The 115,343-nt window shown below is 35.0% G+C and carries 114 protein-coding genes, 7 pseudogenes, 1 riboswitch and 1 other annotated feature (2 of these 123 cut by a window edge); of the genes and pseudogenes, 89 read left to right on the top strand and 32 right to left on the bottom strand.

From position 1 onward, the window contains the following. From F8162_RS05340 to F8162_RS05315, 6 genes are all read left to right on the top strand, one after another. Nucleotides 1–151: the 3' end of a serine hydrolase domain-containing protein gene (locus F8162_RS05340; protein ID WP_151634363.1), read on the top strand. Its footprint begins 977 nt before the window's first position; only the last 151 of its 1,128 coding nucleotides appear in the window; its start codon lies off the left edge, out of view; its stop codon occupies nt 149–151. Between the two features lie 231 nt (nt 152–382). Further along, nucleotides 383–1,540, top strand: coding sequence for an agmatine/peptidylarginine deiminase (locus tag F8162_RS05335; protein ID WP_151634365.1), 1,158 nt, complete (start codon nt 383–385; stop codon nt 1,538–1,540). A gap of 379 nt (nt 1,541–1,919) precedes the next feature. Further along, the gene (locus F8162_RS05330) at nt 1,920–2,897 is read left to right on the top strand and encodes an agmatine deiminase family protein (protein ID WP_151634367.1); all 978 of its coding nucleotides are present in this window, start codon (nt 1,920–1,922) and stop codon (nt 2,895–2,897) included. 38 nt (nt 2,898–2,935) lie between these two features. Then, the gene (locus tag F8162_RS05325; RefSeq protein WP_151634369.1) at nt 2,936–3,757 is read left to right on the top strand and encodes a MerR family transcriptional regulator; all 822 of its coding nucleotides are present in this window, start codon (nt 2,936–2,938) and stop codon (nt 3,755–3,757) included. Between the two features lie 81 nt (nt 3,758–3,838). Continuing rightward, nucleotides 3,839–5,578 (top strand): amidohydrolase, encoded by a 1,740-nt coding sequence (locus tag F8162_RS05320; RefSeq protein WP_151634371.1) that lies wholly within the window; start codon nt 3,839–3,841, stop codon nt 5,576–5,578. A 107-nt stretch (nt 5,579–5,685) separates the two neighbouring features. Then, nucleotides 5,686–6,723: an agmatine/peptidylarginine deiminase gene (locus F8162_RS05315; RefSeq protein ID WP_151634373.1), complete on the top strand. Its 1,038-nt coding sequence runs from the start codon at nt 5,686–5,688 to the stop codon at nt 6,721–6,723. A 49-nt stretch (nt 6,724–6,772) separates the two neighbouring features. On the opposite strand, the gene pepF is transcribed toward F8162_RS05315, so the two are convergent. Both pepF and F8162_RS05305 read right to left on the bottom strand, forming a co-directional pair. Next, nucleotides 6,773–8,560 carry an oligoendopeptidase F gene (gene pepF / locus F8162_RS05310; RefSeq protein ID WP_151634375.1) on the bottom strand — a complete coding sequence of 596 codons (1,788 nt, stop codon included), beginning with the start codon at nt 8,558–8,560 and terminating at the stop codon, nt 6,773–6,775. Between the two features lie 117 nt (nt 8,561–8,677). Beyond that, the gene (locus F8162_RS05305; protein ID WP_151634377.1) at nt 8,678–9,469 is read right to left on the bottom strand and encodes an arylamine N-acetyltransferase family protein; all 792 of its coding nucleotides are present in this window, start codon (nt 9,467–9,469) and stop codon (nt 8,678–8,680) included. A 216-nt stretch (nt 9,470–9,685) separates the two neighbouring features. Between F8162_RS05305 and amyS the strand changes: the two genes are divergently transcribed. Then, the gene (gene amyS, locus F8162_RS05300; RefSeq protein ID WP_151634379.1) at nt 9,686–11,227 is read left to right on the top strand and encodes an alpha-amylase; all 1,542 of its coding nucleotides are present in this window, start codon (nt 9,686–9,688) and stop codon (nt 11,225–11,227) included. A gap of 94 nt (nt 11,228–11,321) precedes the next feature. On the opposite strand, the gene F8162_RS05295 is transcribed toward amyS, so the two are convergent. After that, complete coding sequence (locus F8162_RS05295; RefSeq protein WP_151869322.1) at nt 11,322–12,143, bottom strand: exosporium leader peptide-containing protein; 822 nt, start codon at nt 12,141–12,143, stop codon at nt 11,322–11,324. A gap of 378 nt (nt 12,144–12,521) precedes the next feature. Between F8162_RS05295 and F8162_RS05290 the strand changes: the two genes are divergently transcribed. From F8162_RS05290 to F8162_RS05270, 5 genes and pseudogenes are all read left to right on the top strand, one after another. Next, the gene (locus tag F8162_RS05290; protein ID WP_151634381.1) at nt 12,522–13,238 is read left to right on the top strand and encodes a hypothetical protein; all 717 of its coding nucleotides are present in this window, start codon (nt 12,522–12,524) and stop codon (nt 13,236–13,238) included. A 504-nt stretch (nt 13,239–13,742) separates the two neighbouring features. Next, on the top strand, nt 13,743–15,644 hold the full coding sequence (locus tag F8162_RS05285; RefSeq protein ID WP_151634383.1) for an endonuclease MutS2: 1,902 nt from the start codon (nt 13,743–13,745) through the stop codon (nt 15,642–15,644). Between the two features lie 6 nt (nt 15,645–15,650). Continuing rightward, nucleotides 15,651–16,175 (top strand): GNAT family N-acetyltransferase, encoded by a 525-nt coding sequence (locus tag F8162_RS05280; RefSeq protein WP_151634385.1) that lies wholly within the window; start codon nt 15,651–15,653, stop codon nt 16,173–16,175. Nucleotides 16,176–16,333: 158 nt separating this feature from the next. Next, entirely contained in the window at nt 16,334–17,044 is a 711-nt protein-coding gene (locus tag F8162_RS05275) for a histidine phosphatase family protein (RefSeq protein WP_151634387.1), read from the top strand. A 390-nt stretch (nt 17,045–17,434) separates the two neighbouring features. Beyond that, a pseudogene (locus F8162_RS05270) lies at nt 17,435–18,099 on the top strand (putative protein N(5)-glutamine methyltransferase). A 247-nt stretch (nt 18,100–18,346) separates the two neighbouring features. Here the strand turns inward: F8162_RS05270 and F8162_RS05265 are convergent. After that, complete coding sequence (locus F8162_RS05265; protein WP_151634389.1) at nt 18,347–19,312, bottom strand: quinone oxidoreductase family protein; 966 nt, start codon at nt 19,310–19,312, stop codon at nt 18,347–18,349. A gap of 122 nt (nt 19,313–19,434) precedes the next feature. Here F8162_RS05265 and F8162_RS05260 point away from each other — a divergent pair, with 122 nt between their 5' ends. From F8162_RS05260 to F8162_RS05250, 3 genes are all read left to right on the top strand, one after another. Then, nucleotides 19,435–20,328: a LysR family transcriptional regulator gene (locus tag F8162_RS05260; RefSeq protein ID WP_151634391.1), complete on the top strand. Its 894-nt coding sequence runs from the start codon at nt 19,435–19,437 to the stop codon at nt 20,326–20,328. Nucleotides 20,329–20,629: 301 nt separating this feature from the next. Further along, nucleotides 20,630–21,142: a YjfA family protein gene (locus F8162_RS05255; protein ID WP_151634393.1), complete on the top strand. Its 513-nt coding sequence runs from the start codon at nt 20,630–20,632 to the stop codon at nt 21,140–21,142. 16 nt (nt 21,143–21,158) lie between these two features. After that, nucleotides 21,159–21,635 (top strand): DUF2690 domain-containing protein, encoded by a 477-nt coding sequence (locus F8162_RS05250; protein WP_151634395.1) that lies wholly within the window; start codon nt 21,159–21,161, stop codon nt 21,633–21,635. 145 nt (nt 21,636–21,780) lie between these two features. Here F8162_RS05250 and F8162_RS05245 read toward each other — a convergent pair whose 3' ends face one another. After that, the gene (locus F8162_RS05245; RefSeq protein ID WP_151634397.1) at nt 21,781–22,269 is read right to left on the bottom strand and encodes a DinB family protein; all 489 of its coding nucleotides are present in this window, start codon (nt 22,267–22,269) and stop codon (nt 21,781–21,783) included. A gap of 184 nt (nt 22,270–22,453) precedes the next feature. On the opposite strand from F8162_RS05245, the gene F8162_RS05240 reads away from it, so the two are divergent. Together F8162_RS05240 and F8162_RS05235 are read left to right on the top strand one after the other, a co-directional pair. Next, nucleotides 22,454–22,930, top strand: a complete 477-nt coding sequence (locus tag F8162_RS05240; protein WP_151634399.1) for a DinB family protein — start codon at nt 22,454–22,456, stop codon at nt 22,928–22,930. Nucleotides 22,931–23,177: 247 nt separating this feature from the next. Next, complete coding sequence (locus F8162_RS05235) at nt 23,178–24,215, top strand: DUF4003 domain-containing protein (protein ID WP_151634401.1); 1,038 nt, start codon at nt 23,178–23,180, stop codon at nt 24,213–24,215. An 83-nt stretch (nt 24,216–24,298) separates the two neighbouring features. Here F8162_RS05235 and F8162_RS05230 read toward each other — a convergent pair whose 3' ends face one another. Next, nucleotides 24,299–25,063, bottom strand: coding sequence for a DUF817 domain-containing protein (locus tag F8162_RS05230; protein WP_151634403.1), 765 nt, complete (start codon nt 25,061–25,063; stop codon nt 24,299–24,301). Nucleotides 25,064–25,323: 260 nt separating this feature from the next. Between F8162_RS05230 and F8162_RS05225 the strand changes: the two genes are divergently transcribed. Together F8162_RS05225 and F8162_RS05220 are read left to right on the top strand one after the other, a co-directional pair. Then, nucleotides 25,324–25,875 carry a GNAT family N-acetyltransferase gene (locus F8162_RS05225; RefSeq protein WP_151634405.1) on the top strand — a complete coding sequence of 184 codons (552 nt, stop codon included), beginning with the start codon at nt 25,324–25,326 and terminating at the stop codon, nt 25,873–25,875. A gap of 99 nt (nt 25,876–25,974) precedes the next feature. Beyond that, entirely contained in the window at nt 25,975–26,202 is a 228-nt protein-coding gene (locus tag F8162_RS05220; protein WP_151634407.1) for a hypothetical protein, read from the top strand. Between the two features lie 71 nt (nt 26,203–26,273). Here the strand turns inward: F8162_RS05220 and F8162_RS05215 are convergent, their stop codons facing one another. Continuing rightward, entirely contained in the window at nt 26,274–27,599 is a 1,326-nt protein-coding gene (locus F8162_RS05215; protein ID WP_151634409.1) for an ArsB/NhaD family transporter, read from the bottom strand. A 262-nt stretch (nt 27,600–27,861) separates the two neighbouring features. Between F8162_RS05215 and F8162_RS05210 the strand changes: the two genes are divergently transcribed. Both F8162_RS05210 and bshB2 read left to right on the top strand, forming a co-directional pair. Further along, on the top strand, nt 27,862–28,212 hold the full coding sequence (locus F8162_RS05210; RefSeq protein WP_000407039.1) for a YojF family protein: 351 nt from the start codon (nt 27,862–27,864) through the stop codon (nt 28,210–28,212). Nucleotides 28,213–28,227: 15 nt separating this feature from the next. After that, nucleotides 28,228–28,890: a bacillithiol biosynthesis deacetylase BshB2 gene (gene bshB2, locus F8162_RS05205; protein ID WP_046957847.1), complete on the top strand. Its 663-nt coding sequence runs from the start codon at nt 28,228–28,230 to the stop codon at nt 28,888–28,890. A gap of 110 nt (nt 28,891–29,000) precedes the next feature. Here bshB2 and F8162_RS05200 read toward each other — a convergent pair whose 3' ends face one another. Both F8162_RS05200 and F8162_RS05195 read right to left on the bottom strand, forming a co-directional pair. After that, entirely contained in the window at nt 29,001–29,429 is a 429-nt protein-coding gene (locus tag F8162_RS05200; RefSeq protein ID WP_151634411.1) for a cytidine deaminase, read from the bottom strand. An 85-nt stretch (nt 29,430–29,514) separates the two neighbouring features. Then, nucleotides 29,515–30,066 carry a DUF5823 family protein gene (locus tag F8162_RS05195; RefSeq protein WP_151634413.1) on the bottom strand — a complete coding sequence of 184 codons (552 nt, stop codon included), beginning with the start codon at nt 30,064–30,066 and terminating at the stop codon, nt 29,515–29,517. A 365-nt stretch (nt 30,067–30,431) separates the two neighbouring features. On the opposite strand from F8162_RS05195, the gene F8162_RS05190 reads away from it, so the two are divergent. Beyond that, complete coding sequence (locus tag F8162_RS05190) at nt 30,432–31,631, top strand: multidrug effflux MFS transporter (RefSeq protein ID WP_151634415.1); 1,200 nt, start codon at nt 30,432–30,434, stop codon at nt 31,629–31,631. Nucleotides 31,632–32,209: 578 nt separating this feature from the next. After that, nucleotides 32,210–33,601 carry an amino acid permease gene (locus tag F8162_RS05185; protein WP_064475941.1) on the top strand — a complete coding sequence of 464 codons (1,392 nt, stop codon included), beginning with the start codon at nt 32,210–32,212 and terminating at the stop codon, nt 33,599–33,601. Between the two features lie 48 nt (nt 33,602–33,649). Here the strand turns inward: F8162_RS05185 and F8162_RS05180 are convergent, their stop codons facing one another. Further along, entirely contained in the window at nt 33,650–34,669 is a 1,020-nt protein-coding gene (locus F8162_RS05180; RefSeq protein WP_151634417.1) for a zinc-binding alcohol dehydrogenase family protein, read from the bottom strand. Nucleotides 34,670–34,834: 165 nt separating this feature from the next. Here F8162_RS05180 and F8162_RS05175 point away from each other — a divergent pair, with 165 nt between their 5' ends. Further along, nucleotides 34,835–35,047 carry a hypothetical protein gene (locus tag F8162_RS05175; RefSeq protein WP_151634419.1) on the top strand — a complete coding sequence of 71 codons (213 nt, stop codon included), beginning with the start codon at nt 34,835–34,837 and terminating at the stop codon, nt 35,045–35,047. Nucleotides 35,048–35,105: 58 nt separating this feature from the next. Here the strand turns inward: F8162_RS05175 and F8162_RS05170 are convergent, their stop codons facing one another. The 3 genes from F8162_RS05170 to F8162_RS05160 form a co-directional block, all read right to left on the bottom strand. Next, a complete protein-coding gene (locus F8162_RS05170) occupies nt 35,106–35,600 on the bottom strand; it encodes a hypothetical protein (protein ID WP_151634421.1) in 495 nt (164 codons plus the stop codon). An 89-nt stretch (nt 35,601–35,689) separates the two neighbouring features. Then, nucleotides 35,690–36,154: a DMT family transporter gene (locus F8162_RS05165; protein ID WP_151634423.1), complete on the bottom strand. Its 465-nt coding sequence runs from the start codon at nt 36,152–36,154 to the stop codon at nt 35,690–35,692. Between the two features lie 13 nt (nt 36,155–36,167). Next, a complete protein-coding gene (locus F8162_RS05160; RefSeq protein WP_151634425.1) occupies nt 36,168–36,614 on the bottom strand; it encodes a DMT family transporter in 447 nt (148 codons plus the stop codon). 109 nt (nt 36,615–36,723) lie between these two features. Here F8162_RS05160 and yeiL point away from each other — a divergent pair, with 109 nt between their 5' ends. From yeiL to F8162_RS05140, 4 genes are all read left to right on the top strand, one after another. After that, the gene (yeiL, locus tag F8162_RS05155) at nt 36,724–37,416 is read left to right on the top strand and encodes a transcriptional regulator YeiL (RefSeq protein ID WP_151634427.1); all 693 of its coding nucleotides are present in this window, start codon (nt 36,724–36,726) and stop codon (nt 37,414–37,416) included. Nucleotides 37,417–37,429: 13 nt separating this feature from the next. Further along, nucleotides 37,430–37,783: a glyoxalase superfamily protein gene (locus F8162_RS05150; RefSeq protein WP_151634429.1), complete on the top strand. Its 354-nt coding sequence runs from the start codon at nt 37,430–37,432 to the stop codon at nt 37,781–37,783. A gap of 204 nt (nt 37,784–37,987) precedes the next feature. Continuing rightward, nucleotides 37,988–39,025: a flavin-containing monooxygenase gene (locus tag F8162_RS05145; RefSeq protein WP_151634431.1), complete on the top strand. Its 1,038-nt coding sequence runs from the start codon at nt 37,988–37,990 to the stop codon at nt 39,023–39,025. Nucleotides 39,026–39,308: 283 nt separating this feature from the next. Then, nucleotides 39,309–39,557 (top strand): hypothetical protein, encoded by a 249-nt coding sequence (locus F8162_RS05140; protein ID WP_087954767.1) that lies wholly within the window; start codon nt 39,309–39,311, stop codon nt 39,555–39,557. Between the two features lie 36 nt (nt 39,558–39,593). On the opposite strand, the gene F8162_RS05135 is transcribed toward F8162_RS05140, so the two are convergent. Both F8162_RS05135 and F8162_RS05130 read right to left on the bottom strand, forming a co-directional pair. Further along, nucleotides 39,594–40,631, bottom strand: coding sequence for a serine hydrolase domain-containing protein (locus tag F8162_RS05135; RefSeq protein WP_225990140.1), 1,038 nt, complete (start codon nt 40,629–40,631; stop codon nt 39,594–39,596). A 111-nt stretch (nt 40,632–40,742) separates the two neighbouring features. Further along, on the bottom strand, nt 40,743–40,937 hold the full coding sequence (locus F8162_RS05130; RefSeq protein ID WP_071758676.1) for a hypothetical protein: 195 nt from the start codon (nt 40,935–40,937) through the stop codon (nt 40,743–40,745). Between the two features lie 133 nt (nt 40,938–41,070). Between F8162_RS05130 and F8162_RS05125 the strand changes: the two genes are divergently transcribed. Further along, nucleotides 41,071–41,352 carry a hypothetical protein gene (locus F8162_RS05125; protein WP_087984092.1) on the top strand — a complete coding sequence of 94 codons (282 nt, stop codon included), beginning with the start codon at nt 41,071–41,073 and terminating at the stop codon, nt 41,350–41,352. Nucleotides 41,353–41,381: 29 nt separating this feature from the next. Here the strand turns inward: F8162_RS05125 and F8162_RS05120 are convergent, their stop codons facing one another. Next, nucleotides 41,382–41,672: a DUF3784 domain-containing protein gene (locus F8162_RS05120; protein ID WP_151634433.1), complete on the bottom strand. Its 291-nt coding sequence runs from the start codon at nt 41,670–41,672 to the stop codon at nt 41,382–41,384. A gap of 196 nt (nt 41,673–41,868) precedes the next feature. Between F8162_RS05120 and bla2 the strand changes: the two genes are divergently transcribed. From bla2 to F8162_RS05090, 6 genes are all read left to right on the top strand, one after another. Further along, a complete protein-coding gene (gene bla2 / locus F8162_RS05115; RefSeq protein ID WP_151634435.1) occupies nt 41,869–42,642 on the top strand; it encodes a BcII family subclass B1 metallo-beta-lactamase in 774 nt (257 codons plus the stop codon). Nucleotides 42,643–43,385: 743 nt separating this feature from the next. Further along, a complete protein-coding gene (gene hcp / locus F8162_RS05110) occupies nt 43,386–44,672 on the top strand; it encodes a hydroxylamine reductase (RefSeq protein ID WP_151634437.1) in 1,287 nt (428 codons plus the stop codon). A gap of 422 nt (nt 44,673–45,094) precedes the next feature. Beyond that, nucleotides 45,095–45,415: a PadR family transcriptional regulator gene (locus F8162_RS05105; protein WP_000429486.1), complete on the top strand. Its 321-nt coding sequence runs from the start codon at nt 45,095–45,097 to the stop codon at nt 45,413–45,415. A gap of 75 nt (nt 45,416–45,490) precedes the next feature. Beyond that, nucleotides 45,491–45,832: a DUF1048 domain-containing protein gene (locus tag F8162_RS05100; protein ID WP_000891990.1), complete on the top strand. Its 342-nt coding sequence runs from the start codon at nt 45,491–45,493 to the stop codon at nt 45,830–45,832. 155 nt (nt 45,833–45,987) lie between these two features. Continuing rightward, nucleotides 45,988–46,749, top strand: coding sequence for an ABC transporter ATP-binding protein (locus tag F8162_RS05095; protein WP_098577227.1), 762 nt, complete (start codon nt 45,988–45,990; stop codon nt 46,747–46,749). After that, nucleotides 46,750–47,499: an ABC transporter permease gene (locus F8162_RS05090; protein ID WP_151634439.1), complete on the top strand. Its 750-nt coding sequence runs from the start codon at nt 46,750–46,752 to the stop codon at nt 47,497–47,499. It abuts the gene before it with no gap. A gap of 149 nt (nt 47,500–47,648) precedes the next feature. Here F8162_RS05090 and F8162_RS05085 read toward each other — a convergent pair whose 3' ends face one another. Further along, entirely contained in the window at nt 47,649–48,608 is a 960-nt protein-coding gene (locus tag F8162_RS05085) for a helix-turn-helix transcriptional regulator (protein ID WP_151634441.1), read from the bottom strand. Between the two features lie 110 nt (nt 48,609–48,718). Between F8162_RS05085 and F8162_RS05080 the strand changes: the two genes are divergently transcribed. From F8162_RS05080 to F8162_RS05070, 3 genes are all read left to right on the top strand, one after another. Further along, entirely contained in the window at nt 48,719–49,198 is a 480-nt protein-coding gene (locus F8162_RS05080) for a GyrI-like domain-containing protein (protein ID WP_151634443.1), read from the top strand. A gap of 146 nt (nt 49,199–49,344) precedes the next feature. Beyond that, on the top strand, nt 49,345–49,602 hold the full coding sequence (locus F8162_RS05075) for a DUF3963 domain-containing protein (protein WP_151634445.1): 258 nt from the start codon (nt 49,345–49,347) through the stop codon (nt 49,600–49,602). 152 nt (nt 49,603–49,754) lie between these two features. Continuing rightward, nucleotides 49,755–50,387 carry a LysE family translocator gene (locus tag F8162_RS05070; protein WP_087958887.1) on the top strand — a complete coding sequence of 211 codons (633 nt, stop codon included), beginning with the start codon at nt 49,755–49,757 and terminating at the stop codon, nt 50,385–50,387. A gap of 246 nt (nt 50,388–50,633) precedes the next feature. Here the strand turns inward: F8162_RS05070 and F8162_RS05065 are convergent. Both F8162_RS05065 and F8162_RS05060 read right to left on the bottom strand, forming a co-directional pair. Beyond that, a pseudogene (locus F8162_RS05065) lies at nt 50,634–51,008 on the bottom strand (TetR family transcriptional regulator C-terminal domain-containing protein); the annotation flags it as partial. A 431-nt stretch (nt 51,009–51,439) separates the two neighbouring features. After that, complete coding sequence (locus F8162_RS05060) at nt 51,440–52,786, bottom strand: FAD-binding oxidoreductase (protein ID WP_151634447.1); 1,347 nt, start codon at nt 52,784–52,786, stop codon at nt 51,440–51,442. A 495-nt stretch (nt 52,787–53,281) separates the two neighbouring features. On the opposite strand from F8162_RS05060, the pseudogene F8162_RS05050 reads away from it, so the two are divergent. Further along, nucleotides 53,282–53,408: pseudogene (locus F8162_RS05050) on the top strand (IS6 family transposase); the annotation flags it as partial. A gap of 280 nt (nt 53,409–53,688) precedes the next feature. Here F8162_RS05050 and F8162_RS05045 read toward each other — a convergent pair. Next, nucleotides 53,689–54,945 carry an ATP-binding protein gene (locus F8162_RS05045; protein ID WP_064475914.1) on the bottom strand — a complete coding sequence of 419 codons (1,257 nt, stop codon included), beginning with the start codon at nt 54,943–54,945 and terminating at the stop codon, nt 53,689–53,691. A gap of 1,020 nt (nt 54,946–55,965) precedes the next feature. Here F8162_RS05045 and F8162_RS05040 point away from each other — a divergent pair. Then, on the top strand, nt 55,966–59,235 hold the full coding sequence (locus F8162_RS05040) for a VaFE repeat-containing surface-anchored protein (RefSeq protein ID WP_151634451.1): 3,270 nt from the start codon (nt 55,966–55,968) through the stop codon (nt 59,233–59,235). A 513-nt stretch (nt 59,236–59,748) separates the two neighbouring features. Here F8162_RS05040 and F8162_RS05035 read toward each other — a convergent pair. Next, nucleotides 59,749–60,003, bottom strand: coding sequence for a hypothetical protein (locus F8162_RS05035; RefSeq protein WP_002035246.1), 255 nt, complete (start codon nt 60,001–60,003; stop codon nt 59,749–59,751). A gap of 244 nt (nt 60,004–60,247) precedes the next feature. On the opposite strand from F8162_RS05035, the gene F8162_RS05030 reads away from it, so the two are divergent. After that, on the top strand, nt 60,248–60,991 hold the full coding sequence (locus F8162_RS05030) for a D-alanyl-D-alanine carboxypeptidase family protein (protein ID WP_192797607.1): 744 nt from the start codon (nt 60,248–60,250) through the stop codon (nt 60,989–60,991). A gap of 1,399 nt (nt 60,992–62,390) precedes the next feature. Here F8162_RS05030 and F8162_RS29035 read toward each other — a convergent pair. Beyond that, a complete protein-coding gene (locus F8162_RS29035; protein WP_151634455.1) occupies nt 62,391–62,687 on the bottom strand; it encodes a hypothetical protein in 297 nt (98 codons plus the stop codon). 465 nt (nt 62,688–63,152) lie between these two features. Between F8162_RS29035 and F8162_RS05020 the strand changes: the two are divergent. Then, nucleotides 63,153–63,522: pseudogene (locus F8162_RS05020) on the top strand (hypothetical protein). A gap of 74 nt (nt 63,523–63,596) precedes the next feature. On the opposite strand, the gene F8162_RS05015 reads toward F8162_RS05020, so the two are convergent. Next, nucleotides 63,597–63,803 (bottom strand): hypothetical protein, encoded by a 207-nt coding sequence (locus tag F8162_RS05015; RefSeq protein WP_000834521.1) that lies wholly within the window; start codon nt 63,801–63,803, stop codon nt 63,597–63,599. A 501-nt stretch (nt 63,804–64,304) separates the two neighbouring features. Between F8162_RS05015 and sigI the strand changes: the two genes are divergently transcribed. The 3 genes from sigI to F8162_RS05000 all read left to right on the top strand — a co-directional run bounded on the left by sigI (nt 64,305) and on the right by F8162_RS05000 (nt 66,815). Further along, nucleotides 64,305–65,027, top strand: coding sequence for an RNA polymerase sigma factor SigI (gene sigI, locus F8162_RS05010; protein ID WP_151634457.1), 723 nt, complete (start codon nt 64,305–64,307; stop codon nt 65,025–65,027). Beyond that, a complete protein-coding gene (locus tag F8162_RS05005) occupies nt 65,020–66,375 on the top strand; it encodes an anti-sigma factor domain-containing protein (protein ID WP_318826080.1) in 1,356 nt (451 codons plus the stop codon). Before sigI ends, F8162_RS05005 begins: the two co-directional genes overlap by 8 nt. Nucleotides 66,376–66,548: 173 nt before the next feature. Beyond that, nucleotides 66,549–66,815: an ArsR/SmtB family transcription factor gene (locus F8162_RS05000; protein WP_151634461.1), complete on the top strand. Its 267-nt coding sequence runs from the start codon at nt 66,549–66,551 to the stop codon at nt 66,813–66,815. A 245-nt stretch (nt 66,816–67,060) separates the two neighbouring features. On the opposite strand, the gene F8162_RS04995 is transcribed toward F8162_RS05000, so the two are convergent. Beyond that, on the bottom strand, nt 67,061–67,384 hold the full coding sequence (locus tag F8162_RS04995) for a winged helix-turn-helix transcriptional regulator (protein WP_073515730.1): 324 nt from the start codon (nt 67,382–67,384) through the stop codon (nt 67,061–67,063). 124 nt (nt 67,385–67,508) lie between these two features. Between F8162_RS04995 and F8162_RS04990 the strand changes: the two genes are divergently transcribed. From F8162_RS04990 to F8162_RS04970, 5 genes are all read left to right on the top strand, one after another. Continuing rightward, nucleotides 67,509–68,042: an NAD(P)H-dependent oxidoreductase gene (locus F8162_RS04990; RefSeq protein WP_151634463.1), complete on the top strand. Its 534-nt coding sequence runs from the start codon at nt 67,509–67,511 to the stop codon at nt 68,040–68,042. Nucleotides 68,043–68,174: 132 nt separating this feature from the next. Then, nucleotides 68,175–69,674 carry a class I adenylate-forming enzyme family protein gene (locus F8162_RS04985; RefSeq protein ID WP_151634465.1) on the top strand — a complete coding sequence of 500 codons (1,500 nt, stop codon included), beginning with the start codon at nt 68,175–68,177 and terminating at the stop codon, nt 69,672–69,674. A 144-nt stretch (nt 69,675–69,818) separates the two neighbouring features. Next, nucleotides 69,819–70,382, top strand: a complete 564-nt coding sequence (locus tag F8162_RS04980) for a GNAT family N-acetyltransferase (RefSeq protein WP_151634467.1) — start codon at nt 69,819–69,821, stop codon at nt 70,380–70,382. Continuing rightward, a complete protein-coding gene (locus F8162_RS04975) occupies nt 70,379–71,083 on the top strand; it encodes an SDR family NAD(P)-dependent oxidoreductase (RefSeq protein WP_151634469.1) in 705 nt (234 codons plus the stop codon). The genes F8162_RS04980 and F8162_RS04975 overlap by 4 nt, the downstream gene beginning before the upstream one ends. After that, the gene (locus tag F8162_RS04970) at nt 71,080–71,853 is read left to right on the top strand and encodes a GNAT family N-acetyltransferase (RefSeq protein WP_151635400.1); all 774 of its coding nucleotides are present in this window, start codon (nt 71,080–71,082) and stop codon (nt 71,851–71,853) included. Before F8162_RS04975 ends, F8162_RS04970 begins: the two co-directional genes overlap by 4 nt. A gap of 29 nt (nt 71,854–71,882) precedes the next feature. On the opposite strand, the gene F8162_RS04965 is transcribed toward F8162_RS04970, so the two are convergent. After that, nucleotides 71,883–72,092, bottom strand: coding sequence for a hypothetical protein (locus F8162_RS04965; RefSeq protein ID WP_000801653.1), 210 nt, complete (start codon nt 72,090–72,092; stop codon nt 71,883–71,885). Nucleotides 72,093–72,267: 175 nt separating this feature from the next. Here F8162_RS04965 and F8162_RS04960 point away from each other — a divergent pair. The 16 genes and pseudogenes from F8162_RS04960 (at nt 72,268) to F8162_RS04885 (ending at nt 87,019) form a co-directional block, all read left to right on the top strand. Further along, a pseudogene (locus F8162_RS04960) lies at nt 72,268–73,106 on the top strand (phosphotransferase family protein). Nucleotides 73,107–73,132: 26 nt separating this feature from the next. Continuing rightward, on the top strand, nt 73,133–73,690 hold the full coding sequence (locus tag F8162_RS04955) for a DUF7010 family protein (protein ID WP_151634471.1): 558 nt from the start codon (nt 73,133–73,135) through the stop codon (nt 73,688–73,690). Nucleotides 73,691–73,718: 28 nt separating this feature from the next. Further along, a complete protein-coding gene (locus tag F8162_RS04950) occupies nt 73,719–74,543 on the top strand; it encodes an MBL fold metallo-hydrolase (protein WP_151634473.1) in 825 nt (274 codons plus the stop codon). Nucleotides 74,544–74,603: 60 nt separating this feature from the next. After that, nucleotides 74,604–74,684: pseudogene (locus F8162_RS04945) on the top strand (esterase); the annotation flags it as partial. Nucleotides 74,685–75,216: 532 nt separating this feature from the next. After that, the gene (gene spxA, locus F8162_RS04940; RefSeq protein ID WP_151634475.1) at nt 75,217–75,612 is read left to right on the top strand and encodes a transcriptional regulator SpxA; all 396 of its coding nucleotides are present in this window, start codon (nt 75,217–75,219) and stop codon (nt 75,610–75,612) included. Between the two features lie 30 nt (nt 75,613–75,642). Then, nucleotides 75,643–75,777: a BA3454 family stress response protein gene (locus F8162_RS04935; protein ID WP_151634477.1), complete on the top strand. Its 135-nt coding sequence runs from the start codon at nt 75,643–75,645 to the stop codon at nt 75,775–75,777. Nucleotides 75,778–75,971: 194 nt separating this feature from the next. Further along, complete coding sequence (gene saiR / locus F8162_RS04930; RefSeq protein WP_001083470.1) at nt 75,972–76,385, top strand: Rrf2-family transcriptional regulator SaiR; 414 nt, start codon at nt 75,972–75,974, stop codon at nt 76,383–76,385. Nucleotides 76,386–76,510: 125 nt separating this feature from the next. Then, entirely contained in the window at nt 76,511–76,846 is a 336-nt protein-coding gene (locus tag F8162_RS04925) for an IDEAL domain-containing protein (RefSeq protein ID WP_076538955.1), read from the top strand. A 1,116-nt stretch (nt 76,847–77,962) separates the two neighbouring features. Further along, nucleotides 77,963–79,282, top strand: a complete 1,320-nt coding sequence (locus F8162_RS04920; protein WP_097819751.1) for an aromatic amino acid transport family protein — start codon at nt 77,963–77,965, stop codon at nt 79,280–79,282. A gap of 107 nt (nt 79,283–79,389) precedes the next feature. After that, nucleotides 79,390–79,812 (top strand): STAS/SEC14 domain-containing protein, encoded by a 423-nt coding sequence (locus tag F8162_RS04915; RefSeq protein WP_225990147.1) that lies wholly within the window; start codon nt 79,390–79,392, stop codon nt 79,810–79,812. A 251-nt stretch (nt 79,813–80,063) separates the two neighbouring features. Beyond that, a complete protein-coding gene (locus tag F8162_RS04910) occupies nt 80,064–80,540 on the top strand; it encodes a heme-degrading domain-containing protein (protein WP_001276579.1) in 477 nt (158 codons plus the stop codon). A gap of 389 nt (nt 80,541–80,929) precedes the next feature. Then, on the top strand, nt 80,930–82,414 hold the full coding sequence (gene zwf / locus F8162_RS04905; RefSeq protein ID WP_151634481.1) for a glucose-6-phosphate dehydrogenase: 1,485 nt from the start codon (nt 80,930–80,932) through the stop codon (nt 82,412–82,414). A 96-nt stretch (nt 82,415–82,510) separates the two neighbouring features. Further along, nucleotides 82,511–83,404, top strand: a complete 894-nt coding sequence (gnd, locus tag F8162_RS04900) for a phosphogluconate dehydrogenase (NAD(+)-dependent, decarboxylating) (RefSeq protein WP_151634483.1) — start codon at nt 82,511–82,513, stop codon at nt 83,402–83,404. Between the two features lie 51 nt (nt 83,405–83,455). Next, nucleotides 83,456–84,124 (top strand): fructose-6-phosphate aldolase, encoded by a 669-nt coding sequence (fsa, locus tag F8162_RS04895; protein ID WP_087981295.1) that lies wholly within the window; start codon nt 83,456–83,458, stop codon nt 84,122–84,124. Between the two features lie 157 nt (nt 84,125–84,281). Then, on the top strand, nt 84,282–85,823 hold the full coding sequence (gene gntK, locus F8162_RS04890; protein ID WP_151634485.1) for a gluconokinase: 1,542 nt from the start codon (nt 84,282–84,284) through the stop codon (nt 85,821–85,823). 128 nt (nt 85,824–85,951) lie between these two features. Further along, nucleotides 85,952–87,019 (top strand): lactonase family protein, encoded by a 1,068-nt coding sequence (locus F8162_RS04885; protein ID WP_151634487.1) that lies wholly within the window; start codon nt 85,952–85,954, stop codon nt 87,017–87,019. Between the two features lie 170 nt (nt 87,020–87,189). On the opposite strand, the gene F8162_RS04880 is transcribed toward F8162_RS04885, so the two are convergent. Further along, entirely contained in the window at nt 87,190–87,366 is a 177-nt protein-coding gene (locus tag F8162_RS04880) for a DUF1272 domain-containing protein (RefSeq protein WP_002146550.1), read from the bottom strand. A gap of 195 nt (nt 87,367–87,561) precedes the next feature. Here F8162_RS04880 and F8162_RS04875 point away from each other — a divergent pair, with 195 nt between their 5' ends. Further along, complete coding sequence (locus F8162_RS04875; RefSeq protein ID WP_151634489.1) at nt 87,562–88,383, top strand: pentapeptide repeat-containing protein; 822 nt, start codon at nt 87,562–87,564, stop codon at nt 88,381–88,383. Nucleotides 88,384–88,426: 43 nt separating this feature from the next. On the opposite strand, the gene F8162_RS04870 is transcribed toward F8162_RS04875, so the two are convergent. Next, nucleotides 88,427–89,311 (bottom strand): DMT family transporter, encoded by an 885-nt coding sequence (locus tag F8162_RS04870; protein ID WP_151634491.1) that lies wholly within the window; start codon nt 89,309–89,311, stop codon nt 88,427–88,429. Nucleotides 89,312–89,779: 468 nt separating this feature from the next. Here F8162_RS04870 and F8162_RS04865 point away from each other — a divergent pair, with 468 nt between their 5' ends. The 9 genes and pseudogenes from F8162_RS04865 (at nt 89,780) to F8162_RS04825 (ending at nt 100,080) form a co-directional block, all read left to right on the top strand. After that, nucleotides 89,780–90,187, top strand: a complete 408-nt coding sequence (locus F8162_RS04865) for a MerR family transcriptional regulator (RefSeq protein ID WP_087958918.1) — start codon at nt 89,780–89,782, stop codon at nt 90,185–90,187. Nucleotides 90,188–90,308: 121 nt separating this feature from the next. Further along, a complete protein-coding gene (locus tag F8162_RS04860; protein ID WP_151634493.1) occupies nt 90,309–91,637 on the top strand; it encodes a hemolysin family protein in 1,329 nt (442 codons plus the stop codon). A gap of 52 nt (nt 91,638–91,689) precedes the next feature. Then, nucleotides 91,690–92,103, top strand: coding sequence for an ATP synthase subunit I (locus F8162_RS04855; protein ID WP_046957915.1), 414 nt, complete (start codon nt 91,690–91,692; stop codon nt 92,101–92,103). A 200-nt stretch (nt 92,104–92,303) separates the two neighbouring features. After that, nucleotides 92,304–92,852 carry a DUF2179 domain-containing protein gene (locus tag F8162_RS04850; protein WP_000938446.1) on the top strand — a complete coding sequence of 183 codons (549 nt, stop codon included), beginning with the start codon at nt 92,304–92,306 and terminating at the stop codon, nt 92,850–92,852. Between the two features lie 165 nt (nt 92,853–93,017). Beyond that, nucleotides 93,018–93,932: a tetratricopeptide repeat protein gene (locus tag F8162_RS04845; RefSeq protein ID WP_151634495.1), complete on the top strand. Its 915-nt coding sequence runs from the start codon at nt 93,018–93,020 to the stop codon at nt 93,930–93,932. Between the two features lie 76 nt (nt 93,933–94,008). Next, nucleotides 94,009–94,092: pseudogene (locus tag F8162_RS04840) on the top strand (CGNR zinc finger domain-containing protein); the annotation flags it as partial. Between the two features lie 41 nt (nt 94,093–94,133). After that, complete coding sequence (locus F8162_RS04835; RefSeq protein WP_151634497.1) at nt 94,134–94,889, top strand: class I SAM-dependent methyltransferase; 756 nt, start codon at nt 94,134–94,136, stop codon at nt 94,887–94,889. Nucleotides 94,890–95,036: 147 nt separating this feature from the next. Then, complete coding sequence (locus tag F8162_RS04830; RefSeq protein ID WP_151634499.1) at nt 95,037–97,544, top strand: collagen-like protein; 2,508 nt, start codon at nt 95,037–95,039, stop codon at nt 97,542–97,544. A gap of 22 nt (nt 97,545–97,566) precedes the next feature. Continuing rightward, complete coding sequence (locus F8162_RS04825; RefSeq protein WP_151634501.1) at nt 97,567–100,080, top strand: BC_3345 family exosporium-associated protein; 2,514 nt, start codon at nt 97,567–97,569, stop codon at nt 100,078–100,080. Nucleotides 100,081–100,134: 54 nt separating this feature from the next. On the opposite strand, the gene F8162_RS28685 is transcribed toward F8162_RS04825, so the two are convergent. Both F8162_RS28685 and F8162_RS04820 read right to left on the bottom strand, forming a co-directional pair. Continuing rightward, entirely contained in the window at nt 100,135–100,278 is a 144-nt protein-coding gene (locus tag F8162_RS28685) for a hypothetical protein (RefSeq protein WP_000945246.1), read from the bottom strand. 96 nt (nt 100,279–100,374) lie between these two features. Then, nucleotides 100,375–100,517: riboswitch (cyclic di-AMP (ydaO/yuaA leader) on the bottom strand. A gap of 38 nt (nt 100,518–100,555) precedes the next feature. Beyond that, nucleotides 100,556–101,017 (bottom strand): GNAT family N-acetyltransferase, encoded by a 462-nt coding sequence (locus tag F8162_RS04820; protein WP_151634503.1) that lies wholly within the window; start codon nt 101,015–101,017, stop codon nt 100,556–100,558. Between the two features lie 136 nt (nt 101,018–101,153). On the opposite strand from F8162_RS04820, the gene F8162_RS04815 reads away from it, so the two are divergent. Both F8162_RS04815 and F8162_RS04810 read left to right on the top strand, forming a co-directional pair. Further along, the gene (locus F8162_RS04815) at nt 101,154–101,402 is read left to right on the top strand and encodes a GlsB/YeaQ/YmgE family stress response membrane protein (RefSeq protein ID WP_000539721.1); all 249 of its coding nucleotides are present in this window, start codon (nt 101,154–101,156) and stop codon (nt 101,400–101,402) included. Between the two features lie 63 nt (nt 101,403–101,465). Next, nucleotides 101,466–102,587 (top strand): AI-2E family transporter, encoded by a 1,122-nt coding sequence (locus tag F8162_RS04810; protein ID WP_151634506.1) that lies wholly within the window; start codon nt 101,466–101,468, stop codon nt 102,585–102,587. Between the two features lie 74 nt (nt 102,588–102,661). On the opposite strand, the gene F8162_RS04805 is transcribed toward F8162_RS04810, so the two are convergent. Further along, complete coding sequence (locus F8162_RS04805; protein WP_151634508.1) at nt 102,662–102,976, bottom strand: hypothetical protein; 315 nt, start codon at nt 102,974–102,976, stop codon at nt 102,662–102,664. 151 nt (nt 102,977–103,127) lie between these two features. Beyond that, nucleotides 103,128–103,335, top strand: a binding site (T-box leader). Between the two features lie 5 nt (nt 103,336–103,340). On the opposite strand from F8162_RS04805, the gene F8162_RS04800 reads away from it, so the two are divergent. The 8 genes from F8162_RS04800 to F8162_RS04770 all read left to right on the top strand — a co-directional run bounded on the left by F8162_RS04800 (nt 103,341) and on the right by F8162_RS04770 (nt 111,606). After that, nucleotides 103,341–104,378: a tryptophan--tRNA ligase gene (locus F8162_RS04800; RefSeq protein WP_151634510.1), complete on the top strand. Its 1,038-nt coding sequence runs from the start codon at nt 103,341–103,343 to the stop codon at nt 104,376–104,378. A gap of 76 nt (nt 104,379–104,454) precedes the next feature. Continuing rightward, nucleotides 104,455–104,604: a hypothetical protein gene (locus tag F8162_RS28680; RefSeq protein ID WP_000256357.1), complete on the top strand. Its 150-nt coding sequence runs from the start codon at nt 104,455–104,457 to the stop codon at nt 104,602–104,604. After that, nucleotides 104,597–105,355 (top strand): ABC transporter ATP-binding protein, encoded by a 759-nt coding sequence (locus tag F8162_RS04795; protein WP_151634512.1) that lies wholly within the window; start codon nt 104,597–104,599, stop codon nt 105,353–105,355. The genes F8162_RS28680 and F8162_RS04795 overlap by 8 nt, the downstream gene beginning before the upstream one ends. Further along, nucleotides 105,352–107,841: an FtsX-like permease family protein gene (locus F8162_RS04790; protein ID WP_151634514.1), complete on the top strand. Its 2,490-nt coding sequence runs from the start codon at nt 105,352–105,354 to the stop codon at nt 107,839–107,841. The genes F8162_RS04795 and F8162_RS04790 overlap by 4 nt, the downstream gene beginning before the upstream one ends. A gap of 374 nt (nt 107,842–108,215) precedes the next feature. After that, on the top strand, nt 108,216–108,779 hold the full coding sequence (locus tag F8162_RS04785; protein ID WP_151634515.1) for a maltose O-acetyltransferase: 564 nt from the start codon (nt 108,216–108,218) through the stop codon (nt 108,777–108,779). A gap of 56 nt (nt 108,780–108,835) precedes the next feature. Continuing rightward, complete coding sequence (locus F8162_RS04780) at nt 108,836–110,029, top strand: MFS transporter (protein WP_151634517.1); 1,194 nt, start codon at nt 108,836–108,838, stop codon at nt 110,027–110,029. A gap of 122 nt (nt 110,030–110,151) precedes the next feature. Then, nucleotides 110,152–111,180: an ROK family transcriptional regulator gene (locus F8162_RS04775; protein WP_151634519.1), complete on the top strand. Its 1,029-nt coding sequence runs from the start codon at nt 110,152–110,154 to the stop codon at nt 111,178–111,180. Between the two features lie 45 nt (nt 111,181–111,225). Further along, on the top strand, nt 111,226–111,606 hold the full coding sequence (locus F8162_RS04770; protein WP_151634521.1) for a VOC family protein: 381 nt from the start codon (nt 111,226–111,228) through the stop codon (nt 111,604–111,606). Nucleotides 111,607–111,700: 94 nt separating this feature from the next. Here F8162_RS04770 and F8162_RS04765 read toward each other — a convergent pair whose 3' ends face one another. Together F8162_RS04765 and F8162_RS04760 are read right to left on the bottom strand one after the other, a co-directional pair. Beyond that, nucleotides 111,701–112,150 carry an NUDIX hydrolase gene (locus F8162_RS04765; protein ID WP_151634523.1) on the bottom strand — a complete coding sequence of 150 codons (450 nt, stop codon included), beginning with the start codon at nt 112,148–112,150 and terminating at the stop codon, nt 111,701–111,703. A 17-nt stretch (nt 112,151–112,167) separates the two neighbouring features. Next, nucleotides 112,168–113,007, bottom strand: coding sequence for a DUF2785 domain-containing protein (locus tag F8162_RS04760; protein ID WP_151634525.1), 840 nt, complete (start codon nt 113,005–113,007; stop codon nt 112,168–112,170). A 123-nt stretch (nt 113,008–113,130) separates the two neighbouring features. On the opposite strand from F8162_RS04760, the gene F8162_RS04755 reads away from it, so the two are divergent. The 3 genes from F8162_RS04755 to F8162_RS04745 all read left to right on the top strand — a co-directional run. After that, nucleotides 113,131–113,853: a GNAT family N-acetyltransferase gene (locus tag F8162_RS04755; RefSeq protein ID WP_151634527.1), complete on the top strand. Its 723-nt coding sequence runs from the start codon at nt 113,131–113,133 to the stop codon at nt 113,851–113,853. Nucleotides 113,854–113,904: 51 nt separating this feature from the next. After that, nucleotides 113,905–114,744, top strand: a complete 840-nt coding sequence (locus tag F8162_RS04750) for a hypothetical protein (protein ID WP_151634529.1) — start codon at nt 113,905–113,907, stop codon at nt 114,742–114,744. 89 nt (nt 114,745–114,833) lie between these two features. After that, a protein-coding gene (locus tag F8162_RS04745) for a tyrosine-protein phosphatase (protein ID WP_151634531.1) crosses the window boundary here: on the top strand, nt 114,834–115,343 show its 5' end (the start). Its footprint extends 513 nt past the window's final position; the window shows 510 of its 1,023 coding nt (coding positions 1–510); its start codon is at nt 114,834–114,836; its stop codon lies off the right edge, out of view.

The raw sequence follows: 115,343 nt of genomic DNA, 5'->3' as shown, positions 1-115,343 counted from the left end.
TGGTGTATTAGCTGGTTGGAATACATTTAATAATTTTAACCGTGATAAACGAACGTTTGTCATATTATTCTCTAACGTACAAAATGGTATGAATGATACGTTTAATCAGGAGTTTAGGAAAATGGCGAATGATTTAATAGAAGGAAAATAATAATTTTAAAAGTCGGTATTGATATGTAATTATCAATACCGACTTTTTTTATTTCGTAAATTTCAGCGTGCCAAATAAGTAGGTAAGGAAGGTAGTTGAATAAATACATATAATTAGCTAAATGATATGAATGCAAAGAATAATTGGTAATTTTTACATTGGAGAAAAAGCTTGAGCTTCACACTATGTGAAGCTTTACATTATTGGAGATAAGAACAGGAGGTTGAAAAAATGAAAAAAGTAGTAAAGTTTTGCTTAGTAGCTACATTATCCACGGCGATTATTAGTGGTTGTTCTTTTGAAAGTGGTAATGAAAATGTAAAAGGGAAAGAGAGTGAAAAAGTAGAGGTACAGAAAAAGGTTGGAAAATATACGATGCCAGATGAAAAAGATAAACATGAAGGTACATGGCTGCAATGGCCTCATGAATACACATATGGTCAAGAATATAAGCAGGAAGTTGAACCGATTTGGGTTAAGATGGCAAGTGCTTTAACTGAGGGTGAAAAAGTCCATATTGTTGCATACGATGAGGAAGAGAAAGAGCGCATCAATAACCTTTTAATAGATAAAGGACTGAATATGGATAAAATTGATTTCTTTATCGCTCCTACTGATGATGTATGGGCAAGAGATAGTGGACCGATTTTTGTTTATGACAATAATAAAAATCTCAAAATATTAGATCCGGCATTTAATGGTTGGGGAAAGAAAACCCCTTATAAAAATGATGCTCGTATACGTGAAAATGTTAGTAAACAATTAGGGATTGAAAGGATTGATTGGGGGGAATTTGTCCTTGAAGGCGGTGCAATTGAATTAGACAGTAATGGGACTGCTTTATTAACCCGAAGTGCAGTAACAAATAAAAATAGAAATCCAAATTTATCAGAAAAAGAAATTGAAAAATATATAAGTGAGCTAGGAGTATCAAACTTTATTTGGTTAGACGGAGTACCTAATTTAGATATTACTGACTTCCATATCGATGGATTTGCTAAATTTCATGGTAAATCTACCATCGTAACGATGAAAGAAGATGACCTAGCCGAGTGGGGGTTATCAAACAAAGATATGGACACATTGTTAGATGCAAAAAATGCATCAGGACAGAAATATAAGTACGAATACTTACCCCTTAGTAAAGATAAAGTTACTTTAGAAAATGGAAAAGCTCTCGATTATAAGGGATCATATATTAATTATTATATTGGGAATACAGTGGTGTTGGTGCCTAATTATAATGATTCAAATGATAAAATCGCAAACGATACGATTCAGAAGTTATACCCAAATCGTAAAGTAGTTGGTATTGATGTGAGAGAGCTTTATAAAAATGGTGGCATGATACATTGTATTACACAGCAACAACCGATTCATTTGAAGTAATCGATTGAAATGTAGCAACGTACGGACAAAATAGGTACATTGTTACCTTTACCTATTTTGTCATGTTTTATTTTTTGTAAAAAGGGAGTAAGGGTATTGAAAGGAATAATCTTAACTAGCTTCATAATGATAGGATTTATGATGCTATTATTCAAATTCATATTTTCATATAAATTTCTATTATTGTATTTTAAAATCCTGTCAAGAGTCAATTTGCGGCTTAATGACAGCTTTATATTTTTTATATAAATATATAATATTTCTCCGTGCTATAATCCATTCATGAAATGTGCACGTTTCGAACATTGTTATGAAAAGGGAAGTAATTGGCAAAGTGAAATTAGCTATTCAACCATTATTAAAAAGCGAGGTAAATATTATGGAACAAAAACATAATGGAATTATTTTTACTGCAATACCAGATAAATTAAATGAATATTATCGACCATTTTATGAAGACCTGGTTTATTTTAATGAATACTTAAATGAACATAAATCTTTTGCTGATCAACTTGTCTCTTTATCTGTTGAGGAACAAGAATTTCATACAAGCTTTTTTGAGTATGATGATATTTGGTTAAGAGATGTTGCACCAGTTGTAACAAATCATTTAGTTAAATTTAAATATCAACCAAATTACTTACCGAAAGATCAATGGCGATATTTAGATCAACAATTTAATAAATGGTTGAAAAAGAACGACTTTGAATATGTGAAATCTCCATTGATATTAGATGGTGGAAATCTTATTTGGAATAAAAAAGATACTGTTATATTAACGGAACGCATATTTGATGATAATGATGATTGGACGGAAGAAGAAATTATAGAGCAACTGGAATGGGATTTAGATGTGAGCCGAGTTATTATTATTCCTGCTGAAGAAGGAGACGTACTTGGACATGCAGACGGAATGGTTAAATTTATTGATGAACATACGATGTTTATTAGTGATTTTTTAGGGGATCATGAATTTAGATATAATGTTCAAGAAATTATTCAAGAGCAAATGCCAGAAGCTGAATTTATAGTTGTGCCATCGTCATATACAGAGAAAGGGCAATATGACCAAGAAATAGCGTCGGCAAAAGGTTTGTATATAAATATGTTAGAAACATGTGATACGATCTACGTTCCTAAATTTGGATTAGCTAAAGATAAGGAAGTTTTACGGTATATTCAAAAGCATACGGAGAAACAAGCGATTCAAATTCATGTAGGAGAAATATCAACAATGGGAGGCGCAATAAATTGTTTAACGTGGTATTGTCCTCATCATTTGTTACCTTCAAATATGAAGAGATTGAAAAATCAAAATGGGGATTTTTCAGTTAGAAAGATTTTTGATTGGTTTTAAAATAAGCGTATAAGAAAATGTATTCAAGGGGTAAGTATATGTATACAATTACTGAGTTTTCGCGGATTTGTAAAATGAGTACACGGATGCTAAGGCATTATGACAAAGAGGATATATTAAAACCGGCATATGTGAACCCGGAAAATGGGTATAGATATTATGAGCAAGGGCAGTTAGAAATAGCGTTAAAAATAAAAAAGTTGAGAGAGTATAAGTTCCCTCTTCCGAAAATTAAAATCATTCTCCAGTCATCAGATCAAGACTCGTTTGTGAAACATATGCAAGCGCAAATTGTAGAGTTATCTCATGAAGTGAAACAAAATTTACAGGTTATTTCAGAAATGAATGAAATGGTAAATATGAATCATGCTTTAAATACTGCTTGCCATAGAAATTACGATATATTTATTGGAGTGAGAAATGAAATAACAGTAATTGCTCAAAGACTGCAAATAAATATAGATGATATGGATGATTATTTTTATGACTTATATGAAAAAGTACAAAAGAATAAGTTTAAAATTGTCGGTTCGCCCTCTACAGTTTTTTATGATGAAGAGTATATCCCGAATCAGAGCGATATTGAATTAAGAATTCCGATTATGCATGAGAACGATAAAGACGTAGTACAAGAATGCGAAATGAAAAAATTAAATCCGCATCAAATCGTTACTACTATGCATTATGGAAGTTACGACTATATAGGTTACGCTTATATAGCGTTAGAAAAATGGATTGAAAGAAATGGTTATGTAATAGATGATTCGCCATATGAGGTCTACATCAAGGGGCCTGAATGTGATTGTTTAGTAGAGGAATATGTGACACAAATTTGTTTTTTAGTGATGAAAATAGACTAAAGATAAGGATTGACATTAACATTATGTCAATCCTTATTCTATTTATGTAAGTAATTCATCATAATAAAAAGGAGAAAGAATATGAAAAAAACAATCATGATTATTTGTCTGATTTTAAGTGTGACATGGGTTTCAGCGTGTACTCCTGGAGGAGAAGGTGAGAATGGTAGCTTTGTTCTACCTAATCAGTTGCCCAAAAATGTAGTGTTTAAAAATGGTACAATCTATACTTCAAATGACAAGCAAGACATTGTAGAGGCTGTAGCCGTTAAAGAAGGAAAAATTACATTTGTTGGTTCAAATAAGGATGTAGAAGGGTTTATAAATGAAGATACGAAAGTGGTGGATTTACAAGGACGTTTTATTCTCCCTGGTTTTGTGGACAATCATAATCATATATTTGAGGCGAAATCACCAGCTGCAGGGAATTGTAGTGTCTCACCTGATGCTTCGCTGCAAGAACAACGCTCGTATTTAAAGGCTTGTAAAAAAGATGTAAAAGATGGCGAATGGATAAGTGGAACAGGATTTAGTTTGGAAGAGTTGTTAAAAGATATGGACGCAAAATCAGAACAACAAACGCCATTACAAGTTCTTGATGAGTTATTTCCTAATAACCCTGTATTAATTATGGAAAGAACTTCTCATTCTGTATGGGTTAATTCAAAAGCATTGGAAGTAGCAGGAATAAATAAAGAGATGAAAGATCCGCAAGGCGGAAGAATTATTCGGGATCCAGAAACAGGAGAACCTTTCGGGCTTCTGTATGATACAGCAGGGGATATCTTAATGGAAAAAGCATGGAATTCCCAGTCAAATCTCTTTGAAAAAAATTATGACGGTTTGCTGGATGGATTAGATGAGGTTGCGAAGAATGGGATTACTACAGTCGGCGATGGACGTCTCTATTGGAAACGAGGCTGGTTAGATGTTTGGAATAAAGTTAACGATGAGAAAAAGTTAACGTCGCGAGTAGTACTTCGCCCGTGGGTATATCCAAATTTAAATGAAGCAGAACAAATGGAGTACTTCAAAAAAATTAAGCGTGATGATGTATCATCTCGAATGCTTATCAATCAAGTGAAAATGTATAGTGATGGAATTAGCATTAACAGCACAGCTAAAACACTAGAAAAATATAAATTTGAATGGTTTAAAGGAACCCCGTATGGCTTGAACTATATTCCAGAAGAAAAGATGAAGTGGTGGTTGACGGAACTGAATAAAATTGGTTACGGTGCACTCATTCATACGATTGGAGATGGCGGGGTAAGAGAGAGTTTAAATGCAATTGAAGCAGCGAAAAAAGAAGGGGCGAATCAGCCTTATACGCTTACGCATGTTGAAATGGTAGAAGATAGTGATATAAATCGTTTTGCTAAGTTAGGTATTAGTGCTGATTTCCAAGTAGGTCATGATTTTGCAGAAGATCCTAAACAAAGCTGGGCGAGTGCGTATTTTACAAATCAACAGATGGAACGAATTATGCCGTTAGGACGCATTTGGAAAACAGGAGCAAACGTATCACTTAGTAGTGATTGGGATGTAAATGAACTAAATCCACTTGTGACGATTTCGAATGCGCTAAGTATTGAAGAGAAAGGCTTATCTGATATATATGCAGCGATTGATGCTTATACGATTAAGCCCGCCAAAGCATTAGGCCTTGATAAAATTACTGGTTCAATTGAAGTAGGTAAATCAGCCGATATGATATTACTAAATGAAGATATTACTAAAATGAGTGTCGATAAGATTCCAAATGCGAAAGTTTTAGTGACGGTTTTACAAGGAGAAGTAGTGTATCACAAGGAGAAATAAAGAGACACCTTATAAAGTAGTTACAAGTACATGAATATATTTCTGTTGACCTTAACACGATGTCAAAGTTTAGACTGACCTTACATTCGAAGAAGGGGTGAACATGTATGAAAAAAAGTTTATTTTATATGCCTGCTGAGTGGGAGAAACATGAGGGGACATGGCTCCAATGGCCTCATGATAAAGCTCATAGAGGTGAAGGTTACAGAGCTAAGCTAGATGATATTTGGGTAACGATGGCAAAGGAGCTTCATTATGGAGAAACTGTTCATATTGTTGTATATGATGAGGAAGAAAAAGTACATGTCCAATCGAAGTTAATGGAAGCGAAAGTGGATATGGATCAAATTGATTTCTTAATTCAAGAGACGGATGATGTGTGGATAAGGGATAATGGACCGATCTTTGTAAAAGATAAGGAAGGTAATCTCTGCTTAACACACTGGGTTTTTAATGGTTGGGGTGAGAAATATCCGTATGAAAATGATGCTGTTATTCCGGCAAAAATAAGTGAAACGTATAGCATTCCAAAAGTTAATTCTAGTGTCTGTCTAGAGGGCGGGGGAATAGAGATAAACGGAAATGGCACCTTAATGGCAGCAAAAACTTCTATTATAAATGAAAATCGAAATCCTACAATAAGTCAGGAAGAGATTGAAATGGAGTTAACGAAGCATTTGGGGGTCACGAATTTTATATGGATAACGGGCATTCGCGGTGAGGATAATTATGATGAAGATACAGACTACCATATTGATGGAGCAGCACGTTTTGTAAATGAAAATACGATTCTTTATGAATATGATCCTTTCGGGGAAAGCGAATCATACCTTTTGGAGGCATACGAAAAGCATTATCAAGAATTGCGACAAGCAAAAAATATAGATGGACAACCATTTCAGCTTATACCAGTACCGGTGACAAGAAAAATGGTAAAAGAAGCAGACTGTAAGGGCTCATATTTGAATTTTTATATTGGAAATGAAGTTGTATTAGTTCCTATATATGGCGATGAGCATGACAAGTTAGGGCTTCAAATTATTGAAGGGCAGTTTCCGGGAAGAAGAATTGTCGGTATTTATGTAAATAAACTGTTCGCGTATGGTGGCATGATTCACTGTGTGACGCAGCAACATTTAGCATAAAGCAACCGAAATGAAAAAAGCATGCAGAGTATTACACTCCGCATGCTTTTTATAATGCTGAAAACTCTTCAACAAGTGAGCTAAATCGATTTAGTGCACTTTCAATCGGTTCTGGCGTAGTTAAATCAACACCAGTTTTTTTCAGTAAGTTTAAAGGATAGTCAGAACTTCCACCTTTAAGGAATTCAATATAATGTTTTTGAGCATTTGGATCGCCGCTCAATAATTTGTCGGCAATTTGGATTGCAGAAGCGAATCCAGTTGCATATTTGTACACATAAAATGGACGATAGAAATGCGGTATTCTAGCCCATCCATATTTTACTTCTTCGTCAAATACGAGGGAGTCGCCATTGTACTCTCTAAATAAGTTTTCATAAACTTCGCTAAAGACTTGGGCATTTAATGGTTTACCTTGCTGAGCCATTTCATGAGTGATTTTTTCAAACTCAGCGAACATGATTTGTGTAAAGAAAGTGCCTTTAAATTTGTCGATGAAATGGTTTACTAAATGATTACGTACATTAGCATCTTTTGCTTCTTTTAATAAATGATGAATTAATAGTACTTCGTTTACTGTTGAAGCGACTTCTGCGACAAAAATAGTATAGTGTGCAGAAATTCTTGGTTGGTATCCGTGTGAGTAATGCGTATGCATACCATGTCCACATTCATGAGTAAGAGTGAAAAGGCTATTTAAATCATCGTGATGATTTAAAAGAATGAAAGGATGAACACCATATACACCAAAGTTATAAGCGCCGGAACGTTTTCCGGGTGTTTCTCTCACATCGATATAACGTTTATCTTTAAAGCTTTTTAATGTTTCAATATACTCTTCGCCTAATGGAGCTAGTGATTCAATCATAATGTCAAACGCTTTATCGTATGGAATGTCTTGTTTTACACCAGCTACTAAATCAACGCTTAAGTCGTATTGACGTAGTTCATCTACATGTAATTTTTCTTTTCGAAGTTCATTATAAGTATGTAGTGATTGAATATTTTTTTTCGTCGTCTCAATTAAATTTTCATAAACTTCTTTCGGAACCATGTCGCCAAATAATGACTTTTCTAAAGCTGATGGATAGTTTCTTAGCTTTGAAACAGTAACATTATTTTTAATAGCAGCAGATAGAGTAGAAGCGATAGAATTTTTTAATTGTACGTATGGCTTGTAATAAGCTTTATAGGCTTCTTTACGTTTCTCGCGATCCTCATCTTCTATTAACTTTGCATACATTCCACGTGTTAAATTTACTTTCTCTCCATCATCAGTCGTAATTTCACCAAATAGAATATCCGCATTATTTAACATGCCATATGTATGCTGAGGAGAGGAAAGTGCTTCGCCCATTTGTGATAAAATCTCTTCTTGGTCCTTATTCAATACGTGTTTTTTATAACGGTATAATTCAAATAAGTCTTCTTTATAATATTGTAAGCCTTCTGCCTCTTCTATGTAAGAATGTAATGTGTTTTCATCTACGCTAAGTAAGAATGGAGAAAAGAAAGATTTAGCCGCGCTTACTTTCACATGTAATTGTGACACTTTATCGACAAGAGATTGAGCGTCAGTATCGCGCGTATCAAGGTCAGATTGTAATCGTGCATAAGCGAACATTAAAGATATTATGCTAGATATTTCTTCACTCTTTGTTAAATAAGCTAATAAACTATTACCATCGTAAATATTTCCATTAAACTCGTGTAATTCTTTCGTTAATACTTCAATTTTATGAAAATCACTTTCCCAGTCTTCAATGCTATGGTAGATATCCGTTAAATCCCATTTTTCTTTCTCATCTACTTGTAGTCGATCTTTAAGTTCAGTCATAATCATTTCCTTTCTAAATATGTAGTTATATTCCTATATAACTATGAAATACAACAAATTGCAAAAAATCCCTGCTGGAAAATGAAAAGCCTTGCTAAAATGGCAAGGCTTAAAAAATTATAATGTAATTCCGAATTTTGCATGTAAAAGATTTTTATATTGCACATCTGTAACATGTTCTTTCGTTTTTTTACCGCTTTTCGCTATTGTTAGACTATCCTTTGTTAAAGATGCATGCCCATCTTCAGTTAGTTTTACAATAAGAGGTACTTTGTTAAATGGTGAGTCCTCATGTTCAACGATAATTTTTTGTGCCGCATTTGCTTTTTCTTCATTCACTTCTTCTATATAAAATGCATATCCTAACGTCCAATCATCAGTAGAAGATTGATCCAAAAACTCATTGTTTTTACGCATCTCTAACATGTAGTTGCCCTTTTCGGTCATTTCTTTACGAATACGATAATTTCCTGTAACGGAGTGAATGACTTCACCTGAGAAAGGGATAGGAGCAAGAGGTAAGTATGAGCCGAATCCTACTTCAATTAAATAAAGTTCATTATGATGTGTTAAAACGGTTGCGATATGGCCAGAATCAACAGCCCATATAGAATTTGCAGCATTGTACACTGTTCCTGAAATGAGATGAACATCAAATCCAGCCTCTTTAAGGAAGTAATACATAGTAGGATTGAGTTCATAACAAAGACCGCCACGGTTGTTCACTAAAATTTTTTCTTTTAGATTTTCTTTTGATATTTCTGTAAAGTTGTTTTCGAGAATATTTAAGTTTTCAAAAGGGACAGTTTGTGCCATCGCGTACATAATGTTAGGTAAATCTTCGAATGAAACTTTGTGTATTTCTTCTATATGTAATCGCGCAAAAAAATGTTTTTGAAAGTCCGTCATAGAAATCCCTCCGTTATGCTTTTATAGATAAATTGTAAACAATTTTGAATAAGATGTGAAATAAAAACTACGGTGAAGTATTTGTTGAATATTTGAAGTTAGATTAAAAAATAATGTGGGAGAGTGAGAGATTGCTACTTTACTAATTGTAGAACGAATATTATAATAATTCCGATAAGCTATGCAAACGTTTTCTTTGAAGGGGATGGTGTAAATATGTTGAAAAAAATAACAGTAGTCGGCTTGTCGGTTGTTTTGTTTTTACCTAGTATACATGGGGGAAGTAAAGTGTATGCAGATACGGTTAACAATGGAACGTTAATGCAGTATTTTGAGTGGTATGCTCCGAATGATGGTAATCATTGGAAGCGCTTGCATTCAAATGCTGAAAATTTAGCTCAAAAAGGAATTACATCTGTTTGGATACCACCTGCATATAAAGGAACTACGCAAAATGATGTAGGATATGGAGCGTATGATCTATATGATTTAGGGGAATTCAATCAAAAAGGAACGGTGCGGACGAAATATGGGACAAAAGCACAGTTGAAATCTGCAATTGAAGCTTTACATAAGCAAAACATCGATGTATATGGCGATGTAGTTATGAATCATAAAGGTGGAGCGGATTATACTGAAAATGTAACAGCTGTTGAGGTAGACCGTAACAATCGAAATATTGAAGTATCAGGTGATTATGAAATTAATGCATGGACGGGGTTTAACTTTCCAGGGCGCGGAGATACTCATTCTAATTTTAAATGGAAATGGTATCATTTTGATGGAACGGATTGGGATGAAGGAAGGAAATTAAATCGAATTTATAAATTTAGGGGGATAGGTAAAGCGTGGGACTGGGAAGTGTCTAGCGAGAATGGAAATTATGATTATTTGATGTATGCAGATCTTGATTTTGATCATCCAGATGTTGCGAATGAGATGAAAAATTGGGGGACGTGGTATGCGAATGAATTAAATTTAGATGGCTTTCGTTTAGATGCTGTTAAACATATTGATCATGAATATTTACGCGATTGGGTAAATCATGTCAGACAGCAAACGGGGAAAGAAATGTTTACGGTGGCTGAATATTGGCAAAATGATATCCAGACTTTAAATAATTATTTAGCAAAAGTCAATTATAATCAATCTGTATTTGATGCACCACTTCACTATAATTTTCATTATGCTTCAAAAGGAAATGGGAATTATGATATGAGAAGTATTTTAAATGGAACAGTAATGCAAAATCACCCTGCACTCGCAGTTACTCTCGTTGAGAATCATGATTCTCAGCCCGGACAGTCATTGGAATCTGTAGTAAGTCCGTGGTTTAAACCGTTGGCATATGCATTTATTTTAACTCGTGCAGAGGGCTATCCTTCAGTTTTCTATGGTGATTACTATGGAACAAACGGAAATAGTAGTTATGAAATCCCAGCGTTAAAAGATAAAATTGATCCGATTTTGACGGCACGAAAAAACTTTGCATATGGTACGCAGCGTGATTATTTAGACCATCCAGATGTAATTGGATGGACAAGAGAAGGTGATGGTGTACATGCGGATTCTGGTCTAGCGACATTAATCTCAGATGGGTCAGGAGGATCAAAGTGGATGGAAGTTGGAAAGAATAACGCAGGAGAAGTATGGTACGATATGACGGGTAATCAAACAAATACTGTAACAATTAATAAGGACGGATGGGGACAGTTCCATGTAAGTGGAGGATCGGTTTCCATATATGTTCAGAAGTAAATTGGTGATAAAAAAGAAGAGGAAGACTGAAATATAAGTCTTCCTCTTCTTTTTATATTGTTATCATTCCTAGATTTTTATTTTCATAAATGAATTAGTCGACTTTTAAAACAACGAGAGATGCGTTGGAATAAATAATATCACCCGTGGCTTCTCTTATTCGTACTCGAAGAACATCTCCTTGGTTTAAAGGTAATAAATCAGTTCTGGCGGATGTAGCTCTTACCCCAGAACCACCAGCAACTCGTGTTTCAATTGCGAATTGAATCGAATCGTTTATTGTAAGATTTAATATACCGGACGAAATAGCTTGTATCGCAAATACGATTGAAAAGGATATAGCGTATACACCAGTGGTATTAATTGTAATGGAGTTGTCTACTGGGTTTAGAGTAGTTCCACTAACAGGTCCTGGAATGGTGAAATTAACATTTGTATTAACTACTGCTGAAAAACCGATACCTATTTCAGAAGTTATTGTTCCAAATATGGGCAAGGTCCCTAAACCGGTTGCTCCAGTGGGACCAGTTAACCCAATTCCGGTAGGTCCTGTAACTCCAGTAGGACCAGTTATTCCAATTCCGGTAGGTCCTGTAACCCCAGTAGGACCAGTTATTCCAATTCCGGTAGGCCCTGTAACTCCAGTAGGACCAGTTATTCCAATTCCGGTAGGCCCTGTAACTCCAGTAGGACCAGTTATTCCAATTCCGGTAGGCCCTGTAACCCCAGTAGGACCAGTTATTCCAATTCCGGTAGGTCCTGTAACCCCAGTAGGACCAGTTATCCCAATTCCGGTAGGTCCTGTGATTCCAGTAGGTCCGGTAGGGAATGTAAATGGTGGAATTGGTGGTAGTGTGGGGCCGATTAAATCTGGTTCAAGAGCAGGTCCATGTAAAATAATATATTGTTCGTTCATATAGTAACCTCCTATGATTGCTTGTCATAATTATTAAATGTATTAGGGAAAGTAAATGACATTCGCAATAGCGGAGGCGCTTTTTTAATTTTTTTGCAGTGAAATTAAAGTTATTACTTTAAAGTTCGATACAATAAAAAACAGTATTGTGATTGCTATAGAATTAAATATTAGTATGTTTTTAACGTGATTTAAATAGATATGATATTTGCTTTACGATAAAATGAATATAGTGTAAAATTACACTATAAGTGTAAAATGATAATAAATGGGTGTTTTTACACTTGTAGTTATTAAAAGAAGTTCTTTATATAAATCGTAATTTAAAATTGATAAGGAAACTTTTGTATAGGAAGTAGTAGCAAAAGGAGAGGCAATATGAAAAGAACAATAATGAAATATAGCATAATGTTTAGTTTACTACTATTAACATCATGTGATATATCGGATGAAGAAATTGAACAAACAGCAAAAAGTTATACAAAAGCTGAGTATGGTATGTCTGTTAAATTAAACAGTGTTGAAACATTGGATAATGGAAAGGATTTCCTTGGTCCAAAGTGGCGGATAGTTACTGTACAGCAAGTTGATGAACCGTATTTGCAATTTCAAATTTCTTTCGAGGGACAAGTCTCTCCAAAAGTAAATAATGATAACTATAAAATAAAAAAAGAAGCAAATAATTTACAAGAAAGATTCAATACATATTATGAAAAAAGAGAGAATAATACTATGCTTATTTTCAATCGAATACAGGCGGGGGATACTGTTTTCGATAAAAGTGAAGAGAAAGAAATAGCGAAGAAAAATTTGAAGCAGTATTATACAGTAGTTTTTAGAAGTAATACTGTTTTAGATGTAAACAATCCTGTACATATGGAAACAGTAGCGGAGGCTGCAAGAAGTGTAAGGGAATTCAATAAAACGATTGAAAATAGTAAGAGTAGTGTGGGAGAGATAACGATCCAGCTACCCAATATTAATAAGGATGTTTTACAACATATTGCGGTAGAGTATTTAGTAACGGCTGAAGATGCGAAAAATACCCTTGAGAAAAGAAATGAGTATATAAAGATTTTACAATATATAAAGTAAAAGAGTATTATCAGAAAAAGATGTCCTTAGTAAGGTATGAAAGGTAATAGTCTGACACCTTTACTTCTCACAAAACATATAGTATGATGATTTCAGTAAATTAGATTTCAATGACTATAATATAAATTAATGAGAGGTGCTTTTTGTGAGTGCGGTAGGTACTAAATAGGAAAAATTTAATGAAATAAATCGGATAAGAACAGGGGATTTTTATGTATACCATACCCCTAATTTTGTCATGGATTTATTTCGATACCTATGAAGATACCTACAATACTTTATAAAGCGTGTAATAATGGGATTGCCAACTGCTTTTTTATGGCTTATTTCCTCATATGTTATTACTCATGCCTTGTAAATGTAAAAGCTGCGGTATCCCCGCAGCTTTTTTACGTATATTTTTAATGTATAAAAATGGTAATTGAATCATGTAGGGCTCATTGGAATCTAATGGGTAGGTATCTTCATTTATGATAAAAATCAATCATAGTGAGGAGAAACAAAATGAATACGATGACTTTTGAAAAGTTACAATATAACGAATTAAAGGATATAGTGAAATCTTATTGTGTAAGTGGATTAGGTAAGGAATTATTAAATAAATTAGAACCGAGTACGAGTATAAAAGTAGTGAGGAATCGCTTGAATGAAACGACGGAAGCACGAGCTATAGTAGATGCAGAAGGGCATGTTCCTTTCTTCGGTATTTCAAATATTGGTAGTACAATTCAAAAATTAGAAAAAGGGATGATTTTAGATCCTGAAGAGTTAGTAAGTGTTTCAGACTTTTTACGCGGCTGTAGAAAGATTAAAAAGTTTATGTTAGATAAAGAATTTTTTGCGCCAGTATTAGCTTCTTATGCAAATTCAATGACTGAATTTAAAAGTATTGAAGAGGAAATTAATTTTTCCATTAAAGGAAATAGCATTGATGCAGCTGCTAGTAAAGAGCTAAAAAGAATTCGAAATAACATTGATTCGGTAGATGGAAAAATAAAAGAACGTTTAACAAAGTTTTTAAATAGTAGTACGAATAAGAAGTATATTCAAGAATTCTTTATTAGTAAGAAGGATGATAGGTATACAATTCCAATTAAATCTTCTTATAAAAATCAAGTTGCGGGAAGTATAGTTGAAGCGTCTGCTAAAGGTTCTACTGTATTTATAGAACCGCATACGGTTACAAAGTTAAATGCGGAACTCGCAAGTTTGAAAGCAGAAGAAGCGATGGAAGAGTATCAAATTTTAGCGACTTTATCAGGAATGGTGTTAGAAAACATTTATAGTATAAAGATTAACATGGAGTTAATTAGTCAATATGATATGGTATTTGCGAAAGCGAAGTTTAGTAAATCAATCGATGGAATAGAGCCGAAGTTAAATGATCATGGCTACATTCATTTAGTAAATTGTAAGCATCCACTTTTAAGTGGGAAAGTAGTACCGTTAAACTTTGAAATCGGTCAAAACTATCGTAGTTTAATTATTACAGGACCAAATGCAGGCGGGAAAACAATTGTATTAAAAACAATCGGATTGTTAACTTTAGCGACAATGTCAGGTTTGCACATTGCTGGAGATAAAGAAACAGAAATTGCTATTTTCGAAAATGTGTTTGTAGATATTGGTGATAATCAAAGTCTCGAAAATGCACTAAGTACATTTTCATCTCATATGAAAAATCTATCTGAAATTATGAGGATGTCAAATAATAATACGTTGCTGCTATTTGATGAAATAGGAAGTGGGACTGAACCGAATGAAGGGGCAGCACTTGCAATTTCTATTTTAGAGGAGTTTTATCTTGCGGGATGTATTACAGTTGCGAGTACGCATTACGGTGAAATTAAACGATTCTCAGAAATGCATGATGATTTTATGAACGCAGCGATGCAGTTTAATAGTGAGACGCTAGAACCACTTTATAAATTAGTGATCGGTAAATCAGGAGAAAGTAATGCACTTTGGATTGCGAATAAAATGAACGTAAGAGAGCGTGTACTGCAAAGAGCGAAAGCGTATATGGGAAATAAAGAATATGCTCTAGAAAAAGTGAATGAAAGTAAAATTAGAAAACCGAAATTTGTGCAAGAAAAAAGAGAAAACCATTACGAGTACAAAATCGGCGATCGTGTAAATGTATTAGATTATGATGATTTTGGTATTATCTATAAGGAAATAGATAATTTCTATAACGTCGTTGTATATTATAACGGTGAATTTGTTGAAGTGAATGTAAAACGTATCACTTTAGAGGTAGCAGCAAAGGAATTATACCCAGAGGGATATGATTTAAATACACTATTTGTCGATTATAAAGAAAGAAAAATGCAACATGATATAGAGCGCGGATCGAAAAAAGCGCTTCGTAAAATCCAAAAAGAAATAAGGAAGAATAGAGGCTAAGTTAAAATGGTAACGATTAGACAAGAACAAAAAAACGATTATAGAAAAACAGAAGAAGTTGTACAACAAGCATTTTTACATGAAGAATTTAGCGATAAAACAGAACATGCACTTGTAAAACGTATTAGAGAATGTGACGCGTTTATTCCTGAATTATCAATCGTTGCAGTAGATGAGGAAATCGTTGGTCACATTATGTTATCCAAAATTACGATTGAACAGGATGGAACTTCTGTAGAATCGTTAGCACTTGCACCGGTTTCAGTTGCTCCAAATCATCAGAAAAAAGGAATTGGCGGAAAACTTATTGTAGCTGCGTTAGAAAAAGCGAAAGAACTTGGATACGGATCAGTTGTAGTGTTAGGACATTCAGAGTACTATCCGAAATTTGGCTTTAAGAAAGCAAGTGAGTGGAATATAAAAGCACCATTTGAAGTGCCAGATGAAGTGTTTATGGTGATTGAGCTAAGCGAGAACGCTCTGCAAGGTGTAGAAGGAGTTGTGCAATATTCGAGTGCTTTTGCTGAGTAAGAGTATCGGTTGAAAATACAATCATAAAAGATGCTATCTTTTTGTAGGGATATACAGAAAGATAGCTTTTTTATTAAGTAAATTTACTTACGTATATTTTGCTCAATGAATAATTAAGGTGGTAAAATTGATATAGAAATGTAAAGGGAGAGAATTGAATGAAGAATCGAGAAACAGATAGCAATGAGAATGTAGTTACGTTATATGTGACAAGACACGGTAAAACAATATTAAATACGAACCATCGCGCACAAGGTTGGGCAGACTCTCCGTTAGTAGAAAAAGGTGTGGAAGTTGCCTCTAATTTAGGAATGGGATTAAAAGATGTTCATTTTGCGAATGCATATAGTAGTGATAGCGGCCGAGCGATTGAAACTGCTAATTTAGTATTAAAATATAGTGAGCAATCAAAGTTGAAACTTGAGAAAAGAAAAAATTTACGAGAATTAAATTTCGGTATTTTTGAAGGTGAGAAACTTGATAATATGTGGGAAACGATTGGTAAAGCTGCGGGCGTTTCATCACCAGAAGAACTTATGAAGTTTTCTATTCAAGAAGTGATTAATCTTATTAGAGCAGCAGATCCTACGAAACAGGCGGAAGATTGGGAATTATTTTCTACTCGTATAAAAACAGAGATTGATAAAATTAGTGAAGAAGCTGCTGGAAATGGAGCTGGCAACGTTTTAGTTGTCGTTCATGGGCTTTTGATTACTGCTTTAATAGAAATGTTAGACAGCAGCAAAACAAAACTTGGAGTGGAAAATGCTAGTGTGACGAAGATTGTATATCAAGATGGAACATACACAGTCGAGTCTGTTGGAGATATGAGTTATGTTGCAAAAGGGAAAGAAAGTGTGGAAATATAAAAAAATCATATAGAAATAAGAAAAGGAAGCTAGAGAAATCTAGCTTCCTTTTCTTATTTCTATTTATAAAATTAGGTTAGGATATTTTGGTGAAAATATCCATTATGTAGCGTGTTTCTTTGTTCAACAATTGGATCATTTAATTGAATAAGGGTGTAACTTTTTGAATAGGGTTGCTTTGTTGAAAAGGATATCTCCAATTTTTAACGAATACAGGGTTATAAATAAGAAAAAGTGGTGAGATAAATAGGGAGAGAATTTAATTTCTTTTTGGAAAATAAAACGGAAAAATGTATCATTAACAGGCTTCAGAGCGCGGGGTGTGTTTTCGCAGAAGATGAGGCCCGGTTACTTATGTCAGAGGCACAAACACCAGAGGACCTAAAGAAAATGGTGGAAATGCGGGCCCATGGTTTACCACTTGAATATGTTGTTGGATACGCAGCTTTCTGTGGATTGCGGATAGAAGAGTGGACCGAGGTGTTTTCGTGCCTCGTCACCGTACAGAGTTTCTTGTTCACCAGGCAAAAGCCCTGTCATGTTTTGATGATATCGTCGTTGATCTATGTTGCGGGTCAGGGGCTGTGGGTATAGCTCTGGTGAAAGCTTTAGGACGAGTTGAATTGTATTCTGTTGATATTGACCCTGTCGCAGTCCGATGTGCAAGCCGCAACGTAACAAATTTTGGTGGCCATGTTTTTGAAGGTGACTTGTATAATGCCTTGCCTCATTCACTTAAAGGTCGTGTGAATACCCTAGTTGCAAACGTACCATATGTTCCTACCAAGGCAATAAAGCTGCTCCCACAGGAAGCTCGCCTACATGAACCAAAGATAGCGCTTGACGGGGGAGAGGATGGACTTCACATTCAGCGAAGAGTAGCAAAAGAAGCATTTCTCTGGCTAGCACCGGGAGGACATCTTTTAATAGAAACGAGCGAAATGCAGGCAACACAGACCTTTGCAATTTTTGCTGATGCTGGGCTTACTCCGAAATTGGCTAGAGATGAGGAACTAGACGCTACTGTCGTTATAGGAGTGAATTCTCGTTTTTAGCATAAATTAGTACGTAGTCTTATTTACAAGTGAAATGATAATTTCTTAGCGATATACAAATAAAAAATTCATATTTACTTAAAGGGCGTTTTAATTGAGCAATGAGCACAAAATTTATTTCAAATTTACACAGGCCCGTTATTTGAAGAAGAAAGGGCATAACATATGTTATGTCCTTTCATTTATTAATTGTTTCAATTTAGGTCTTGATAAAATCGAATCTAGATTCCTTTTTAAATGGGAATGATTAAGGAATTAATAAAATCTTCCCGGTGCTTTTTCTGCTCTCTAATAATTCATGGGCACGGGCACCGTCTTGTAAAGAGAATGTAGTAGGATTTGCGATTTTTAATTTTTCAGCCGTAATCCATTCGAATAATTGAGAGGAGCGTTCCTTTCTCTCTTCATAAGATATAAGCACGTTCCAAAGGTCTCCGCCAGTTAAAGTTTTCGAAGTATCCATAAGCATACGCGGATCAACGGGCGCAGGATTACCACCGGCCATTCCGTAAAATACGACAGTACCACCAGTTTTAGTAGCGCTAAAACTTTCCTCTAATGTAGAACCTACTGATTCATATACAACATTTACTCCATGACCATTTGTTATTTCAAGTACTTTTGTATGCCATGCTTCCGTATATAAAAAAACGTGATCAGCACCAGCTAATGCAGCTATCTTTGCTTTTTCTTTTGATGACGTGAGGCCGATTGCTTTTCCGCCTAGTAGTTTAATTATTTGAATAAGAAGTTGCCCAACACCGCCAGCTGCTGCGTGTACTAAAGCTATATCATCTTGTTTTATTTGATAGCTATCTTTCGTTAAATAGTCTGCTGTTAATCCTTGTAATAAGACAGAAGCGGCTGTTTCAAAAGAGATAGAATCTGGAAGCTTAATTGCTTTCTCTGATGGAATGGCAACTAGTTCTGCATTTGCAAATGGGACATCAGCAAATGCAATACGGTCTCCAGGATTAATATTCGTAACGTCAGCTCCTACTTTTTCAACAATGCCAGCCGCTTCATAACCTAATATATAAGGCGGGTTGCCAGCGAGATGATAATCACCGCGGCGTCTATAAATATCAGCAAAGTTTAATCCGATTGCTGTCGTACGGATAAGAATTTCATTTGGATTTATGATTGGATCATGAATTTCTTTATATTGTAGTACATCTGGACTTCCAAACTGTTCAAAACAAAGTGCTTTCATATGGAATACCTCCATTTTATTGTTTGTCGATGCTCTTTATCATACAATACAAATATCAATAGACAAAGAGGATTATTTCGATGAAATCAATCGGAAATATCGATTGAAAAGAGGGACGATAAATGGAGATAAAACAATTAATTACATTTAAAGTAGCGGCGGACACTTTGAATTTTACGCAAACTGCGAAGAAATTAAACTTTGCTCAATCGAGCGTAACGGCGCAAATTAAAACGTTAGAGGCTGAGCTAGGTACGCCGTTATTTGAAAGATTAGGAAAACGTCTTTTTTTAACTGAAGCAGGTAGAAAGTTTCAACTATATGCCGACAAGATGATTGCACTCAGTAACGAAGCAAAAATGGCTGTGAAAGATGATGAGGAAATAGAAGGTACGTTAATAATCGGTGCGCAGGAAAGTCAATGTACATATAGACTGCCTTCTATATTAAAGAGGTTTAAAGCACAATTTCCTCAAATAAAGCTTATATTTAAACCAGCGCATTCCAATAAAGATGCGAAGGAACAATTGATGGAGGGAAAAGTCGATCTTGCCTTTATTTTGGATGAATGTAAAACAGAAGATGCTTTACATGTGGAGCCGCTTATGAAAGAAGAATTAAAGGTAGTAGCTGCTTCAGGGCATCGTTTACTTGAACAACCTTCCATTTCTACAAAAGATTTAGAAAGTGAGACACTTTTATTAACGGAGCTTGGTTGCTCGTATCGGACTTTATTTGAAGAGCTATTTCGTAAGGAAGATGTGTATCCAGCAAATAAGATTGAGTTTGTTAGTGTCGAGGCAATTAAACAATGTGTTATTGCAGATTTAGGAATAGCTGTGTTACCAGCAATAGTAGTAGAAAAAGATATACGAGAGGGGACGATAGAAGAGTTATATTTAGAGAGTGCAATCTCACCGATTTATACACAAATTGCTTGGCATAAAGATAAATGGATGACAGTGCCACTACAGCAATTTATTGATGTGACGAGGGAGTTTTTTACAACAGATTAAGTGGAGAAATATTTATTTTATATAAAAGAAAAATGGCACTTTTGTATAACGAACCGATGCTTGCATGTAACAAGTATCGGTTCTTTTATGTTTTAAATGAAGAATGCTATAAAATGTGTATTTCTCAACTTTTTTTCTTAGACGGCTAAGTAAATTTCTTCGTATATTCCAATAATCATAAGGAAATTTACAACGTTTATTCGTTTCTGTAAAATGCCTCTAGGAAGTATGAAAGGAGGGGCGTACATAGGGGGGGGAATTGTCTTTATTATACGTACTTATTTTGAGGGGAGAATTTAAAATGTTTAAAAAGTTAATGAAAGTATGCGTGTTAAGTGCGGCAAGTATAGGTGTCTTATTTAGTTTCCAAGGAAGTACATTTGCAGCTACTGATTTAAGTAGTTATTACGACGGAAAAAATCCGGCTACAACGAAAGTGTACGGAGGCAGTACAACGTGTGATGCAGATGGATTTAATGCAAAGTCTACAGCGGTGTACGAAGGTAGTAAAAAAGTAGGGACAGTGTATTTACGTTACAGTAATAAATGTCATGCAGCTTGGGCTAAGTTTGTTTTAGATCAACCAGCACCAGCTGTTTCTGGAGGAGTGTATGCGTACGCTGTTGTGAATAAATACAAAAATGGTGTATTCCAAAAATCAGTCACTTCTAATCAGGGAAACGGCACAATAAAAACAGGTCAAACGAGCACTTATACAGGAATGGTATTTGATTTAACTGCTGATTTCGGATACACAGCAGATGCTGAAGCGGTTACGTTTAATAATGGTTATGGAAAAACAGGACGCTATTAAAAAGGAGTGGAATACTTTGAAACTTTTAAAAAAGCTAAGCGCATGTTTTTGTCTATCATTGCTCGTTTTAACTAGTGTGTTTAGTACGACGAATAATGATAAAGCATATGCAGAAGATCATTCGTATGATGGGAAAAGTCCGTATTACAATAGCTGTGACCAATCCGCAGTAACGAAAGAAAAGAAGTGGATTGATTCCAATTCTTATGTGGAATTAAAATTTAGTACAACGTGTAAGACAGCATGGGCAAAAGTTACAGTAACTCGTGCAGCAGTATATAATAATGAAGCTGATGCAAGAATCGTAAGAAAAACAGATGGAAAGGCATATACTTGCGGAAGTGCTGGAGGAAATGGTGTTGTGAATAAAGGGCAAACATCGTGCTATACGCCAATGGTATATGATTTAGATCCAAGAAAGGCGCAAGCACAGGGGAAACATGCCATTCCAAATAGTGATGCATATAATTATGCGGAGACTATTTGGTATTGATAGTATTATAAATGTGTTAAGAGCTTTTATTTAATGTTGATATGAAGATGAAAGAGCCTTGCTATATTTTACTGTAGTAAGGCTCTTTATAGTTGTTTGATTTTTATTTGACTAAAGCTTTTGATAGATATTTAGAACTATTGCATTAACTAAGATCTGTATCAGGAGGAGTATATCCAAGGTGACGAGCCATTGATACAATTTGTCCTTTATGGTGAAACTCATGAGTTTCTGTATGAGTTAAAAGCCATAGTGGAGTTGTACTCCAAGGCTCTTTTTGCCATTTCACTTCATTTGCTAAATTTTCGAGCCAACGGTCATTGTATTCATCTAAAAAGCGTAGTACAGTCTCATCTACTAACTTAAATCTATCACGGACTTTCGCGACATCTGCATGCTCAATTTCATAATCGCTAGCAAATGAAAAATCTGCTCGCTTTTGCTTAAATGCAAATGATCCAAGCCAGTATCGATAGCAATCGGCTACATGAATATGTGTCTTTATAATACTGCCGCTTCCGAAATTAGTAATTGTGCTATGTAATTTTTCTAGTGGGATTTCTTCCAAAAATGAAAATAGCGTTTCTCTTGTAGAGCTAATAAGATTATATTGTTGTTTTAAAACATGTAACATGAAATTAACACTCCTCTTTTATTTACTAAACTATTTGTGTAGTAAATAATTCTATATGTACGAGGGGTGAACCTTTTTATTATTTTTACTAAGCATATTAGATGTATTTCTTCATTGTTTCTGATAGATTAAACAAGGTGAAACTTTAATAAGTTGAACATTCTTAGTTCATAATAAATGGTACATGAAGAAGGGGAACGATCAAATGAATAGACTAGTTGGCTTAAAACAATTTGAAATAACGCGTGGGGAATTGCTTAAATTTATGGAGACGCTAGACGATAAAACTGTGGATACACAGCCAGAAGGTTTTAATAATACCATTCGTTGGCATATCGGTCATGTGTTAACGGCAGCAGAAGTTTTCATGTTTGGAAAAGAATTCAAACAATTACCAACTGAATATCCAGGCATGTTTGGATATGGATCAAGACCGTCTAAATGGAAAACAGAAGGACCAACGTTAGAAGTGTTAACGGCTCAATTAAAAGAACAAGCAAAAAATATTAACGAAATTCCAGCAGAAGCATTTGAAAATAAATTGCCAGAGCCATTCCTAGGACTGGAAACAGTAGGGGAGCTATACGGTATGATGCTTTATCATGAAGCTGATCATATTGGGCAAATGAAGGCGATGGAACGTATTATTAAGGCTCTTTAGTTTTAATTGCATATAAAAAACGAAATCACAATAAAGGTGTAATGTTAAATAATATATAGACAAAAAGGGTAGATAATTTATTATCTATCTTTTTTGTTTATTGAATTTCTTGAATGATTACCATCGTGATACTGATGAAGTAGGGATAGTTATTGTTATTTTGTTTTACATAATAGAAAAATATTGAAGATAATTCAGAAGAAAGTATAAAGCTGTAAAATCTGTATGAGATAGCTTGTTCCTAAATATGGAATATACGTATAATAATAGAGAAGAATTAGAAATAGGGGTGAATACTATGATTACATTAGAACAAAAGTTGGAGCAATACACACATACATATGGACAGTTAAAGGGAGAACTAAAATGGAAAACGAGTGATTCTCGAACTGGAATGATGATTGCTGCTATGTATGCAAGTAGTGATAAATCATTTGATCTCGGACGTTTTTTAGAAATTAGTAGTTATATTAAGAATCAGGTAGGGATGTTTTCATACTTGAAGTCTTATCATCGCTTTGTGGTGGCCGCAACTTTAGATATTCACTTTACAGATTATAAGAAAGCTTTTCGGAAGTTTTTAAATTTATATGAACAATTGGTTGCTGGTGGTTTTAGCCGAAGTATATTTACTTATCTCGCAGCAGCTGTGCTTTTAACAGAAGAAAATGAACAGCATGGCACGCACGTTCAGCGTTCGATGCAAGTATATAAACGCATGAAAGAGGATCATCTTTTTCTTACAGGTACGAATGATTATCCGCTCGCGGTTTTACTAGCAGGACAATCAGAGAATGTAGAAACACTTATGGACCGAGTGGAACGTCTTTATCAGAAACTAGCGAAAGCTGGTTTGCGTAAAGGGAATGATCTTCAATTTTTAAGTCATATTCTTTCGCTAAAGAAGGATGTCCGTGAAGAAATGTTAGTTGCAACATGTACAAACATATGGAATTTGTTAAAACAAGCAAAGGTAAAAGTGAAACAGATGCATTATCCAGCAATCGGGCTATTAGCGTTACTTGAAGATGGAGAAAAAGAGATTTATGCTATTAAAGCGTTGATTGAAAAATTGCAAGGGGAGAAATTATTCCGTTGGCATACAGATGCGAATATTCTTATTGCTATTCAACTGTTCGTAAGTCAGAAAGGTGAAGAAAGTAAAGCTACCAACACAGGTTTACAAACTATGATAGAAGTCCTCATACAAGCACAACAAGCAGCTATGATGGCAACGATTGCCGCTTCATCTGCAGCAACATCTTCTGCTAGTAGTAGCTCATAATATGTAACTACTTTAATAAGGAAGGTAAAAAAGCCCATCACTTTCTAATGAGTGATGGGCTAACTATTTTTACATAATCAGCATTATTTTTTCGACTCTTTCAAATGTTTGAGTTGTGTAACAATCATAATGCTAATAACAACGAGTAAAAACCATGAGCTAATTTTGCTTAAATGAACAAGATTCCACGTTTCCCGTTGATTTGGATATTGCCATGCTCCAAAAAATGTTGCGATGTTCTCTGCAATCCAAATAAAGAAACCAATAAGGAAAAAGGAGAGAACGAGTGGCATTTTATATGTAACGCCTCGTAATGAAAATTCTACAAATGTCCGAAAGAAAACGATGAATAAAAGTATAGTTAATACCCATCTAAAGTCATATAGAAAATGATGTGTGAAAAAATTAAAGTAAATCATAGCGCCTAGCGGTATAGCAAAAATAGCTCTCGGCCAATGGTACATTTGTAAATGTAATCTTCTCCACGCTTGGCATATGTAACTGGCAACACTTGCATACATAAAGCCACTGTAAAGTGGAACTCCAAAAACTTTTGAATACGCCTCTTCTGGATAACTCCATGAACCGAAATGTACTTTATATATTTCTAGTAAAAGCCCGATAAGGTGAAAAACAGTAATTACTTTTAATTCGTCTTTCGTCTCAAGTCCAGTCTTATACATAATCCACTGCATAAGAAGACATACGATGAGTATGAAATCGTAGCGGTATAACCCTGGGATGGAAATGATTTTTGAAAGGGCTAGTGTTAAGAAAATAACGACTGGGAATAAACAGGATAATGCTTGTTCATAAGTAAAATAGAGTAGTTGTTTTACATAAAACATGTTTTCACCCTCTGTGATTTCTTGTTTTGATTGAATAATCTGAAGAATAATTAAGTATACTATAGTTCTAAATGATAGAGAACTATAATTAGTTTGTTTGAAAAAATAAAAAAATGTAAAATGAAGTTAATTCAATGTAGAGGAGATGTGCCAATGTCAGCGCTTATTGTAAGTATCCCGTTTAAAAAACAGTTTAAGAAACAAGGGGATAAATAGGCTAGAATAAGTATCCCCATTATTTAATAAAGGGGGAGTTTGAAATGACAATGAATCTTTTTCAAAATAAAACGATTAAATTATCAGCTATGAGAGAAGCAGATGCTGTAGTAATGGCTATGTGGCAAGAAGATAGTGAGTATTTAAGAAACGTAGATACAGATGTAGCATTCCCACTATCATTAAAGGAAATAGCGAGTGATGGGTTATTAAAGGGGCGAAGATCGAATAGTGTTTCTTTCATGTTAAGGACAGTTCAAGAAGATCGCTTAATTGGTTTTGTTGCAATTCATGGCATAGAGTGGAATAACAGAACGGGTTTATTAGCAATTGGTATAGGAGATGCAAATGATAGAGGAAAGGGATATGGAAGAGAAGCGATCCATCTTATCTTAAAATATGCTTTCTATGAATTGAATTTACACCGTGTCGGTCTAGATGTTATTTCTTATAATAAAGCTGCTATTGAGTTGTATAAAAAAATGGGCTTTCAGATAGAAGGCTGTATGAGAGAAGCAGTTCAAAGAGATGGGAAGTGTTTTGATCGTATGATTATGGGGATATTAAGGGATGAATGGATAGAGCTGCAAGGTTAGAAAGTACATTCGAAATTATATATGTAGTATGCAGGAGATATAATGATAATTGGCGAAATTTTACAGTGTACTGATTGAATTTATAAGGAGTCATGCAAAATGAATTTAGACAAAGCAAAACCAGTAAATGAAGAGGTCGCTGAATTAAAGGAACTAATTAAAGAATTACACGGAAGTGTACATCAACTGCAAAGTGAAGTGCAGCAACTAAGGCATGAAAGACCAGTTGTTGAAGTGCGAAAAGGTGTTCAACTATCACCAGCAATCGTTGGCCAAATTGGTGGTATGATATTAGGTGGGTTAGCAATTATCGGTATATTTTGGTGATGAAAAAAGGTTTGCAGCATAGTGCTGCAAACCTTTTGTATTTGACGATATAATTTCACGCACTACAACTTTTACATTAAATAACGCAAATATATATAAGCGTGTGATAATAGTAATGCAATGATTGTTAACGGTAACCCAATTTTTAAGAAGTCCATATAGGAGAAAGCATGTCCTTCACGTTTTGCAATACCAGCAACGACTACGTTTGCGGATGCTCCGATTAATGTTCCGTTTCCTCCTAAGCAAGCCCCAAGTGATAACGCCCACCATAGTACTTCGATTTGCGGAGAGTCGACAGATAGTCCGAGTCCTGTAGCTAAATCTTGAATAAGCGGAATCATCGTTGCGACAAATGGGATATTGTCAATTGTCGCAGATGCGATGCCTGATACCCATAAAATAAGTACCGCAGCGAAACCGATATCGCCATTTGTTACGTCGAGTACTTCTTTTGCAAGTGAAGAAATAAGCCTGATATCAATTAACCCGCCAACGAGAACGAATAGTCCGGCGAAGAAGAAAATGGTTACCCATTCAACGTGGGCAAATACATCTTCAATATCATGTTCTTTTACTCCAATTAGCATAAGAAGTGTAGCGCCTGTCATCGCGATAACGGCAGCGTCTACATGAATAACAGAATGAAGTACAAAGCCTAAAATAGTTAGTCCTAAAATTGAAATGGATTTTAAAAGGAGGCTTTGATCTTTAATATAATCTTTTTCGTTCAATGCCATTAATATTTTAATTTGCTCAGGTGTTGTTTTTAGTTTGTTACGATACATAAAGTAAATAATACCAAGTGTAACGATAGAAATAATAATTACGATTGGAGCTAAGTTTAGTAAAAAGGCATTAAAATCTAAATGCTTATTTGCTGATCCGATCATAATGTTCGGTGGGTCACCGATTAGTGTTGCTGTTCCGCCTATATTTGAAAATAGTACTTCTGAAATCAAATAAGGGACAGGGTTTACTTTTAAAATACGTGTAATGGATAGTGTAACAGGAACGATTAATAAGACGGTCGTTACGTTGTCCAAAAATGCTGATCCGACAGCAGTTAGTAGGGATAGCAATAATAAAATGCGGATTGGTTTTCCACCAGCTGCTTTTGCCGCTTTAATGGCCACAAATTCAAATACGCCTGATTGACTCGTAATATGTACGAGAATCATCATCCCAATTAAAAGGGTGATCGTTTCCCATTGAATATGTGATGTGAAAGCGGTATGTAAATCTACAACTCCAAAAATAATCATAATAGCAGCGCCGAATAATGCAATTACAGCACGATTCAATTTCTCAGAAATAATAAATCCGTACGTGACTAAAAATACGGCAATTGCAAAATAATATTGCCAATTTGCTACTTCATGTGCTGATTGTTCCAATCATGTCACCTTCTTTAAAGTATGTATTCAATTATCAAAACGTATCTCGCTGTATAAATACGGGATAAAATATATTGTAGCAAATTCAAAAAAGAAAGAAAACTATTTAACAAAGTGAAGGAAAAGACGATGATTTTACATATGATATAAAAAAATAAAGAAACACAGTGCAAATTATTAGGAAAAGTGGGCGCTGTCCTCTAATATAGAGATAGCAATTTACATTATTTTTGCGTAAAATGGTTTAAAGAGGTGAATTCCGATGGAAATAGTAAAAGATAGTTCTCTTATTCAAAATGAAATTGAACGTTTTGTAAATAAAGATGTATATATTCATTTAGAAACAACGAACGGAGCGTATGCGTCACACTTTAACGAAAAGATGATGACGGTTGGAGCATTCATTCGAAATGCAATTATTCGCTTTGAACGCGGAAAGATTACTGGAACGAATCCATACCGAGTTGGTCTGAAAATGGATCATGGCTGGGTATATGCAGAAGGTATTACGCACTGGGAAGTAGACGATAAAGAGCGTTTATTACTTGCAGGGCATGATAATCAAGGTCGCTTAGCAGTTGCACTTGAGTTAAGCTTAACGCCATTTAAGTAAGAAGGAGGGAAACTTATGGAGAGACATGTACTTGTTGTATTTCCGCATCCAGATGATGAAGCATTTGCTGCGGGAGGAACAATTCGCTTATTAACAGATCAAGGAGTACCTGTAACGTATGCGTGTGGTACTTTAGGACAAATGGGACGTAACATGGGGAAAAACGTATTCGCTAACCGTGAAACGATTCCAAATATCCGTGAAAAAGAATTAAAAGATGCATGTGAAGCGATGGGAATTCAAGATTTAAGAATGCTTGGTTTCCATGATAAAACGTTAGAATTTGAAGATGTTGATTTCGTTGCAGATAAAATTGAAGCGATCATTCAAGAAGTAAATCCATCTCGAATTATTACATTTTATCCAGAGCACGGCGTACATCCAGATCATGATGCATTTGGCCGCGCTGTCGTTCGCGCTGTATCACGTATGTCAAAAGAAGAACGTCCAGTCATTCATGCAGTTGCGATTACGAGAAATCGCGAAGCTGTATTAGGTGAGCCGGATGTTGTAAATAATATTAGTGAAGTATTCGAGCATAAATTAGCTGCACTAGGTGCGCATCGTTCACAAACAGAAGCGATGTTAGAAGAAACACATGCAAAAATCAAAAATAAAGATGCAGCAACGTTAAAATGGCTGCAACTTGAACAATTTTGGACTTATAAATGGGAGTAGGCTAGAAGGAAACTTCTAGTAGCTCTTACATAGAAAAAGCACCGTCATTTGTGACGGTGCTTTTTTAGTGAATAATCTTTATTCTCCGCTATTTGAGAGTAACCTTCACTTTATCGTGTACTCCATTCTTTTGTAAATTCATCATGATATGCTTCGCTCCAATGGTATGGCTGCAACTCTTTTAACGGTTTGAAAATAATATCTTGTTTAGAATTTGTAATGGCGCATAGTACTTCTGGTCCCCAATAAAATAAACGTTCTTGGCATACACCACAAGGTGATAATACTTTTAATTCAGAATGCTCATCTTCCCTTGCAAGACAAATAGAATGTGTAACTTTCTTATGAAATTTATGAGCTTCTAAAATTGCACCTGTTTCCATACAAAGTTCTGTTGAAGCGTTTATTACGTCAGGGGCCACACTTGTATAAATGGATCCATCTTCTACACGGATTGCTGCAGCTCCGCCCCAATTATGCGGATATCTTTGGTCAATTAAACTTTTCACTGCATCATATAATTGTTGTTCAATGCTCAATTGTATTTCCTCATTTCTGCTTAATTTTCGATTCAATGACTGTTATTTTATTATTAATACCGATTTTAAACTATGAATGTAAGAATTACTCTTCATCTGCATACTTTTCCTCTAAAGAAATTAATAGAGTAATTAACCCGAGTACTACAATAATTAAAGTGGTTATAAAAGATTTAGAAAGAGAAAAAGAACCTGCAATGAAAGGTGATAAAAACTTGAATGAAAGTATACTAGCTAGTAAGGACACTACTAAGATGGTAAAAAGAGCTACATTTTTATTACTAATAGATGATTGTAAAAAATCTTTAATAAAGCCAATAGAGACAAATATAGTTAGTATGATAAGTGAAATAAAATAATGTGTTACATTTGTCATACTAATAGTAGGATCGTCTATTATGTAGGCAAGTAACTTAGATATTAACATACCACCAAACAATAGAATAATAAAAGCGAGTAATTCTGTTGACATATAAGTGCTGAAATTGGCTTTCTTTTTAAAGAGCTTATAGCTTAGAGTAGCCTGGATTAGTTGCATGATAAATAAAGCGATAATCCACACATAATAGACAATTGGTAATTCTCCTGAGAATAGAGAGATTAGGAAATTTATTACTGTCCTTAAAATTTCAATCATTACAAAAATCCTCCTGTTTGTAAGCTTTGCGAAATTAGAAATATGCTAGTCCGTCGTTTAATAATTTGAACTATCAATTCAAACTATTTCTAATTATTCCATAAAAAGGTGGTAGCATCAAGTTATCTTTTTAGCTAATACTCTAAGGCCAAACACTAGAAAAAGAAACACAATATATAATATAATTGAAAAAGTATATTTTAAAATCAATGTTAATATTACCCTCCTATAAGTATTAACATGCGTAATTGAGGTGTTTTCTTTGTTGTTTTATGATCGAATTTCTATAATGGCCCCTCCCGTTCCGTAGCTAAGAAAAGTCTTTTTATTTTTGAGATTTTCATAGTTATAGGAGGGTATGAAATATGAAAAAAGTCTCAGTACCATCACTTTTGTTAATGATTATTCTTGTGGCATTTCCGCAAATTAGTGAAACGATTTACACACCGTCTTTACCTGACATTTCAAAGGCGTTACAAGTAAGTAATAATGAAGTGCAGTTAACGCTTAGTGTGTATTTTGCTGGATTTGCTTTAGGTGTATTTTTTATTGGATGGTTATCGGATATAATTGGTCGTCGCCCGGCAATGTTACTTGGAATTGTTGTATATGGCGTAGGGAGTTTCTTATGCTTTATTGCAAATTCCATTGAAGTTTTACTGCTAAGTCGTTTTATTCAAGCGTTTGGAGCAAGTGCTGGCTCTGTTGTTACACAAACGATTCTTCGTGAAAGTGTAGAAGGGCATAAGAGGCATGTTATGTTTGCTCAAATCTCGGCAGTCATTGCTTTTACACCAGCGATAGGACCATTAATTGGTGGCTTTCTTGATCAAATGTTTGGATTTAAAATCGTATTTTTGAGTTTAGTAGTTATGAGTGTCGGGATTTTTCTGTATACGTTTGTTTCTCTTCCGGAAACAAAAACGGACTCAGTAACGAATAAAATAAATGTGTTTTCTGTTTTAAAACGGTTGGTTACAAATCCGAAAGTAGTAACATATGGGCTATTAATTGGAGGAGCGAATGGTGTTTTATTTAGCTATTATGCAGAAGCGCCGTTTATCTTTATTGAATACTTTCAGTTATCGCCTAGTATGTATGGATTGTTAGGAATCGTTGTTGCTTCTGCTTCTATTATTGGAGCGAAAGTTTCAAAACGATTGCTTGCTACGTATAAACCAGAGAAGATTATATATATCGGTTGTCTTGTAATGACAGGGGGAGCCATCCTTTTATCTGTTGTTACGTTTGTTGGATCAAATCCGAATGTAATATATATGATTGGATTTTTAGTAGCGATGTTTATTTTGCTATTAGGAATTGGAGTAGCGTTGCCTAACTGTTTAAGTTTAGCATTAGTAGATTTTCAAGATGTTATTGGTACAGCCGGAGCATTGTTTAGCTTAGGGTACTATGTAATTGTAACGATGACAATTTTGGGAATGAGTCAGCTGCATACGGGATCGTTACTCGTGATGCCACTTTATTTTCTGGCTATAGTAGTTATCATGATGGTGTTTACTAAGGTGTTTATTTTAGGTAAACAAACTTCAAAAATGATTTAAATATGAAATGGTAAAAGGGTCTCATTAAAAATGAGACCCTTTTATATTTTATCCCGCTGTTTTGAGATAGTAAGGTTCCTGCCTCAAAATTGGGCTGGACTAAAGAAATTAGTAGTTTATTAATATATTAAATTTCTGGTTGGTATATGAATCGGACGTGTGGGAAATTATGTTATCAACTATAAAGATTGAAGTGCATGGGATGTGAAACAGAGGAAGAAATACTCTCCTCGGTTATTTATATTGTAATAATATTCATACCGGAATCATATTGAATAGATGTATTTTATTGTTAATTTAGTTAAAAATTAATCAGACTTATGTATAATAATTTATTGAAAAAATAATTGAATTTTTCAGATTAATGAATTAATATAAGGTAAGTAATTTTAAGATTTATAGAATATTGGAAGATGAAAGGTTTTGAGAATTTTGTAAGAGGCAAAAAACGATTTTAGGATAGCTTTAAAGTTAGTCTGAAATGACGTTTGCTTCATCATTTTCAGGGCCGAAAGGAATTAGGGGAAAGTATCTTGTTTTAAAATGCGGCTATGAATCATCTAAGAGGGGGAAGTGAAGTGGCAAACAAAGAATTGAAAAGAGGTTTAGAAGCACGTCATATTCAAATGATCGCTTTAGGCGGAACGATTGGTGTTGGCTTGTTTATGGGGTCAGCCAGCACGATTAAATGGACAGGTCCGTCAGTAATGCTTGCGTATGCAATTGCAGGTATTTTTATCTTCTTCATTATGCGTGCGATGGGTGAAATGTTGTATATGGAGCCGAGTACAGGTTCATTTGCGACGTTCGGTCATAAGTATATTCATCCGCTAGCTGGCTATATGACAGCGTGGAGTAACTGGTTCCAGTGGGTTATCGTTGGGATGTCAGAAATTATTGCGGTTGGAGCATATATGAAATATTGGTTCCCGGAATTACCAGCTTGGATACCAGGCGTAATCGCAATGGTTATTCTTGGCGCAGCTAACTTAATTTCTGTTAAGTCATTTGGTGAATTTGAATTTTGGTTTGCGATGATTAAAATCGTTACGATTCTATTAATGATTATTGCTGGATTTGGACTTATTTTCTTTGGAATTGGTAACGGTGGAGAAGCGATTGGCATATCTAATCTTTGGTCAAATGGTGGTTTCTTTACAGGTGGTTTTTCAGGATTCTTCTTTGCATTATCACTTGTAGTTGGTGCATACCAAGGTGTGGAATTAATCGGGATTACTGCTGGTGAAGCGAAGGATCCGAAGAAGACACTTACAAGAGCGATTCAAAGTACAATTTGGCGTATTTTAATTTTCTATATTGGTGCTATTTTCGTTATTGTAACTGTGTATCCTTGGGATCAATTAAGTACAATTGGTAGCCCGTTCGTAGCAACTTTTGCGAAGGTTGGTATTACGGCTGCAGCTGGACTTATTAACTTCGTTGTTATTACAGCGGCAATGTCTGGTTGTAATAGTGGTATTTATAGTGCGGGACGCATGCTTTATACGTTAGGTGTAAATGGACAAGCACCGAAATATTTCACGAAACTTTCTGGAAATGGTGTACCTTTATTCGGTACAGTTGGCGTAATTATCGGTTTAGCGGTTGGTGTTGTTTTAAGTTATATCGCACCGAAAAACTTATTCGTATATGTATATAGTGCGAGCGTACTTCCTGGTATGGTACCATGGTTCGTCATTTTAATTAGTCAAATTAATTTTAGAAAAGCAAAAGGGGCAGAGATGAAAGATCATCCGTTCAAAATGCCATTTGCTCCTGTTACAAACTATTTAACAATTGCCTTTTTAATTATGGTATTAATCGGAATGTGGTTTAACGATGATACACGCATTTCACTAGTAGTAGGTATTGTTTTCTTAGCTATCGTAACAATTAGTTTCTATGCTTTCGGAATAGGGAAACGACCTCCGTTAGATGTTCAAAATGATCAAGAGATTTCAAGTAAATAAAGATAGTAAAAAGTCCGATTTCTCATATGGAAATCGGACTTTTTGTTATTAAAATTTCTCTAAAACGATTTTCCCAATGGTACTTCCGCTTTCAAGCAGTGCATGTGCTTTCTTTACATTTTCAGCGTTAATTGGTGTTAATGTTTCATTTAATGTAGTCTTTAAAATACCTTCATCTAATAGTTCGCTTACTTTATTTAATAGTTCGTGCTGCGTAATCATATCGCCAGTTTCATACATCGCTTTTGTAAACATAAATTCCCAAACGAATGTAGCACTTTTACTTTTTAAAATGCCCATCTCAAGAGGGTGTTCATTTTCTACGATAGAGCAAATTTTTCCTTGTGGTTTAATGAGGTCACAAATTGCTTGCCAATGTTGATCTGTATTGTTTAAGCAGAAAATATAGTCTACATCTTTTATCCCGAATTCTAATATTTGATTTTGTAAAGGTTGGTGATGGTTAATGATATAATCGGCACCGAATTTTTCAACCCAGTGTATCGTTTCAGTGCGGGATGCAGTTGTGATTACATTCAGTCCAGCCCATTTTGCTAGTTGAATTGCAATCGAGCCAACACCACCAGCTCCACCGATAATTAAAATGTTTTTAAATGTATTTGTATCTTTCTTATTATAATCAACGCCTAAACGTTCAAATAAACCTTCCCAAGCTGTAATAGCTGTTAACGGAAGTGCTGCAGATTCAGCATCACTTAACGTTTTAGGTTTTTTACCAACAATTCTTTCATCAACTAAATGATATTCACTATATGTACCTTGTCTCGTAATGCTTCCAGCGTAAAACACTTCGTCGCCTTCTTTAAATAACGTACAACCTTCGCCCGTTTGTACGACTACACCAGTAGCATCCCAGCCAAGTATTTTCGCTACATCTTCTTTTTTATCTTTCGGAGAGCGAACTTTTGTATCAACTGGATTAATGGAAATAGCGTTAATTTTAACGAGTATATCTCTTCCTGTAGCAACAGGTCTTTCAACTTCAATATCAATTAAACTGTTTTCTTCTTCAATAGGTAAGTATTCATGTAAACCAATTGCTTTCATTTCTATTCCCTCCATTAAAGTAAGAGTTTTCTCTTTTATTATAGGGGGGAAAGATTGGTATGTAAAAAAGTACACTCGAATTATTTTTATGAACTTGGAAAACATTTTAAATATTAAGTATATATGGTATGTTTTAGATAGAAAACATTGCGAGGTGAATGGCTAATGACAATGAGGTTAAGAAGAAGTGACTATTTTATAGCAATGGTAATTATTATGATGTACCTTTTCATCGGTCACTTATTGGATATTAATATTTTAAAGCTTATGACCATTCATAAAGATGGTTTTAGCGTTAGTTTCTTAGGGATTGCTATCTGTTATATTTCGATTGTTTTCGCATATTTTGCGATTCGGAAATTGAAAAATGGTAAGTAAAGCTTATATATAGTACAAAAAGTCATAAGCACTTCACACGTGCTCATGACTTTTTCGTTTAAATAATTTTTTTAAATAAGTTATAAACTTTTTTTGAACTATCTTCATTTAATTGATAGTACGTAAGGTTTACATCATCAGGAGTATCTTGCTGAGCAATCATTACTTCGTTATTGTGATGGTCAACTACCCATATGAAATATTTTTTATAAGTTCCATCCTCGAAAGTAATCCACATATCACAATCTATTAAATCTGATCCTTCTTCATCTAATGTTAATTTTCCTTTTTTGGCTGTATCCATACTGTTAATGAATGTTTTTAATTCATCTGTTTTTGTGAGAAAGATATCCTTTTTTGTTTTAATTGACTCGACATGTATATCTTTTATTTCCTGTTTTCCTAAAAAGACAGGGGGCTCATTTGGATCTCTTTGAGTGGAAATGATAGTAGCTTTCTTCTTTGGTTTATTTGCTGTATAGAAATCTTGAATAGATTTTCCAAAGTTGAAAAACCATACGATTCCAAAAATAATTAATACGCTACCGAGCAGTAAAATGATTTTCTTAATAGAATATTCTCCTCTCTATCACTTCGTATGAAGAGCTTTTCTATTAATATATGATAGGGAAGCGTAAAGTATTATAGTTGAAGTTGGTTATTCTGCACAGTTTTAACAGGGCGATCTACAAGTAGATTGTAAGTGAGTCCGATTAGTACGAAAATGCCACCGACAACCTTTCCCATAGAGAGTTCGTGTGACAAGATGAAATCAATGATAGTCCCCGCAAATAATTGTCCGATAAAGATGAGTAACGTTAAATAAAATGCTGAGATTTTAGGTGTAATATAGTTCGATAACGAGATGACGATAACACCTACTAATCCACCTAAGTAAACAGCGATAGGAATAGACTGCAACGTATGAACAGGAATGTACATTGAATCTGAGCTAAAAATTAAAAATAACATAGAGAAAAATAATCCAGTAATATAATTAAAAAACGTGCCTTCCCAATTTCCGATTTTCGCTGCTAAATTCGCGTTAATAATTCTAGCAATAATTATAGAAACACCAGCTAAAATAGAGATAGTAATATATAACATTTTCTTGCCTCCATTAATAAATTGTCATGATTATAATTCCGGAAGAGATGAAACATAATCCAATTAGTTTTTTCTTTTCAAACTTTGCAACTTTCATTCCTAATAAGCCGAAATGGTCAATAACGATGGAAGCAATAGATTGACCGAGTAAACTTAATGCGATCGTAATAGAGGCACCAAGGACGGAGAAACTTATATTGTTAAAAAGAACAGTGAATACTCCAATCGCTCCAGCGCTATATAGAAAAAGTGGAATACCTTTTTCGAAACGAATTTTATTTTTGTTTATAATTAAAACGAAAATAACAGCAATTAAACCGACAAGGTGAATGACAACACTCGCTGTATACTTGCCAATTAATTCAGATAAAATCCCATTCAATGGAAGCATAACGGCGATGAGCACACCAATAAAGACAGAAAGAAAGTTATACAATGTAATATCCCCTTTAATTTTCATATTTGTAATGACTGTATCATGCTGAAATTGTGTATTACTATGACATATGTCATAGTAGAGAAAGAAATTTTTGATTACAATGGGGATGAGTTGTAAAGGCGGGGGAACTATGAAGAAAATATGTAATTCTATTAAATTAACAGAGTATATGAAACAAAATAATATTGACTCATTTTTTAGTAATGATATGAATCCATATATGGAATTAATATTTTTCAAAAAGAATGAGTTTATTTGCAGAGAAAATGAAGAGATAGATTATTTATATTTTTTCGTTGAAGGAAAAGCGAAGGCATTTAATACATTAAGTAATGGGAAATCTGTATTATTATGCTTTTATGATAGCTTGCAGCTGTTAGGAGATGTGGAGTTAATTCATTCTCAAAAGACAGCTTCAAACGTACAAGTAATGGCAGATTCATATTGTGTTGGTTTACCTTTAGGGAAAGTGAGAAATCAACTATTTCATGATGCAAAATTTTTACGATGTATTTGCGGATCGTTAGCACATAAATTAAACCGACTTTCAAAAAATAGTACAATTAATTTACTATATCCACTTGAAAATAGACTAGCGAGTTACATGTTAGCAGCGGGGGAACGAGCGGTGCAGCACGGAAATCGAATTGTATTTAGTGGGAATTTAACAGAAACAGCTGAATTGTTAGGAACGAGTTATCGGCATCTATTACGTACATTAAATATTTTTTGTGATAAAGAGATTATAAAGAAGAACAATGGTTGCTTTGAAGTAGTGAATGTGGATGTTTTGAGGGAATTGGCGGCAGATGTTTATAAATAGGAGGAGATTATAAATGATTACACCTATATTTAGAATTTTTGATGTTGAAAAAGCAAGGCTATTTTATTTGAATTTTTTAGGGTTTAAAATGGATTGGGAACATCGGTATGAGGAACATATGCCATTATATATGCAAATTTCGTTACATGATGCTGTAATACATTTATCAGAACATCATGGGGATGCTTCGCCAGGTGGTGCGATTCGGGTGAAAATAGATAATGTAGAGGATTATCATTCTATATTATTGAATAAAGGATATGCGTATTCAAAACCCGATATAGAGAGAACACCGTGGGATACTGTGGAATTAACTGTGATTGATCCATTTTTAAATAGAATTATATTTTATGAGGAGAAATTGTAGAAATGGAAGAAATCCATATACAAGTTTTCCTAAATTGAGTAGTGTAATTACGTGTTAAATAAATGGAATGAAGAGTAGTTCATAAAGTAGCGAACTACTCTTTTTCATTTTGTTAAACAGATTGAAATATTGAAGAATAAATCGTATCTTAAAACATATGAACAAATGAACATATATTTATACGTTTTAAGAAGGAGGAAAAAGATGCTAGATGTAATTATTATTGGAGCAGGTCAAGCTGGATTAACAATGGGATATTACTTGAAGCAAGCAGGGTATAATTTTTTATTACTTGAGGCTGGAGACCGAATTGGTGATTCGTGGAGAAATCGATATGATTCTTTACAGCTCTTCACACCGAGGGAATATAGTAGTTTACCAGCTATGATAGTAAAAGGAAATGGATTTCCAAGTAAAGATGAAATGGCAACGTATTTAGAAGAATATGCAAGGCATTTTAAATTACCGGTCCAATTGCAAACTGAAGTTATTAAAATAAAGAAAGAAAAAGATATATTTGAATTACATACTCCTACAGAAATTTTACAATCAAAAAGGGTTGTTATCGCAACAGGTGGCTTTCAGCAACCGTATATCCCCTCATTTTCACAACATCTTTCATCACATGTTTTTCAAATACATTCATCACAATATAAATCACCATCACAAATTCCTAAGGGAAAAGTACTAGTAGTAGGTGGCGGGAATTCCGGAATGCAAATTGCAATAGAACTTGCAAAAACTCATGAAGTTACAATGTCTATCAGTCATCCTTTAACATTTTTACCGCTACATCTTTTTAGAACAAGCATTTTTAATTGGTTAGAAAAATTGGGTTTATTGTACGCTGAAGTAAATACAAAGAGGGGAAAATGGTTTCAGAAGAGAAAGGATCCTATTTTTGGTTTTGAAGGAAAGGAACTTATTCGTAGTGGAGTAATTAAACTAGAGGAAAAAGTGGTTAGTGCATCAGAAAATAGCATTATGTTTCAAAATGGTGGCACGTATAGCGTAGGAAGTATTATATGGTCAACTGGTTTTATTCAGAACTATAAATGGATTGAAATAGAAAAAGCAGTGAATGAGAAAGGATTTCCTAATCATGTAAGAGGAATAAGTCCCGTGAGAGGACTATATTATATCGGTTTACCGTGGCAATCTCAAAGAGGTTCTGCACTTATTTGTGGTGTAGGAAAGGATGCAGCGTATTTACTTTCTGAAATCAAAAAAATAGATCAGTAGCAGCGACTACTGATCATCCATATGTACATGAATTAGGAGAGGTCAAACATTTATTAACTTTATTATAATAGATTTTCATAAGAATAAAAACTGAAAATTCTAATTTTGTGTTGAGAAAGTTTTTTGTATCGAAATATATAAAAGAATAGGGGGCTTTTAGTAAAAAGAAATATGATATTTATATTTTAACAAATTATGATATAGTTTATAAAGAATAGATTACCTGAAATATTATTTTATTACATAACAATCGCGTTTTGGGTTAAGAAAGGGGGAAATGATCGTGAAGTTTGATGATCAACGCCTACTAGGAGTACGATTAGGCTCTGTACTTGTAACAGAGGAAAATCAATATTTAGTAATTAAGAAAAAAGATCATTATGGATTATTAAATATACATAATTTAGAATGTACACATGTTGAAGTGCAGCTAGAACATATTGAAGAAATGTTGCAGGAAGATTTCCAAGAAAGTATAACGGAGATTATTGCACCAGAACATATAAAAATTGTTGCGAAAAATGTTATATAAAGAAAGAAGCTGGAAGGAACAGCTTCTTTCTTTATATTATAAGGATAACGTTTTTAAAACGTCACCAATAATCCCTTCCATTTGATGAACACCTAAGTCAGTGTTCGTCATAATAACAGCACCATTACCTCGGTATGGATAGCATACCATCATACATTGAAATCCTACGCCCCATCCAAGGGAATACATTTGTAAGTCTTCGTTAGAATCATCTAGAAAAACACCTAGTCCAGTCCATTTTGAGCAACCTTGAGGAGAAAGCATATCTTGTATTAATTTTTGAGAAAGTTTTAGTCTTCCCTTTCCTTGTAAGGAATGAATGATTTCAATTACTAAAGTTGATAAGTCTGTTGATGTTGTCCAAATATCTGAAGCAGCTGCGAATGGATAAAATGGATACTGCTCATTTGTAACGGTGCCATCTTTATTATGCCCACAAGCAAAGGCCGCCATTTTATTTATATCTACAGTAGAGAATACTGTACTATTCTTTAGCTGGAGTGGCTGAAAGATATATTTTTCTAGTAAAAGATTGAATGGTTTTCCAGTTATATCTTCAAGTAGTAGTTCAATAATACAAAAGTTTGCATCAGAGTAGTGAAATTCACTTTCTGGTGTATAAGTTATTTCTATCGGTACTGGGCAATATGATGTTTTACCAGCGAGGATTTCAGACATGTTTGGTCGCCCTTGTACAAGTGTAAAATGCTCAAAACTATTAGGAGGATCAATAATTCCAGATTGGTGACTTAATAAATTTCGCAACGTGACTTTTTTCTGTGAGGTAAATAGATTGGTAGGTATATTCCAAGATATGAGTTTATCATTTATGTCTTCGTCTAAATGCACAACTTTTTGATCTGATAACGTTAGTACGAGTATTGCGGTGATGAATTTACTAATAGAACAAGAGTTGAATATAGAATCCGTAGTGATAGTTTTAGTTGTTCCAGATTCAAGTGTTCCGAAAGCTGCCGCTTCGTCTAGTTTGCCATCGCGTATAATGGCAAGGCTTAACCCTGCAACGGAATATTGTCTCATTTTCTCATATATATTGTTACTTTTTAAGTTCATAGTGACTCCTTTCTTTAAAAAGACAGAATGTTAGTTCTATTATACAGTAGTAAATAGATAGAATGAGAGAAAAAGAAAAAACTTCATCTTTTATCGATGAAGTTTTTTTAGTTAATTCGAAGTGAATGTTTTAAAAAATTTGTCTCGGTACATGTACATAAGCCATGAGGTTGTTAGTAGGGAAATAATCATTTGTTTATTTTTAATTGGCGCATTGAAAACAAGCCAGCCAACGATATCAAATAATAAATGTAGTGCAATTGAAAGGACTACAAATTGTAGTAACGTCTTAAAAAATCTTTTCATAAAGTGCCCCCCTAAAATAAAAGGTTTTATTAACAGTGTTGTATATTACTATTATACATTAAATGTGTTTCGTGGTAAAATTTACATAAGTTAGTGAAATAAAACAAATGAAAGCTAATGAGGAGGAATAGTCATGGAATTTTGGATGATCATACCGATAGCGGTCTTTGGGTTTATTTATATCGTTGAAAAATTAAATAGAATCGAAAAGAAAACGGATGCACGTTTAAAGAGGATGGAAGATAGATTACAGCTAATTTCGAAAGAAATGGGAATTATAGATAGAGAACCTGAAATTAATAAAGAGTTGCGTCAGCTTATGGAAGAAGGAAAAACAGTTACAGCAGTTAAGAGAGTAAGAGAGGCTTTTGGTTTTTCCTTATTAGAAGCGAAGCAATATGTCGATAAATTATAAAAAAGATCATCCATTTAGGTGATCTTTTTTCATTGCACCATGCGTGTATTTACATAAGCAGCGATTATAAAGTGTCCAACTATAATGATAGGAAATACAATTTTTACATTAGGAGTAATGAAGACACTACCAATTGTGGCGATAACACCGGCAATTAAATTATAAAGACCAACTATTTTCGATAACTTACCTTTATCTGGCACACGGCGTTCGTTGAATCCTGATAAGAGCCAAGTGTATTGTTTTACTCCGATGAAATAAGCTAATGCAAATGAAATGATTGCCAGAATGAATAATGATGGAGAAGCGAAGAGAGTCATTAAAAACACCTCCGTTAAAGGGCTGTAAATAAATTATAGTATGAATGTTATAATTTAACAAAATTAAAGCGTACAAAATTTTGTACGCTTTTTATTAATGGTATGAAAAATATGTAAGAAAAGATGGAACAAACATTTGAGATGAATTGTCTAATATAGGTAATAACTATTTCGTTTGAAGGAAAGGGTGGAGAAAATGAAAAAAAATACACTATTAAAATTAGGGGTATGTGTTAGTTTACTAGGAGCAACTCAATTTATTAGTACAATTTCTTCTGTACAAGCGGAACAAAAGCTAGAGCAAAAAATAATAAAGAATGAGACAGGAACTATTTCAATTTCTCAGTTAAACAAAAATGTATGGGTTCATACGGAGTTAGGTTATTTTAACGGAGAAGCAGTTCCTTCGAACGGTCTAGTTCTTATTACTTCTAAAGGGTTAGTACTTGTTGATTCTTCTTGGGATGATAAGTTAACGAAGGAATTAATAGAGATGGTAGAAAAGAAATTTAAGAAACGGGTAACGGATGTCATTATTACACATGCGCACGCTGATCGAATTGGAGGAATAAAAACGTTGAAAGAAAGAGGCATTAAAGCGCATAGTACAACACTAACTGCAGAACTAGCAAAGAAAAATGGATATGAAGAACCACTTGGAGACTTACAAACCATTACAAATTGGAAGTTTGGAAATATGAAAGTAGAAACGTTTTATCCGGGGAAAGGACATACAGAAGATAATATTGTCGTATGGTTACCGCAATACAACATTTTAGCTGGAGGTTGTTTAGTAAAGTCTGCGGAAGCTAAAAATTTAGGGAATGTCGCTGATGCCTATGTAAATGAATGGCCTACATCGATTGAAAATGTGCTGAAGCGATATGGCAATATAAATGCAGTAGTGCCTGGTCATGGAGACGTAGGGGACAGAGGATTACTTTTACATACATTGGATTTGTTGAAATAAGAAACTGTGGGAATATAAAAGCGAGGAGAAACAATTTTCTCCTCGCTTTCTTCTAACTATATTTAAATGCGAAGCTATCAATTATGCCTGCATACGTTACTGAGATTTTAATTCCAAGTATACAAATACCAGTACCGTCATAATTGCTATAACAACGTAAGTAGCATCAAGCATTATAAGTGTTTTTAAAGTTTCAGTCATCCTAATTCACCCCTGGTATGAAAATATAACATAATCTCTTATCAATCAGATCAGAGATTATAAAGATAACAATGTACATGAAATTTCTTAAGTAGATTCTATATAAATATATCATATAAATAATGTAAACATTGTAAAGATAGTGTAAATGTATTGTAAATAAAGTGATTTTTCATAAAATCTTTAATCAAAAAATTGATAGTTCTTCAAAATGAAAAAAAGCTATTCTTTCAGTTGAATAATAAAAAGAAAGAATAGCTTTTTTGTATGTCTATTTTTGTTAACTTTCTAGTTTATAGTACGAAATTTTCATTTCGTACTATAAACTAGAAAGTTAAATATGTGATTCAGCAATAGTTTAGATATTTGAAAACCTGAACAATATGATTATGTAATGTTTTTTGGTGTCAATAAAAATATTATGTCAACAATGTGAACTGTCACAAATTTTTATATATTATTGTGATTGATATCACATCCCTTTTTCTCAATGGGTATTATGCTTAGGTTGTAAGGAATGATTGGGAGAGGGTGGGATGATAATGTTCTGTTATCAATGTGAACAAACGCCAACAGGCGGATGTAAAGTAATCGGTGTTTGCGGTAAAAATGAAACAATTGCAAGTTTACAAGATACGATTGTGTTTGGGTTAAAAGGAATTGCTGCTTATCGTACGCATGCTGCTCAGCTAGGGTATACTGATGCATTTGTAGATGCTACAACGCAAGAAGCGCTGTATATGACATTAACAAATTCTAACTTTAATGAACAAGAACATATTGATATGGCTATGAAAGTAGGGAAATCAGCTCTACGAGTAATGGAGTTGTTAGATGAGGCGCATACGAATCATTTTGGTGTTCCAGAGCCTGTTCAAATTACGCAAAACCATGTAGAAGGTAAGGCAATTGTAGTTACTGGTCATAATTTATTTGCGTTAGAAGAGTTATTAAAGCAAACAGAAGGAAAAGAAATTAATATTTATACGCATTCTGAAATGTTACCAGCACACGGTTATCCGCAGCTGAAAAAATATAAACATTTAAAAGGAAACATCGGTAAGGCATGGTATGATCAAAGACGTCTTTTCGAAAAATTTACAGGTGCCATATTAGCGACAACGAACTGTGTTATGCCAATTAAAGGGTCATACTCTGATCGATTCTTTTCATATGATATTGCCGGTTTAGAGGGTGTACAAAAAATTGAAAATGATGATTTTGCACCGTTGATTGAAAAAGCGCTTGAACTTCCAGAAGTACATATGGAGTCGGATGAGCAGTTAGTAACAGGGTTTCATCATAATACAGTATTATCATTAGCTCCGGAAATTATTAATGCAGTAAAAGAAGGAAAGATTAAGCGTTTCTTTGTCATCGCAGGTTGTGATGCTCCGGGAAAAGGCGGAGAATATTATCGTGAATTAGCAACTTCGCTTCCGCCAGAAACGGTTATTTTAACAACTTCTTGCGGGAAATTCCGTTTTAATGATGTGAGTTATGGTGTTGTACCTGGTACGGAGATTCCGCGTTACATTGATTTAGGACAATGCAATAATTCAATTTCTACAGTGAAAATAGCGGCCGCTTTAGCAGATGCATTTGAATGCGAAGTGAACGAATTGCCAGTTAGTATTGTCCTATCATGGTTTGAACAAAAAGCGGTTGCGATTTTACTTGGACTATTTAGTCTTGGCATTCAAGATATTCGCATCGGTCCAAAGGCGCCTGAATTTATTTCACCTGGCGTGCTTGATGTATTACAAGAAACATTCGGTTTGAAACTGATTACAAATGCAGCGGAAGATATGGAAATGATGTTATCGTAACAAAAGGATGATCTGTCTTATTAAGAAGAAGAGCTAGCCTATAGTGCCTCAAAACAAAAATGTAGAATTTTTGTTTTGGGGTATTTTCTTTTCTTAGCGGGGTCGGTAATGGTTGATTTTAGAAAAATATAAAAATCGAGTTGACATTTACATCTACTCAGTCATACAATGTAGTTGTAATAGGTAATACTGAGTAGTGTTGTTTTTCAAAATATTTTCAGTAAACGATAGGTAAAAGCGGATTTTAGAAATAATTTGAAAACTAGTTGACATCCACAACTACTTAGTCATACAATGTAGTTGTAATAAGTAATACTGAATAGTGTGGTTTTACTCAAAAGCTATTCAGTAAAAATTCGCCTTAGTACTCTGTGATACTGAATATAAGTCAGACAGAATAGGGGGTAAAGGAGGATCAGGACATGGAAAATTTAACTGAAATGCTGAAAGGTTCACTGGAAGGGTGTGTACTGGAAATCATTAGCCGCCGTGAAACGTATGGCTATGAGATTACCCGCCACCTGAATGATCTTGGGTTTACGGAAGTCGTGGAAGGGACGGTTTATACTATCCTCGTACGATTAGAAAAGAAAAAGCTTGTGAATATTGAAAAGAAACCATCAGATATGGGACCGCCTCGTAAGTTTTATTCATTAAATGAGGATGGCCGTCAAGAGCTTGAACTGTTTTGGAAAAAATGGGATTTTGTATCTTCAAAAATTAACGTCTTGAAGTCAAACTAGCCTCATAATATAAAATGTTCCGGCTCATATTTGGAGAGTTTCTTGTTCTGCTTTATAAAAAAGGAGGAAAATAAGATGTTGGAAATGTTTAAAAAATTAATCGGTGATAAAAAAGAGTACAAAATGATGATGGCACGTGTTGGAGCACTGCCAGAGGACTATCAGTTTGTGTTTAAGAAAATTCAAAACTACATGTGGAATTTCTCAGCGGGTAATGGAATGGATATGCTGCACATACAGTATGAATTAATCGATTTGTTTGAAGCTGGTGCAGCGGAAGGCAGACAAGTGCTTGACATTACTGGGGAGGACGTAGCATCTTTTGCTGACGAACTAGTAGCAAACGCTAAAACGTATGTCTCCAAGTATCGTGAAGATTTGAATGAAAGTATTATGAAGAAATTGAGAAAAAAATAAATGCAATTAGTAATACCGACTGATTAGCTGGTTACAAATGTGAATTGCCGCCATCGCTATTCAGTTATATTTTTAAACCACTACTAAGTAATACGGATTATCAGTGATACTAAATAGAGGGTGTAGGTAATCAATTTTAATAAGGGGGAAAAAGTATGAGCAATGCAGCGATTTCTATAAAAGGGTTAAAAAAATCTTTTAAAGATAAAGAAGTCTTAAAGGGAGTGGATTTTGAGGTGCAGCGTGGTGAAATTTTCGCGCTGCTAGGCTCAAATGGAGCGGGAAAGACGACAACGGTCAATATCCTTTCGACGTTAATGAAACAAGATGATGGTGAAGTAAGTATTTGCGGTTTTGACGTCCAGCGTCAACCAGATCATGTTCGTCAAAGCATCAGTTTGACAGGACAGTTCGCTGCTTTAGACGGCATGCTAACTGGAAGAGAAAACTTGATAATGATCGCCAAGTTACGTGGTGTTTCCAATCCCGCTCAAGTTGCTGACAATTTACTTGCAAGATTTAGCCTGACAGATGCGGCCAACCAGAGGGCAGATCAGTATTCCGGCGGTATGAAGCGCCGGCTTGATATCGCGATGAGTTTGATCGGGGCGCCAGCAGTTATTTTTCTTGATGAACCGACGACTGGACTTGATCCGGAAGCGCGAATTGAAGTGTGGGATACAGTCAAGGAACTAGCTGGCAGCGGCACAACGATCTTGCTCACGACTCAGTACTTGGAGGAAGCAGAACAACTGGCGGACCGTATCGCTATTTTGCATGGCGGAAAAATTATTACGACAGGTACTCTTACTGAACTGAAAGAGATGTTCCCGCCAGCAAAAGTAGAGTATATCGAGAAGCAGCCGACGTTGGAAGAAATTTTCCTTGCGATTATCGGTAAAAAGGGGGAGATGTAAATGAAAAGCAAAACAGGGGTATTACTAGGGCGCTTAATGCGTAATATTATGCGAAGTCCGGATACAATTATTACAGTAGCGATTACACCGATTATGATGATGCTATTATTTGTTTACGTATTTGGCGGGGCTATAAAGACAGGAACGGATAACTACGTGAATTATTTATTGCCAGGAATTTTGCTAATGGCTATCGCATCCGGTGTAGCTTACACCTCTGTGCGATTATTTACGGATGTAAAGAGTGGGCTGATGGCACGTTTCATTACGATGCCTATTAAGCGCTCATCGATATTGTGGGCTCACGTTTTAACCTCTCTTGTTGCTAATGTTCTTACTATAGTGGTGGTTATTCTTGTTGCACTCTTAATGGGCTTCCGTTCTAGTGCTACTATTCTAGAATGGCTTGCAGTAGCTGGAATACTGGGAACGTTTACGCTAGCGCTCACATGGCTAGCTATCATTCCAGGGCTGAAAGCGAAGTCTATGGAAGGGGCGACAGCGTACTCGTACCCACTCGTTTTTCTTCCATTTATTAGTTCAGCCTTTGTACCTACTGAAACGATGCCAAAAATTGTTCGTGCGTTTGCAGAGAATCAGCCTGTAACTTCAATCGTGAATGCGATTCGTGCCCTATTATATGAAGGAACTGTTGGCAATGATATTTGGATTGCACTCGCTTGGTGCGTAGGCATCATGATCATCTCTTACTTTTTCGCAAGTAAAGCATTTAAACGTCAGTTAGGGTAAGTGAATTAAGTCATCCGAAATTATATATATTTTTGAAAAAGCACGGGAGATTTTCCGTGCTTTTATTATGTATTGTGCTCTCATGGTAAAAAATATGGGCAACTGGTAACAAATTAAACTCAATATTTTTGGGTTTAAGCGATCACTGCTTATGGAGAATATAAACATAACCGCTCTTGCAAATCGTATAATACCTCTTCAGGCATTTCCCTGATTGTAATATCTTTTCCTAGGAAGAGTAACCAATTTGTTATCTCTGTCACTTCATCGGAATTGTTAACATTGATAAATGTTTTTAAAATGGCTGTAGATTGGTAAGGATTTGTATAAGAAATTGAAACTTTGAAAGAGTGGTATTTTTTGAACTGAGCAATCGCTTTTGCTCCTAGTTCAAGTACAAGGTTAATTGCTTCGTCCTTCTTACTGAGCTTTTCTAAAATCTTTTTCTTATTTAATCTCTTTTTCGGCGTGTACGGTTCAATATTGATGACGTCATCGACAGGAAACATCAGCTTCTTTTCTTCTTTTAAGTCAAATCCCTCAAGGATCCAATGGCTTTTTTCTTGATAAAGGTGTAATAGGTAAATTGGATAAGACTTGATTTCTTCTTCTTTGACAGTAATCAATAAATGTCTATCCGAAAGAAGGATTTGAATGAGTTTTTCTAACATAGGATGGGGGAGGTCAGAAAGCTCAAGTAGATCGGGATTATGAGGGTTAGTCCCTTCAAAAAGCAAGATTTGATTTAAAAGAACAAGGTCATCTTGCTGAGTTTCGGAGATGAGTCCTAGTAGTTTTTCGGCTAAAGATTGGCGACTCTTTAGATAGGGAAGTTGTTGATTTCTTGTAGCCATAAAGGCAATAAAAAGAGCTTTGACTTCATTATCAGTAAAGCGAACAACGGGCAGGATAGAGTTATGCATAACAAAATATCCACCAGTTCTTCCAACTTCAGCGACAAGTGGCATGCCCATAGCTTCAATTTCTCTAATATCTCTAATAGCTGTCGATCGTGATATGTTAAATTCTCGCAGGATTTCAGTAATTGTAAAGTGGGAGCGGTTGTTGATATACCGCATAATTGTATTAATCCGTTCAACTTTTTTCATTGGAGTCTCCTAAACAGTATCATTTTTTGACATGATTTAAAGGTATTATAAACGTATCAGATGAAAAGATAAATCATTTGATTCATTTTAAAAAAAGGAAGGTTTTGAATATGAAAAATTATACAATTGAAGAAAAAGATAGCTTTATTGTGTTAGGTATTGGAACTGAAATTAAGAGTGACTATACAGACTTTGCTGGGATCAATAAAGAAAAGGAAGACTTTTGGGCGGCTGTTAAAGAAGATGGAAGGCTGAATACTTTAAAAGCTTTGGCTACAAACGAATATATTTTTTCTGTAAGCGAAGCGGTGAATAACAAAATGATGTATTATGCTGGTGTCATGACAGAGGCACAAATAGAAGAAGAGTCTAGAGTGATCCAGTTTCCGAAGGGAGAATATTTAGTAGTGAAAGGAGAGGACAAAACGGCTGAAGCGCTAAGTAATAAGCTGACTGGCATCGCCTTCGGTCAAGCTTTACAAGAAGAAAAAGATTTTGCTTATGTTGGTGGGCCAAATACAACGGTTGAGATGGGACAGAGAGACGGCTTAATATTTGGTGAAATGTGGATTCCAGTTGTTAGGAAGTAAAGTGATAAAAGGTATGAATATGGAAAGTAGAGGCTAACAATATTGAATTGTTGGTCTTTTTGACATGAATAAAATATTCATATGCTGCTTCACATGATGTTCTGGTAAAATGGAATAAAAGGGGATTATTGTAAGGTGGTGGCGAAATGAATATAAAAAGGCTATTTGAGCTATTCATAGTAGTGTTTGTTTTTCTATTCCTTCATGTAAGCACATATACCAATGAGAAATTTAACGATAAATTTGGTTCCTTTACTTTCGTTGTTTTATTTCTTATCGTTTATATCAACGCTATTTTTATAGAACGATATTTTGCTGATATACAAAATTGGGTTCGAAATATCACAATTTGTGTTGCTTTGTTAGTAGTTGCTGTAGTGTCACTATGGATAGGTTATTTTTAAATCCTTACTTAAGAGAATGAGAAGTATGTGATTACCATACATTTGATCCGATCATATTACTTAGCTGCATCGCCTTATATTAATCTTTTCTCTACTCAATCATGATAAAATGTACAATAGGAAATTTTATGTAACATAAAGGGGGAAGATTCATGGTCAGCTTTAGTACTTTGTTAGCCTTTGCAATAGTTTCACTTAGCATGGTTTGTTCACCTGGGCCTAATATGATTTATCTTATCTCTCGTTCCATTACGCAGGGACGTATGGCAGGATTTATTTCTCTCTTGGGTATTATGCTTGGATTTGTAATTTATATAATCGCAACCATGTTTGGACTGACAGTTTTATTCCTTGCAGTACCCGCTGTCTACGAAGCAGTCAAGTGGGCAGGTGCTGCTTACTTGCTTTGGCTCGCCTGGAATTCGATAAAACCGGGTGCTACTTCTATTATGGAACCTCGTACTATTTCTAATGAGCCACCACGGAAATTATTTCTAATGGGACTTATGACTAATCTTCTAAATCCAAAGATTGCTATTTTGTATGTGTCACTTTTACCCCAATTTGAAGATCCTGAGAAGGGATCGTTGCTTATACAAGGTGCAGTTTTAGGCCTTACGCAAATCACTGTTAGTTTTATAGTTAACCTTCTAATTGTGTTTACAGCAAGTAAAATTGCTACATGGTTTGGCACACGCCCAACGTGGCTACGAGTACAGCGTTGGCTTATGGCAAGTGTCTTGACAGGGCTTGCTGTACGTCTTGCTTTTGAACGTCGACAGTAGGAGTATCTAAAAATTTGAAGGTCTAATTTAATGTTACGGCAGGAATGCCATTTTTTATTTTAAGGGTAGGATAAAAAGGGGAGGTATGTGAAAAATAGATTGGTTGTATGCCTAATATACAACGTCTAAAAAGCTCCCTTTGCTAAAAATTATTCACCCCTCTCATAAATAGAAGATCATTTTTATGAGAGGGGTTTATTCAGTTTAAGTCTATAAAAATTGAATGGAAGCAATGCAAGTTCTCACTTATTTAGAATAAGAGAAAAGATGATGTTTTATTTGTTCAATAAAATACTGATGGTGTATATTATCGTTCGATACTCGACTTGCCATAATAGCGCCCTCCATTGAAGATGCAAGAAAAGAAGCGAGCGATATAATGTCCATATCTTCTTTAAGTTCTTGTTTCTCTATTCCTTCTTTTATGAGAGAAGCCATTAACATTACTGTATCATCATAACCCTTTGCTGCTGCTTTTTGTAATTCTGGAAATACTCCAGTACTTTCAATTGCGCTATTAAGCAATGGACAGCCTCCAGCAATAGGGGGATTATTAGCTGCATCTTGATATATAAGGAAAATGGCAAGGATTTTATCGATTGCTGTCTTTTTATTTTCCATTAGAATGGGAACACATTAATATTCTAGGAAAATACCGATTTAGTATAAAAGAAATTGCATCATTAGACTCCCTACAATCACTACAAACAACTTAACAGTAAAAAGTCAATTATTCTCTTAGAGTACCGGAAATCGGCTTTTTCTTATGAAATTTTGCTTAGCGTACGAAATTCGCGTTTTGATGGTGCTACCCCATCTCTATCAAGCTAAGAAAACAAAATTCCTCCTAAAAAGAAAAAATACGCTATTCTTTCTCGAAAATCACAGGAAGGGATAACGTATTTTTTGCTTTATGGATAATGTAAAATCTTAATTTGACGGCGATGTGACGTGCTCCCTATATAATTGATTCATGTTTATTCATTATCCGTGCAAACTTTTTTATCTATTATTCTTTATAAATTGCAAAATTTAAAGCAAGCAAAGGAATTCTATTTTTTATAAACAGGTGGAATGCTTTGTGGAAAGTTGAAAATATCTTCTGGATCGTATTTAGCTTTCACTTGAGTCAATCGTTTGAAGTTTTCGCCATAATATAAATCTGACCATTCTTTAATTGAAAGATCTGGTGTGTTAACGTAGACACCTTTCGTAAAAGGAATCAATGCGTGACGAAAATCTTCTACCCAGCGAATCCCTTGTGCAGCTCTCTCAGGTTTGTCCCACGTGGAAAATAAAACCATATTCATTAGAGCTTTTCGATAAAAATAAGCCGTAGCTTCTTCGGGTACTTCAGACACATTCCCACCTAAGCCCTGAAAAAATACGGAAACAGTAGAATTAGGTGGAGCTTGACTTATAAAATGTTGAATCGTAGCAATACCTTCTTCAGGTAATAAAGAGTCGAGAAAAGGTGCTACGCTTTTAAATGGAAAAGGAGTTGCAGGTTGATGATTGGATATTAACGTTATAGATTCTAAATAAGACAGTTCTCTTATGTCTACCTTTATAGGTGATCCAATTTGGAGAAGTGGTTGTATCAATTTCTGTAAGTCTGTAACTGAGCCATGAAAAATCCCATGCATCAACAAGGGAGATGTCTTTTCTGACGACAATAATAATGTGGGGGTAAAGCGTTTATCAGAAGTAGGTAGAGTATACTTTTGCCATTCCTGTATAACGGCTTTTAAATCCTGATGCCCCCAACTTACTTCAACAAAACCAACAGTCTTAATTTCCTGAGTACGAAAGCGAAAAGATGTACAAATACCGAAACTCCCCCCTCCACCACGTAAAGCCCAAAATAAATCAGGATGCTCCTGATCATTAATTTGTAATACACAGCCGTTAGCATCAACCATTTCTATTTCTACTACATGATCAAGTAGTAGTCCTAATGGTCGAGAAAGAATACCTTGCCCGCCACCTAAAGCTATTCCAGCGATAGCTGGTTTAGGACAGACACCATTAGGAATAGCTAGTCCTTCTTTCCCAAGAAGCTCAGCTAAATGGAGATTTTTACAGCCAGCCCCTACTGTAACAGTTTTTGATGTTGGATCTATTTTTATTTGATTTATCTCACTGACATCAATTACAATACCACCATCTAAAACTGACAAACCTTCATAATTGTGACCTCCTGAACGTACTCGGATAGGTACGTTATTATGTAATGACCATCGTACCGCATTCACAACGTCTTGAGTATTTTGTGCAAAGACAATAACAAAAGGGAATCTATTAAAGAATGTGTTAAACGATTGACGTGCTGAATCATATTCTGCTTCACCAGGTGACACAATACGTCCTGTTAAACTTATATCTTCATCATAGTGCATATAGAAACCTCACTTTCCTTGCAAGAATTTTTAATGCTATCATGTTAATAGTATGTATGTGAAAAAAAGTAAGAACCGCCAATTATATTGGTGATTCTTACTTTTTTTCATAAAATCAAACCATTCTATTGCGCTTTTCAATCGACAAAAGCCGTTTTTGAGCCTTTATTGTTACTATATGGGGTAGTGACGCATGCCTATCAACCTAAGAATTCAGAAATATTCCAAAACAAAAAAGAGCTTTTTTGTTACAAATTAGAACAAAATCTTGTTCTGGGGGTACTATCTCTAAAAAAATTGATACTATTATCCTCGGAAGAGCTTATACAACAGCGATATGAAAAGTATAGACAAATAGAGAATTATAAATGAAAGTATTTAAAGTCCGTATTACATTTCGGAGGATTCTCGCAAAAAAATTCTAAATATTTTGTAAGTAACCTCTTGAACTGGGATATGCTGATACTATTACTCTACAAAAGATGTGTGATCGGTATGGAAAAGGAAAATTTGTTCAAATGGAAGCATTATCAACCAGACATCATCTTGTTAACGGTACAACCTTAGTTTTCGTGATTTGATGGAAATGCTAGAAGAACGGGGTTTATCCATTTCTCATACGATTCCGTTAGGAATATATGTGCTTTATTCTACTGTATTTTATTTTTGCACCAGAACCACTTGTTTTACCGGACAAATCTGTCCAAAGCGAGAAAGAATTTATTCATAAATTGTTTGGCCTAGCTTCATAAGATAGAAATGAAAAGGAAATTGCTACTCTATGTTTCTAACTAACATTTTTGCACCAGAACCATATAAAAAGAGGACGAATAGTTACGTCTTCTTTTTATATGGTTATATTAGCTACAAAATAATATCATTTAAATAAATCTTCTATTATATTAGCAGGGGATAGTGATAGAAAAGTGTGTTCCTTTTCCTAGTTCACTTTCTATCTCTATATCTCCGTTTAATTCTTTAATAATACTGTACGCAATCATAGTACCAAGCCCAGTACCTTTTTCTGTTGTTGAATAAAATGGCAAGGCAATACGTTTTATTTGTTGGGAAGACATTCCTATTCCTGTATCAATGATATCAATTACAATATTATCTTTTATTTTTTGTATATTTATTTGTAATACGCCACCATTTTTCATAGCCTCAATTCCATTTTGTATGATGTTGGTTAGACATATTTTTAATTTTTCAGGATTAGCATTTATGTAAAGGGAATCTGTTGTAATATGCTGTTTTATTTCAACATTATATGAAAGAGCGAGTGGTGAAATATTATCTTTCACTTGATTTAATATGTAATTAATATCTAGTTCCTCTTTTATAATATTTTGTGGTTTGGTTAAAGATAAATAGTTATTAATAGTAGATTGTATTTGCTGCATTTCAAGTAACATAATTTCTAAGTACTTATCTTGAGACATCTTAGCACTCTCATCTTCATTTAGTAATTGAGTGAATCCACGTACCGTGGTCAGTGGATTATGAATTTCATGCGCGATCGATGCAGCTAGTTCGCTAGCTATATAAAATTTTTCTGCTCTTTGCATTCTTTCTTTTATTTTATATTTCTTGATCATTCCTTCTATTAAATAAACTGATAATAATACTGTGAAAATATTTATGATTATATAATTGAATAAAAATTCAATGAGAGTAGAGTCAATTTTACCACCTGTATCTATTTGCGTTACAATACCACAGATAGAAAGGGAAGTTGTACATATCAAAATAAGTAAAATACTTAATAATATCTTCTTTTCCTTGAAATAAGTAGGTGACAAGTAACGAAACATGATTGTAATAACAGAAATAATAGTAAAGATAATAAATGATGGGAAGACTCCGCTTCCACCTAAGTAAAATCTATAAGAAAGATATAAAACTCCAATACAAATAATGCTCTTTGTATTTCCATATAGAAAAACTAATATAATGGGAATAAAACGTAAATCATAAATGAACCCAGCGTGTAAATGAAAAGGAAAAGTCATACAAAAAATAATTGCAATGGAGGAAAGTACAGAAATTAATATATTATTACATGCCATTTTTTCTTTATGTTCTAGCCAAAATACTTGGTAACTAAGGATACAAATAATAATAATAAATGTATTTAATAATAGTGTAGGAATTCCCATAGTTTATACCTCTCTGAGAGTTTGTAAGTAGGATTATGTCTGTGTTTAATCTAGGTGTTTGATTTTATTAGATTATCTATCTTTAAAAAAGAAAAGGCACTTGAAAAAGTGCTTTTTTACCATTTATATTAAAATCGATGAGGAAGATAGAATAAAAAGTTACTTTTACTTATGAACAAAAAAATTGAAAGTTTGTATAGGTAAAAGATGAAGCAAATTACTGAAATAGTTACGTTTCTCTGGAGTGAATATTCCGAAAAAACATTGTGTATGGCGAAATCCATTTTATAACCTTCGCCATATTAACATGCAACTTATTAAATTACAAAGAAAAAATTAAAAATTATTATTTTTTTGTTATTTTAATTTATTTAAAAACGTAAAAGTATTCAAGAGGTTACCATTGAGATGCTAGGGTACTTAGACCAATATTCGAACTTTGTAATAACGTTGTTACTTTTTTTGCTAATATTCTTAATACTAATTTTAGTATAATTAACTAATCGAAAGTTCTGATAATTATTTGCATACCCTTTTTTTATATCATTTTATATTAAATACAATGATATTTATTGTCACATAATAATGCAAATTTCCAGTAAACTAATAGAAAAAATCCTATAAAAACATAATTTACAATCTTTTATATAAACATTGCAGGTGTAAATGGAATAAAATTTCATTATTAATACATAGATTCAATCTGAAAATATCTGTTTACATATTAAAATATCTTTGTAGTGGTCCTTCATGCCAAGAATCGTTTCCGTACTCCAACTACCGTTATTCTAGTATTTTACCAAGTTTCTTATTTTGTTAAGGTATCCTAATATCGTTACTTTTTTAAAAATATAATATTTAAATATTATGATTTATGGTGGATGTTGAGAAAATAAATAATTTGTAAAAATAATATAATATTTGTAACTTTATGTCTTATAATATGAAATATCTTCGTTGTGATTATTTTAAATATTTGAATAATACATCAGATTCATTTTATCTAGGGAGGTTTTAAAATTGGGGAGAAGAGTTGTTAAAAGAGTTTTTGCATTATTATCAGTACTAGCATTATTCTTTAATGTGTTTCTACCGAGGGCAAATGCGGAGGTTATGACGCATGAAAAGTATTCAATGAACTGGAGTTATAGCAACAGTTTAGGAAAGGATATCCGAACTGAAATTATTAAAAATTCAAGCGGTCAAATTGCTTATTGTTTAACTCTTGGCTTAAAATCACCAAATGGTGAAGATCTTCCTGAAATGGGAAAAACAGATAATGTAGTATATAGGGTTCTATTAAATGGTTTCCCACAAAAAAGTATAGAACAACTGGGAGTAGCTAATAAGAATGAAGCACATTATGCAACTCAGCTTGCGGTTTGGAATGCATTAGGTCAACTTGATGTAAATGAATTAAAGCATGAAAATAAAAATGTTGAAAAAGCGGCTAAGACAATTATTAATGCTGCAAATACAAGTGAAGATACTCAAGATATTTTTATGAATGTAATTCCTGCTGAAAAGCAAAAGGCAGAATTAAAGGGTGAGTTTTTTGAAACAAACCTATACACAGTACAAACAAATGCTAAGAGTGGTTCTTATAAAGTAGTAGCGAAAAATGCACCTAATGGAGTTAAAATTGTTAGTGAAAATGGAGAAGTGAAAGATCAGCTTTCACTTGGGGAAAAATTCCGTATCCAAATTCCTAAAGATATAAAAACAGGTGAATTTAATCTAAGTGTTGCTGCAAATTTAACTAAAGTTCAAGCAATTGCTTATCGCGGTACTGATACTGTTCAGAATGCTACAGTGCTACTAGAAAGAAATGAGGAAAAGCTTAGTAGTGACCTTGCAGTAAATTGGGAAGCTGCTGGTTCTTTAAAAATTAAAAAGGTTGGGGAAAATGGAGAAATATTAGCTGGTGCAGTATTTGAAGTCTTTAATGCAAATAATGAATCAGTTGGAAAAATAACGACGGGTGCTGATGGTACTGCAGAATTAAATAACCTACCAATTGGTACCTACACAGTAAAAGAAATTAAAGCACCAACAGGTTATGTTTCAGGTGATAAACCACAAACTATTGAAGTTAAGACAGGGGAAATAGGAGCTGTTCAAGTAGTAAACAACAAAGTAAAAGGTAACATCGAAATAAAAAAACTTAGTGATTCAGGTAAGATGTTGCCTAATGTTGAATTCACGGTCTTTACTGAAGATGGAAAAGAAGTGAAAAAAGTAGTAACAAAAGAAAATGGAATTGCAAATGTTGATGGTCTTACGTATGGTAAATATTATTTCTTAGAGACGAAAACACCTAATGGATATATTGGAAATAAAACAAAGTATCCTTTTGAAATTAAAGAGCACAATAAAACACTTACTTTTACAGTGGAAAATACAGAAGTGAAAGGTAGTGTGAAATTACTAAAAGTAGATAATGAAGATATCAGTAAAAAATTAGAAGGTGCAGTATTCGAGCTAAAAGATGCAAGCGGGAAAGTAATTGGGGAATATAAGACAGATAAAAATGGTGAAGTTAACGTCAAAGATTTAGCGTATGGTAAATATTCATTTGTAGAAAAGGCTTCTCCAAATGGTTACGTTCTTATTACAGAACCAATTGTGTTCGAAATAAAGGAACATGGAAAAATTATTGAGCTATTAGCAGTTAATCATCTTATCAAAGGTGATCTAGAAATTACAAAAGTTGATGTAGCTGATGGAAACAATAAGCTTCCGAATGCAGAGTTTACTATTTATAATGAAGCAGGAAAAGAAGTAGTTAAAGGGAAAACAGACGATAAAGGTATTGCGAAGTTTGAAAAGTTACCATTTGGAAAATACACATATAAAGAAACTGTTGCACCAAAAGGTTATGTATTGAATGAAGAAATATTCTCTTTTGAGATCAAAGAGAATGGTCACATCATTAAACATATTGTCAAAGATGAAAAGATTCCATCAGTAAAAACAACAGCTACTGATAAAACCGATGGTACAAAAGAAATGCACACTTCTAAGTCTGTAACAATCCAAGATAAAGTGGAATACAAAGACCTACAAGTAGGTAAAGAGTACACTTTAAAAGGTAAATTAATGGATAAAGAAACTAATAACCCATTAGTTGTAAATGGTAAAGAAGTAACAGCTGAAACTAAGTTTACACCAAAAGAAGTAAATGGTTCTATTACATTAGACTTCACATTTGATGCAACTGGTTTAGAAGAAAAAGAAATAGTAGTATTCGAAGAGTTACTGAAAGACGGAAAAGTTGTTACTACACATGCTGATATCAATGATAAAGGTCAAACAGTTAAGTTCGTTAAGCCATCAGTAAAAACAACTGCTACAAACAAAGCTGATAGTGGAAAAGAGATACATTCAAAGGATTCTATCACAATCCAGGATAAAGTGGAGTACACTAACTTAGTTGTTGGTAAAGAGTACACTGTAAAAGGAAAATTAATGAACAAAGCTATTAACGAACCATTATTAATTGCTGGTAAAGAAGTAACAGCTGAGACTAAATTTATTGCAAAAGAAAAGAATGGTTTTGTAACATTAGACTTTACTTTCGTTGGTGCTGAACAGCAAGGAAGAGAAGTAGTTGTGTTCGAAGACTTATTACATGAAGGGCAAGTAATTGCAACTCACGCTGACATTAACGATGTAGGTCAAACAGTTCGATTTGTAGAGCCTTCAATTAAAACGACAGCTACAAATAAAGCTGATGGTTCTAAAGAGTTAGACGCTTCTAAAACAGTAACTATCCAAGATAAAGTTGAATACAAAGACTTAATCGTGGGTAAAGAGTACGTAGTAAAAGGTAAACTAATGGATAAAGCAACAAAAAAACCATTATTAGTAAATGGTAAAGAAGTAACAGTAGAATCTAAGTTTACTGCTAAAGAGAAGAATAGTTCTATCACACTCGATTTCACATTCAATGCTTCTGCATTACAAGGTAAAGAAGTGGTAGTGTTTGAAGAATTGTATCAAGATAATGTCTTGGTAGCTATTCACGTTGACATCGAAGATAAGGGTCAGACAGTGAAATTTAAAGAAGTAAAACCGGAGCAACCAAAATCAGAACAGCCGAATCAAGATAAAAATACTTCAACATCAGAGCAACCTAAAGAGCAACCACAACCTAAGAAAGAAGTTCAATCTAAAATAGGATGGTTACCGCAAACAGGTGCAGACCTTACAAGTTGGATCTCTATGGCTGCAGGTGCATTATTGTTAATTGTTGGTGGAGTGATTTTCCTAAAACGTAAAAATGCATAAAAATTAAAAAATAAGCACATCTGTTTTTTTACAAGATGTGCTTATTTTTATGTTAATAATTTAGTCCTATTTACAGTATTTTAATCTATTTGATTATTTTTGAGTTGTTGTAATAATTCCCTGTTTTCTTTTCCTTAGCTTCCAAAGTGTCAGCTTCTAAATTCACTGTGAGACAAAATCCCTTAGCTATTTCAAAAGGTCTCATAGAGAACTGGGGGATATAATGCTCTTTTTTTACAAACTGTGTTTTTTCTGCCGTGATAAAGCAACAAATCCTTTCCTGCTATCATTATAGAGATAATTTTATCAAAAAAAGAGAGCGTTATCTCTTCAATTTAGATAAATGGGACACAAAGTAGTATGGTGTGACAGAAGTGGCTTTGGCCTTACTGAAATGTTAAAGGGAATTTTCATTCATATAGATTGTTTTAAAAAAGGTGCGAAGTCAATTCTATGACTTTGCACCTTCATATTTCACTTGAACTTTGTTTAAGCGCGTTTATCTACTCATTGTTACGCGTGAATTGCGTTTAAAATCGACACTTTATTCGTAGTAAATAATACATAATTTTGTTTTACAGTTCTAATTAATATACGATCAGTTGTCCCATATGCTGTTCCGATACGGATTGCACTTGGTTCTTCAACACCCGCATAGGTAGCATCTTCGGTAACCTCGATTACATCACGTAATGGAATCGTGACCTCCGCAAATTGCCATGAAATAATTAACTCTTCTTTTGTTTTTTTGACATCAATACCTAGCATTATACCAAGACCTTTCTATAATAGAATGCTACACTTCTCATCCTATTATACAAATTTTTAGATTATTTTTCTACATGTATGAATAGAGCTGATATTTTAAGGGTGTCAAAAGAAAGGGAAGATATACTATCAATCTATTAAGGAATACGTTATGAAGAAAAGTTCACAGGGAATTAATATAGATTTGATATGGTTGAAGTATGATGAATGAGTAACAGTAGGAGTTGCAGGAAGGAAATGAATGATGAGACTTAAATTAGTAGGAACCTTAACTTGTATAGTAGTAATGTTAGGTATCTTTATCATTTACACCAATATATCTATTGGTAAAGAACCATATAAGACAAACTATGAAACTAGTGAAAACTCCATAAATAAAGAAAAAAATAGTAAGCAAAATAGGACTTCAAATAAGATAGCAAGTTCTTTTGCTAGTGTACAGGCTGTAGTAAATAAGGAATATGGTTTACCCGAAGACTATATGCCAGAGGATTTAGTTGTACCAAATGTACCGTTCTCATTTAGTGGAACGGTAGAAAAGAGTCATCTTCGTAAAGAAGCAGCGGAAGCATTAGAAAAACTATTCCTTTTAGCTAAGCAAGATGGGATCCAGTTGAATGCTGTTTCAGGATTTCGTTCCTATGAGTATCAAAAAGGTCTGTATGCCAACAATGTTAAAAAGAAAGGGCAAGAGCATACGGATCGCTTCTCTGCAAAGCCAGGGCATAGCGAACATCAAACAGGGTTAACGATGGATGTTTCTTCTAAAAGTGCGAACAATGAACTAGAGCTATCCTTTGCGAATACGAAGGAAGGAAAATGGCTGAAAGAAAACGCGCATCGTGCAGGGTTTATCATTCGTTATCCTAAGGGGAAGGAAAGTATTACGGGTTATGCATATGAACCTTGGCATATTCGCTATGTAGGAGATATTGCTGAAAATATATATAAGGAAAAACTGACTTTAGAAGAATATATGAATCTGTGAAAATAGAATTGAAGAGTTAAACTGTATTCATTGTTTGTGAATGCTACTTTTTCTATTAAAAAGCCTAATTTCTCAATGTTTTGTAGAGAAATTAGGTTTTTTTCACCACTTCATTAGAGTTTTTTAGGCTTCGTTCGTTGGTATACTTCACACAATATTATAAAGGAAATAGAACTTACTGAAGATAACATATGAATGTTTTATAAATGTATCAAAAAAGTGAACAAAATCGTTATTTTGCACAACAAGGTAGTCAGCTTAATGAAATAACTGCTTGTAAAAAAAGAAGCCCTACAGAAAATATTACAGAGCTTCATCAAGTTGAGTTATGTCGTATTCACAAGGGATTTTAACATGATATTTGTGTTGAATAAACTGGTAAATGTGTCCAAGTAATTTGGAGCTATTTTATAAAAAAAGAGAAGCGCTTAATCAGGATGCTCCTCTTAATGCCAATACACAATAACTATCCCATTATACTGTATAAGCGTAAAATATTTAACAACTACCTTCATGGTAAATATTTCATTTTTGTCTTAGTACCTTTAAATCACGAAAAAAGGTTCCGCTGTTTCCAACAGAACCTTTCCTAAAATGGCAAAGAGTAACTCTTACCTTACTCTTTGTTCATATACTACAGGAGTATTAATGAAAATCCAAGGCTCCTTATATTGAGAAATAAAGAAGAATCATTATAAAAAAATTATCTTTTTTCATAAATAAAAGAGCAGCTAGCAAAAACTAACTGCTCAATATAAGGAGATACAGAGAAAACTAAATGGATTTTGGCATACAGCCTATTAACATTATGGACATAATATTGATTTTTATTCGAAGGAATTCATGTTTTACAAATCAGATTATGATAGTCGATATTCTCCATATTGACCAGAAAAGAACCAAGAATTCTAGTGAAATTCCAAGTGTTCTTTTCCTAGTTTTTTGAAATTCTTTTACTAAATAGCCAATAGCGCTAATTGCTAGAAGAATGAAAAGAATAAGTTCTAGTGTAACTGGCATTTGATCTACTCCTAATCTATTATTTTAATTTATTATATAACGATTATAAGATATTTTTGTGGTTAGTGGTGAGAAATTAAACAAAACCATCTCTTTACAAAAAAAGGTCCTGTTGTTTCCAACAGAACCTTTCCTAAAATGGCAAAGAGTAACTCTTACCTTACTCTTTGTTCATATACTACAGGAGTTTTAATGAAAATCCAAGGCTCCTTATATTGAGAAATAAAGAAGAATCATTCTAAGGAATCTTATCTTTGTTATTAATATAAGAGCAGTTAGCAAAAACTAACTGCTCATCTCCAAGGGGGAACAAGGAGAAAAATCTAATGTCATCTATATTATTGACGGAATATTGAGTTTTACTCATAAAAAACTACGTTTAACTTAATGCATAACCCACAATCAAAGTTAGTGTTAAAAACACTGATAATAACAATGTTAGTAAGACTGTTGCTACACTCCTAAGCATCGCAATCCAATTATTCATCTTAGAAAATCCTATAATGCCAGAAAAAAAAGTTCCTATTGTTAAAACTAGTAATATAAATAAAGGGTGAATGTGTAATGAATCCGTGAAAAATTTGAATAATTCAAGTGGAATTTCAAAATATAAACGGAATAGTCCAACGCTAATCAAAAAGTATATAAAGGACCATAGATTGAGGTTATGCTTCATAGCTTTCTCCTATATTTTCAAAATAGTTTTACTCAATTTTAATGGGAAATAAAAGAAAAAGATAGAGGTTATAAAGAAGAATCAATTTTTTAACAAAATAATCCTTTTAATAGAAAGCGAGGAATAACAATGGGACATGGATGCTTTTATCTTTGTTATATAGAAATTATACATTAAACATATATTTATAAGCGCTGTTACGACACGCTAAGGAATAGTAATAAAAAGATGAGGCCAATGAAACCGTATAAAAACCAAAAGAATCCTAAGATGGGGAATGTTTTATGAAAATTAAGCATGGTAAACCTCCTTGGGTATATAGAGGATTATAATATATCGTTGGTCTATTTAGAAGAAAAAACATAAATTAGTACACATTAAACGTGAATTTGAACAAAATGGACATTTTAAAGTAGCGAATGCGCTGCTTTTTTATTTTATCAAATAAATTGTTCTTGAGTAGAAATGAAAATAGGGGTTTGCCTTAAACATTTATTATTAATCAAGAATATGAGTATAGAAACAGGTCTAAATTCAGTAATGGTGGATGGGATTGTTATGGACATAACTCAAAGTGTGGTAAGAATAGTGGTAAATGGGAAAGACCTTCTGTTCACTTCAGTTCAAACCTCTGCATGGAATCATGGACCTGTAAATGATTTAATCGTTTCGACGAATTAGAGAGTGAATGAGCTTTATCAAGTCATGTGGTCACAAGTAACAGTTACGATCTCGGTGTATTTTCTTCAAGGGGCGGACTTAATGAGATTCGCTTGGATCGCTGGAATTAATGAACGTGTAACGGGAGAATATATATCATTTCATTTGGGGATAAGAAGAATTCAAAGTAGCTTAACAGCTGTTTTTTTATTTTGCATAAAAAAAGGAACCATAATAGGCTCCGGCTCCTTAATTTGATTCAGAAGTTGTGTAGTTTTTCTTGATGATATCTTTTATGTTGATAATTAAGGATATAAGGAATCCAGCAGCTAGAATACCGTTTACCCAGTAATATGTATTCCCGGATGTAAATTTATTATAAAAGGAATCGATATTATAATACACTAAGCCTGCTGAAATGACGGTAGAGATTACTAACGTACCAAAACTTTTCATGACGCCTTCCTCTGATTCTGAAATTTTAGACTTTTAATACAATTATACATTTAAATAAAAAGGTTTACAAAGGAATTACCATAAGGAGGAGTTATAACGAGTTTCTTCCAATTGATGGTTTTTATTTTTGAAAAAATAACTATTTTATAAAAAAAATTTTTTGACCCCCATAAAATTATTTGTTCTTTCGAATATATATAAGTAGAAGAAAACAAATGAAAGAAAAAGCTAAAATTACCAAAAATATAGCGAAGAGTTATTCAAAGATTGCAGCTAAAATAGAAAAGAGCAAGTGGCATTGCAAAAGAAAACAAGAAAGCAGTACAAAATACAGACGTCACTTTAGTACAAGTGGAAAAAATAGTCATATAAAAAATCGGCCTCGAAAAATATGAGCAACAGTAAGAGGACAAACCAAAAGAAAAGTACTAACAAAATGTGGTTGAATGGTCACTTGTTTAGTGGCCTTTTTGCTATTTGAAGGAGGCTGGGAGATTACTAGTGTTGAGTTTAGTAATGAAGATCCTAAGAAAACCGAAAATAGAAGATATCGTATGTGACATACAAAACAATGGAGGAGATAAGGAAGCATTTATCGTACAGTATCAGCCTTTTATTAAAAAATCAATATCGTCTGTCTGTCGCCGATATATTACAGAACAGGATGATGAATATAGTATTGGGTTGTTTGCATTTAATGAAGCAATTGAACAATATTCATATAAAAAAGGGAAATCTTTTCTAGCGTTTGCTAATCTTCTTATAAAAAGAGATGTAATTGACTATATACGTAAGGAGTCTAAGCATAACTTTGTCTTTTTAAAAGAAGATGAGCAAGAGGAAATATTAGAAATGCAAGTATCGCTTACGGAGTATATGAAAGAGATGGAAAATAGTAACCGTAGGGAGGAAATTCTTCATTTTCAAAGTGTGTTAGCTGAGTTTAAAATCACATTTTCAGAGCTTGCTAAAGAATCTCCTAAGCATCGTGATACGCGTAAGCACTTAATAGAAATCGTGAGGATTATTATAAAAGAAGAGGAAATGATGGAAGAGCTGTTCCGAAAGAAAAAATTACCGCTTAAACATATTGAACCACGAGTTAGGGTAAGTCGTAAAACGTTGGAACGACATAGAAAATACATTATTGCAATGTGTATTATTTTTGCAAACAACTATACATATATTCTTGATTACATAAGAGGGGAAAAGCATGATGAATAAAGGAATTGTAATGGATATAAAAAAACATAACGTAGTTGTTTTAACTCCAAATGGAGAGTTTATTACATGTAAAAGAAAAGCGCACTCATACATGGTTGGGGAGGAAATCTCGTTTGATGAAGAAGAACAAAGGTCACCGCGTTTTACAATGCCTCCTTTTTTTAAGCCTGCATCAATACTTGTTACTTGTTGTCTATGTGTGTTTCTGTTTTTCTACAACCAACCGGAAGAAAAAGCTTTTGCTTATGTTTCAGTTGATATAAATCCAAGCTTAGAGGCGAGTGTAACGAAGGATTTTCGTGTTATAGATTTGCGAGCTTGTAATGATGATGGAAGGCGTATTTTAAAAGAAATGAAGCAATGGGAAAATAAACATGTGCAAGACGTAATACGTACTATTATAAAGCTGAGTCAAGAGGATAAGTACTTAACGAATGATAAGGAAGTTATGTTAACAGCTGTTGCAAAGGACAAGTTGCTTGAACCACAGTTGGAAAAGGCTATGCAGCAATTAAAGAAAGAGTATGAAATAAAACATATTACAGTCGAATATCAAAGCAGTACGATGCAAATACGGGAGGACGCCAAGAAAGCAGGAGTTGGAACGGGCGTTTATATAAAACAAGAGAATGAGAAGCAAAAATCGCTTACTCCACCTGCACCGCCGTCTAATCAAGAACAACAAAAGTCATCTTCTGATGCATCATCGGATGTGCCACCTGTAAAAGAAGAAAGTAACGAGAAGAAAGAGTATATAGAACAAAAGCAATATAAGGAACAGCAACCGAAGCAAATAAAAGAAAATAATGAGAAGCAGCAAGGGAACAATGGAAGAGGCTCTCAAGGGAATAATGGGAGTCAGCAAGGGAACAATGGAAGAGGCTCGCAGCAAGGAAATAATAGAACCCAGCAAGAGAATAATGGTAGAGGGTCTCAAGGTAATAATGGACATAAGCAAGAGGAGAACAACGGAAGAGGCTCTCAAGGAAGTAATGGAAATCAGCAAGGGAATAACGGAAGAGGCTCTCAAGGTAATAATGGGAATCAGCAGGGAAACACCGGAAGAGAATCACAAGGAAATAATGGGCACCAGCAAGGGAATAACGGAAGAGGGTCCCAAGGTAATAATGGAAATCAGCAAGGGAACAACGGAAGAGAATCACAAGGAAATAATGGGCACCAGCAAGGGAATAACGGAAGAGGGTCCCAAGGGAATAGTGGAAATCAGCAAGGGAATAACGGAAGAGAATCACAAGGAAATAATGGAAATCAGCAAGAGAATAACGGAAGAGGATCGCATGGAAATAATGGGCACCAACAAGAGAACAATGGTAGAGGGTATCAGTAAGAAAACCCCTACCACATAATATCGAGTAAAAGAAAAATCTATAGAATTGGGAGGAATCCCTCCATCTGAAGATATTTTTTAATGTTTTTTTAAAATGGCGGACATAAAATCGTATATCCTTTCGAATTATATATATGGATATCAATAATATTTATATAAAAGGGGAGAAAAATATGAAAGAAATGTATGAAGAAATCACTGAGGTATTGAAGGTATTAGCGCATCCTGTCCGTTTATCATTAGTAAAAATAATGCTTGCAAAAGGTCCTATTAACGTAACGACAATGTATGAAATGTTACAAATGCCTCAAAGTACAATTAGTCAACATTTATCAAGACTAAAAGCTACGAAAGTCGTTACAGGTACTCGGAAAGGGTTAGAAATTTATTATGAAGTAACGGATAATCGTACAAAAGCGATACTGTTAAGTCTGGCTTAAAGAGTGAAGGTTAGACTTCAAAATGAAGTAAGCCATTCGCGACTATAATTCTCTTGTTAATATTAGTCGTATGCATTGTTGTTTTTAATTTGTTTCATGCACTTCTTTATTTGGGTTTTGCCGTATCACTATCAAGCTAAATTTTAAATGGACTGTAAAATGAAAGTTTTCTTATTAAGGTCTTTTTGTTAGCTTGATAGTGATGTGCCATTCCCACTAGTATGTATAGAAGTTCATAGGTTTTATTAGTCATGTAATCTTTTCATTTGATGATCTTTTCCCCATTCACATAGTTCATCCATAATTTGCATTAAAGATTTCCCGTATTCGCTTATGGTGTATTCAACCTTTGGTGGTACTTCTTGATATACAGTACGATGGATAATCCCATCAGCTTCAAGTTGCCGAAGTTGTTGTGTAAGAACTTTTTGCGTAATGTTGGGGATTTCTCGTCGGATTTCATTTGTTCGCATTTTTCCATCCATCAAAACACATAAAATATGAACTTTCCATTTTCCGCCGATTACATCGAGTGTCGTTGCAATTGGGCAGTCTTCATTTTGATTCATATAACACCTCCACAGGTACTTTAAGGTTCCTATAGCACTTTAAAGTACGTACTTTTCAATTATATGTGACTCATTCATACTAATACGTAAAGGATTGATTAATTTATAAAGGGGATGGAAACTGATGAAAACACTTGTAATTGTAGCACATCCTGATATTGAAAACTCAAAAATTAATAAAAGATGGATTGAAGAACTTGAGAAATATTCGGATGAAATTACGGTGCATGAATTATATAAAGTGGCACCAAATTGGGAGTTTAATGTGGAAGAGGAACAAAAGCTGTTAGTGGAACACGACCGATATATATTTCAATTCCCGTTCTACTGGTACAGCTCACCACCATTATTGAAAAAATGGTTTGACGATGTATTAACATATGGATTTGCTTACGGATCAAAAGGAGATAAAGTGAAGGGGAAAGAGTTTGGGGTAGCTATTTCTATAGGTGGATTAGAAAAAGACTATGAAAATAGTGGAATTACGATGGAGGAGTTAACGAAACCATTTCAAGCTACGTGCTTATATACAGATATGAAATTTATACCTTCGTTTTATTTATACGGTGCTGAATATAAATTAAGTGATGAAGAGATTGATAAAAGCGCACCGGAGTATGTACAATATGTGATGAATAAGGAGTATTCTAATATATAAGAGGAAATAGCCATTTACTTGTTAAGTAGATGGCTATTTTTATTGGATTTATATTCACTAAGTGTAATCTTTAGTAAATTAATAGTTAATATGGTAAAATAAAAACCTAACATATATAAAGGGGAGTTTTACTTGAGAACGATGCAAAAATTATTACAAAAAAGAGCAATGCAATCACCAAATTTGGAAGCGCTTGTAGGGGGAGAGAAAAGGTATTCGTTTCAGCAGTATAATGAACGAGTAAATCAGCTTGCACATTATTTGTTACATAATGGTGTGCAAAGAGGAGATCGTATTGGAATACTATGCAAAAATAATCACCCGTTTCCAAGCATTATGATGGCAAGTTTAAAAATTGGAGCGGTATGTATTCCGCTAAATCATCAGCTTACTGTTTATGAACTAGAAACGATTGTAAAAGAAGCGAAATTAAAAGTGTTAGTTATTGATGAAGAGTTCCATGAAGCTTTAAATATTGATGCTGTTAAAGAAATTCCTTATGTAATGAAAACGACAATAGAAGGCTTTGGTTCATTTGAATTAACATTACAAGGACAGCCAAGTACAGAGCCGAACGTAGAAGTTCATGAAGATGATGATGCGATTTACTTATTTACTTCAGGAACGACTGGACAGGCGAAGGCATGTGTCATTGGACATAAAAACTTACATCATTATTTTGCTGAAATCGCGGGACAAAGAGAATTTCCAGTAGGTGAACGCTTTTTATCCGTGCATCCATTGTTCCATATGAGTGGCGTGCTTTCTATTTTAAATTGCATTTATCATGGCGTTACGATGATTTTCTTAGCTAATTCGAATCCTACTCTCATTTGGGATAAGATTGAAGAAGAGAAAATTACGACGATGCTTGCGTTCCCAGCTGTTTATAGCTACATGCTAGATGAGCTAAATAAAAAAGAACGAAACATTTCAACTTTTAAAGTGGCACAAAGCGGTGGTACAAAAGTGCCAGAAACACTTATTCAAAAATATATGGAAAAAGGAATATATATGGTGCAAGGCTATGGGAGTACAGAAGGTTGGGTTGTCACTTCATGGCATCCAATGATGGGAAAAGAAAAGATGTCTTCTGTAGGAAAAACACTTAAACATGTAGAGCTGAAAATTGTTCATCCAGAAACAGGTGATGAACTAACAACCAATGAAGTTGGTGAGATCCATGTAAAAAGTCCATACATGTTTAAAGGGTATTGGAATAATGAAAAGGCGACAAAGAAGGTAGTAAAAGATAGTTGGTTTAACATGGGCGATGCTGGCATGATAGATAATGACGGATTCCTGCATATTATGGGAAGATATAAAGACGTTATCATACGTGGTGGTGACAACGTATATCCAGATCAAGTAGAAGATGTTATTCATGAAATACATGGTGTTTTAGAAGTTGCAGTAGTTGGGGTTCCGGATGACTTTTGGGGTGAGGTTCCGACAGCGTATATTGTAAAAGACACGCAAACGTCTTTAACGGAAGAAGAAATTATACAGCATTGTCAAGAGAAACTAGCAAGTTATAAAATACCAGAAGTTGTATTTATGGAAGAATTACCGAAAAATGCTTTAGGGAAAGTGTTGAAGAGGGAATTAAGAGAAGGTGTACTTGTAAAATAAAAAGTGATTAGATGATGAGGAATCCAGTTATGCAGTGAGCATGACTGGATTTTTGTTTGTAAAGAACATAATAATTTACTAGATTTTGTATTTTGTGTAAGATAATAAAGAATATTCAATCATTAATTAAAGGAAGAGATATAAATGAAGCTGCCGCTATTACAAATAGAGACAGAGAGACTTATGATTCGTCCGTTCCAAAATAATGATTATGAAAGTTGGTTCGATGGATTTCATAAGAGGTTACCATCGCAGTACAAATATGACGATGGCTATCAAGTTATGGCATCATCAACGAAAGAATGGTTCACAGAATGGATAAGAGGTTTTGATGAAGCAGCACATCGAGATGAAATGTATGTATTAGGCATTTTTCGTAAAGAAGACGGGGCTAACATTGGAAAACTAGAGCTGATAAAAATTTTACGTATGGACTATCAATGGGCGGTGATGGGGTATTCCATACATAATCAATACTGGAAAAATGGATATGGCATGGAAAGTGTGAAAGCTGCGTTATCGTTATTTTTTAATAGTCTTCATTTTCATAGAATTGAATTACATATACATGTTGATAATGAGCCATCCGTTCGTATCGCGGAAAGAGCGGGTTTTTCTTTTGAATGCAAGAGAAAGGCGTTTTCTTTAGAGAATGGGAAGTGGATGGATTTTCTTATTTATTATAAAAATAAGGAGATGGAAATATGAGAGTGTTTATTACAGGTGGAAATCGAGGCTTAGGGTTACAGTTAGTCAAAGTATTTCATAAAAATGGGCATATCGTTTATCCGTTAGTTAGAACTGAGGCTGCGGTAACGCAATTGAAGCAAATGTTTAGTTGTAGATGTTTTCCTATATTGGCAGACTTATCGATTGATGAGAGTACGGACCAAATTAAGAACCAGCTTGCGGAATATACAGAGTATTTGGATCTAGTTATAAATAACGCTGGAATTACTGGAAAGGAGACTGAGGTTTTACATACGAATTCAGAAGAGTTAGCGAACTTATTTAATATTCATTGCTTAGGTGTAATTCGAGCTGTAAAAGGTACATATGTAGCTTTAGAGAAATCGGATCATCCGAGAATAATAAATGTATCCTCTCGCTTAGGATCATTACATAAAATGGCGAGTAAAGAGTTTCCGCAAGGTCAATTTTCCTATTCCTATCGAATTGGTAAAGCTGCACAAAATATGTTAACACTCTGCTTACAACAAGAGTTTGAGAATAAAGGGATTTGTGTAACGGCAATTCACCCTGGAAAATTAAAGACTGATATTGGTGCCTTTGATGCGAATATGACTCCGGCTGAAGGTGCGCAAAATATATATGATTGGGTAATCGATTCAAATGAGGATGTTTCAGGGAAGTTTATTGAGCCGGGCGTGGGTGAATTGAAGTGGTGATATGCGATCTTGTAATCATTCAGAATTTATTTGGCTCGTCTAAAAAAGTATTAAATGGCTTACCAAATGCAGTAACGATTGAAGAAATAGAAGAAGATGCTTTTTATAACTTAGAAACTTATAAAGAGACGATAAGTAGATTTGAAGAAATTTGTTTTAACTGGGAGTTAAAAAGAGCGAGTATTGTATTAGACAAAAGGTTTAGTAGTTATAACTCAAGTGCGAGGATTTTGCTTAATGCTGGTTTTTCTTTACATGCAGAAAAGATAGAAGTGTGTAGAGAATTAGACGATGTAGAGGCGCTTGAAAAACAATTTACATACCGTTCAATAGGAGAAACGTTATCGGAAAAGGATTTTAAATGCATTTGGGAGCAATGTATGTTGAACTCAGGAAATCAAACTTCCATTTTAAATATTGATGAGCATTTTTATTCAGTACAAACAGAGTTAGGTAAAGGCTGGGAGAAGTCATGCATTGTTTTTTATGGTAAAAATGAGCCAATTGGTTTGTCCATACCGCATATAGAGCCTGGAACGAAAAGTGAAGGACGATTATTTTACTTTGGGATAATGCCTTATTATCGAGGGAAAGGAATCTCTTCCCAACTGCATCTTCAATCTTTACTTATGTTAAAGGAAATCGGCGCTACTTATTACATTGGAAGCACACATACTTCAAATGAAAAGATGCAGAGGATATTTTGGAGGAATAATTGTTCGGTGAAAACAGAGATAGAGCTTTATTATAAAATTTTTAAAGAAGGTTAAAAAGCCCGGCATTTTGCCAAGGCTTCTCTTTATCTGTTCAACACTTCAATATACGAAGCATCTCCAGTTGTTCTTAAAGCAGAGCGGAAGTTATTGTTTTCTAACGTTTTAGCGACTTGTTGTAACTGCTGTGCATCATCATGATGGATAAGTAAGCTGTCAGCACCGCTTTCTTCTATATGAATGTGTTCAACATTTCCAATGGCATCATGTACAGCTTTTAAAAATTCAGGTTTCATAGTGACCTCCTATATGTATGTAACGTTGTTGTTATTATTTCCTTATTTTTGAAATATAAAAGTAAATGAATTTTTGTTATATTAAGATTTTGGAAGGGGTTTCCTATTTGTTTGTCAAATAATAGTAAAGTTGTCTTTCGAATTGAAGGAATCTTCGGAATTAAAGGGTGAGGGAATGGACATTTCAATAATCGCTGCACAACTAGTTAAGGAGAAAGTTATTTCGCGTTATCCGAATAACGTGAAAGCGTTGAACGGAGGAACGACAAGTACTGTATATTTGTTGGACGAAAAATATGTAGTAAAGCTGAATGAAGCGGAAGTAATACGTGAAGAAGCTCATTTTCTTTCTTTTTATGAGGGTAATACTTTATTTTCAAAACTTTTGTATAAGGAACCTTTACATACTTATATTGTGTATTCTTTCCTTGAAGGTAGTACTTCGTGCGAACAAGGATATAAACGAAGTAGCTTCGTACACTTGTAAAAGAAGTTATCAATAAGTATAAAATTGTTCCAGAGGCAGATGTCTGGGGATGGAAAGAAAGTCCGGTTCAATCTTGGAATGAATTTTTAACGACAAATGTGATGGGAGCTTATGAAAATGTAAGACGTTACATAAGTGAGGAGGAGTATAGAAAGGTTCTTAAACTAGCAAATAGGGATGCCGGAGTAAATCAGCCATTTTTATTACATGGTGATTTCGGATTTCATAATTTTATATTTCGGCAGAATAGGTTACATGGGGTAATTGATCCGTTACCAGTCCTTGGAGATCCTTTATACGACTTAATTTATGCGTTCTGTTCAACTCCTGAAGATGTAACGAAAGAAACGATTAATTATGTGATGAAACAATGTGTCTTTTATAAAAAAGAACGAGATTTGTACGAGGAAATAGTCATAGGATTATATTTGCGTATAGATACATGTTTGAGACACCACCCGAAAGATTTAGAAGATTACTTAGTAGCTTGGCGTTATTGGATGGGCGAAATCAATCCGGCTTTATAGTACAAATAGTTGGGAGAGATAATGAAATGAACATAGCAGAAGCAAAAAGAGATTTAGCACAAAAAACGAAGAGAGGAGTTCCTGTTATAATAGCTGGTATTTTATTTTGGATTGTAGCGAGTGTAACTGGTGTTCTTCTTTCAGAAAAGCAAGTTGTGTGGGTGTATTTAATTGGTATGGGATGTGTATTTCCTTTCGGCTTAATAATAGCTGCTATATTGAAAATTGATATGTTTGCGAAAGGAAATCCGCTAGGGACTTTAGCGGGAGTAATTGGCGGGATAAATGTATTAAATATTCCGTTTGTATTACTTGCCTATTTTCAATTTCCAGAGTGGTTACCTTTCGTAGTGGCAATGTTAATAGGTGTTCATTTTGTACCGTACGTATGGATTTATGAGAGTAAAAGTTATGGTTTATTGTCAGTAGGGACTGTATTCGTAACGTCAGTTTGCGGGATTCTTTTTGCAGACAAGGGATTTACTGTCATTCCATTGTCAGTTACAGCTGTTTACTTACTGACCCTAATCGGTTTATTAATTGAAAATAAAAAAGTAGATCACTATCAACAAAAATCAGCTTAATAAAAATATAGGGATAGGGGGAATTATTATGAAAAATTTCGTTTGTACAACGTGCGGCGTACAGTATGCGGCGAGTGTGGAAGAACCAGTAAGTTGTGTTATTTGTGATGAGGAGAGACAATATGTGAATCCGAAAGGGCAGTCTTGGACGACTTTAGAAAACTTGCGAACGAGTGACACATATAAAAATGAAATGATAGAAGAAGAGCATGGACTTTATAGCATTACGACAAAACCGAAATTTGCGATCGGTCAAACGGCATTTGTCGTAAAGACGGATTCCTATCGTTTATTATGGGATTGTATTACTTATTTAGATGAAACGACAATTGAGAAGATAAAAGAGTGGGGAGGGTTAGATGCGATTGCACTATCTCATCCTCATTATTATTCAACACAAGTAGAATGGGCAGAAACGTTTGATGTACCAATTTATATACATGAAGATGATAAAGAGTGGGTAGTACGCCCGAGTAGTCGTATTATTTACTGGTCTGGGGAGACTTTACAATTAGCGGATGGAATTACTATTCATCGTCTCGGAGGACATTTTAGTGGCGGTGCTGTATTACATTTGGAAGAAGGAAATGACGGGAAAGGTATTTTATTAACAGGTGATATTATTCAAGTCGTAGCGGATCAGCAGTGGGTGAGTTTCATGTATAGCTATCCAAACTTAATTCCCTTACCGGCAAGAAAAGTGGAGGAAATGGCGAATCGAGTGAAGCCATTACAATTTAATCGTTTATATAATGCTTTTCACGGAGTAGTGAAAGAGAATGCGAATGAGGCAGTGGAACGTTCTGCTGAAAGATATATTAAGGCGGTAGAAGGAAAGCTATTTCATACGTAAAAGGAGAATTAGCTCTATGAAAACGTTAGTATGCTTCGGTGATAGTATTACAGCTGATGAAAAAACGGTTTACATTTTGGCCGACAAGGTTATGAATATGTAGAGGAGTTAATTGGTAAAAAGTTAAAAGGGATTTTGTAAGAAGCAAAGTGTGTGCGCTTTGCTTCTTTGTTCGCGTATTTCCTCTTACAATGCTGCTGTGTTCAATACAGTAGCTTTAATTGTGCTAAATATATTTCATAGTAGTACATGTAGGAAAGAAATGAATAAAGTGAAATATAATTAGACCGTACCAATCGGGTTATTAAGGGGAGCCGACTTCGACCTACCTTTTTTGCTCTTGCCAAATTTTGAGGCGGTGACTCAAATAGCGGGATAAAATGTACTTTAAAGAAGTAGTTAGCCGTAATACTATGAGACATTCGTACAAAAGAAAATGATTTGCTGTGCTAATGGAATGCATCCAAGACTTAACAGTTGATTAATTGAACTGTAAAGTTTAAAATTACAGTATAGTTTTTAGAAGTGAGTTGTTATTTTTGTGAAAAACAGATAAATTAAATATTCTTGAATAAATAATATAACGTGTATTTCATTCTAAACTGTAATTTTTTTTAATACATTTCAATTATCTATATAATAATTTTAAAAAGTAAAGGAGTGTGTGTAAAATATGGTGATTTTATATACGTCAGCAAGCTGTAGTTCATGCCGAAAAGCAAAAGCATGGCTTGAAGAACATCAAATTGATTATACCGAAAAAAATATCGTATCAAATTTGCTTACAGTTGATGAACTGAAATCCATTCTTCGTTTAACTGAAGATGGTGCTACTGAAATTATTTCAACTAGATCTAAAATTTTTCAGGAATTAAATATAAATATTGAGGCGCTTTCGCTTAATGAGTTTTATAAATTAATAATTGAGTATCCTCAAATGTTACGTCGTCCAATTATGCTGGATGAAAAAAGATTACAGGTTGGTTTTAATGAGGAAGAAATTCGCAAATTTTTACCGCGTAGCGTTCGAACATTTTTGAATGTTGAATTGCAAAAAATGGCTAATTAATAAGTAATATTTTGAAAGGAGGAAACAGAAGTGATTGAAGTACGTGTTACAGTTAATTATAAAGATAGAAATTATCACACAAATGTTATTGTGAATAAAGATACGATTTGGACAGAAATTAAACAATTGGCAGAAGAACAAGTTAAGAAACAGTGGACAGTTTAAATTTATTTGTAGCTTAAAAAGCTAATTGAAGATAGGAGATATAGAGGAGTTCTGATAGAATATAAAGGGATTTATTTTTTTATGCTAAGCATGCTTCTTATATATTTTAACGTTTGACTAACCTATCTGTAATATTTATGGCTACAGTAAGTTACTAAGCGAGAAATCATATTTTTTATCGTAGGAGGACAACAATGAACAGCGACTTTACTTTGGCCATTCACAGTTTAACTTATTTAGCTTTACAACCAGATCGGATGTCAACAAGTAATGCTATTTCCGAAAGTGCAGGTGTTCATCCCGTGCGCATTCGCAAAGTGCTAAGTTTGTTAAAAAAACATAAGTTTATACAATCAAAAGAGGGAACTGGTGGAGGCTTTATTTTTGCCCGTGATTTAAGTGAAATTAATCTTTGGAATATTTATCAAATAACCTCTGAAGGTGCATTGCAGCCGAAGTGTCCAGAATCAAATGATCAGTGTATTGTAGGTTCGAACATGCGGAAAGTTCTTTTTGCTATTTTCTTAGGTGCGGAAGAACATCTAGGTGAATATTTGAAGAATTATACAATGAAAGAAGTTGTTGACCTTATTAATCAAGAACGTTAAGCGGCTTAATTATTATGTAGCCGTTAGTTCTTAAAAAATAACTGTAAATAAAAATATTACAGTTGGATTTAGTTTTTATATCTTTTTTATCGTAACAAAAAATATTTATAAGAAGGTGAAAAAGTATGATGTCAAATAATAATCATGTTTTAAAAGTGGGAGATTGGGTTCGTGGAATATCAAATGAGGGTGAATTCATAGTTGGTTACATTGTATCACTTGATGAAGTAGAAGATGTAGTTACAGTTAGCATTGTGAAACGTGACGACAAGTACACAATGAATGAAGCGATTTTGCTTTTTAGTAAACATGTTAACAAACTCCCTGAATCAAAGGTAATCAATAAGGAACAAATCCTTTATCTTATAGACCTTGCATTATTAACAGGGGATGAAGAATGGTTTATTGAGCTCTCAGCAAAATTAAACTCGATAAAAGAGCTAGTTAATGAGGGATTTTAAAGATTATATTATTCATTTTTAATAGGTTGGATCGTGTAATAATAGCATCTAAAAGGAAATGAAATACAACTCATTTATTACAAACATAGAAACATACCTGAAGAAGAGTTGAAAAAACTACAATTAAGATGACATTGAAGTGATTTGTTTGCTCCCTCCTAATAATGATAATGATGTAAATGAGCTGTCCATATGGGCGGCTTATTTTATTTTTTCGTGTAGCAAAATGTGAGCGGTTCTCTCGTTACCGATCAAGTTGAAAATGTATATGAATGCAACTTCTGTAATATATATCCTGAAAATTGGTTTATGCATTTGAAGAGATACTCTTTTTAACCACATTAATTATTTACTAGAATATCTTTTTTAAATCAAAATAAAATTTTTCGGTAAAGAAAGATATGAGTATTTTTAAAATGAGTAACTTAGATAAACAATATTTAACTGTGTTTTTTGCCGAACAATTCCGTTTTAAGTGATAGGAACAAGGTTTACATGCTAACTGTAAAATATTATCCATGTAAAATTATATCCAATTAATATTTCTGAAAATATAAAAATATTAATTTTATAAATATACACGTTATAATGAGGGCGTCGAGAGAAATTTTATTATCTCTGGAGAAAATATAAAAAATGCGATTATTAGTAAGAAAGGTGTGTGGTTAGAGGCGAAATGTATGTAAAGTGCTTCAGTGGCTTGTGTAATCAATACCATAAATGCTGCCGAAGCTATTAAAGTGATGTATAGAATTGAGAAAGAAATGCCTCATAAATGAAGAGAGGCCGGTTTAACTGAAATTACTGTTACAAGTAATTTAGAGAAACCATCAAAGTAATACACTGTTATTAGAAATGTTGCAACGTATTTATGAAGTCTATTCAATATCGTTCTCTTAAGCGGTCTTTATATAAAGAGCGGATATTACGAGTGAACTTTTTTGTGAACGCTAACATTTATGTTAGGACGCTAACTAGCGAATGTTTCAATTTGGATTCATTATGATGAAGGACATACAATGTGGGGCAACTTGTAAGGAATTCATTATCCAAAAAGGTGAATATTTGTTAGCAATAAAAAGAGACGCAGGAATAGATACAAGGGGGAGTTATTATATGAACGGAAATACTGCAAAGAAAATAGAAGTTCAAGCTGAAAATACCGCACTAAAAAATGAGCAATATGCAGATCCGAAAAAGTGGCATAAGCAGGATACTACATGGGCATTGAGCCTATTTGGAACTGCAATTGGAGCAGGGGTGCTCTTTTTACCGATTAATGCAGGTTCAGGTGGTTTATTATCTTTACTACTAATTACATTGCTTGCATATCCAGTTATGTATTACTCACATAGGGCGCTTGCTAAAATGATATACGCTTCTAATTCTGCTGATGAGGGGATCACAGGTACAATTAGAGAGTATTTCGGAAATAAAGCAAGTATCATTTTTAACATCGTATATTTCGGTTCAATTTATACAATCGTACTAATGTATTCGGTTGCGCTTACAAACACTGCAAGTAGTTTTATCGTGCATCAATTGCACATGCCAGAGCCTCCAAGGGCCATTTTATCACTTGTATTAGTTCTTGGTCTTATCGCTATACTGAATTTTGGTCAAGATATTACTGTAAAGATCATGAGTATGCTAGTGTATCCTTTCATAGCTTCTCTACTGTTTATCGCAATATCTTTAATTCCACAGTGGAATACGTCAATGCTTAGCTTTTCAGCTGTTTCTACTACTTCAACAGGAACAGGATATTTTGGAACGATATTGTTGATTCTACCAATCATCGTATTCTCATTTAATCATTCACCTATGATCTCATCATTTGTTGTGAAACAGAGATCTACGTATGGAATAGAAGCTACTGATGCTAAATGTGCGCAAATACAAAAAGTTTGTTATATCATGACATTCGCTGTAGTTATGTTCTTCGTTTGGAGTAGTACATTAAGCTTGACTCCAGAGGATTTAAAAATGGCAAAAGAGCAAAACTTATCAATTCTTTCATATCTTGCTAATGAACTGAATTCACCTGTAATCACGATTGCAGCTCCAATCATTGCTTTTGTGGCTATTACAAAATCTTTCCTTGGCCATTATATCGGAGCATTTGAAGTAATGCGTGACATGATTATTAAGTTCGGTAAATCACGTGGAAAAGTAATTGAAGAAAAAACAATTAAGACAATCGTCCTTACTTTTGTTGTATTATCATGCTGGTTTGTTGCTTATACAAATCCAAGTATTCTTGGACTTATTGATTCTCTAAGTGGTCCATTAGTTGCTGCTATCTTATGTCTATTACCGATGTATGCAATCAATAAAGTACCAGTACTAGCTAAATACAAAGGGAAAATGAGTAACGTATTTGTTATTATTGTAGGTGTACTTACTGTTTTAGCAAGTATTAAATCATTATTCTAATTCACGATTGTTCGTTCTAATATAAAATAGAACGATTTTGGGACAGGCTTCTCCGTTTGGAGGGTCTGTCCCTTTTTAATGCGTTACAGTTTTATCTTATTGATTTTATGAGATATTTCCGCATAATTGTAGCTAAGGGAGATGATTTCAAGTTGAGTAAACTGAATATTAGCACGACAGTTTCAGGAGATATAATTGTTACCCGTCTAATTGGCAAGATTAAAACAGATGATGTGTATGAATGGTTTAATGGTTTCGAGCAGGTTTGTCAGCAATTCATTTCCGAGGGGCGGAAATACAAATTGCTGGTCGATAGAAAAGGATACATACCAGATCATTTTTCTGTCCAAAAAGCATGGAAAGAGAAGTTTTTCAATGAAACGATTTTGAAACACAGTAAGGCAATTGCTTTTCTTCTTGAAGAAGGAGAGGTACTGAATTATTTACAACAGTCCAATACAAAAGAATCTGTAAAATTTTTTGAGGATTATGAACAAGCATTCCTTTGGTTGAACGAATATCCTATATGAAATTATTAGTGAACCGGTTGCTTAAGCAACTGGTTTTTTTATGTTTATAAGTAGTATCCAGAAGAAAACTTCTATACGAAATGTTTAGCGCTAGAGGACATACATTTTTAATACGTTAAATATAATTCATAATAGCACCAAGAAGAAAAGAGTGCGCTTTACGGTATTAGTTATATGGAAAGGCAGTACGATAGAATCACAGAAATTCAAAAATATCAATGTGGCATAAAGTGAGTAAGGGGGATAAACATATGAGCGCTTCAAATTTGAATGAAATCAGTAAACAAATTTTAATAGAGGAGGAAACACTTCAATTTTCCTCTTTTACAAATGAAGATGCACTGCAAATAGGGTTATTTATCGTTGAAACGGCGAGGCAAGAAGGGAAATTGATTGCTGTTGATATAGCGAAAAATGGTGTGCAATTATTTCATTTCAAGATGACAGGGACAACTGCGGAAAATACGCAATGGATTGAGCGTAAAAAACGAGTTGTTTCTTTGCATAATCATAGCTCGTATTATATGCAAATACAAAGTGAAATAACGGGTGTTCCATATAATGAAAAGTATCTTTTAGATAGGTCGGATTATGCTGCGTTTGGTGGATGTGTTCCTGTCCAAATAAAAGACGTAGGGGTTATTGGAATGATAACAGTTTCAGGATTACCACCAGAAGAAGATCATGAATTAGTAATAAGGGCGGTTAAAAATCATTTGAAGCAATAATAAAAAGGCAAAGCCGAACAAGAATATGTTCGGTTTTGTCTTTTTATTATTCAGTTCATGAACATATTTCTAATAAGATGTTACGGAATAAAAAATCTTTAATTCGAGACACTTTTCTTGACGATAATAATCTATGTAGTTAATATGATAGACATAAAATAATTAAATCACTAAAAGTAATTAAATTATTTTATGTAAGTGCAAGTAGGTAAGTAGTATGTGGGAAAAATGCTTTGAATTGCCACTATTAATATTGGGGACAATGAGAAAGCGATAACTATAAAAAATTAGAAGTTAAGAAGTAAGAGTGAATCAATAATAATAGTAGCTTCTGTACAATGCATTTTTACTATAGTGACAATGACTATACATCACGAGGGGGACTAAAATTGGAATCAATGACCTTTGTTTTATTTGGAGCAACAGGGGATTTAGCTAAAAGAAAAATTTACCCCGCGCTATATAACTTATATAGAGATCAAAAGCTTCCAAAGCAAATATCCGTTATTGGGCTTGGAAGACGTGAAGTATCTCATTTAGATTTTCAAAAAAGAGTAAAAGAATCCATAGAAACTTTTTCTCGTCGCAAGGAAGAAGGTACTCCGAAAATAGAAGGTTTTTTAGAGTATTTTCGTTATTGTCCGTTAGATGTGAATAAGCCAGAAGACTATAAAAGGTTATTACAAGTAGTTCTTGAAAGGGAAGAAGAACAAAATATACAAGGGAATAGAATGTTTTACCTTTCAGTTACTCCTGACTTCTTTGAGACCATTGCTTTAAATATTAAAGAAAGTGGACTCGATGAAACGGATGGCTGGAAGCGCCTAATGATTGAGAAACCGTTTGGTCATGATCTTCCATCTGCTCGAGAGCTGAATGATAAGCTTAGTCGAACGTTTGAAGAAGACGAAATATACCGTATTGATCATTACTTAGGTAAACCGATGATTCAAAACATTGAAGCACTTGAATTTGCAAACCCTGTTTTCCAATCGATTTGGAATAAAGAACATATTGCGAATGTACAAATAACAGCTAGTGAAACGGTTGGGGTAGAAGAAAGGGCAGGATATTATGATCATGCAGGAGCCATTCGCGATATGGTTCAAAATCATATGCTGCAAATATTAATGATGACTGCAATGAATCTGCCGGACAAGATAAATGCATGTGAAATTCGTGAGGAAAAACGAAAAGTGATGGAGACTCTTCGTAAAGTGAAAAAAGAAGACGTTCAGAACCATATCATTCGCGGGCAATATGCCTCAGGAGAGATAAAGGGACAACAAGTTGTAGCGTATAGAGAGGAGCCAGGAGTAAATCCTTCTTCTCAAACGGACACATTTGTTGCGGCTCGCTTATGGATTGATAACCCATTTTGGACTGATGTTCCTTTTTACATACGAACAGGAAAAAGAATGAAAGAAAAGTCTACTCGTATTGTAATTGAGTTTAAAAATACATTAAAACAGCAGTATCAAGATAGTAATCCAAATGCAGCGCCTAATTTGTTAATCATTGAAATTAGTCCAAATGAAAATGTTTCACTCCAATTAAATAGTAAAAATCCATTGAACAATGGAGAGCTTGAACCGATCCGTATTCATTTCACTTGTGAGCAAACAGGAGTGGGAATACCTGAAGCTTACGAAAGGCTTATCTATGATGCTATATGCGGAGATTCTACATTCTTTGCACACTGGAGAGAAGTTGAATTGTCATGGGAATGGGTGCAACCAATTCTTGAAGCGTTCGAAGAGAACTTGTTACCTCTTCATGAATATGAGTCTGGCTCGTATGGTCCGGATGCTGCTCATGCTCTATTACAAGAAAGTGAATTTAAATGGTGGTTAGATGAAGGATTGAAAAAGTAAGTACGTCCTTATAAGTAAAGCAATATGACAAAAAGATATTCATCATTTTATTAACATGTATTTATGATGAAAGGTAATTCAAGGAGGAATTATATTATGAGAGTAGGATTAATTGGTTTAGGTAAAATGGGATTAAATTTAGGGAAGAATTTAATTGATCATAAACATGAAGTAGCGGCATTTGATTTAAATACGAGTGCGGTGGAAGAAATGAAAGAGTATGGTGCTACAGGTACGTCTAGTTTAAACGAACTTGTTCAATCATTGGAATCACCAAGAATTCTATGGGTTATGGTTCCGCACGCTGTTGTTGATTCTGTTATTAATGAGATTACCCCGCTGTTATCAAAAGGAGATATTTTAATTGAAGCTGGTAATTCGCATTATAAAGAGTCTATTCACCGATATGAGCAATTAAAGAAAGATGGCATTCACTTTATGGATGCCGGAACTTCTGGCGGAATGGAAGGCGCTCGAAATGGTGCTTGTTACATGATCGGAGGCGATCAAGAAGCTTGGGATATCGTTGAACCTATTTTCCGTGATACAGCTGTAGAAAATGGATTCTTATATGCTGGAAAAGCTGGTAGTGGTCATTTCTTAAAAATGGTTCACAACGGAATTGAATACGGTATGATGGCTGCTATCGGTGAAGGATTTGAAATTCTAGAGAAAAGTGAATTTGACTACGATTATGAAAAAGTATCCAGAGTATGGAACAACGGTTCAGTTATTCGCTCATGGTTAATGGAATTAACTGAAAATGCATTTTCTAAAGATGCGAAACTGGATGAGATTAAGGGTGTTATGCATTCTTCTGGTGAAGGGAAATGGACAGTAGAAACAGCATTAGACCTTCAAACAGCAACTCCGGTTATCGCAATGTCTCTATTAATGCGCTACCGCTCATTAGACAATGATACGTTTACAGGAAAAGTTGTAGCAGCACTGCGCAATGAATTTGGCGGACATGCGGTAGAAAAGAAATAAACATTTTAAAAGTATAACTCGTTAACGTTTAAAAAATGGAGGGAATAAATCATGAAGTTTTTTATTGATACTGCAAATCTTGAGGACATAAAAAAGGCATATAAATTAGGGGTTTTAGCTGGCGTTACAACGAATCCTTCTTTAGTAGCGAAAGAGGGCATTAAGTTTGAAGACCGTATTGCAGAAATTTGTCAGGCAGTACCTAAAGTTGAATCTGTTTCGGCAGAAGTAACGCCAGATGCTGTTACAGCTGAAGAGATGATAGCTCAAGCAGAAGAACTGATTAAAATTAACGGTGGCGATGAAAAAGTTACAATAAAACTGCCGATGACATTAGCAGGATTAGAAGCTTGTCGCTACCTTACAGAAAAAGGCGTGAAAACGAATGTTACACTTATTTTCACTGTGAACCAAGCTCTTTTAGCTGCTCGAGCAGGTGCAACGTACGTTTCTCCATTTTTAGGTCGCTTAGATGATATTTCTGAAGATGGCGTATTATTAGTTGCTAAAATTGCTGAATTATTCGATGTTCATCAATTAGATACACAAATTATTGCGGCTTCTGTCAGACACCCAGATCATGTAACTCGTGTAGCGCTGGCAGGTGCACATATTGCTACAATTCCTTATAAAGTCATTGAACAACTTGCTATGCATCCACTAACAGATCAAGGTATTGAAAAGTTTGCTGCGGATTGGGCGAAAGCGCCTAAGTTATAATGTGGTGAGGCTGTCGCTTTTCAAAATAGCACTATAGTTAGAAAAAGGACCTCCTTATGAGAGTGAAGTTTGTTAAAACGTAGCTCTCATAAGGGAGCGTCTTTTTTGTATACATTAGGGTGCTCTTTGGTTATAGGAATATTTCGAAAGGGGTTACATGGTGAACTCGAAATACATGATTGGTGTAGATATTGGAACAACTAGTACAAAAGCAGTTTTGTTTTCGATTGATGGATCTGTTATTGCAAGCCATGGAATTGAATATCCTTTATATTCTCCTGCGCCGGAAATAGCAGAACAAGATCCAGAAGAGATTTTTCAAGCGGTCATACATACGATTAAAGAAACGATACAATCAAGTAATGTGCAGCCAGTTGATATTCTTTGTGTTTCTTTTAGTTCGGCAATGCATAGTGTTATTGCTGTAGATGAAAGGGGAAACCCATTAACGAGATGTATTACTTGGGCAGATAATAGAAGCGCGAGCTGGGCAGAAAAAATAAAAAATGATATGAATGGTCATGAAATTTACCTTCGTACTGGAACACCAATCCATCCTATGTCACCACTTTCAAAATTAGTTTGGCTTAAAAATGAACATGCTGAGTTGTTTGCAAAAAGCTATAAATTCATCTCAATTAAAGAGTATGTTTTCTATAAGTTATTTAATGAATATGTAATTGATTATTCTATAGCATCAGCAACAGGACTGTTCAATTTGAAATTTTTAAAATGGGATGAAGAGGCTCTTGGTGTTGCAGGAATTTCAGAGGAAAAGCTTTCTAAACTCGTTCCAACGACGCACAGCTTAATAGGCTTAGATGAAGAATTTGCAAGAGAGATGAATGTATTTGTTACTACTCCTTTTGTAGTAGGGGCGAGTGACGGAGTTCTATCGAATTTAGGTGTAAATGCAATAGAACCTGGAGTAGTTGCTATTACAATTGGTACGAGCGGTGCAGTGCGAGCTGTAACAAATCAGCCTGTAACGGATCCGAAGGGTAGAACTTTTTGTTATGCGTTAACTGAGGACCTTTGGGTAATTGGTGGACCGGTTAATAACGGTGGTATGATTTTTAGGTGGGTTCGCGACCAATTATGTACGTTAGAAGTTGAGCAGGGGAAGCGCTTAGGAAAAGATCCTTATGAATTGCTTACTGAAATAGCAGCAAAAGTGAATCCTGGATCTGACGGTTTATTATTTCATCCGTATTTAGCAGGAGAAAGAGCTCCTTTATGGAATGCGAATGCGCGGGGATCTTTCTTTGGACTTGGCCTACATCATAAGAAAGAGCACCTTATTCGCGCTGTTTTAGAGGGAATCATTTATAACTTGTATACAGTTCTTCTTGCATTAAAAGAGCTAATTGGTGAACCGAAAAAAATTCAAGCGACAGGTGGTTTTGCAAGATCGGAACTTTGGAGACAGATGATGGCAGATATATTTCATCAAGACGTATATGTTCCTGAAAGTTTCGAAAGCTCTTGCCTAGGAGCGGCAATCCTTGGTTTATATAGCTTACGTGAAGTAGATACATTACATGTAGTTTCTGAAATGGTAGGTGCCAATTTTTATCATGAGCCAAACATGGAAAGTGTGGAGAAATATAAAGATTTAATACCAATCTATATTCGTTTGGCCCGCCACTTTGAAGAAGAATATGAGAGTATAGCGGCTTTTCAGAAAAAGTGGGTGTAGAGACTATTTGGCAGGGAAATATGGTAACTTATAAAGAGGTACTCAAGTTTTTTTAGATGTTCTTTCAAAAAATAGTTCACGGTTGTTCTGTAAAAAATATGATGAACAAAAACTATAGGGAGAGGGTTATGAAAATGGCGGATAACAAAGAGTTTATTGGATATGTTGGAACGTACACGAAAGAAAACAGTGAAGGAATATATAAATTTATTTTAGACACGGAAGCAAAAAAAATTAGTAATGTAACGCTTGCGGCTAAGTTAGATAACCCTACATATGTAACGATTAGCAAAAATAATCAATATCTCTATTCTGTTGTTAAGGAAGGCGAATTTGGTGGTGTAGCTGCTTATTCGATTAACAGTTATACCGGAGAGCTAACGGAACAAAACAGACAAGTAGTAGAAGGGGCTTCTCCTTGTCATATTAGTGTGGATAGTGGAAAACGTACGGTAGTTACAGCAAATTACCATAAAGGAACGATTGAGTCTCTTGTAGTAAATGAGGGAAATGGGACTGTTAATGCTGCAACATCTATTATTACACATGAAGGTTCTGGTCCAAATAAAGAAAGACAAGAGAAACCACATGCGCATTACGCGGGATATACTCCTGATGAAAAATATGTAGTGGGTGTTGATTTAGGGATTGATAAAATAATTACGTATGAAATAAAAGATAGTACATTAAAAGAAGTAAATAGCTTGTCTGTAAACCCAGGATGTGGCCCGAGACATATTGCTTTTCACCCGAACGGAAAGTACGCTTACGTCATGACTGAACTGAGTTCGGAAGTTATTGTGTTAGCATATAATCCGGAAGAAGGGTCCTTTACAGAATTACAGTATATTTCTACTGTTCCAAAAGAATTTGATGACAATAGTCAAGGAAGTGCGATTCATATTTCTTCTGACGGCCGCTTTGTATATGCAGCGAATCGCGGTCATAATAGTATTGCTGTTTTCAGTGTGGATCAAAATTTAGGTCAGCTTACATTTGTTGCACATACATCTACAGAAGGAAATTGGCCGAGGGATTTCGTATTAGATCCGACTGAAAAGTTTTTGATTGCTACAAATGAAAAGTCACATAACCTTGTACTATTTTCAAGAAATGAAACGACAGGAAAGTTAACATTGTTACAATCTGATGTTGTTGTACCAGAGCCTGTTTGTGTGAAGTTTTTAAACGTTTAACTTGCGTTGAAGTTCAATGCATATAGTGTTGTCGTTATTTGTCGGTAAGTCGGTATTCTTTGTCGAAACGTCGATATATTTAAAAAATCGTTGATATATTTGGAAAATCGTGGATATAATTTCAAATCCCTAAAAACAGTAAAAAAGCAAAGCGATATCGCTTTGCTTTTTTACTGTTTTTTCTTAGGTCTACGTACTAATTCACCGCCGCAGTTTGGGCAAACGTTTTGTCTTTCTTCTGTACATGGTGCACAAAATGTACATTCATACACGCAAATGTATGCTTCGGAATTTGATTCGAGAGATTGATCGCAAATTTGACAGTTTGTTTTCATTTCGAGTGCCATAGTAAGTCTCCTTTTAGTTGGAATATTTATAATTTAATTATAATTCATTAGATAGAAACTGTCTTTTTCAATTGAAAGGAAATTGGATGATAAAGTTATGAATTGAAATGAAAGAAGCTCTTTTATTTTTAAATTGATTATTTAATAAGGTTGGAATATTATGAAATAGTCAAAAGACAACAGGGGGTATATATTTTGACTAATCATAACGATCATTTAAAAGCAAACTGCGAAAAATGCTTCGGTTTATGTTGCGTAGCGTTACCGTTCGCAGCATCGGTAGATTTTGCGGTGAATAAAGATGGCGGGAAGCCATGTACTAACTTACAATCAGATTTTAAATGTAGCATACATAAAAATCTTAGAGGAAAAGGTTATAAAGGTTGTACAGTATTTGAGTGTTTCGGTGCTGGGCAGAAGATTTCGCAAGTTACGTTTAACGGGATTGATTGGCGAAAAGATGCTAAGCATGCGAGAAAAATGTACGATGCTTTTCCAATTATGCATCAGCTTCATGAAATACTGTGGTATTTGAATGAGGCTATTTTGTTAAAGGCGACACAACCAATTCATAAAGAACTAAGTAAAGCGATTGAAGAGACGGAGCGTCTTTCAAATTTAAATGCGGACGAGTTAATGAAAGTAAATATTCCGTTACACCGTGCAGAAGTAAATGTTTTACTTTTAGAAACGAGTGAGCTAGTTTGGAAGGAAATGAATGCTACGTGTAAGAAACGAATTAGTCACCGCGGAGCAGACCTTATGGAGGCAAATTTGAAGAAGAAAGATTTGCAAGGAGCGAATTTAAGAGGGGCTTACTTAATTGCGGCTAACTTAAGTGGAGCAAATTTACGTGGAGCAGACCTTATCGGAGCAGATTTGCGAGATGCAGATATTCGCGGGGCAGATTTTACAAATAGTATTTTTCTGACGCAAGTTCAAATTAACGCGGCGAAAGGGGATACACATACGAAGTTGCCGAAAATGTTGTCCCGTCCATCGCATTGGAGTGCGTAAAGAATGTGGAACAGGCAGAGATTAAAAATCTCTGCCTGTTTTTTCAGTTCTTTTCAAACGTAGTAATGAAAACACTACATATAATAAGAATACCACCAATAAAAAAGTTACTATTTAATGACTCATTTAATAAGAGCCAACCAAGCAACGATCCGACGATAGGTTGGAAGAAGAAAAATAAGGAACCGATGCTTGCGTCCATTAATTCTAATCCTTTATTCCAAAGGAAAAAGGCACCTGCCGTTGAGACAATTCCTAAGTATAATACGCCTAATATTACGTACGTATTTACTGTTTCGATAGAGGTTGATTGTAGTTCCCATATCATAAAAGATGTAATAAAAAAGAGTGAAAAGAATATGGCGTACGTTGTAATCACTAAAGATGAAAATCGAGCTGAAGCAATCTTCACATAAATGGATAGTAAAGCCCACGTAATAGCGGCCCCCACTAATATGATTGTACCGATAAAATAGGAACCAATTTCAATATCCCATCCAATGACGATAATGACACCGATTGTCGCTATGATAGTAGATAGCAGTCTACGAGCGGTTAGCTTTTCTTTTAAAATGATCGCTGCAAATATAACCATAAATGCAGGTGTAGCTGATGTGACTAACGAGCCTGTATGAGCGTCAGATAATTTTGTTCCGATAAATTGACATGTAATCGAAATGAAATATCCGATAAATCCAATCCAAGCGAATAAAAGCCAATCTTTTTTGCGAATGGTTATTTTTTTCTTTTGCTTTTTCTCAGCTGTTTTCAAAATGAAATATAAAACAACGAATGCAATGATAAAGCGTAGCCAAACGAGTGTCAGTGGTGGGATAAAGTCGAGTACGTATTTACTAACGACGTACATACCGCCCCATATACTAGCTGCTAGTGATAAACATATAGCTCCTAAAATTGTTTGTTTCATGTAAAGTACCTCCGTCTATTTTTAGAGTTTTTTGAGTTCCCTAAGACGAGGCATAGTGTTATGTGTTATATGAATGCCCGCCTTAGCTTATAGACGGCCTACAGGTTGATCGTTTTCGAATGAAGTGTTGTAGTACATGAGTGCATTCCTCCTTCATATTTTATAATGATATTATAACTTAATTTTCAGTTTATTGGGATGATTATTAAACGGAGCTGATCTTTTTAAAGTGGAGTATTTTATAATAAGAAAGGTTGAAAAGAACAGGGGATTTCTTGGATATATTTCGTTAGCAGTCGTTTTGTAAATTCGATAATTTAATTATTTTGTTGAAATTATATTCTATGAGTTTGAGAGAATATGTGGAATTGTGTATAAATTATGAACAATAACCGTCACGTTTGACTGTACAGTTTATGTATTGTATGATGTTAGTAATATAAACAAGGGGGGAAGATCGTTGGGAAGGTGTATCGAATCGGACAGTTGGCTCTCATGGCTCACGTGTCGAAACGCACGATTGATTATTATACGAATCTAGGTATCTTAAAAGCGGAGCGATCTCAATCTAATTATCGCTATTACGATGAAACAGCATTTGAGACATTACAATTTATTGAGAAGTGCAAAGAAATGCATATGCCGCTTTGTGAGATTAAAGAGAAAATCGAGGAGAAGAAGAAGCTGCTCGGTATCAATGAACACGTTTCGAAGCATGTGAATGAAGTGACAGACCATATTCATCGATTAGAAGCAGAATTAACGGAGTTAAAGCCGCTTTTAGATGGATTGACTGATTCACAACGTGAAAAAATATCGAAATCTTTATCTGGTCAAACGACAGCTTTAATACAGACACTTGCTCTATTATTATAGAAAAAAGTGAAATCCGACCTCTTTAATTTTTGTATCGGGCTATGTTTTCTAATGAACAAATAAGAAAACATTATAGTATACAGGAGGTGGACACCTTAGTTTTTTAAACTAGGGGGATTCATTGGAAATATTTAATTTAGTCATGGTTGCGATTTTAATCGCATTTACTGGATTTTTCGTAGCAGCAGAGTTTGCGATTGTAAAAGTACGTTCAAGTCGTATTGATCAGCTTGTTGCGGAAGGAAAACGCGGTGCTTTAGCAGCGAAAAAAGTAACATCAAATTTAGATGAATATTTATCTGCTTGTCAATTAGGTATTACAGTTACAGCTATGGGGTTAGGTTGGTTAGGTGAACCGACAATCGAAAAGTTATTACACCCACTATTTGAGAGATGGGACTTAAATCCTTCTATCTCATCAGTATTAACTTTTGGTCTTGCTTTTATGCTAATGACATATTTACACGTTGTAGTAGGGGAATTAGCTCCGAAAACGCTGGCAATTCAAAAGGCTGAAAAAGTAACTCTATTATTGGCAACTCCGTTAATGATGTTCTATAAAATCATGTATCCATTTATTTGGGTATTGAACGGTTCAGCGCGTGTGATAACTGGTTTATTCGGTTTAAAACCAGCTTCAGAACATGAAGTAGCTCATACAGAAGAAGAATTACGTCTTATCCTTTCAGATAGCTATGAAAGTGGCGAAATTAATCAAGCTGAATACAAGTATGTAAATAACATTTTTGAATTTGATAATCGTATTGCTAAAGAAATTATGGTACCGCGAACAGAAATCATTGGTTTCTACCTGGAAGATTCAGTAGAAGAACACATGAAAGTAATCCAAAATGAGCGATACACACGTTATCCGATTTTTGGAGAAGATAAAGATGATATTATCGGTATGGTCAACGTAAAAGATTTCTTTATTCGATATATGACCGAAGATCAAAAAGATTTATCATCGATTCGCTCGTATATGCGTCCGATTATTGAAGTGATGGAAACGACTCCAATTCACGATTTATTACTTCAAATGCAGAAGAAGCGAATTCCGATGGCTGTTTTATATGATGAGTACGGGGGAACAGCAGGGATTGTAACGCTTGAGGACATCTTGGAGGAAATCGTCGGCGAAATTCGTGACGAATATGATGAAGATGAAGCACCACCAATTCAGCATGTGAATGAGCACCATAAAATCGTTGATGGAAAAGTGCTTATTTCAGAAGTGAAAGATTTGTTTGGATTACACATTGAAGAAGACGATGTGGATACAATCGGTGGCTGGATTATGATGCAAAATCATGAAATTGAAGAAGGACAACATGTTGAGGCGGAAGGTTATGAATTTAAAGTGTTAGAAAAAGACGCTTACCAAATTAAACGTGTTGAAATTCGTAAAATGGAACAAGAGCAAGAAGAAGAGAAAGCAGCAACTGTGTAAGTTGCTGCTTTTCTTCTAACGTATAAAAAATGCGAAATTAGGAGCGGATATTTTGATTCAAGCAGCCTTACGTGTATATCGATTACAATTGTATGCGATCTTTAGTGGTTTACTACTTATGTGGACGATTACTCCGTTTGGAAAACAAGTAACAGGGTTTGGTATTGGATTAGCTGTAAGTGCATATTGCCTTTGGTTATTAGCTCGCAGAGTGGAGAAACTGGGGAAAAGTATCGTAATGAAAGAAAAGGCTCCTGGATTAGGAGTTCTAAACCGATTTGCAGCTGCCATTTTAGGAGCAATCATCATGTATGAAATTGAGCATGAAATGGAAATGTGGGCATTTGGTACAGGCATTTTAGGTGGTCACTTTTTAATGATTGCAAATTTAGCTTATGCGAATATGCAGTTAGTGAAAGAGGAAGAGAAGCAAAGGGAACATGCTTCGAAAAACATAGAGCTATGATGAAAGGGGCCTAATGGGGTTCCTTTTTTGTGTTTAAGCGAGCTAATGAAAGGAATCAAATTTACGACAAATATAATACGCTTCTTTTTTACGTTTTTCAATAGTATGAAAAATAATGTAAAAAAATTTAAAAACCCATCGATTTCTAAAGGTTATGTATGTTATTATGACAAAAGACTTTTTGAAAGAGGTGGATATCAATGTTACAAGCGTTACTTATTTTTGTGCTTCAAATTATTTACGTTCCAACTTTAACAATCCGTACGATTTTGCTTGTAAAGAATCAAACAAGATCCGCTGCTGGTGTTGGATTGTTAGAAGGAGCTATTTACATTGTCAGTTTAGGTATTGTGTTTCAAGATTTATCAAATTGGATGAACATCGTTGCCTATGTCATTGGCTTTAGTGCGGGACTATTATTAGGCGGTTATATAGAGAATAAATTAGCAATTGGTTATATTACGTATCAAGTTAGTTTACTAGACCGTTGTAATGAATTAGTAGATGAATTACGTCACTCTGGATTTGGCGTTACAGTATTTGAAGGTGAGGGTATTAATTCTATACGTTATCGTTTAGATATCGTTGCAAAGCGTTCTAGAGAAAAAGAACTGCTAGAAATTATTAATGAAATTGCACCGAAAGCGTTTATGTCTTCATATGAAATCCGTTCATTTAAAGGTGGATATTTAACGAAGGCGATGAAGAAGAGAGCGTTAATGAAGAAGAAAGATGAACATGCATCGTAAAGAAAAGGGAGTAGTGCAGCTTTAAAAGCACGGCATAATCCCCATATAAAAAAGAGAGGGATCTATATTGAAAAAGATTCCTCTCTTTTTTATAGAAATTACAATTTTTATATTTTAAAATAAAGATATAGGATAGATGAATTCATTCACTTCGGAGGTAGTTATTTGAACATTAACGAAAAGGCGATTGAAATGTTTGAACAAAATGAATATGAGAAAGCGATGGAACTGTTTCACCGAGCAGTACATGAATCTAGAGGTGTACAATCTCTCAATAATCTTGCTTGGATGTATTTTTATGAGGAGGAGAATGATGATAAAGCTCTTGAATTAATAAAAGAAGTTGTTAAGTTAGATCCTTCCTCATACTTCCCTTATAACATCTTAGGGGAAATTTACACGAAACAAGAAAAGTGGGAAGAAGCGAAAGAAGTATTACAAAAGTCTATTTTGATGCAACCATCCAATGAAGCATTTCACAATGTAGCTGTAGCTCATTATAACCTTGGAGAGTTGGAAGAAGCTTCGGAATTTTTCTTGCGAGTTGCAGGAGATTCGGACTATATAATGTATATCTATGTAAAATGTTTAATTGATTTAGGGCGAACGACAGAAGCGAAAGAGAAGTTAGATGCTTTTAACAGGAAATCTGATGATTTTGTAGGAGAAATTCATGTAGCAGATTTATATGTTGAGTTGAATTGCTATAAAGAAGCCATTCAATGTTTCGAAAAGGGATACAAAGAAGTTTGGAAAAGCCCCGATTGGATTAGTAGATTTGTTTATGCTTTATATAAAGCTAATAATTTCACGCGTATAAATGAAGTTATACAGGAATCTATTGAAGCGAAGACAGCAGAAATAGAAGATGTTAAGAATGAAGAAGTAGAAGAAAACTGGACAGAAAACGATAAGAAAGAGTTAATTGAGGAATATACAGAAGAGAAAAATTGTTATAAAAAAATGATAGAACGTATCAAATCTGGATATGTTCCAGGGTTAGAATTTGAAACTGATTATATAGGGGCTTGTTATTTATTTGGTTGTAAAAGACATAATCATCTTGAATATGAAAAATAAAAAAATTCGACTGTCAAATATGATGGTCGAATTTTTTTATTGTAGATCGCTTTTGATTCTAAATAATGATTGTGGGGAAGGAGGAAGAGCGTACGGAACGATTGCAAAAGTGAAAAATTATCGGGCGAAGAGAAAAGGGAGATCGGGTTATAATGTGTAATTTATAGTAGGGGAAGAAAATGGGATGGGGGAATGTAGAATATGAAAGGCACACAAATGTTAGCTATAAATAAAAAGTGTTGGGATACAGTAGCACCATATTTCTTTCAAGTAGATTGTTTACCGAAATACGGCCCGTATACAGCGTCTGAAGACGAGATTCATTTGTTTGATTCGATTGGAAATAAAAGGGTTCTTGATATTGGGTGTGGAAGTGGGCATTCGTTGCAATATATGGCAGAACATGGGGCGGAAGAATTATGGGGGCTTGATCTTTCAAGTGAACAAATTAAAACAGCGAATGAAACGTTAAAGAGTTGGAAGCCAAAGTTAGTATGTGGAGCAATGGAAGAGGAATTGGATATTCCGAAAGAGTATTTTGATATTGTATATTCTATTTATGCATTAGGTTGGACTTCGAATTTAAGAAAAACGTTGGAACTGATTTATTCATATGTAAAGCCAGGAGGAAGTTTTATTTTTAGCTGGGAGCATCCAGTATATTCAAATTTACAGTATGGTACAGAAGAAATTGCTTTTAAGTCTTCTTATCATAAGGAAACTCCTATTACGTTTGAAACATTTAAAGGGGAAAATGTACAAGCGACATTATATAAGAGAAAAATAAGTACATACATAAATGAGTTAAATAGAGCGGGATTTACAATTGAAAGAATAGAAGAACCTGAACCATCTAGCGTGTTTGATGAAGAATTAGCTGTGCCGTCTACGAAATATTATTCGTTATATAAAGCTAGAATGGTGCCAACCACCTTTATTATTAAGGCGAGAAAGTAAAGTGTTTTATAAAAAGAAGCCTATCATTTCAAATAGATGAAATGATAGGCTTCTTTATTTTTAAAAAAATGAGATCAGAGGTGTACTTTTCGTATAAAAATGCATTTCATATAAAAGGTGTAATTATTTTTAGGAAGGGGGATTGTTGTGCGTCGTCATAGAAAGTGCAAAAAATTTGGAGTGGCACTGCCTCTTCCGCTTATAGGAGCAACTGGCCCCACTGGTAATAGCGGCCCAACCGGTCCAACTGGAGGGCATGAAGGTCCTGTAGGGCCTACGGGAATTACTGGCCCTACAGGAGCAACTGGCCCACAAGGCCCTCAAGGTATCGGGGGGATACAAGGACCACGAGGGACAACAGGGGTTCAAGGAATACAAGGAGCCATTGGTGATACTGGAGAGCAAGGAATAACCGGTCCGGTTGGTTTACAAGGTCCTCAAGGATTAATTGGAGAGCAAGGTCCTGTTGGTGATATTGGATTACAAGGACTGGAAGGAATACAAGGAATTACAGGCCCTGCTGGTAGTCAAGGAATACAAGGCGCCCAAGGAATGCAAGGAGAAATAGGTGAGAGAGGACAAACGGGCGCGCAAGGAATGCAGGGAGAAATAGGTGTAACCGGGATAACAGGTGTAACAGGTTCTCAAGGTTCTCAAGGAGCGCAAGGAATACAAGGGGAGGACGGAACTACAGGTATACAAGGAGAAGAAGGTTCACAAGGAATACAAGGAATTACTGGAGAGCAAGGACATCAAGGTGATCAAGGGATACAAGGTGTAGTAGGCCCCACTGGTTCTACTGGAATACAAGGTCCTCAAGGTATAAGCGGAATAAAGGGAGTAACCGGTGTAACAGGCCCTCAAGGTCCACAAGGTGTTCAAGGAATACAAGGAGTAAGTGGATCTACAGGTTTTCAAGGAGCAAAAGGAGTACGAGGGATAACAGGAGCAACCGGTTCTACCGGTACACAAGGACCAGAAGGACCTCCGGGTGCTCCGACGGGAACAACCGGTCCAATTGGTCCATCTAGTGGAGTGACTGGTCCGTCTGGCCCACCTGGCCCACCTGGAGGACCAACAGGTCCAACAGGTGTAACTGGTGCGCGGGGTGTAACAGGCGGAACTGGTGCAATCGGAGTACAAGGGTTACAAGGTATAACTGGTCCCACTGGCCCTCAAGGTGTAAGGGGAGCACAAGGTTCTCAAGGTGTAATTGGTGTAGCTGGCGTACAAGGTGCACAAGGTTCTCAAGGTAACCAAGGAATAACAGGAGCAACAGGTGCAGAAGGTCCCCAAGGAACTCAAGGTCCACAGGGGGAAATTGGTCCCACAGGTGCAGAAGGTCCTAAAGGTGTGCAAGGAATACAAGGGATAACAGGTCCAACAGGAGCACAGGGAATACAAGGGTTACAAGGAATAATCGGTCCCACAGGCACAACAGGAGCAGCCGGAGTCCAAGGGCCACAAGGAATCACCGGTCCAACAGGAGTAGCTGGAGCGCAAGGTATACAAGGCCCTCAAGGGATACGAGGGGAAACAGGAGCAGCTGGAGCACAAGGTATACAAGGTTCACAAGGAATACAAGGGGAAGTTGGATTAACTGGTGCCCAAGGTGCTCAAGGTCTTCAAGGAGTCCAAGGAATAACAGGTCAGGCAGGAGCCATCGGTTTGCAAGGACCTCAAGGGATACAAGGTATAGTAGGCCCAACAGGAGCACAAGGTTCTCAAGGTATGCAAGGAATACAAGGAATAACCGGTCCGACAGGTGCAGAAGGAATTAGAGGTCCTCAAGGGGATTTAGGAGAAAACGGGATAACAGGTCCACAAGGAGTGCAAGGGGCGCAAGGTATTGAGGGACCCGAGGGACCACAAGGAAATGTTGGGATTACGGGCGTAACTGGAGAAACAGGAGTGACAGGAGAAACAGGGAGGACCGGGGCACAAGGTATACAAGGCGTTCAAGGGATTATAGGTATACAAGGAAGTACAGGAATGACAGGACCTACCGGTGCAACGGGAGTAACCGGAATACAAGGTGTGCAAGGTATTCAAGGAATACAAGGTCCAACTGGAGCAAGGGGAATAACAGGGGTTAACGGTAGTGTAGGTCCAGCTGGAGCGCAAGGTAGTCAAGGGCCGATTGGAGCTGTGGGGCCTACTGGAGCAACTGGTAGTATAGGGGCTATAGGTTTCTTAGGAATAGTAGGTGCAACAGGGGCGACTGGTTTACCTAGTGGTGGCGGTTATTTCTTTTCTACTGCAACGAGTACAATTGCAGCGAATGCACTAATACCAATCAATTCCGGGTCCACAATTTTTGGTTCTGGTGTCAGTTTAACAAATGCAACAACTGTAACGTTAAGTACGCCGGGAATATATTTAGTAAGCTATTATTTTCAAGGTGATCCAAATGGGGGGAATGAAACGATTTCCGTGAGGCTTACTTTAAATGGAACGCAAGTCGCGGGGAGTTTTATTTTTTATGTTACAGGAGGTATTTTTGTATTAGAGCCAGCGGTTTCGAATACGATGGTCATTAATGTTGCTTCTTCAAATGCTACGTTATCTTTGCAAAATGGTCCATTAGCTATTGGGCATGTAACGACATTATCTGGTGTGATAACCGCTAGTTTAAATGTATTAAAAATAGTTTGATACGTTAGTTATAACGGGGGAGATGCTTGTGAGGGATCAAGATAAGTGTAGTAAGTTTCAAGCACCTATTCCTTTTCCGGCGTCAGGTATTACGGGGCCAACTGGTCCAACGGGTCCGACAGGTTCTTTAGGTGGACCGACTGGCCCGCAAGGAATACAGGGCGTACAAGGTCCAATCGGTCCAACGGGTCCAACAGGAATTCAAGGAGTGCAAGGGGTGCAAGGAGAAATTGGTCCAGCTGGTCCAACCGGTTTAACAGGACCACGGGGGTCTCAAGGTAGCCAAGGGCCGATGGGGGAACAAGGTCCACAGGGAATTCAAGGTGTTCAAGGTATGCAAGGTGAAAGGGGGCCGACTGGTCCAACCGGAATACAAGGTATACAAGGAATACCAGGGCCAATGGGAGAAACAGGTCCAACCGGAATACAAGGTATACAAGGTATGCAAGGTGAAATGGGGCAGGCGGGTCCAACTGGAATACAAGGTATACAAGGAGTGCAAGGAGAAATTGGTCCGACCGGTCCAACAGGAAATACCGGTATACAAGGTGTTCAAGGGAATTTAGGAAGCAGTGGATTACAAGGTGTAACAGGAATACAAGGTATACAGGGTCCGATGGGTCCGACTGGTCCGACAGGCTCTCAAGGAATTCAAGGGGAACAAGGGCCAATGGGACCAACCGGTGCAACTGGCGTTCAAGGTTTACAAGGTCCACAAGGTGAGATGGGTATAACCGGTCCAACTGGCTCTCAAGGAATACAAGGAGTGCAAGGTGTAATAGGCCCAACAGGGGTAACTGGCTTGCAAGGGGATCCAGGTCCAACCGGCTCGACAGGTCAGGCGGGAGTAACCGGTCCAACTGGATCTGCAACTGGTCCAACGGGAGCAACTGGTCCAACAGGGCCGCCAGGAGGCCCAACTGGTCCGACGGGTCCAGCAGGATCACCGGGAGGTCCAACTGGTCCGACTGGAGCAACTGGGGCAACTGGATCGACCGGAGCAACAGGAGCGACTGGAATCCAAGGAGTGCAAGGAATACAGGGAGCGACAGGGGTAACTGGTTTAACAGGTTTGCAAGGAGTACAGGGACCAATGGGGGCAACTGGTCCAACGGGTGACCAAGGCATTCAAGGTCCGCAAGGAGTAATGGGAGTAACCGGTCCAACTGGATTACAGGGTTTACAAGGAGTACAAGGACCGATAGGAGCAACTGGCCCAACCGGTCAACAAGGAGTGCAAGGGGCACAAGGTCCAATTGGTCCAACAGGCCCACAAGGAATACAAGGAATACAAGGTGAGCAAGGAGTAATGGGAGCAACTGGACCAACAGGCTTACAAGGTCTGCAAGGAATCCAAGGCCCACTCGGTCCAACCGGTCCTCAAGGTTTACAAGGAGTGCAAGGGATAAGTGGTATAACAGGTCCAACTGGTCCTCAAGGAATCCAAGGAATTCAAGGTCCACAAGGAGATATAGGTCCAACCGGTGCAACTGGAATACAAGGAGTGCAAGGTCCAGAGGGTCCAACCGGTCCAACGGGTGCAACAGGCCCGCAAGGAATTCAGGGAATACAAGGAATCCAGGGTCCAACCGGTCCACAGGGCATTCAAGGTCTGCAAGGAATTCAAGGTCCGATTGGTCCAACAGGCCCAACTGGACCACAAGGAATACAAGGAATAACCGGATCAACAGGTCCAACCGGTGTAACAGGGGCAACAGGACCGACAGGAGCAACTGGTCCTCAAGGAGTGCAAGGAATCCAAGGTCCACAAGGGGTAACGGGTCCAACGGGAGCAACAGGACCGACGGGAGCAACTGGTCCTCAAGGAGTGCAAGGAATCCAAGGTCCACAAGGGATAACGGGACCAACGGGAGCGACCGGAGCGACGGGAGTAACGGGTCCACAAGGAATCCAAGGAATCCAAGGTCCACAAGGGGTGACGGGATCAACAGGAGCAACTGGAGCGACGGGAGTGACTGGTGCGACAGGCCCGACAGGGTTACAAGGGATAAGAGGAGCAACCGGTGCGACTGGTCCGACGGGAGTAACAGGTCCAACGGGAGCGACAGGGCAGGCGGGAGCAACCGGTCCAACTGGATCATCTGCAATATCAACAGGTGGCGGCTATTTCTTTTCTACTTCAACAAGTGCAATTGCGGCAAATACTAACATTCCAATAAATTCGGGATCCACTGTATATGGAACAGGTGTATCTTTAACTAGTACCACGACTGTTACAGTATCGACGCCGGGAATATATTTAGTAAGCTACTATTTCCAAGGGGATGCGACTGGTGGGAATGAGACTGTATCTGTTAGATTGCTATTAAATGGAACGCAACTAACAGGGAGTTTTATACAAAACGTAACGACATCAACTGTAGTAATCGAACCTGCCATTTCAAATACACTCCTTGTGAATGTAACGAGTGCCAATTCAACGTTAATATTACAAAATGGTCCATTGGCTGTTGGGCATGTAACTACTATAGCAGGTGCGATTACGGCAAGTTTAAATGTAGTGAGAATTTTATAAGAAATATAAAAAACACAAGGAATGTCTGTATAGACACACCTTGTGTTTTTTTCATTATCTTTTCGGCTGGAAAATATGTTGAAAGAAGTATTTGTGATGTAAATTATCTACAACTTTATTTGCTTGATATGTGCGGTGTTGTTCGAGTCGAAGTCTTTGCTCCATCATTTTTATTGCGTGATCAGATAAACGTAACATTATACATGTCTCCTTTTCTATAAATATAGGCGTCTATTGAAATTGATTCCATATTTATAATTAAGGAGGTACACTGTGTAACATAGGCAAAAAGCACCTTCCTCTCCCATTACGCTTACGAGGTTAGCTGTCGGACTCGGGAAGTGAGAGTTTCCCTACTTAAATAAGATTCGCCCCAAGTAGCATAGCTACAAAAGTGGTTCCCCCGCTCCAAATTTTGGACTCAGCAAAAGGTTTTATAAACTAAAAGATAACATAAATAAATTAATGAGTCAAATTATTTGTTGTTTTCTGATTTTTTTAGGGAGGTTAAAACCACACCATCAGGTAATATGATATCCTTTACTTTAATAAATCCATGTTTTTTATATAAAGACAGAGCAGGGGTATTTTCTTTGCCTGTTTGTACAATATATGTTTTGGAAGGGGAGAACATGTCAAATACATATAGTAATAGCTTAGTCGCAATTCCTTTATGAAAATGATCGGGGGAAACTACTAAACGATGAATATCAACTTCCTCTTCATCCATTGTAAAAGAAATAAACCCGGCAAGTGTATCTTCATAAAAATAGCCGTAAAAATTTTCATCACATAATTGAATATCGGTTACAGTATCATAAAGACGAGGGATAGCGGTACTATTTATATATTTCGCCTCAATTTTATAAGCGGGTATTTGAATGTTTAAAATAGAAGCAGCGGTGTTGTGAGAAGTTGTTATTAATTTTTGAATCATAGGGTAAAACCTCCTTGAAGACTTTATTTTCATAGATTTGACAAGATTTTTCTCTTTTGGATATAATAATTATAATAGTTACATAATAATTTAGTGTTAAAAAGAAATACACTATAATAGAAATGGAGGACTAAAGATGGGATGGATTATCACATTAATAGTTGGTGCTATTATAGGTGCAATTGCAGGTTCTATAACGGGTAAAAATTTTCCAGGTGGTATGTTTGGAAATATTATCGCAGGTTTATTAGGTGCTTCTTTAGGTGGTAGATTATTTGGGTCTTTTGGGCCATCTTTTGGTGGGATTCATGTCGTGCCAGCATTATTAGGAGCAATCGTGTTAATTCTTATTGTATCATTTGTAGTGAAAGCTGCAAGGAAATAAAGATATAGATTATGATGAAAAGCCCTGAATAAGGGCTTTTCATCATTCGAAGAGGTGGTTTCATTGGAGAAAATAAATATAAGAAAAAGAGATAAGTTGAAAAAGTTTTTTAGAGAACACAATTATTTAGCGGTGTTACTTGGGTTTGCGTTATTGTTTATAAACATATTACTGTTAACGAAAATTTCTTTTGTGTTTACTCCGTTTATCGTCTTTTTAAAAACAATATTCTTCCCAGTATTATTAGCTGGCGTACTATTTTATATTTTGCATCCATTCGTTTCGCTTCTCGAAAAGAAAGGTGTTTCAAGAATTGTATCAATAGCTTCCATATATTTAATAGTACTAGGATTATTTGTATTTTTAGTTGTAACGGTTATCCCAATTATTAAAGATCAAATCGATGCATTAATAGATAACTTACCGTATTTCGGTCATGAAATCGAACGAGCAGCACGTAGATTTGGAGAAAGTAATTTACTAGGGAAAATTCAAGAGAATTTAAATATTAATGTAGCGAGTATGGTAAAAGACTACACAGTTGATTTTACGAAGTCGTTATCATCAGTAACTGGAAATGTAACTGGATTTTTAAGCACTGTTACAGAGGTCGTTTTAACGTTTGTAATGGTTCCGTTTATATTGTTTTATCTTCTAAAAGATGGTGAACAATTACCGAATCACTTTTTAAAGTTTATTTCAGAGCAAAGACGACCAGCAGCGATGAGCATACTAGATGATATGCATTATGCGATTAGCTCGTATATTAGAGGGCAAATTATCGTTAGCTTGTTTATCGGTATTATGCTATTAATTGGTTACCTTATTATTGGTATTAAATATGCGGTACTACTTGCTATTTTAGCGATGATTGTAAATATCGTTCCGTACGTAGGACCAATTATCGCAATAACTCCAGCGTTAATTATCGCATTTATCGATTCGCCAGCAATGGTGTTAAAAGTAATTATCGTAATGATAGTTGTACAATTAGCAGAAGGTAAATTTATTTCTCCTCAGGTTATGGGGAAAAAATTAGACATTCACCCAATTACTATTATTTTTATTATTTTAACTGCCGGAAATTTATTTGGAATTATGGGGATTATTTTAGCAATTCCAGGATATGCGATATTAAAAGTGTTAGTAACACATAGTTATAGATTTGTTAAGTTGAATACGTAAAAAAAGAGCTAAAACAGGTAATGCTGTTTTAGCTCTTTTTCATTTATACTCTTGTTGTAGTAAACCAATAAACCTTATGCGTAGGCTTTTAATTCAATAATAGGTAGATTGCTTTCCTTTAGTTTATAATCAAATATTAGATCGTCCATGCGAAAAGTAGCATCTACTTCAAGAGAAATGAAAGTACCCCCGATTTCTACTTGGTTTCCGTTCTCATTTTCAAAAGTGAGCGCACCGTCAAATGTTTCTATGTACTCATCGCAGGTGTATACATATATAGCGATAGGTGTGAAGTGTATAATTACCCCTAAAGTATCACCTTGACTTTTATCATCGTTCTTAAACACATCAATCTTAAACGTATCATTCTTTTTAGTAAACCAACCCAAAACATCACCTCGTTTTTGTAGTGCAAATCGATTATATATATTGATTATATATCTCTCGGAATAAATTGGTAATCACTATTGCTAAAATCTAACAAAAAAAGAAAATTCAGTTTTAGATGAACGAGAAATGTGATAAACTGTAAAAAAATAACGAAAAGCAATGAAAGAGAAGAGTACATATTCGAAACTTTTCAGAGAGCTGATGTGTGGTGGAAATCAGTAAGGGATGAATATGGAATGGGCTCTAGAGCTTCTAGCTGAAATGAGTAGGCAAAGACGGTTACTTCACGTTAAGAAGTTGAAGTGAGCTATGATGATAGCTAATGAAGGTGGTACCGCGGGAGTTTCTCGTCCTTATTTAAGGATGAGGGGCTCTTTTTATTTTGAGAAAGGAGGAGTTAGGTTGAGCGGAAAAATAATGTTAACAGGAATTAAGCCGACAGGTTATCCGCATTTAGGGAATTATATTGGCGCGATTAAACCTGCATTACAAATGTCAAAGAAGAATGAAGGAAAAGCACTATATTTTATAGCGGATTATCATGCATTAAATGCTGTGCATGATCCAGAAAAGTTCAGTAGTTATACGAAAGAGGTAGCAGCCACTTGGTTATCACTTGGAATTGGAGAAGATGTTATTTTCTACAGGCAAACAGAAGTGCCGGAGATTCTAGAATTAGCTTGGATATTAGCTTGCCTAACTCCGAAAGGGATTATGAACCGTGCCCATGCATATAAGGCGAAGGTAGAGCAAAATAAAGAAGCAGGGTTAGAGGTAGATACAGGAGTGAATATGGGGTTATATACGTACCCGATTTTAATGGCAGCGGACATATTATTATTTCAAGCTACTCATGTACCAGTCGGGAAAGACCAAATTCAACATATTGAAATTGCCCGTGATATTGCGTCGTATTTTAATCATACATTCGGCATGACATTTACGCTTCCGGAGTATGTCATACAAGAAGAAGGTGCCATTTTACCTGGTCTTGATGGAAGGAAGATGAGTAAAAGTTATGGAAATGTGATCCCATTATTTGCAGAACAAGAAAAACTACGAAAGTTAATATTTAAAATCAAAACAGATTCTTCACTTCCAAATGAACCGAAAGAACTAGAAACGTTATATATAATTTATAAAGAATTTGCGACAGAAGATGAAATACAGTCGATGCGTGAAAAGTATGAAACTGGAATCGGATGGGGCGATGTGAAAAAAGAGTTGTTTCGCGTTGTAGACCGCGAATTAGCTGGACCCCGTGAGAAATATGAAATGTATATGAATGAGCCAAATTTATTATACGAAGCGTTAGAAAAAGGTGCTGTGCGGGCAAGAGAAGTCGCGAAGGTAAATTTAGCAAAAATAAAGAAACGGATTGGATTTGAGAGGGAACGTTAAGCGTTCCCTTATTTTTTTACAAAAAAACCGAACGGAATTCCAATTTGTTACCAATATAGAGTGAGGAGGGATAGAAATGGTCACAATTCTCGAATTAAAAATGTTGCTAGTTCAAATAGGAATAGAAATTGTACCACCTAGTAATTTAAAAGAAAAAATTTTAATTCAAGTTAATCTGATGGAGGAAATAACATTTAATCATGTTGAGGTGAATAAAGATGAGTGAAATTGTGTTAGCAGTTCAAGGGTTAAGTAAGACTTATGAGAGTGTAGATACAAATGTTAGAGCTTTACAAAATGTATCTTTGGAGTTAAATAAAGGAGAACTCCTTGCCGTAATGGGGACGAGTGGGTCTGGGAAGAGTACATTACTTAACATACTTGGTGCTTTAGACAAGCCTGATGAGGGAGTCGTATATGTAAATGGTGAAGTCCCTAAAAATATGTTTGTTGAACCATACGCGACGGAGTACAGGCGGGATAACATAGGATTTATTTTTCAGTCATTCCATTTATTAAAGGATTTATCTGTAGAAGAAAATATTGCATTACCCCTCATATTATCAGCTGATTCAGAAGAGGAGATACGAGAAAAAACAAATAAAATATTAGATGTTCTTGGTTTAGTAAATTGGAGAAATCATCGACCAGTTCAGCTTTCTGGGGGACAACAACAACGTGTTGCAATTGGTAGGGCGTTAATAACATCTCCTCCAATTGTTCTTGCAGATGAACCTACTGGAAATTTAGATTTCAATACGTCTAATGATATTTTACGAGTACTAGTCGATATGAAACAAAGATTCAATCAAAGTATGATTCTTGTTACTCATGATCCTCACATTGCTACGTATGCAGATCGGGTTCTCTTCTTTCATGATGGAGAAAATGTTGATGATTATACGTGTACTCATGGAGTAAATGATATGAATATCATTTTAGATAAATTTAAAAAATTACTGGAGAAATCAAAATGATAAAATCAGTACGAGGATTAAGTTTACGCTTTTTTAAGACGAATAAATTCACTGCTATTTCCTCTATAGTTAGCGTTATGTTGGCTGTTTCTCTAATTATTACGATGGTTGTATTTTCGAGTCATGCGAAACAGTCTGTTATAAATGAAGTGAAAAATGTATATGGAGATATGGATTTATCAGTTGGATATAACCCTGATCAAAATAAGTTGATGGATAAATCTTTACTACAAAATATTAAAGAACAAAAAAATATTGAATACATATCAAAAGTATTAGTAAATCATTTGCAAGTGAATAAATTGAATACCGCTATTTATACAGTAGGTGTTCAAAATGATTCGTTATCGAAAAGTCGATATCACTTCTCTAAAAATCTATCAAATGAAGAAGTAACATTAAATCATGGATTAGCAGAAACTCTACAAGTAAACGTTGGGGAAAAGATTGAAATAGAAAATAAATCCTATGTAGTAAAAGAAGTGTTATCTGATATAGAAGCTGGAGGTTCAGCTCCAGATATACTCGTTTTATCGAATGGTGCGGTGAAACAGCACGTATATGAAAAAACGGGTAAACACAATGAAGCTACTTATGTGTTGATAAAAGCAAAAGCGAATGCAGATGTACTAGCTTTGTCTAATCAAATTCATAAAATAGACAAAGAATTAAGAATCGATATTGCGGAGGAAGACGAGTTTTTAAAAAGTAACTTAGCGTCATTACATATTTTTATAGTTATTTTATCTGTATCAATACTTATTATTACTTCATTATTATTGATGTCTAATTTTGAAGTGTTTTTATATAAATATAAAAGTCAATTTGCTATTATGCGATCAATGGGAGCAACAACGAAACAAATGTTTACAGTTATATTCATTCAATGTAGTGTAATTAATTTCTTTGGTGGAATATTTGGTTTGTTACTAGCTGTAATAAGTAACCGTTTTTTACAAAGTTGGCTAGAGCATTTATTTGCTTTTCAAATTAATTCGATGAGTTTCGACTATAAACTAGCAATTGTAACTGTGATTTGTAGTATCTTTTTTATTGAACTGTTTATGTTATATCCGTCATATAGAAGTTCGAAAATATTGCCAGTAAAGCTTATGCGCGAAAATGAAGAATCCGATTTTTCTAATAATAAAACACGCAGTATTATGGGTAAATTCCTTTTAATTAGTAGCATATTTTTAACTGCTTTAGGTGGATTTATGGAAAATACTGGAGATACGCAGGCGATAGTGATATTAATAGGATCTATATTTCTTGTTTTAGGAGTGTATGTTTTATTTCCTATTTATCTTTCTTGGATATTAAAATTATGTCTACCTATGATGAAAAAAATATTTGGAAGGAATACATTTGTTGCTATTAAAAATGTAATTCCACAAGTGAGAAAAAATACATTTGTTATCTTAATGATAAGTACAATGATGGTGATAGTTGTCTTCGGCTCCACTATATTTAAAACGATGCAAAAAAATAATGAAAGATATTTAAAACGAGAATTTCCAACACATATTGTTGTGGAAAATCGTTTGACTAATGATTCAACCATTACCTTACCTGATATACAAAACATATTTAAAGAAATAAGTAGTGTAAAAGGAGCTAGTACAATTAGTACGAACTCACTGGCAGAATTAAAACAAGGTGAAAATTATAGTACTTTTGACTATAATTTAGGTGATTTAAAGGAAATGAAAATGCAAGGATTACTGCCAGAAGTACCTGCAAATTTGGAGAATAGTATAGTTGTTACAAAAGAGTTAGCGGAGCGGTATAAACTTCATGTAGGTGATATCGTTCAATTGGGTCTATTTTCAGAACAGGAACAAAAAGTTAGACCGACTAGTAAGGTAGAAATCGGATTAATTGTTAACGAGCTACCGAATTCTCCTTCAGTACTTATGGATTGGAGTAATGTAACATATAAACAAGATTATACAATTTTTGAGCGGGCATTTATTAGTTCAAATAACGAGAGAGAGACGTTGGAGCAATTAAAGAAAGTGAAAGGTCAATATCCACAATTAAAAATAAGTAGTTATACTCAATCGTTAAAACAATCTAATTTAATGTTTCAGCAAAGGTGGTCCATTTTCATCGTTGTTATTGTAGTAATTTTGTTTAGTGTAACATTAGGGGTATGTAATACACTTATAAATAATATTCAATCTAAAAGAAAAGAGTATGCTATTTTACGAGCAATAACAGTTAAGAAAAAAGGGATTGTACAAATTATTTTGACACAAGTTAATTTATATGTACTTATTGGAATCGTACTAGGGACTGTTATAGGAACATTATTAACCTATATGGTAAGTATAATAGATCGTACACCTTTATTTTTTGATTTCAAACTTATCGTAACGGTAATAGCGGGGATGTTCGGAATAGTCCTTATTATTTTTATACCTTTTGCTAATAGAATAGGGAAAAGGGACATTGTAGAAGAGTTAAATAAGGATAATAAATAAAAGAGGTTAACCCAAGTTGCTATTCAGCTACTTTTGGGTCAATCTCTTTTTATTAACAATTGATTTGAATATTGGTGTGCTCATTAATAAATGTATAGTATAGCCCCTAAATGAGAGGATTTCATATGATGATGAGTCTCAATGGTTTTAATGAAAAACAATGGATCAATCATTATATTAGTTAAATGCCACCAAGTAATATCATTAGGTGAAGTAAGGAGTTCGCATTTCCTTTCAAAACTTATTAGTTGCACATATTAAAAAATATGCTAATATAGGGATACTTATTAAACTCGTTTAATAAGTATAATTAAAGTCACTTATTAAAGTTGTTTAATAAGTGTAATTCATTCTATAACAAAGGAGATGATTGTATGAGAACAGAGAAAGATAAGATGTTGGCGGGAGAAATGTATATTGCGGATGACGAAGAATTAGTAGCCGATAGGGTGGAGGCAAAACGTTTAACGCGCCTTTATAACGAGGCGATGGAGACAGGAGATGAACAACGTTTTACTTTATTAAATCAGCTTTTAGGTTCTTCAGCTGACGGGAAAGCCCACATTAATCCTGATTTTCGTTGTGATTACGGCTACAATATCCACGTCGGAAAGAGTTTTTTCGCAAATTTTAATTGTGTGATTTTGGACGTTTGTGAAGTGCGAATCGGTGATAATTGTATGTTTGCACCAGGTGTTCACATTTATACTGCTACGCATCCGTTGCATCCGGTAGAGCGGAATTCTGGCAAAGAATATGGGAAGCCTGTAAAGATTGGTAACAATGTTTGGGTTGGCGGGGGAGCTATAATTAACCCTGGTATTTCAATTGGAGACAACGCTGTAATTGCTTCAGGGGCAGTTGTGACAAAAGATGTACCTCATAATGTAGTTGTTGGTGGTAATCCAGCTAAAGTTATTAAAACGATAGACGAATAAAGGGCGTTTTCACTAGTTCGTAAATTATCGTATAGACAATGTGAAAGGTGTTTCATATGGAGAAATATAGTGCGAACAATCATAAAAAGACATTACTTGCCTCTCGAAATGCTCTTTTTCTCTTATTTGCTTTGCCAGGTGTCGCGTTTGCTACATGGATTTCAAGAACAGCAGCTACTCGAGATATTTTAGCAGTGTCAAATGCAGAAATGGGCTGGATTTTGTTCGGACTATCTGTCGGTTCAATAATTGGTTTACTGAGTGCAAGCCGCTTTATTGACTGTAAGGGAGCTAGAGACGTTATTATAGGCAGTATGTTTTTTATGATTGTTGGATTACTTAGTTTAGGTATTAATATTTATTTTGTTTCTAGTATGGGGGCTTTTAATAGCTTACTAGTATTTGGAGTAGGATACGGATTGGCGGAAGTTGCATTGAATGTAGAAGGTTCTTCCATTGAACAGAAATTAGGAACAACTCTTCTTCCGAAATTCCATGGTTTTTTTAGTGTAGGAACTTTAGTAGGTGCGCTCAGTGGTTCTGTTGCAGCGTCGCTTCACATCCCAATTTTGTATCAGTTTCTTGCGATTTCGGTCGTGTTTGTATTACTTGCATGTATGTTGTATCGTTTCCTTCCACATGGAACAGGAAAGAAGGAAAAAACGCCGAATAAAAAGAAAGCGAAGCGTGCTTCCTTACGTATGGAAAAAAAGGTGCTTTTAATTGGTCTTTTTGTGCTTGGAATGGCATTTGCAGAAGGAAGTGCAAATGATTGGCTACCTATCGTAATGGTAGACGGACATGAACAAAGTGTAGTGACAGGTTCTATTATGTACACAGTTTTTGTAATGGCAATGACGTTAGCTCGTATGTGTAGTAGTTATTTCCTTGATCGATTTGGTCGTGTCGCTGTCGTACGTGCTACAATTATGATGGCGATTATTGGAATTTCAATCGTAATATTTGGGAGTAATTCGTATTTTCTAGCACTTGGTGTAGTACTGTGGGGGATTGGTGCAGCGCTAGGTTTCCCGATTGGCCTGTCAGCTGCTGGAGATGACCGTGAAAATGCGACGTCTAATGTTGCTGCAGTTTCTATCGTTGGTTATACAGCCTTTTTAGTCGGACCACCATTTTTAGGGATACTTGGAGAAACATTCGGAATACGTAATGCCTTACTAGCAGTTTTATTATTTGTTCTTTTGTCTGGAATTGTATCGTCTATTATGAGAGAGAATACACCGAGCTAAATAAGAATTGCACGCAGCGGAAATATATCATCTCTATTGCTTTAGAAAATGATGTATGATATATTGTCAACGCAACTTATTAAAAGAGTTTAATAAGTATGTTGATTAAGGTGGTGAGCGATTTGAGTGAACAATTTGTTACTCAAAAATCGATTAAAGAAACGATCCTTCGCGGCATTCGTACAGCTCTTCTAGAGCAAGGAAGTGCAACGAAAGTTGAACTTAGTAATACATTAGAAATTAGTTTTCCAACGATAAGTAAATTTATAGAAAATATGAAACAAGATGGTGAAGTCACTTTAGTCGGTTTAGATGATTCAAGTGGCGGAAGAAGAGCGAAACGATATGCGTATAATCCGGAATATATGTTAGGATTAGCGATATTTTTAGAGAAGAATGAAACAAACTATACCATTTTTAACTGTGTAGGGGAAGTAAAGGAACAAGGAAGTACTTCGGGTGTATTAATGGATACTGGCGTGAATCTATTATCAAAACATATTGAAAATCTTATCGCTACATTCCCGAAAATAAGCTCTATATCAATTGGTGTGCCCGGTTCGGTTGATAATGGTCGTATTTTCTATATTCCTGGATATGAAAAGTTCCAGAATTTTAATTTGAAAAGTCACTTAGAGGATCTGTTTTCAATACCCGTAGTTATAGAAAACGATATGAATGCCGCAGTGCTTGGCTATTATAAAAGTACTGGAAATAACGATAATTCATCTCTTGTGTATTTGTATTCCGGTCAAAATGGCCCAGGAGCAGGGATTATGGTAAATGGAGATGTAGTACGAGGCAGCACCTTTTTCTCAGGAGAGATATCTTTCGTTCCACAGTATGATAATAAAAATTTCTTACAAGCTTTGAGAAGTGGAGATTCGAATAATCCAGAGAAATATAATATAGATGCTATTACTCGTTTAATAGCTACATGTATAGCTATTATTAACCCTCATGCCTTTATCTTCTGTGATGATGAAGTGAACCAATTTGTAATAGATCAAATTGTAAAAACTTGTCCGCAGTACATTCCAGCAGAACATATTCCAAAAATAACAGTGAGCGATTGGAAAGAAGATTATTTATATGGATTGAAAAGCCTTGGACTTGATCTTATGATTACAAGAACAAGCAAAGAAAATTAAATATCAAATTGTTGGTTGAATACTGTAAAAGAAAAGGTGTCGATTATGAAAATTGAACATGTAGCAATTTGGGTAAATGATTTAGAAGGTATGCGTGATTTCTATAAACAGTACTTCGGTGGTGAAGAGAATAGTTTATATCACAATCCGAAAAAGCAGTTTGAATCTTATTTTATAACTTTTGAAGGTGGAGCACGTCTAGAACTTATGAGGCAAGTAGGGATAGACGATAATACACAAACACAAACAATAGGATATGCGCATATTGCTTTTTCTGTAGGTAGTAAAGAAAAGGTGAACGTATTAACGAATACATTAAGAGAAGCAGGCTACCCTGTGTTAAACGGCCCACGTACTACAGGGGATGGTTATTATGAAAGTGTAGTAAGTGACCCGGAAGGAAATCAGATTGAGATAACAATCTAACTCTGAAGGGGATAATTCGGACCTACAGTGAAATGAAAAACCGCATTTTGCGTTATAATAACGGGAAATGCGGTTTTTTAATATGTAATGCTTTTTAATTGGAGTGCTGAAATTCTGTAATAATCTTCTCAATAACAGGAGGAAGATTGCTAGGTAACTCATCAAGCGGAAAGAAGTGTAGTTCTTTCGATTCCGTATGGTCGCATACAAGCTCACCATGGAATGTGCGGCAAATATAAACAACGAGTACACCGTGTACTTGATCGCCGTTTGGATAGATTTGAAAGAAATCTGGTCCTGAGTATGTACGGAATAGTTCTGGATTTTTAATGATAAGTCCCGTTTCTTCATATACTTCTCGTTTTAAAGCGTCTTCTAACGTTTCGTTATATTCTAAGGCGCCGCCAATAATGCCCCAGCGGTTAAAATCTGTGCGTAGCTGCAGTAATATTTTATTTTCCTCATTTAATATAATGGCGTGCGAACCGATTAAAATAAGTGGATGATTGCCTACTAAATTTCTCATGTCTTCAACATAACCCATATTTGTTCTCTTTATAGTTAATAATAATTAGGAAGTTCTTTTAACATTCTTTCTGTTTTACGTGCTGTAAAGGCTAAGTTATGATCATCTTTCGTTCTGAAAAATAAAGTACGTAAAAAGGTTTTAATGTTGGCACATAAAATACAATATTCATTTAGCGAAAGGCGTTTTCTAATTTGAGGAAGCCTTTTTATTTTTTTATAAATAATTGAAATTAACTCATCTTGTGGGAAATCATGGTATAGCATCGATAGTAACGGTGTAACAATTCGTTCATCTTCATTATTATGAAAAAGATCCGATGGGATAAAAATTTTATTTAATAAACAATGAATTAATTCTTCATACCACTCAAAATTCGTATAGGAATTGTGAACAATTTCAGTAAAGGCATCAGATACGTGGGCAAGACAATGAACCCACCCTTTATTTTCAATATAGCCTCGAAAATCCGTTTCTAAGTTTGTATATGTAATGAGTTTGTTTTTTATTTCTTCGATATCCTCCTCTGTAAAAAAGTAGTGCGAGTTAGCGAATTGGAGTATTAATGCAAGTAACGAAACAGTGTAAGAACGTGTGAAAACCCCATCTGTATGTGGGGAGTAAATGTCACAATATAAATACTCATCACTTAAACAAGTTTGCAACAGTAATTTCAGTTGATCATCCATAAGGAATTCATGATGAATGAAATGTGCAAAACATTTATATATAAGCTGGTAACGAACGTAACTATCAGTTGTTCCGACATACTGAAGCATATTGAGCGTTAACTCATTCATATCTATATGTTGCAGTTGCGTATAGTCATTTTGTTGTATAAGCTCTAACTGTTGTTGTAGCGCTGTAATATCCAATGGAGAACCTCCTCCGCACTTTAAAGATGCGATGTTTTCTAGTATTCTATATATTCAAGGACAATCCTGCTCATGCAAGGAGAACAAGTAGAAATTCGAGTATGACATAGATGAGGGAAGTATATGATGACTATAGAACAGTTAGAAAAATATTTTAAAATAAGAAGAAATGCTTCTTCTATAATGATAAAAGAAAATAATGCGGAGCCTTTTACAAAAACGCAATTAGAAGAAATAATGCAGTATTGCGTTACTGAGGCTGAAAAAGAGGGAATAGAAAACTTACATTTTGAGGTTTCTTCAAAAAGTCCAAATTACGATGTGTATAAGAAATGCTTCGAAACGTATTCATTTGAATACATTACTGAAAACATGATTGTGTTTAAGGATATATATGAAGTAGAAGATATAGAAAGTGAAATTGATTTTAAGCTTATTGAAGAAGTAGGAGAAAATACATTTTATTCTCTTTGGAACGAAATGACGGAAGAACAAGTCACTTATGATCAATTTGTAAATATGATGCTACAAGAAATTGGTGAGCAATGGAAAGAGCATTGTTTAACAGCGAGTGTCAATGAAGTGCCGATAGGAATTGTAATTCCGCATATTGAAAGAGGTACGTTAGAAGAAGGAAAACTCATGTATTTCGCAATTGCTTCAAATATGCGAAATAAAGGGTATGAAGTAGCATTCTTTACGGGAGCGATGTTTGTCTTAAAGGAAATAGGCGCATCTTATTATATTGGCGAGACAAATGTGCAAAATGAATGGATGAAGGATGTTTTTGAAAAGAACGGATGTCAGCTGCTGAGTTGTACTGAGCGATTTGTGAGGAAGTTTTAGGAGGATGAATGGTGTATACTCTCGAACTCGTATAGCGGGAGGGGACTATATATGTTAAAGCAATCCATGCATTCATTCGTTTTAATGTATCCACATGTATTGTTAGAAAATTGGAAAGTTGAAAAGGTTTCAGAACGTTATGAAGGTGAAAAGTGGGAAACTTTCTGGTTTCAGGTTGTTACTCCAACTGGAATGTTTCGGGTAAAAGAGTTTTTTCTAGATATAATGGAGCCAGTATTTCCGGATAGTTGTATTTCTCAAGCAAAAGGAGATTGTTTTCAATATAAATGGCTTGTGTATTGGAAAGGTGTAAATTATAAAGGAAAAGAAAGTTACGTTACATCTAGATGGAAAACACAAATTGAAGTTTCTGTTGATCGCGGATATATAAACCAAGATGAAATGGAAAGATTTCTATTTGAATTACAACCGGTAAATATGGAGCTTGCGAAAACGATATTACATACACCATTTCACTTATTAAGCTTTCAAGCGAAGAGAGGTGAAATGGGTGAGATAGGAAGCTGTCGTGAGTGGAATGCTCCCGAAGACGTATCCTATGTTAAATTATCAATTCATGAAAAGTTAAGTTGGAAACTTGAATCAGTTGGTTTCGGAAATGATGAAATACAGTATGTATACTGGGATGAAGATAGTAAACTATATGCACTTTGGGTTTGTCGGCATAAAAACAAAGCGTACTATCCTGTCTCTTCTTGGACAATGAATTATGGCCCAAAACAAATAATAAATGGGTTACAGTTTTATTCACACCCTGATCGTGGGACAGTTGTATATGAAGATTTAGGTAATGAACAAATCGCATACGTATTTCGAGGGAATCCGTGTACAACTTATGAACAAGTAAAAGAACTTCTTGCCTGTTTGTAAGATAAAAAGAAAAATGAGAACGACAAAATAGATATTCCTATAATACAATAGAGAAAGATTCGATTATACGAGAAAGCGTTGGTGAAAGAATGGAGCAGCAAAGAAATTGGTTACAAGCAACTGTAGAAAGAAATGAAGACAATACGTTATATATAAAGTGGGAAAATAATATAGAGGAAGTTCGCATTTACTGGAGTACTTCATCAGAGCATATTGAGGAAAATGGAGAATTACTTGCAACGGTAAATGGAGAATCATCATGTACAATTGAAAATCCGAGTGAAAATGAGCGTCCATATTTTAGACTAGTAGGAAGTAATGGACAAGCAGTGACAGTAGCTGAGCGTAGATTGCCATTACAAGGCGCGTTTAACTTCCGTGATATGGGAGGTTATGAAACGACTGAAGGACGTAAAGTAAAATGGGGCAAGTTGTACCGTTCTGAAGAATTAGCAGGATTAACAGAGTGGGATATCGACTATTTACAAAAGTCTGGCTTAAAGTTAATTTGTGACTACCGTACAGACTTTGAAGTGAAGCATAAGCCGAATCCAGAGATTACGGGTGCTCGCCAAGTATGCTTACCAGTTATGCAAGAT

The organism is Bacillus sp. CH140a_4T, from assembly GCF_008923725.1.
GTDB lineage: Bacteria > Bacillota > Bacilli > Bacillales > Bacillaceae_G > Bacillus_A.
The sequence above is the reverse complement of the archived record's forward strand: the minus strand, read 5'-3'. Positions and strand labels throughout refer to the sequence as shown.

What these genes read in the sequence shown, in the direction of transcription:
- F8162_RS05280 (WP_151634385.1), top strand. Translation starts at nt 15,651, where the DNA reads ATGGTAACGATTAGACAAGAACAAAAAAACGATTATAGAAAAACAGAA.
- F8162_RS05275 (WP_151634387.1), top strand. Translation starts at nt 16,334, where the DNA reads ATGAAGAATCGAGAAACAGATAGCAATGAGAATGTAGTTACGTTATAT.
- F8162_RS05005 (WP_318826080.1), top strand. Translation starts at nt 65,020, where the DNA reads ATGAATAAAGGAATTGTAATGGATATAAAAAAACATAACGTAGTTGTT.
- F8162_RS05190 (WP_151634415.1), top strand. Translation starts at nt 30,432, where the DNA reads ATGAAAAAAGTCTCAGTACCATCACTTTTGTTAATGATTATTCTTGTG.
- F8162_RS05235 (WP_151634401.1), top strand. Translation starts at nt 23,178, where the DNA reads ATGGAATATACGTATAATAATAGAGAAGAATTAGAAATAGGGGTGAAT.
- F8162_RS04915 (WP_225990147.1), top strand. Translation starts at nt 79,390, where the DNA reads ATGAGATATTTCCGCATAATTGTAGCTAAGGGAGATGATTTCAAGTTG.
- F8162_RS05130 (WP_071758676.1), bottom strand. Translation starts at nt 40,937, where the DNA reads ATGAAAAGATTTTTTAAGACGTTACTACAATTTGTAGTCCTTTCAATT.
- spxA (WP_151634475.1), top strand. Translation starts at nt 75,217, where the DNA reads ATGGTGATTTTATATACGTCAGCAAGCTGTAGTTCATGCCGAAAAGCA.
- F8162_RS05090 (WP_151634439.1), top strand. Translation starts at nt 46,750, where the DNA reads ATGAAAAGCAAAACAGGGGTATTACTAGGGCGCTTAATGCGTAATATT.
- F8162_RS05305 (WP_151634377.1), bottom strand. Translation starts at nt 9,469, where the DNA reads ATGACGGACTTTCAAAAACATTTTTTTGCGCGATTACATATAGAAGAA.
- F8162_RS05145 (WP_151634431.1), top strand. Translation starts at nt 37,988, where the DNA reads ATGCTAGATGTAATTATTATTGGAGCAGGTCAAGCTGGATTAACAATG.
- yeiL (WP_151634427.1), top strand. Translation starts at nt 36,724, where the DNA reads ATGAAGAAAATATGTAATTCTATTAAATTAACAGAGTATATGAAACAA.
- F8162_RS05260 (WP_151634391.1), top strand. Translation starts at nt 19,435, where the DNA reads ATGGAGATAAAACAATTAATTACATTTAAAGTAGCGGCGGACACTTTG.
- F8162_RS04815 (WP_000539721.1), top strand. Translation starts at nt 101,154, where the DNA reads ATGGGATGGATTATCACATTAATAGTTGGTGCTATTATAGGTGCAATT.
- F8162_RS05060 (WP_151634447.1), bottom strand. Translation starts at nt 52,786, where the DNA reads ATGCACTATGATGAAGATATAAGTTTAACAGGACGTATTGTGTCACCT.
- F8162_RS04765 (WP_151634523.1), bottom strand. Translation starts at nt 112,150, where the DNA reads ATGGGTTATGTTGAAGACATGAGAAATTTAGTAGGCAATCATCCACTT.
- F8162_RS05085 (WP_151634441.1), bottom strand. Translation starts at nt 48,608, where the DNA reads ATGAAAAAAGTTGAACGGATTAATACAATTATGCGGTATATCAACAAC.
- F8162_RS05080 (WP_151634443.1), top strand. Translation starts at nt 48,719, where the DNA reads ATGAAAAATTATACAATTGAAGAAAAAGATAGCTTTATTGTGTTAGGT.
- saiR (WP_001083470.1), top strand. Translation starts at nt 75,972, where the DNA reads ATGAACAGCGACTTTACTTTGGCCATTCACAGTTTAACTTATTTAGCT.
- F8162_RS05045 (WP_064475914.1), bottom strand. Translation starts at nt 54,945, where the DNA reads ATGGGAATTCCTACACTATTATTAAATACATTTATTATTATTATTTGT.
- F8162_RS05265 (WP_151634389.1), bottom strand. Translation starts at nt 19,312, where the DNA reads ATGAAAGCACTTTGTTTTGAACAGTTTGGAAGTCCAGATGTACTACAA.
- F8162_RS04910 (WP_001276579.1), top strand. Translation starts at nt 80,064, where the DNA reads ATGAGCGCTTCAAATTTGAATGAAATCAGTAAACAAATTTTAATAGAG.
- F8162_RS04870 (WP_151634491.1), bottom strand. Translation starts at nt 89,311, where the DNA reads ATGAAACAAACAATTTTAGGAGCTATATGTTTATCACTAGCAGCTAGT.
- F8162_RS04850 (WP_000938446.1), top strand. Translation starts at nt 92,304, where the DNA reads ATGTTACAAGCGTTACTTATTTTTGTGCTTCAAATTATTTACGTTCCA.
- F8162_RS04750 (WP_151634529.1), top strand. Translation starts at nt 113,905, where the DNA reads ATGTTAAAGCAATCCATGCATTCATTCGTTTTAATGTATCCACATGTA.
- F8162_RS04825 (WP_151634501.1), top strand. Translation starts at nt 97,567, where the DNA reads ATGCTTGTGAGGGATCAAGATAAGTGTAGTAAGTTTCAAGCACCTATT.
- F8162_RS05175 (WP_151634419.1), top strand. Translation starts at nt 34,835, where the DNA reads ATGACAATGAGGTTAAGAAGAAGTGACTATTTTATAGCAATGGTAATT.
- F8162_RS05325 (WP_151634369.1), top strand. Translation starts at nt 2,936, where the DNA reads ATGTATACAATTACTGAGTTTTCGCGGATTTGTAAAATGAGTACACGG.
- F8162_RS05230 (WP_151634403.1), bottom strand. Translation starts at nt 25,063, where the DNA reads ATGTTTTATGTAAAACAACTACTCTATTTTACTTATGAACAAGCATTA.
- F8162_RS05245 (WP_151634397.1), bottom strand. Translation starts at nt 22,269, where the DNA reads ATGTTACATGTTTTAAAACAACAATATAATCTTATTAGCTCTACAAGA.
- F8162_RS04885 (WP_151634487.1), top strand. Translation starts at nt 85,952, where the DNA reads ATGAAAATGGCGGATAACAAAGAGTTTATTGGATATGTTGGAACGTAC.
- amyS (WP_151634379.1), top strand. Translation starts at nt 9,686, where the DNA reads ATGTTGAAAAAAATAACAGTAGTCGGCTTGTCGGTTGTTTTGTTTTTA.
- gntK (WP_151634485.1), top strand. Translation starts at nt 84,282, where the DNA reads ATGGTGAACTCGAAATACATGATTGGTGTAGATATTGGAACAACTAGT.
- F8162_RS05075 (WP_151634445.1), top strand. Translation starts at nt 49,345, where the DNA reads ATGAATATAAAAAGGCTATTTGAGCTATTCATAGTAGTGTTTGTTTTT.
- F8162_RS05100 (WP_000891990.1), top strand. Translation starts at nt 45,491, where the DNA reads ATGTTGGAAATGTTTAAAAAATTAATCGGTGATAAAAAAGAGTACAAA.
- F8162_RS05035 (WP_002035246.1), bottom strand. Translation starts at nt 60,003, where the DNA reads ATGCTAGGTATTGATGTCAAAAAAACAAAAGAAGAGTTAATTATTTCA.
- gnd (WP_151634483.1), top strand. Translation starts at nt 82,511, where the DNA reads ATGAGAGTAGGATTAATTGGTTTAGGTAAAATGGGATTAAATTTAGGG.
- F8162_RS04820 (WP_151634503.1), bottom strand. Translation starts at nt 101,017, where the DNA reads ATGATTCAAAAATTAATAACAACTTCTCACAACACCGCTGCTTCTATT.
- F8162_RS05150 (WP_151634429.1), top strand. Translation starts at nt 37,430, where the DNA reads ATGATTACACCTATATTTAGAATTTTTGATGTTGAAAAAGCAAGGCTA.
- F8162_RS05290 (WP_151634381.1), top strand. Translation starts at nt 12,522, where the DNA reads ATGAAAAGAACAATAATGAAATATAGCATAATGTTTAGTTTACTACTA.
- F8162_RS05125 (WP_087984092.1), top strand. Translation starts at nt 41,071, where the DNA reads ATGGAATTTTGGATGATCATACCGATAGCGGTCTTTGGGTTTATTTAT.
- F8162_RS05240 (WP_151634399.1), top strand. Translation starts at nt 22,454, where the DNA reads ATGAAGAAGGGGAACGATCAAATGAATAGACTAGTTGGCTTAAAACAA.
- F8162_RS28680 (WP_000256357.1), top strand. Translation starts at nt 104,455, where the DNA reads ATGGTCACAATTCTCGAATTAAAAATGTTGCTAGTTCAAATAGGAATA.
- F8162_RS04995 (WP_073515730.1), bottom strand. Translation starts at nt 67,384, where the DNA reads ATGAATCAAAATGAAGACTGCCCAATTGCAACGACACTCGATGTAATC.
- F8162_RS28685 (WP_000945246.1), bottom strand. Translation starts at nt 100,278, where the DNA reads ATGTTACGTTTATCTGATCACGCAATAAAAATGATGGAGCAAAGACTT.
- F8162_RS04975 (WP_151634469.1), top strand. Translation starts at nt 70,379, where the DNA reads ATGAGAGTGTTTATTACAGGTGGAAATCGAGGCTTAGGGTTACAGTTA.
- F8162_RS04770 (WP_151634521.1), top strand. Translation starts at nt 111,226, where the DNA reads ATGAAAATTGAACATGTAGCAATTTGGGTAAATGATTTAGAAGGTATG.
- F8162_RS04800 (WP_151634510.1), top strand. Translation starts at nt 103,341, where the DNA reads ATGAGGGGCTCTTTTTATTTTGAGAAAGGAGGAGTTAGGTTGAGCGGA.
- F8162_RS05295 (WP_151869322.1), bottom strand. Translation starts at nt 12,143, where the DNA reads ATGAACGAACAATATATTATTTTACATGGACCTGCTCTTGAACCAGAT.
- F8162_RS05180 (WP_151634417.1), bottom strand. Translation starts at nt 34,669, where the DNA reads ATGAAAGCAATTGGTTTACATGAATACTTACCTATTGAAGAAGAAAAC.
- F8162_RS04795 (WP_151634512.1), top strand. Translation starts at nt 104,597, where the DNA reads ATGAGTGAAATTGTGTTAGCAGTTCAAGGGTTAAGTAAGACTTATGAG.
- F8162_RS05335 (WP_151634365.1), top strand. Translation starts at nt 383, where the DNA reads ATGAAAAAAGTAGTAAAGTTTTGCTTAGTAGCTACATTATCCACGGCG.
- F8162_RS04920 (WP_097819751.1), top strand. Translation starts at nt 77,963, where the DNA reads ATGAACGGAAATACTGCAAAGAAAATAGAAGTTCAAGCTGAAAATACC.
- F8162_RS04755 (WP_151634527.1), top strand. Translation starts at nt 113,131, where the DNA reads ATGATGACTATAGAACAGTTAGAAAAATATTTTAAAATAAGAAGAAAT.
- hcp (WP_151634437.1), top strand. Translation starts at nt 43,386, where the DNA reads ATGTTCTGTTATCAATGTGAACAAACGCCAACAGGCGGATGTAAAGTA.
- F8162_RS05320 (WP_151634371.1), top strand. Translation starts at nt 3,839, where the DNA reads ATGAAAAAAACAATCATGATTATTTGTCTGATTTTAAGTGTGACATGG.
- F8162_RS29035 (WP_151634455.1), bottom strand. Translation starts at nt 62,687, where the DNA reads ATGAAGCATAACCTCAATCTATGGTCCTTTATATACTTTTTGATTAGC.
- F8162_RS05070 (WP_087958887.1), top strand. Translation starts at nt 49,755, where the DNA reads ATGGTCAGCTTTAGTACTTTGTTAGCCTTTGCAATAGTTTCACTTAGC.
- F8162_RS05195 (WP_151634413.1), bottom strand. Translation starts at nt 30,066, where the DNA reads ATGATTGAAATTTTAAGGACAGTAATAAATTTCCTAATCTCTCTATTC.
- F8162_RS04950 (WP_151634473.1), top strand. Translation starts at nt 73,719, where the DNA reads ATGAAAAATTTCGTTTGTACAACGTGCGGCGTACAGTATGCGGCGAGT.
- F8162_RS04990 (WP_151634463.1), top strand. Translation starts at nt 67,509, where the DNA reads ATGAAAACACTTGTAATTGTAGCACATCCTGATATTGAAAACTCAAAA.
- F8162_RS05165 (WP_151634423.1), bottom strand. Translation starts at nt 36,154, where the DNA reads ATGTTATATATTACTATCTCTATTTTAGCTGGTGTTTCTATAATTATT.
- F8162_RS04965 (WP_000801653.1), bottom strand. Translation starts at nt 72,092, where the DNA reads ATGAAACCTGAATTTTTAAAAGCTGTACATGATGCCATTGGAAATGTT.
- F8162_RS04780 (WP_151634517.1), top strand. Translation starts at nt 108,836, where the DNA reads ATGGAGAAATATAGTGCGAACAATCATAAAAAGACATTACTTGCCTCT.
- F8162_RS04835 (WP_151634497.1), top strand. Translation starts at nt 94,134, where the DNA reads ATGAAAGGCACACAAATGTTAGCTATAAATAAAAAGTGTTGGGATACA.
- F8162_RS05210 (WP_000407039.1), top strand. Translation starts at nt 27,862, where the DNA reads ATGGAAATAGTAAAAGATAGTTCTCTTATTCAAAATGAAATTGAACGT.
- F8162_RS05315 (WP_151634373.1), top strand. Translation starts at nt 5,686, where the DNA reads ATGAAAAAAAGTTTATTTTATATGCCTGCTGAGTGGGAGAAACATGAG.
- F8162_RS05030 (WP_192797607.1), top strand. Translation starts at nt 60,248, where the DNA reads ATGAGACTTAAATTAGTAGGAACCTTAACTTGTATAGTAGTAATGTTA.
- bshB2 (WP_046957847.1), top strand. Translation starts at nt 28,228, where the DNA reads ATGGAGAGACATGTACTTGTTGTATTTCCGCATCCAGATGATGAAGCA.
- F8162_RS04785 (WP_151634515.1), top strand. Translation starts at nt 108,216, where the DNA reads ATGAGAACAGAGAAAGATAAGATGTTGGCGGGAGAAATGTATATTGCG.
- F8162_RS05095 (WP_098577227.1), top strand. Translation starts at nt 45,988, where the DNA reads ATGAGCAATGCAGCGATTTCTATAAAAGGGTTAAAAAAATCTTTTAAA.
- F8162_RS05120 (WP_151634433.1), bottom strand. Translation starts at nt 41,672, where the DNA reads ATGACTCTCTTCGCTTCTCCATCATTATTCATTCTGGCAATCATTTCA.
- F8162_RS05135 (WP_225990140.1), bottom strand. Translation starts at nt 40,631, where the DNA reads ATGAACTTAAAAAGTAACAATATATATGAGAAAATGAGACAATATTCC.
- F8162_RS05255 (WP_151634393.1), top strand. Translation starts at nt 20,630, where the DNA reads ATGTTTAAAAAGTTAATGAAAGTATGCGTGTTAAGTGCGGCAAGTATA.
- F8162_RS04880 (WP_002146550.1), bottom strand. Translation starts at nt 87,366, where the DNA reads ATGGCACTCGAAATGAAAACAAACTGTCAAATTTGCGATCAATCTCTC.
- F8162_RS05330 (WP_151634367.1), top strand. Translation starts at nt 1,920, where the DNA reads ATGGAACAAAAACATAATGGAATTATTTTTACTGCAATACCAGATAAA.
- F8162_RS04790 (WP_151634514.1), top strand. Translation starts at nt 105,352, where the DNA reads ATGATAAAATCAGTACGAGGATTAAGTTTACGCTTTTTTAAGACGAAT.
- F8162_RS04980 (WP_151634467.1), top strand. Translation starts at nt 69,819, where the DNA reads ATGAAGCTGCCGCTATTACAAATAGAGACAGAGAGACTTATGATTCGT.
- F8162_RS05000 (WP_151634461.1), top strand. Translation starts at nt 66,549, where the DNA reads ATGAAAGAAATGTATGAAGAAATCACTGAGGTATTGAAGGTATTAGCG.
- F8162_RS04955 (WP_151634471.1), top strand. Translation starts at nt 73,133, where the DNA reads ATGAACATAGCAGAAGCAAAAAGAGATTTAGCACAAAAAACGAAGAGA.
- F8162_RS05015 (WP_000834521.1), bottom strand. Translation starts at nt 63,803, where the DNA reads ATGAAAAGTTTTGGTACGTTAGTAATCTCTACCGTCATTTCAGCAGGC.
- F8162_RS05225 (WP_151634405.1), top strand. Translation starts at nt 25,324, where the DNA reads ATGACAATGAATCTTTTTCAAAATAAAACGATTAAATTATCAGCTATG.
- F8162_RS05220 (WP_151634407.1), top strand. Translation starts at nt 25,975, where the DNA reads ATGAATTTAGACAAAGCAAAACCAGTAAATGAAGAGGTCGCTGAATTA.
- F8162_RS05285 (WP_151634383.1), top strand. Translation starts at nt 13,743, where the DNA reads ATGAATACGATGACTTTTGAAAAGTTACAATATAACGAATTAAAGGAT.
- F8162_RS05160 (WP_151634425.1), bottom strand. Translation starts at nt 36,614, where the DNA reads ATGAAAATTAAAGGGGATATTACATTGTATAACTTTCTTTCTGTCTTT.
- F8162_RS04925 (WP_076538955.1), top strand. Translation starts at nt 76,511, where the DNA reads ATGATGTCAAATAATAATCATGTTTTAAAAGTGGGAGATTGGGTTCGT.
- pepF (WP_151634375.1), bottom strand. Translation starts at nt 8,560, where the DNA reads ATGACTGAACTTAAAGATCGACTACAAGTAGATGAGAAAGAAAAATGG.
- bla2 (WP_151634435.1), top strand. Translation starts at nt 41,869, where the DNA reads ATGAAAAAAAATACACTATTAAAATTAGGGGTATGTGTTAGTTTACTA.
- F8162_RS05105 (WP_000429486.1), top strand. Translation starts at nt 45,095, where the DNA reads ATGGAAAATTTAACTGAAATGCTGAAAGGTTCACTGGAAGGGTGTGTA.
- fsa (WP_087981295.1), top strand. Translation starts at nt 83,456, where the DNA reads ATGAAGTTTTTTATTGATACTGCAAATCTTGAGGACATAAAAAAGGCA.